The sequence below is a fragment of the Streptomyces sp. NPDC091209 genome (assembly GCF_044757755.1).
Classification (GTDB): domain Bacteria; phylum Actinomycetota; class Actinomycetes; order Streptomycetales; family Streptomycetaceae; genus Streptomyces.
Window position 1 is genome coordinate 1 of the sequence record NZ_JBIVVR010000020.1, and the last position, 112,204, is coordinate 112,204.

General features: G+C 70.5%; 110 protein-coding genes, 1 pseudogene and 1 riboswitch (1 of these 112 cut by a window edge). Of the genes and pseudogenes, 24 read left to right on the forward strand and 87 right to left on the reverse strand.

All coding sequences use genetic code 11. The features are described 5' to 3' along the window. Positions 1-176: 176 nt before the first annotated feature. Positions 177-1,988, forward strand: a complete 1,812-nt coding sequence (locus tag ACIQRL_RS37575) for a peptidoglycan DD-metalloendopeptidase family protein (protein ID WP_401340226.1) — start codon at positions 177-179, stop codon at positions 1,986-1,988. A 132-nt stretch (positions 1,989-2,120) separates the two neighbouring features. On the opposite strand, the gene pcrA is transcribed toward ACIQRL_RS37575, so the two are convergent. After that, on the reverse strand, positions 2,121-4,607 hold the full coding sequence (gene pcrA, locus ACIQRL_RS37580; RefSeq protein ID WP_401340229.1) for a DNA helicase PcrA: 2,487 nt from the start codon (positions 4,605-4,607) through the stop codon (positions 2,121-2,123). 932 nt (positions 4,608-5,539) lie between these two features. After that, positions 5,540-5,710, forward strand: a riboswitch (cyclic di-AMP (ydaO/yuaA leader). 7 nt (positions 5,711-5,717) lie between these two features. On the opposite strand from pcrA, the gene ACIQRL_RS37585 reads away from it, so the two are divergent. Further along, positions 5,718-6,884: an NlpC/P60 family protein gene (locus tag ACIQRL_RS37585; RefSeq protein ID WP_401340231.1), complete on the forward strand. Its 1,167-nt coding sequence runs from the start codon at positions 5,718-5,720 to the stop codon at positions 6,882-6,884. 170 nt (positions 6,885-7,054) lie between these two features. After that, positions 7,055-8,035, forward strand: a complete 981-nt coding sequence (locus ACIQRL_RS37590; protein ID WP_401340233.1) for a tellurite resistance/C4-dicarboxylate transporter family protein — start codon at positions 7,055-7,057, stop codon at positions 8,033-8,035. 138 nt (positions 8,036-8,173) lie between these two features. Here ACIQRL_RS37590 and ACIQRL_RS37595 read toward each other — a convergent pair whose 3' ends face one another. Beyond that, positions 8,174-8,527 carry a hypothetical protein gene (locus ACIQRL_RS37595; protein ID WP_401340235.1) on the reverse strand — a complete coding sequence of 118 codons (354 nt, stop codon included), beginning with the start codon at positions 8,525-8,527 and terminating at the stop codon, positions 8,174-8,176. Positions 8,528-8,983: 456 nt separating this feature from the next. Between ACIQRL_RS37595 and ACIQRL_RS37600 the strand changes: the two genes are divergently transcribed. Next, positions 8,984-10,084, forward strand: coding sequence for an NlpC/P60 family protein (locus tag ACIQRL_RS37600; RefSeq protein ID WP_401340236.1), 1,101 nt, complete (start codon positions 8,984-8,986; stop codon positions 10,082-10,084). A 53-nt stretch (positions 10,085-10,137) separates the two neighbouring features. On the opposite strand, the gene ACIQRL_RS37605 is transcribed toward ACIQRL_RS37600, so the two are convergent. Together ACIQRL_RS37605 and ACIQRL_RS37610 are read right to left on the reverse strand one after the other, a co-directional pair. Further along, positions 10,138-10,911, reverse strand: coding sequence for a LuxR C-terminal-related transcriptional regulator (locus ACIQRL_RS37605; protein WP_401340238.1), 774 nt, complete (start codon positions 10,909-10,911; stop codon positions 10,138-10,140). Continuing rightward, a complete protein-coding gene (locus ACIQRL_RS37610; RefSeq protein ID WP_401340240.1) occupies positions 10,908-12,200 on the reverse strand; it encodes a PspC domain-containing protein in 1,293 nt (430 codons plus the stop codon). The genes ACIQRL_RS37605 and ACIQRL_RS37610 overlap by 4 nt, the downstream gene beginning before the upstream one ends. Positions 12,201-12,376: 176 nt before the next feature. Between ACIQRL_RS37610 and ACIQRL_RS37615 the strand changes: the two genes are divergently transcribed. Together ACIQRL_RS37615 and ACIQRL_RS37620 are read left to right on the forward strand one after the other, a co-directional pair. Further along, complete coding sequence (locus tag ACIQRL_RS37615) at positions 12,377-13,795, forward strand: PspC domain-containing protein (protein WP_401340242.1); 1,419 nt, start codon at positions 12,377-12,379, stop codon at positions 13,793-13,795. Then, positions 13,782-14,006, forward strand: coding sequence for a hypothetical protein (locus ACIQRL_RS37620; RefSeq protein ID WP_401340244.1), 225 nt, complete (start codon positions 13,782-13,784; stop codon positions 14,004-14,006). The genes ACIQRL_RS37615 and ACIQRL_RS37620 overlap by 14 nt, the downstream gene beginning before the upstream one ends. Before the next feature lie 7 nt (positions 14,007-14,013). Here ACIQRL_RS37620 and ACIQRL_RS37625 read toward each other — a convergent pair whose 3' ends face one another. Next, positions 14,014-14,544, reverse strand: coding sequence for a DoxX family protein (locus ACIQRL_RS37625; protein WP_401340246.1), 531 nt, complete (start codon positions 14,542-14,544; stop codon positions 14,014-14,016). 250 nt (positions 14,545-14,794) lie between these two features. Then, a complete protein-coding gene (locus ACIQRL_RS37630; protein WP_401340248.1) occupies positions 14,795-16,033 on the reverse strand; it encodes a hypothetical protein in 1,239 nt (412 codons plus the stop codon). 591 nt (positions 16,034-16,624) lie between these two features. Between ACIQRL_RS37630 and ACIQRL_RS37635 the strand changes: the two genes are divergently transcribed. Continuing rightward, positions 16,625-17,497 (forward strand): DUF4429 domain-containing protein, encoded by an 873-nt coding sequence (locus ACIQRL_RS37635; RefSeq protein ID WP_401340250.1) that lies wholly within the window; start codon positions 16,625-16,627, stop codon positions 17,495-17,497. Between the two features lie 55 nt (positions 17,498-17,552). Here the strand turns inward: ACIQRL_RS37635 and ACIQRL_RS37640 are convergent, their stop codons facing one another. Then, positions 17,553-18,347 carry a class II aldolase/adducin family protein gene (locus tag ACIQRL_RS37640; RefSeq protein WP_401340252.1) on the reverse strand — a complete coding sequence of 265 codons (795 nt, stop codon included), beginning with the start codon at positions 18,345-18,347 and terminating at the stop codon, positions 17,553-17,555. A gap of 155 nt (positions 18,348-18,502) precedes the next feature. Here ACIQRL_RS37640 and ACIQRL_RS37645 point away from each other — a divergent pair, with 155 nt between their 5' ends. Next, the gene (locus tag ACIQRL_RS37645; RefSeq protein ID WP_401340254.1) at positions 18,503-18,973 is read left to right on the forward strand and encodes a pyridoxamine 5'-phosphate oxidase family protein; all 471 of its coding nucleotides are present in this window, start codon (positions 18,503-18,505) and stop codon (positions 18,971-18,973) included. 41 nt (positions 18,974-19,014) lie between these two features. On the opposite strand, the gene guaA is transcribed toward ACIQRL_RS37645, so the two are convergent. Further along, the gene (gene guaA, locus ACIQRL_RS37650; protein WP_389076743.1) at positions 19,015-20,595 is read right to left on the reverse strand and encodes a glutamine-hydrolyzing GMP synthase; all 1,581 of its coding nucleotides are present in this window, start codon (positions 20,593-20,595) and stop codon (positions 19,015-19,017) included. A gap of 328 nt (positions 20,596-20,923) precedes the next feature. Between guaA and ACIQRL_RS37655 the strand changes: the two genes are divergently transcribed. Next, positions 20,924-21,208, forward strand: coding sequence for a chorismate mutase (locus tag ACIQRL_RS37655; RefSeq protein ID WP_401340256.1), 285 nt, complete (start codon positions 20,924-20,926; stop codon positions 21,206-21,208). Positions 21,209-21,730: 522 nt separating this feature from the next. Here the strand turns inward: ACIQRL_RS37655 and ACIQRL_RS37660 are convergent. Both ACIQRL_RS37660 and ACIQRL_RS37665 read right to left on the reverse strand, forming a co-directional pair. Then, positions 21,731-22,948: a hypothetical protein gene (locus tag ACIQRL_RS37660; RefSeq protein ID WP_401340259.1), complete on the reverse strand. Its 1,218-nt coding sequence runs from the start codon at positions 22,946-22,948 to the stop codon at positions 21,731-21,733. A 161-nt stretch (positions 22,949-23,109) separates the two neighbouring features. Next, positions 23,110-23,520: a hypothetical protein gene (locus ACIQRL_RS37665; RefSeq protein WP_401340262.1), complete on the reverse strand. Its 411-nt coding sequence runs from the start codon at positions 23,518-23,520 to the stop codon at positions 23,110-23,112. On the opposite strand from ACIQRL_RS37665, the gene ACIQRL_RS37670 reads away from it, so the two are divergent. Continuing rightward, positions 23,513-24,154 (forward strand): LPXTG cell wall anchor domain-containing protein, encoded by a 642-nt coding sequence (locus ACIQRL_RS37670; protein ID WP_401340265.1) that lies wholly within the window; start codon positions 23,513-23,515, stop codon positions 24,152-24,154. The two genes, ACIQRL_RS37665 and ACIQRL_RS37670, sit on opposite strands and share 8 nt — an antisense overlap. Positions 24,155-24,787: 633 nt before the next feature. On the opposite strand, the gene ACIQRL_RS37675 is transcribed toward ACIQRL_RS37670, so the two are convergent. From ACIQRL_RS37675 to ACIQRL_RS37700, 6 genes are all read right to left on the reverse strand, one after another. Beyond that, positions 24,788-26,608, reverse strand: a complete 1,821-nt coding sequence (locus ACIQRL_RS37675) for a GMC family oxidoreductase N-terminal domain-containing protein (RefSeq protein ID WP_401340266.1) — start codon at positions 26,606-26,608, stop codon at positions 24,788-24,790. A gap of 72 nt (positions 26,609-26,680) precedes the next feature. Next, positions 26,681-28,267 carry a succinic semialdehyde dehydrogenase gene (locus ACIQRL_RS37680; protein WP_401340436.1) on the reverse strand — a complete coding sequence of 529 codons (1,587 nt, stop codon included), beginning with the start codon at positions 28,265-28,267 and terminating at the stop codon, positions 26,681-26,683. Positions 28,268-28,897: 630 nt separating this feature from the next. Further along, a complete protein-coding gene (locus ACIQRL_RS37685; RefSeq protein ID WP_401340269.1) occupies positions 28,898-30,565 on the reverse strand; it encodes a protein kinase in 1,668 nt (555 codons plus the stop codon). A gap of 62 nt (positions 30,566-30,627) precedes the next feature. Further along, positions 30,628-32,367 (reverse strand): serine/threonine-protein kinase, encoded by a 1,740-nt coding sequence (locus ACIQRL_RS37690; protein ID WP_401340439.1) that lies wholly within the window; start codon positions 32,365-32,367, stop codon positions 30,628-30,630. Between the two features lie 188 nt (positions 32,368-32,555). Next, the gene (locus ACIQRL_RS37695) at positions 32,556-35,633 is read right to left on the reverse strand and encodes a protein kinase (RefSeq protein WP_401340272.1); all 3,078 of its coding nucleotides are present in this window, start codon (positions 35,631-35,633) and stop codon (positions 32,556-32,558) included. A 169-nt stretch (positions 35,634-35,802) separates the two neighbouring features. Further along, positions 35,803-37,962 (reverse strand): serine/threonine-protein kinase, encoded by a 2,160-nt coding sequence (locus tag ACIQRL_RS37700; protein ID WP_401340274.1) that lies wholly within the window; start codon positions 37,960-37,962, stop codon positions 35,803-35,805. Positions 37,963-38,287: 325 nt separating this feature from the next. Between ACIQRL_RS37700 and ACIQRL_RS37705 the strand changes: the two are divergent. Then, positions 38,288-38,515: pseudogene (locus ACIQRL_RS37705) on the forward strand (serine hydrolase); the annotation flags it as partial. A 69-nt stretch (positions 38,516-38,584) separates the two neighbouring features. On the opposite strand, the gene ACIQRL_RS37710 reads toward ACIQRL_RS37705, so the two are convergent. Further along, positions 38,585-40,291 carry a glycerol-3-phosphate dehydrogenase/oxidase gene (locus tag ACIQRL_RS37710; protein WP_401340276.1) on the reverse strand — a complete coding sequence of 569 codons (1,707 nt, stop codon included), beginning with the start codon at positions 40,289-40,291 and terminating at the stop codon, positions 38,585-38,587. A 270-nt stretch (positions 40,292-40,561) separates the two neighbouring features. Between ACIQRL_RS37710 and ACIQRL_RS37715 the strand changes: the two genes are divergently transcribed. Next, positions 40,562-41,770, forward strand: a complete 1,209-nt coding sequence (locus tag ACIQRL_RS37715; protein ID WP_401340278.1) for a nucleotide sugar dehydrogenase — start codon at positions 40,562-40,564, stop codon at positions 41,768-41,770. Between the two features lie 151 nt (positions 41,771-41,921). Next, positions 41,922-42,491: a hypothetical protein gene (locus tag ACIQRL_RS37720; RefSeq protein WP_401340279.1), complete on the forward strand. Its 570-nt coding sequence runs from the start codon at positions 41,922-41,924 to the stop codon at positions 42,489-42,491. Between the two features lie 100 nt (positions 42,492-42,591). Here ACIQRL_RS37720 and ACIQRL_RS37725 read toward each other — a convergent pair whose 3' ends face one another. The 4 genes from ACIQRL_RS37725 to ACIQRL_RS37740 all read right to left on the reverse strand — a co-directional run bounded on the left by ACIQRL_RS37725 (position 42,592) and on the right by ACIQRL_RS37740 (position 47,388). Continuing rightward, complete coding sequence (locus tag ACIQRL_RS37725; protein WP_401340281.1) at positions 42,592-43,716, reverse strand: GuaB3 family IMP dehydrogenase-related protein; 1,125 nt, start codon at positions 43,714-43,716, stop codon at positions 42,592-42,594. A gap of 137 nt (positions 43,717-43,853) precedes the next feature. Next, positions 43,854-45,362: an IMP dehydrogenase gene (gene guaB, locus ACIQRL_RS37730; protein WP_355844078.1), complete on the reverse strand. Its 1,509-nt coding sequence runs from the start codon at positions 45,360-45,362 to the stop codon at positions 43,854-43,856. Between the two features lie 570 nt (positions 45,363-45,932). After that, positions 45,933-46,508 (reverse strand): sigma-70 family RNA polymerase sigma factor, encoded by a 576-nt coding sequence (locus ACIQRL_RS37735; protein ID WP_315903658.1) that lies wholly within the window; start codon positions 46,506-46,508, stop codon positions 45,933-45,935. Between the two features lie 268 nt (positions 46,509-46,776). Beyond that, on the reverse strand, positions 46,777-47,388 hold the full coding sequence (locus tag ACIQRL_RS37740) for a response regulator transcription factor (protein ID WP_003948568.1): 612 nt from the start codon (positions 47,386-47,388) through the stop codon (positions 46,777-46,779). Between the two features lie 389 nt (positions 47,389-47,777). Here ACIQRL_RS37740 and ACIQRL_RS37745 point away from each other — a divergent pair, with 389 nt between their 5' ends. Beyond that, the gene (locus ACIQRL_RS37745; protein WP_401340284.1) at positions 47,778-48,107 is read left to right on the forward strand and encodes a WhiB family transcriptional regulator; all 330 of its coding nucleotides are present in this window, start codon (positions 47,778-47,780) and stop codon (positions 48,105-48,107) included. Between the two features lie 239 nt (positions 48,108-48,346). Here the strand turns inward: ACIQRL_RS37745 and ACIQRL_RS37750 are convergent, their stop codons facing one another. Continuing rightward, complete coding sequence (locus tag ACIQRL_RS37750) at positions 48,347-49,243, reverse strand: LysR family transcriptional regulator (RefSeq protein ID WP_401340286.1); 897 nt, start codon at positions 49,241-49,243, stop codon at positions 48,347-48,349. A 79-nt stretch (positions 49,244-49,322) separates the two neighbouring features. Here ACIQRL_RS37750 and ACIQRL_RS37755 point away from each other — a divergent pair, with 79 nt between their 5' ends. The 4 genes from ACIQRL_RS37755 (at position 49,323) to ACIQRL_RS37770 (ending at position 52,107) form a co-directional block, all read left to right on the forward strand. After that, on the forward strand, positions 49,323-49,991 hold the full coding sequence (locus ACIQRL_RS37755; RefSeq protein ID WP_401340288.1) for an MOSC domain-containing protein: 669 nt from the start codon (positions 49,323-49,325) through the stop codon (positions 49,989-49,991). 142 nt (positions 49,992-50,133) lie between these two features. Continuing rightward, on the forward strand, positions 50,134-50,907 hold the full coding sequence (locus ACIQRL_RS37760; protein WP_401340290.1) for an SDR family NAD(P)-dependent oxidoreductase: 774 nt from the start codon (positions 50,134-50,136) through the stop codon (positions 50,905-50,907). Positions 50,908-51,104: 197 nt separating this feature from the next. Continuing rightward, positions 51,105-51,812: an ester cyclase gene (locus tag ACIQRL_RS37765; protein WP_401340292.1), complete on the forward strand. Its 708-nt coding sequence runs from the start codon at positions 51,105-51,107 to the stop codon at positions 51,810-51,812. A 97-nt stretch (positions 51,813-51,909) separates the two neighbouring features. Beyond that, positions 51,910-52,107, forward strand: a complete 198-nt coding sequence (locus tag ACIQRL_RS37770) for a hypothetical protein (RefSeq protein ID WP_401340294.1) — start codon at positions 51,910-51,912, stop codon at positions 52,105-52,107. A gap of 153 nt (positions 52,108-52,260) precedes the next feature. Here ACIQRL_RS37770 and groL read toward each other — a convergent pair whose 3' ends face one another. The 4 genes from groL to ACIQRL_RS37790 all read right to left on the reverse strand — a co-directional run bounded on the left by groL (position 52,261) and on the right by ACIQRL_RS37790 (position 56,387). Further along, on the reverse strand, positions 52,261-53,886 hold the full coding sequence (gene groL / locus ACIQRL_RS37775; RefSeq protein ID WP_401340296.1) for a chaperonin GroEL: 1,626 nt from the start codon (positions 53,884-53,886) through the stop codon (positions 52,261-52,263). A gap of 154 nt (positions 53,887-54,040) precedes the next feature. Beyond that, positions 54,041-54,349, reverse strand: coding sequence for a co-chaperone GroES (groES, locus tag ACIQRL_RS37780; RefSeq protein ID WP_261705370.1), 309 nt, complete (start codon positions 54,347-54,349; stop codon positions 54,041-54,043). Positions 54,350-54,624: 275 nt separating this feature from the next. Next, on the reverse strand, positions 54,625-55,377 hold the full coding sequence (locus tag ACIQRL_RS37785) for a polysaccharide deacetylase family protein (RefSeq protein WP_401340298.1): 753 nt from the start codon (positions 55,375-55,377) through the stop codon (positions 54,625-54,627). Beyond that, entirely contained in the window at positions 55,374-56,387 is a 1,014-nt protein-coding gene (locus ACIQRL_RS37790; protein ID WP_401340300.1) for a polysaccharide deacetylase family protein, read from the reverse strand. The genes ACIQRL_RS37785 and ACIQRL_RS37790 overlap by 4 nt, the downstream gene beginning before the upstream one ends. Positions 56,388-56,478: 91 nt before the next feature. Here ACIQRL_RS37790 and ACIQRL_RS37795 point away from each other — a divergent pair, with 91 nt between their 5' ends. After that, positions 56,479-57,669, forward strand: coding sequence for a methyltransferase domain-containing protein (locus ACIQRL_RS37795; RefSeq protein WP_401340302.1), 1,191 nt, complete (start codon positions 56,479-56,481; stop codon positions 57,667-57,669). 88 nt (positions 57,670-57,757) lie between these two features. Here the strand turns inward: ACIQRL_RS37795 and ACIQRL_RS37800 are convergent, their stop codons facing one another. The 16 genes from ACIQRL_RS37800 to tsaB form a co-directional block, all read right to left on the reverse strand. Then, on the reverse strand, positions 57,758-59,041 hold the full coding sequence (locus tag ACIQRL_RS37800) for an RNA polymerase sigma factor (RefSeq protein WP_401340304.1): 1,284 nt from the start codon (positions 59,039-59,041) through the stop codon (positions 57,758-57,760). A 136-nt stretch (positions 59,042-59,177) separates the two neighbouring features. Beyond that, positions 59,178-59,534 (reverse strand): YciI family protein, encoded by a 357-nt coding sequence (locus tag ACIQRL_RS37805; protein WP_401340306.1) that lies wholly within the window; start codon positions 59,532-59,534, stop codon positions 59,178-59,180. A gap of 162 nt (positions 59,535-59,696) precedes the next feature. Then, positions 59,697-60,281, reverse strand: coding sequence for a Uma2 family endonuclease (locus ACIQRL_RS37810; protein ID WP_401340307.1), 585 nt, complete (start codon positions 60,279-60,281; stop codon positions 59,697-59,699). A gap of 59 nt (positions 60,282-60,340) precedes the next feature. Beyond that, positions 60,341-61,207 (reverse strand): hypothetical protein, encoded by an 867-nt coding sequence (locus ACIQRL_RS37815; RefSeq protein WP_401340309.1) that lies wholly within the window; start codon positions 61,205-61,207, stop codon positions 60,341-60,343. Between the two features lie 305 nt (positions 61,208-61,512). After that, entirely contained in the window at positions 61,513-62,574 is a 1,062-nt protein-coding gene (locus ACIQRL_RS37820; protein ID WP_401340311.1) for an LCP family protein, read from the reverse strand. A 128-nt stretch (positions 62,575-62,702) separates the two neighbouring features. Beyond that, complete coding sequence (locus tag ACIQRL_RS37825) at positions 62,703-64,070, reverse strand: endo-1,4-beta-xylanase (protein ID WP_401340312.1); 1,368 nt, start codon at positions 64,068-64,070, stop codon at positions 62,703-62,705. Between the two features lie 255 nt (positions 64,071-64,325). Continuing rightward, positions 64,326-65,414, reverse strand: coding sequence for a LacI family DNA-binding transcriptional regulator (locus tag ACIQRL_RS37830; RefSeq protein WP_401340314.1), 1,089 nt, complete (start codon positions 65,412-65,414; stop codon positions 64,326-64,328). Positions 65,415-65,511: 97 nt separating this feature from the next. Further along, positions 65,512-67,737: a glycoside hydrolase family 3 N-terminal domain-containing protein gene (locus tag ACIQRL_RS37835; protein WP_401340317.1), complete on the reverse strand. Its 2,226-nt coding sequence runs from the start codon at positions 67,735-67,737 to the stop codon at positions 65,512-65,514. Positions 67,738-67,862: 125 nt separating this feature from the next. Beyond that, positions 67,863-68,744 carry a carbohydrate ABC transporter permease gene (locus tag ACIQRL_RS37840; RefSeq protein ID WP_401340318.1) on the reverse strand — a complete coding sequence of 294 codons (882 nt, stop codon included), beginning with the start codon at positions 68,742-68,744 and terminating at the stop codon, positions 67,863-67,865. Further along, positions 68,741-69,745 (reverse strand): carbohydrate ABC transporter permease, encoded by a 1,005-nt coding sequence (locus tag ACIQRL_RS37845; protein ID WP_401340320.1) that lies wholly within the window; start codon positions 69,743-69,745, stop codon positions 68,741-68,743. The genes ACIQRL_RS37840 and ACIQRL_RS37845 overlap by 4 nt, the downstream gene beginning before the upstream one ends. Positions 69,746-69,755: 10 nt before the next feature. After that, positions 69,756-71,051 carry an extracellular solute-binding protein gene (locus ACIQRL_RS37850; protein ID WP_401340442.1) on the reverse strand — a complete coding sequence of 432 codons (1,296 nt, stop codon included), beginning with the start codon at positions 71,049-71,051 and terminating at the stop codon, positions 69,756-69,758. Between the two features lie 574 nt (positions 71,052-71,625). Then, positions 71,626-72,648, reverse strand: a complete 1,023-nt coding sequence (locus ACIQRL_RS37855; protein WP_401340322.1) for a LacI family DNA-binding transcriptional regulator — start codon at positions 72,646-72,648, stop codon at positions 71,626-71,628. A 300-nt stretch (positions 72,649-72,948) separates the two neighbouring features. After that, positions 72,949-73,200 carry a hypothetical protein gene (locus ACIQRL_RS37860; RefSeq protein ID WP_401340324.1) on the reverse strand — a complete coding sequence of 84 codons (252 nt, stop codon included), beginning with the start codon at positions 73,198-73,200 and terminating at the stop codon, positions 72,949-72,951. Continuing rightward, a complete protein-coding gene (gene tsaD, locus ACIQRL_RS37865; protein ID WP_401340326.1) occupies positions 73,197-74,300 on the reverse strand; it encodes a tRNA (adenosine(37)-N6)-threonylcarbamoyltransferase complex transferase subunit TsaD in 1,104 nt (367 codons plus the stop codon). Before tsaD ends, ACIQRL_RS37860 begins: the two co-directional genes overlap by 4 nt. Then, entirely contained in the window at positions 74,293-74,766 is a 474-nt protein-coding gene (gene rimI, locus ACIQRL_RS37870) for a ribosomal protein S18-alanine N-acetyltransferase (RefSeq protein WP_401340444.1), read from the reverse strand. Before rimI ends, tsaD begins: the two co-directional genes overlap by 8 nt. A gap of 17 nt (positions 74,767-74,783) precedes the next feature. After that, positions 74,784-75,437: a tRNA (adenosine(37)-N6)-threonylcarbamoyltransferase complex dimerization subunit type 1 TsaB gene (gene tsaB / locus ACIQRL_RS37875; RefSeq protein WP_401340328.1), complete on the reverse strand. Its 654-nt coding sequence runs from the start codon at positions 75,435-75,437 to the stop codon at positions 74,784-74,786. Between the two features lie 111 nt (positions 75,438-75,548). On the opposite strand from tsaB, the gene ACIQRL_RS37880 reads away from it, so the two are divergent. Further along, the gene (locus ACIQRL_RS37880; RefSeq protein WP_401340330.1) at positions 75,549-76,103 is read left to right on the forward strand and encodes a hypothetical protein; all 555 of its coding nucleotides are present in this window, start codon (positions 75,549-75,551) and stop codon (positions 76,101-76,103) included. 201 nt (positions 76,104-76,304) lie between these two features. Here ACIQRL_RS37880 and ACIQRL_RS37885 read toward each other — a convergent pair whose 3' ends face one another. The 8 genes from ACIQRL_RS37885 to glmS form a co-directional block, all read right to left on the reverse strand. After that, complete coding sequence (locus ACIQRL_RS37885; RefSeq protein WP_401340332.1) at positions 76,305-76,493, reverse strand: hypothetical protein; 189 nt, start codon at positions 76,491-76,493, stop codon at positions 76,305-76,307. 341 nt (positions 76,494-76,834) lie between these two features. Beyond that, positions 76,835-77,368 (reverse strand): tRNA (adenosine(37)-N6)-threonylcarbamoyltransferase complex ATPase subunit type 1 TsaE, encoded by a 534-nt coding sequence (gene tsaE / locus ACIQRL_RS37890; RefSeq protein WP_401340334.1) that lies wholly within the window; start codon positions 77,366-77,368, stop codon positions 76,835-76,837. After that, entirely contained in the window at positions 77,334-78,569 is a 1,236-nt protein-coding gene (locus tag ACIQRL_RS37895; protein WP_401340335.1) for an alpha/beta fold hydrolase, read from the reverse strand. The genes tsaE and ACIQRL_RS37895 overlap by 35 nt, the downstream gene beginning before the upstream one ends. Before the next feature lie 150 nt (positions 78,570-78,719). After that, positions 78,720-79,892, reverse strand: a complete 1,173-nt coding sequence (alr, locus tag ACIQRL_RS37900) for an alanine racemase (protein WP_401340337.1) — start codon at positions 79,890-79,892, stop codon at positions 78,720-78,722. A 288-nt stretch (positions 79,893-80,180) separates the two neighbouring features. Then, a complete protein-coding gene (locus ACIQRL_RS37905) occupies positions 80,181-81,080 on the reverse strand; it encodes a L,D-transpeptidase family protein (protein WP_401340339.1) in 900 nt (299 codons plus the stop codon). 154 nt (positions 81,081-81,234) lie between these two features. Then, the gene (locus ACIQRL_RS37910; RefSeq protein ID WP_401340342.1) at positions 81,235-82,665 is read right to left on the reverse strand and encodes an NAD(P)H-hydrate dehydratase; all 1,431 of its coding nucleotides are present in this window, start codon (positions 82,663-82,665) and stop codon (positions 81,235-81,237) included. Positions 82,666-83,096: 431 nt separating this feature from the next. Continuing rightward, entirely contained in the window at positions 83,097-83,468 is a 372-nt protein-coding gene (locus ACIQRL_RS37915; protein WP_401340343.1) for a holo-ACP synthase, read from the reverse strand. Positions 83,469-83,520: 52 nt separating this feature from the next. Beyond that, positions 83,521-85,368 (reverse strand): glutamine--fructose-6-phosphate transaminase (isomerizing), encoded by a 1,848-nt coding sequence (glmS, locus tag ACIQRL_RS37920; protein ID WP_401340345.1) that lies wholly within the window; start codon positions 85,366-85,368, stop codon positions 83,521-83,523. A gap of 214 nt (positions 85,369-85,582) precedes the next feature. Here glmS and coaA point away from each other — a divergent pair, with 214 nt between their 5' ends. Then, positions 85,583-86,572 carry a type I pantothenate kinase gene (gene coaA / locus ACIQRL_RS37925; RefSeq protein ID WP_401340348.1) on the forward strand — a complete coding sequence of 330 codons (990 nt, stop codon included), beginning with the start codon at positions 85,583-85,585 and terminating at the stop codon, positions 86,570-86,572. Positions 86,573-86,612: 40 nt separating this feature from the next. Then, positions 86,613-87,566, forward strand: coding sequence for a DUF389 domain-containing protein (locus ACIQRL_RS37930; protein ID WP_401340350.1), 954 nt, complete (start codon positions 86,613-86,615; stop codon positions 87,564-87,566). Between the two features lie 119 nt (positions 87,567-87,685). Here the strand turns inward: ACIQRL_RS37930 and glmM are convergent, their stop codons facing one another. From glmM to ACIQRL_RS37950, 4 genes are all read right to left on the reverse strand, one after another. After that, positions 87,686-89,044, reverse strand: coding sequence for a phosphoglucosamine mutase (glmM, locus tag ACIQRL_RS37935; RefSeq protein WP_401340351.1), 1,359 nt, complete (start codon positions 89,042-89,044; stop codon positions 87,686-87,688). A 195-nt stretch (positions 89,045-89,239) separates the two neighbouring features. Further along, entirely contained in the window at positions 89,240-89,767 is a 528-nt protein-coding gene (gene rpsI, locus ACIQRL_RS37940; RefSeq protein ID WP_355843961.1) for a 30S ribosomal protein S9, read from the reverse strand. Between the two features lie 42 nt (positions 89,768-89,809). Then, on the reverse strand, positions 89,810-90,253 hold the full coding sequence (rplM, locus tag ACIQRL_RS37945; RefSeq protein ID WP_168529673.1) for a 50S ribosomal protein L13: 444 nt from the start codon (positions 90,251-90,253) through the stop codon (positions 89,810-89,812). A 555-nt stretch (positions 90,254-90,808) separates the two neighbouring features. After that, on the reverse strand, positions 90,809-91,147 hold the full coding sequence (locus ACIQRL_RS37950) for a hypothetical protein (protein WP_401340355.1): 339 nt from the start codon (positions 91,145-91,147) through the stop codon (positions 90,809-90,811). 420 nt (positions 91,148-91,567) lie between these two features. On the opposite strand from ACIQRL_RS37950, the gene ACIQRL_RS37955 reads away from it, so the two are divergent. Next, positions 91,568-92,455, forward strand: coding sequence for a hypothetical protein (locus ACIQRL_RS37955; RefSeq protein WP_401340357.1), 888 nt, complete (start codon positions 91,568-91,570; stop codon positions 92,453-92,455). A gap of 95 nt (positions 92,456-92,550) precedes the next feature. Here ACIQRL_RS37955 and truA read toward each other — a convergent pair whose 3' ends face one another. The 31 genes from truA to rpsJ all read right to left on the reverse strand — a co-directional run bounded on the left by truA (position 92,551) and on the right by rpsJ (position 110,184). Next, the gene (gene truA / locus ACIQRL_RS37960; RefSeq protein ID WP_401340359.1) at positions 92,551-93,417 is read right to left on the reverse strand and encodes a tRNA pseudouridine(38-40) synthase TruA; all 867 of its coding nucleotides are present in this window, start codon (positions 93,415-93,417) and stop codon (positions 92,551-92,553) included. Between the two features lie 93 nt (positions 93,418-93,510). Then, the gene (gene rplQ, locus ACIQRL_RS37965) at positions 93,511-94,008 is read right to left on the reverse strand and encodes a 50S ribosomal protein L17 (protein ID WP_351555371.1); all 498 of its coding nucleotides are present in this window, start codon (positions 94,006-94,008) and stop codon (positions 93,511-93,513) included. A gap of 125 nt (positions 94,009-94,133) precedes the next feature. Further along, complete coding sequence (locus ACIQRL_RS37970) at positions 94,134-95,156, reverse strand: DNA-directed RNA polymerase subunit alpha (RefSeq protein WP_003966937.1); 1,023 nt, start codon at positions 95,154-95,156, stop codon at positions 94,134-94,136. A 178-nt stretch (positions 95,157-95,334) separates the two neighbouring features. Then, positions 95,335-95,739, reverse strand: a complete 405-nt coding sequence (gene rpsK / locus ACIQRL_RS37975) for a 30S ribosomal protein S11 (RefSeq protein ID WP_003956432.1) — start codon at positions 95,737-95,739, stop codon at positions 95,335-95,337. 69 nt (positions 95,740-95,808) lie between these two features. Continuing rightward, a complete protein-coding gene (gene rpsM, locus ACIQRL_RS37980) occupies positions 95,809-96,189 on the reverse strand; it encodes a 30S ribosomal protein S13 (protein ID WP_081218901.1) in 381 nt (126 codons plus the stop codon). Positions 96,190-96,407: 218 nt separating this feature from the next. Continuing rightward, the gene (rpmJ, locus tag ACIQRL_RS37985; protein WP_003998809.1) at positions 96,408-96,521 is read right to left on the reverse strand and encodes a 50S ribosomal protein L36; all 114 of its coding nucleotides are present in this window, start codon (positions 96,519-96,521) and stop codon (positions 96,408-96,410) included. Positions 96,522-96,588: 67 nt separating this feature from the next. Next, entirely contained in the window at positions 96,589-96,810 is a 222-nt protein-coding gene (gene infA, locus ACIQRL_RS37990; protein ID WP_003948620.1) for a translation initiation factor IF-1, read from the reverse strand. 291 nt (positions 96,811-97,101) lie between these two features. Next, positions 97,102-97,941: a type I methionyl aminopeptidase gene (map, locus tag ACIQRL_RS37995; RefSeq protein WP_401340363.1), complete on the reverse strand. Its 840-nt coding sequence runs from the start codon at positions 97,939-97,941 to the stop codon at positions 97,102-97,104. 223 nt (positions 97,942-98,164) lie between these two features. Further along, entirely contained in the window at positions 98,165-98,821 is a 657-nt protein-coding gene (locus ACIQRL_RS38000) for an adenylate kinase (RefSeq protein WP_401340365.1), read from the reverse strand. Next, positions 98,821-100,134, reverse strand: coding sequence for a preprotein translocase subunit SecY (gene secY, locus ACIQRL_RS38005; protein ID WP_401340367.1), 1,314 nt, complete (start codon positions 100,132-100,134; stop codon positions 98,821-98,823). The genes ACIQRL_RS38000 and secY overlap by 1 nt, the downstream gene beginning before the upstream one ends. 244 nt (positions 100,135-100,378) lie before the next feature. Further along, complete coding sequence (gene rplO / locus ACIQRL_RS38010) at positions 100,379-100,834, reverse strand: 50S ribosomal protein L15 (RefSeq protein WP_189190330.1); 456 nt, start codon at positions 100,832-100,834, stop codon at positions 100,379-100,381. Positions 100,835-100,836: 2 nt separating this feature from the next. Further along, positions 100,837-101,019 (reverse strand): 50S ribosomal protein L30, encoded by a 183-nt coding sequence (rpmD, locus tag ACIQRL_RS38015; protein ID WP_055553514.1) that lies wholly within the window; start codon positions 101,017-101,019, stop codon positions 100,837-100,839. Continuing rightward, positions 101,019-101,624 (reverse strand): 30S ribosomal protein S5, encoded by a 606-nt coding sequence (rpsE, locus tag ACIQRL_RS38020; RefSeq protein ID WP_006376045.1) that lies wholly within the window; start codon positions 101,622-101,624, stop codon positions 101,019-101,021. The genes rpmD and rpsE overlap by 1 nt, the downstream gene beginning before the upstream one ends. 66 nt (positions 101,625-101,690) lie before the next feature. Next, positions 101,691-102,074 carry a 50S ribosomal protein L18 gene (gene rplR, locus ACIQRL_RS38025; RefSeq protein ID WP_261705334.1) on the reverse strand — a complete coding sequence of 128 codons (384 nt, stop codon included), beginning with the start codon at positions 102,072-102,074 and terminating at the stop codon, positions 101,691-101,693. Positions 102,075-102,077: 3 nt separating this feature from the next. Next, positions 102,078-102,617, reverse strand: coding sequence for a 50S ribosomal protein L6 (gene rplF / locus ACIQRL_RS38030; protein ID WP_365870865.1), 540 nt, complete (start codon positions 102,615-102,617; stop codon positions 102,078-102,080). Between the two features lie 24 nt (positions 102,618-102,641). After that, the gene (gene rpsH / locus ACIQRL_RS38035; RefSeq protein WP_190037509.1) at positions 102,642-103,040 is read right to left on the reverse strand and encodes a 30S ribosomal protein S8; all 399 of its coding nucleotides are present in this window, start codon (positions 103,038-103,040) and stop codon (positions 102,642-102,644) included. Positions 103,041-103,251: 211 nt separating this feature from the next. Continuing rightward, positions 103,252-103,437 (reverse strand): type Z 30S ribosomal protein S14, encoded by a 186-nt coding sequence (locus ACIQRL_RS38040; protein WP_003948630.1) that lies wholly within the window; start codon positions 103,435-103,437, stop codon positions 103,252-103,254. Positions 103,438-103,442: 5 nt separating this feature from the next. Beyond that, positions 103,443-104,000, reverse strand: coding sequence for a 50S ribosomal protein L5 (gene rplE, locus ACIQRL_RS38045; protein ID WP_401340369.1), 558 nt, complete (start codon positions 103,998-104,000; stop codon positions 103,443-103,445). After that, positions 104,000-104,323, reverse strand: coding sequence for a 50S ribosomal protein L24 (gene rplX, locus ACIQRL_RS38050; protein ID WP_007494760.1), 324 nt, complete (start codon positions 104,321-104,323; stop codon positions 104,000-104,002). Before rplX ends, rplE begins: the two co-directional genes overlap by 1 nt. Before the next feature lie 2 nt (positions 104,324-104,325). After that, positions 104,326-104,694, reverse strand: a complete 369-nt coding sequence (gene rplN, locus ACIQRL_RS38055) for a 50S ribosomal protein L14 (RefSeq protein ID WP_003992364.1) — start codon at positions 104,692-104,694, stop codon at positions 104,326-104,328. A gap of 101 nt (positions 104,695-104,795) precedes the next feature. Next, positions 104,796-105,080, reverse strand: a complete 285-nt coding sequence (gene rpsQ, locus ACIQRL_RS38060) for a 30S ribosomal protein S17 (RefSeq protein WP_401340372.1) — start codon at positions 105,078-105,080, stop codon at positions 104,796-104,798. Then, positions 105,080-105,304, reverse strand: a complete 225-nt coding sequence (rpmC, locus tag ACIQRL_RS38065) for a 50S ribosomal protein L29 (RefSeq protein WP_003998824.1) — start codon at positions 105,302-105,304, stop codon at positions 105,080-105,082. The genes rpsQ and rpmC overlap by 1 nt, the downstream gene beginning before the upstream one ends. Next, positions 105,304-105,723, reverse strand: a complete 420-nt coding sequence (gene rplP, locus ACIQRL_RS38070; protein ID WP_099500627.1) for a 50S ribosomal protein L16 — start codon at positions 105,721-105,723, stop codon at positions 105,304-105,306. The genes rpmC and rplP overlap by 1 nt, the downstream gene beginning before the upstream one ends. Before the next feature lie 5 nt (positions 105,724-105,728). After that, positions 105,729-106,577 carry a 30S ribosomal protein S3 gene (rpsC, locus tag ACIQRL_RS38075; RefSeq protein WP_326786061.1) on the reverse strand — a complete coding sequence of 283 codons (849 nt, stop codon included), beginning with the start codon at positions 106,575-106,577 and terminating at the stop codon, positions 105,729-105,731. Then, positions 106,577-106,924, reverse strand: coding sequence for a 50S ribosomal protein L22 (gene rplV, locus ACIQRL_RS38080; protein ID WP_006604878.1), 348 nt, complete (start codon positions 106,922-106,924; stop codon positions 106,577-106,579). Before rplV ends, rpsC begins: the two co-directional genes overlap by 1 nt. Positions 106,925-106,966: 42 nt before the next feature. After that, complete coding sequence (gene rpsS, locus ACIQRL_RS38085; protein ID WP_024755409.1) at positions 106,967-107,248, reverse strand: 30S ribosomal protein S19; 282 nt, start codon at positions 107,246-107,248, stop codon at positions 106,967-106,969. Positions 107,249-107,260: 12 nt separating this feature from the next. Then, a complete protein-coding gene (gene rplB, locus ACIQRL_RS38090) occupies positions 107,261-108,097 on the reverse strand; it encodes a 50S ribosomal protein L2 (protein WP_153289116.1) in 837 nt (278 codons plus the stop codon). 39 nt (positions 108,098-108,136) lie between these two features. Then, positions 108,137-108,553, reverse strand: a complete 417-nt coding sequence (gene rplW / locus ACIQRL_RS38095; RefSeq protein WP_189190335.1) for a 50S ribosomal protein L23 — start codon at positions 108,551-108,553, stop codon at positions 108,137-108,139. Then, a complete protein-coding gene (gene rplD, locus ACIQRL_RS38100) occupies positions 108,553-109,209 on the reverse strand; it encodes a 50S ribosomal protein L4 (protein ID WP_037627000.1) in 657 nt (218 codons plus the stop codon). Before rplD ends, rplW begins: the two co-directional genes overlap by 1 nt. Before the next feature lie 4 nt (positions 109,210-109,213). Continuing rightward, positions 109,214-109,858, reverse strand: a complete 645-nt coding sequence (gene rplC / locus ACIQRL_RS38105) for a 50S ribosomal protein L3 (protein WP_261705325.1) — start codon at positions 109,856-109,858, stop codon at positions 109,214-109,216. A gap of 17 nt (positions 109,859-109,875) precedes the next feature. Continuing rightward, entirely contained in the window at positions 109,876-110,184 is a 309-nt protein-coding gene (gene rpsJ / locus ACIQRL_RS38110; RefSeq protein ID WP_003948644.1) for a 30S ribosomal protein S10, read from the reverse strand. A 547-nt stretch (positions 110,185-110,731) separates the two neighbouring features. Between rpsJ and ACIQRL_RS38115 the strand changes: the two genes are divergently transcribed. Beyond that, positions 110,732-111,439 (forward strand): hypothetical protein, encoded by a 708-nt coding sequence (locus ACIQRL_RS38115; RefSeq protein ID WP_401340377.1) that lies wholly within the window; start codon positions 110,732-110,734, stop codon positions 111,437-111,439. 111 nt (positions 111,440-111,550) lie between these two features. Here the strand turns inward: ACIQRL_RS38115 and ACIQRL_RS38120 are convergent, their stop codons facing one another. Together ACIQRL_RS38120 and ACIQRL_RS38125 are read right to left on the reverse strand one after the other, a co-directional pair. Continuing rightward, positions 111,551-111,913 (reverse strand): hypothetical protein, encoded by a 363-nt coding sequence (locus tag ACIQRL_RS38120; protein WP_401340453.1) that lies wholly within the window; start codon positions 111,911-111,913, stop codon positions 111,551-111,553. Then, positions 111,870-112,204 carry the 3' portion of a hypothetical protein gene (locus ACIQRL_RS38125; protein WP_401340379.1) on the reverse strand. 67 nt of this gene lie beyond the right edge of the window, so the window shows 335 of its 402 coding nt (coding positions 68-402); its start codon lies off the right edge, out of view — the gene reads right to left on this strand; the stop codon is at positions 111,870-111,872. Before ACIQRL_RS38125 ends, ACIQRL_RS38120 begins: the two co-directional genes overlap by 44 nt.

Sequence of the window (112,204 nt, forward strand, 5' to 3'; positions counted from 1 at the left end):
TCAAAGCCCGCACCTCCTACGACGAAGCAATCGCTTGGTCGCACCACGCACACCCCCAAGCCGCTTGACCTCAAACGGCATGGGGTGTCTGACAGCCCTTCCACAGCCCCGGCGCTTCGAACGATTATCGAACGCCAGGCCAAGGCCTTGCCCGCCCTCCCCCGAAACACGGGCGAATGCCCGTTTCCCGCGAAGGGGAAACCTGCCGAAGATTGTCGCGCCCGCATACCGCCGGGTACAGTCACCGCACTGCTCTGCCAGCCCCTGTTGTCGAGGCGAAAGAGAAGTTGGTGAACGACCGTCACCCGTCGGGGATCGCGACTCCTCCGGCTCCGGCTTCCGACGCCGCCTCGGCGCTCTACGCGCCCTATGGTGCGCAAGAAGCCCAGTACGGCGACTTCACCGCGTACGGCGACTACTCCGCCACCACGGCTTTCGCCTCGGGCACGAACGCGACCGGCGCGGGCTCCTACGCCGGCACGGACTTCGCCGGTGACCCGCTCTTCGGCGACATGTCGGGCGGAGGCGGCGGCACCGGTTCGTACGACGCCACGCAATGGAACGCCGGAGCCCAGCAGCCGCAGAACTACGACCCGTACGCGGCGCACCACCAGGCCGCCTACGACACCGGCGCCCACGGCACGACGGCATGGACGAACGGCTACCTCGCCGACATCCCCGCGCAGCATCCGGGCCCCGACGCCTCGGGCCAGTGGGACGCGAACGCCTGGATCCAGCCCGAGCAGCCGCTCGGCGGGACCCAGCAGTGGACCGTGCCGACGCAGGACACGGGCGCGTACGACGCAACGCAGTGGAACACTGCCGGCGGCCAGGACGCGTACCAGGCGTACGAGCACCCGCGGTCCGAGTCGTACCCACAGCCGCAGGCGGAGTCCGGGTCCTACGAACAGCAGCACCCGCGCTCCGAGTCCTACGAAGAGCCGCAGGCGGAGCCCGGGTCGTACGAACACGAGCTCACGCAGCTCGACATGACGTACGAGCAGCAGTCGGGTCCGGGGGGCCAGGTTCCCTTCGACCAGCAGGCGACCACGACCTTCGACCAGGCGGCCCACGATCAACTCGCCTCGGACGAGGGCGAGTTCGACGAGGCCGAGGACTTCGCGGACACGGACGACGCCGAGGACGCGTACGACGAGGGGCCCGAGAGGCCGCTGCTCGACGACATGGAAGAGATCACCCCGGTGCGGCGTCCCGCGACGCGGACCGCCTCCCGTTCCCGGCGCCGCAGCCCCGCGAAACGTTCGGCCCTGCTGACCGTCGCGGTGCCCTCGGTCTGTGTGATGGGGGTCGCGGGGATCGCCGCCGCCTCGGTGGGCGGCGTCGGCGGCCTCGGCGGCCTCGGCGGGAACGACTCGAAGAACACCACGGCCAGCGCCCCCGACGCGACCTCCGTGAAGCCGTCGGCAGCCAACATCAAGCTGGACACCCAGCTCCAGAGTCTCTCCGCGGGGGCGGACGACTTCGCCGACCGGGCGAGCCGCACGCAGGAACGTATCGACCTCAAGGCCCAGCAGACGACGGAGAAGAAGAAGGCGGCGGAGGAGGCGGCCCGCAAGGAGCGGCTGCGTCCGAAGTTCGTCCTTCCCGTGACGCAGCGGGGCCTCAGCGCCTACTTCGGCCAGGCCGGCGTCAACTGGATGTCCGTGCACACAGGCATCGACTTCCCCGTCTCCTACGGGACGTCGGTGATGGCCGCGACCGACGGGACCGTGCGGACGCAGTGGAACAGCGCGTACGGCAACATGCTGATCCTGACCGCGATGGACGGCACCGAGACGTGGTACTGCCACCTCTCTTCGTACAAGGTCCCCTCCGGCACCACCGTCAGGGCCGGTGACCAGATCGCCTTCTCCGGGAACTCCGGCAACTCGACCGGTCCGCACCTGCACTTCGAGGTCCGGCCGGCCGGCGGCGCGGCGATCGACCCGCTGCCCTGGCTCCGCAGCCACGGCCTGGACCCCACGTAACAGCCGGACCCCACGCGGCAACCGGCGCGCGTGTACCGGCCGGGGGCGCGAGGGGCGGCTGACCGCCGGAGCCCCGGCCGTCTTCCGACAGCCGAGGGTCCCGCGATCCGGTCCCGCGCACGATCTTCCGGGCTACAGCTTCTCCACCGGCGCGTACCGCAGCAGCAGCCGCTTCGGCTTGGGCTCTCCGAAGTCGACCGTCGCCTCCGCGTTCGCGCCCGTCCCCTTCACGCCGACGACGGTGCCGAGGCCGAACTGGTCGTGCGTGACCCGGTCCCCGACGGTCAGCGAGACCACCGGCTTCTCGGAGACACCACGGCGTGTGGCGAACCCGGAGGCGCCCGAGGCCGCGGACCGCGAGCGCGAGGACGAGAGGGAGGCGGCGACACCGGAGACCGGACCGGCCGGCATGGGCGCGGTCGCCCCCGTGCGCTTCCAGTCCAGATGGGTCGCCGGGATCTCCTCCAGGAAGCGGGAGGGCGGGTTGTACGAGGGCTGCCCCCACGCGCTGCGCATCGACGACCGGGTGAGGTAGAGCCGCTCCCGCGCGCGCGTGATGCCCACGTATGCCAGGCGCCGCTCCTCCTCCAGCTCCTTGACCTGTCCCAGCGCGCGCATGTGCGGGAAGACGCCGTCCTCCATGCCGGTCAGGAAGACCACGGGGAATTCGAGGCCCTTGGCGGTGTGCAGGGTCATCAGGGTGATGACGCCGTTGCCGTCCTCCTCGTCCGGGATCTGGTCGGAGTCGGCGACCAGCGCGACCCGCTCCAGGAACGCGGCGAGTCCGCCCGCGTTCTCGCCCTCACCGGTCTCCTGCTCGAACTCCAGGGCCACGGAGGCCAGTTCCTGGAGGTTCTCGACCCGGGTCTCGTCCTGCGGGTCGGTCGAGTTCTGCAACTCGGCGAGATAGCCGGTGCGTTCGAGGACGGCTTGCAGAATGGTGGCCGGGCCCGCACCGGACTCGACGATCGTACGGAGGTCCTCCATGAGCGTGTTGAACTTCCTGACCGCGTTGGTGGAGCGCGCGGCCATGCCGTAGGCCTCGTCGACGCGGCGCAGCGCCGCCGGGAAGCTGATCTTCTCGCGCTGCGACAGGGCGTCGATCATCGCCTCGGCGCGGTCGCCGATGCCGCGCTTGGGCACGTTCAGGATGCGGCGCATCGGGACCGAGTCCTCGGGGTTGGACAGCACCCTGAGGTACGCCAGGACGTCCCGGACCTCCTTGCGCTCGTAGAAGCGGACGCCGCCGACGACCTTGTAGGGCAGGCCTACGCGGATGAAGATCTCTTCGAAGACACGGGACTGCGCGTTCGTACGGTAGAAGACCGCGACGTCGCCGGCCTTGGCCTCGCCCGCGTCGGTGAGACGGTCTATCTCGTCGGCGACGAACTGGGCCTCGTCGTGCTCGGTGTCCGCGACGTAGCCCGTGATGTTCGAGCCCGCGCCCGCGTTGGTCCACAGGTTCTTGGGACGGCGGGACTCGTTGCGCTCGATGACCGCGTTGGCGGCGGTCAGGATCGTCTGGGTGGAGCGGTAGTTCTGCTCCAGGAGGATCGTCGTCGCGCTCGGGTAGTCCTCCTCGAACTGGAGGATGTTGCGGATGGTCGCGCCGCGGAAGGCGTAGATCGACTGGTCCGCGTCACCCACGACGCACAGCTCGGCGGGAGGCAGGTCGAACTCGCTGGGCGGTACGTCCACGGGGTGCTCGGAGGTCCCCACGAGCTCCCGGACGAGCGCGTACTGCGCGTGGTTCGTGTCCTGGTACTCGTCGACCAGGACGTGCCGGAAGCGGCGGCGGTAGTGCTCGGCGACGTCCGGGAAGGCGCGCAGCAGATTGACCGTGGTCATGATCAGGTCGTCGAAGTCGAGCGCGTTGGCCTCGCGCAGCCGCGACTGGTACATCGCGTACGCCTGGGCGACGGTCTTCTCGAAGCCGTCGGAGGCCTGGGCGGCGAAGTCCTCCTCGTCGATCAGCTCGTTCTTCAGGTTCGAGATCTTGGCGCTGAACGACTTCGGCGGGAAGCGCTTGGGGTCGAGGTCGAGATCACGGCAGACGAGCGCCATCAGACGCTTGGAGTCGGCGGCGTCGTAGATCGAGAAGGACGAGGTGAAGCCGAGCGTCTTGCTCTCGCGGCGCAGGATGCGGACGCAGGCGCTGTGGAAGGTCATCACCCACATCGCGTTGGCGCGCGGGCCCACGAGCGCCTCGACGCGTTCCTTCATCTCGCCCGCGGCCTTGTTCGTGAAGGTGATCGCGAGGATCTGGCCGGGGTGGACGTTGCGCTCGCCGAGCAGATGCGCGATCCGGTGGGTCAGCACCCGGGTCTTGCCGGAGCCGGCGCCGGCCACGATGAGCAGCGGGGAGCCGGAGTGCACCACGGCCGCGCGCTGGTTCTCGTTCAGTCCGTCCAGCAGGGCCGCCGGGTCCACGGCCGGCCTGGGAGCGCCGTCGCGGTAGTACGCGTCCCGGCTCGGGGGCATGTCGAACTTCCCGCCGAACAGATCGTCCGGAACCGGCTCCGGTACGTGATCGTCCTCGGGCGGCGGGGGGTGTTCGTCCTCGTGGGCCGCGGAGGGCTTGAGGTTCGCCAGGAAGCTGTCGTCAAAGAGGCTGCTCATCGCTCTCCGAGTCTAGGCCGCCCCACTGACAGCCCGCCGCCACCCCGAGAACTCGACCGGAACTCGTGACACGAATCCCGGCCGCACAGGCTCCCGGGCCTCCCGGTTTCCCGGGCTTCCGGGCCTCCGGCTACCGGACCTCCGGGCCTCCCGGCTTCCGGTTTCCCGGGCCTCCCGGCTTCCGGGCTTCCGGGCTACCGGCTCCCGACTTCCGGGCCTCCGGCTTCCGGACCTCCGGGCCTCCCCGGCTTCCGGTTTCCCGGGCCTCCCGGCTTCCGGGCTTCCGGGCTTCCGGCTCCCGACTTCCGGGCTTCCGGCTCCCGACTTCCGGGCCTCCGGCTCCCGACTTCCGGGCCTCCGGCTTCCGGACCTCCGGGCCTCCCGGGCTTCCGGTTTCCCGGCTCCCGACTTCCGGGCCTCCGGCTTCCGGACCTCCGGGCCTCCCGGGCTTCCGGTTTCCCGGGCCTCCCGGCTTCCGGGCCTCCCGGCTTCCGGCCTCCCGGGCTCCCCGGCTTCCGGCTCCCCCTCCGAGTCGGTGGCCGACCCCACGGTCGGCTTCCCGGACCTCCGAGCCTCCGGGCCTCCGAGCCTCCCGGGCCTCCCGGGCTCCCCGGCTCCCGGCTTCCCGGGCCTCCCGGCTTCCCCGCATCGCACCTCACGGTCCATGACCGTGACCGTGCGCGACGGATCGGCGACGGTCAGTGTGCCCGAGGGTGCTACCGAGCGGCCGCGGCACGCAGGGCATGGGACACACGAGGCCAAGGGTCCGCAATGCGGATGAATCACCCCGAACGCGTCACGGGAGGCGGAGGGTGCGGGAAAGGTCACGAAAATGTATCGGGCATATCGCACATCAACCTTCACACGGGCCACAGCAGTTGGCTAGCGTGCCAGAAGGCCGCCCGACCGCAACCGGCGAACCTCGCCGGGCCGAGCGGCCTCCGCCGAGTTCGGCACGCCCACGGGCCGCCGGAGCCGGGGACCCACCGAACTTGGGGTGAATCGGTCCAACCGCCTTGTGGGGCAAGGACCGTAGGGCAACCTTCCGGAACCACCCGCCCGAACCCGACAGCTAACTCGGCAGGCGGATGACGGAAGGAGTCGCCTCTCTTGGCGTCACACCGCAAAGGGCGTCCTACGGGTACGCGCATCGCAGGCATACGAACCCCGGCCCTCGCCACGGCGGCCCTCACCTCCGTGGCCCTGCTCTCCCAGACGGCGAACGCCGCCCCCTCGGCCGAACCCAGGCCCAGCGTCGTAGAGGTCTCGAAGAAGGTCGACGCCCTCTACCACCAGGCCGAGACGGCCACCGACAAGTACAACGCGAGCCGGGAGAAGACCGCCGAGCAGCGGAAGCGCGTCGACACCCTCCTCGACGACGTCGCCCAGCGCACCGAGAAGCTCAACACCGCGCGCGAGGAGCTGGGTTCGTTCGCCGCGGCGCAGTACCGCACCGGGGCCGCCGCACCCAGCACCGCGACCCTGCTGCTCGCCGACAACCCGCAGGACTACTTCGACCAGACCCAGTTGATGAGCCGCCTGACGAACCGCCAGAAGGCGGCCGTCGACGACTACATCACGGAGCAGGCCACCACCGCCAAGAAGCGCACGGAGGCCTCCCAGAGCCTGGAGTCGCTGACCGCCTCGCAGAAGGCGCTCAAGACGTCCAAGGCCGCGGTGCAGCGGAAGCTCGGCGAGGCCCGCAGCCTGCTCTCGAAGCTGAACGCCGAGGACAAGGCGCGGCTGGCGGCGATCGAGAAGAAGAAGCAGGAGCAGGCCACGGCCAAGGCGGCGGAGCTGGCACGGCAGCAGGCCGCCGCCGCGAAGGCCGCCCAGCAGCAGTCGTCGGGCACCACGACCGGCTCGACGGCCGGTTCGACTGCCGGATCGGCGACGGGATCGACGGCCACGGGCTCCTCGTCGAAGGCGGCCGAGGCGCTCGCCTTCGCTCGCGCACAGATCGGCAAGCCGTACGTCTGGGGCGCCACCGGCCCGGACTCCTACGACTGCTCGGGCCTGACCCAGGCCGCCTGGAAGGCCGCCGGCGTCAGCCTCCCGCGCGTCACCTATGACCAGGTGAACGCCGGCACGACGGTCCCCCTCGCCGACGCCCAGCCCGGCGACCTGGTCTTCTTCTACAACGACATCAGCCACGTCGGCCTCTACATCGGCAACGGCATGATGATCCACGCGCCGAAGCCGGGAGCGTACGTCCGCGAGGAGTCGATCTACTACGACGGCACCTCGGCGATCCACAGCGTGGTGCGCCCGGCGTAGACCGGGGTACGAGCGACGCCCTTCGCGGGGCACGCGCGCGGGGAGCGACCGAGGCTCCGTGCCCGCGTGCCCCGAGTTTTCGTGCCCCCCGCGCGCGTGCCCGGTGTTTTCGCGCTCCTCACGCGCGTGCCCCACCGGTAACGGGTCCGGAGATCCCTAGCATCGGGCGCATGCCAGATACACCGGACATGCCGGACACCGCTTCGTTCCGCGCCTGGTGGGCGGGGCGGTCGCCCGCCGCCGGAACCGCCGTCATGGCCACCGGCATCATCTCGATCGGGCTGCACCTGACCGGCTACGAGACCCTCTCCCGGATCGCGCTGGTCCTCGCGTCGCTCGCCTGGCTCGGGCTCGCCGCGGACTTCCTCGTCCGGCTGATGGGCGACCGGGAGCAATGGGTGCGACAGGCCGGCACGCCGGCAGGCCTCACCGCGGTCGCGGCGACCACCGTGCTCGGCACCAGGTTCTCCGTGCTGGGGTGGCAGGGGCTCGCCGAGGCCCTGCTCGCGCTGTCGGCGGCCCTGTGGCCCATCCTGCTGCTGACCGTCGTACGGCACTGGCGGCGCCGTATGGCGGGAGAGGTGTTCCTCGTCTGCGTGGCCACGCAGGGGCTCTCGGTCCTCGGCTCGACGATCGCCACCGCCGTGGGTCCGGACTGGCTCGCGCACGCGGCGATGGTGCTGTTCTGGCTGGGGATCGTGCTCTACGGGGTGTCGTTCGCGCACTTCGACCTGTGGGAGGTGAGGAAGGGCGCCGGGGACCACTGGGTGGCGGGCGGCGCGCTCGCGATCTCGGCCCTGGCCGGGGCGGAACTCGTCAGCGCGCACCACGTGAACATGTACCTGTGGAACAACGACGACCAGGGCGTCCTGCGCGCCGCGACCGGCACGCTGCTCGTGCTCGACCTCGCCTGTTACTGCCTCCTGGTCATCGCGGAGGCGGTGTGGCCGCGTCCGCGGTACGACATGCGGCGCTGGGCGACCGTCTTCCCGCTGGGGATGACGGCGGTGGCGACCCTCTCCGTCGCGTCCGCCCTCGACGTCTTCTGGCTCAAGGGGACGGGGCAGGTGCTGCTGTGGATCGCGGTGGCGGCATGGCTGGCGGTCGCCGCGGGCGCCGTCCTCGCCGTCAGGTCCTCGGCGCGAGCCTGACGGCGCCGGTCAAGCCGGGGCCCCACGGAGCTGGGGGCCATTCAAGCCGGTCTCACGGAGCTACGGGGGGGGCCGGCCGAGCCCGCCTCACTATGGCGGGGGCCGCTCGGCCCCCGCACGCGGGGGTGAAGGCGCCTGTCAGGTCCACAGGACGGCGATGAAGATGTTCGCGACGGTCAGCAGCCCGACGAGACCGAAGAGGCCCTTGTCGACCTTCTCGTCGTCCCGCTTCACATAGACGAGCCCGAGGATCACTATCAGCAGGGCCAGTTTCACACCGATCTTGACGGTGTTGATCGTGTTGCCGTCGGCCTGGTTGAGCCCGACCAGGGCGACACCGGTGACCAGCATGGTCAGCGCGCCGTGCAGCATCCCGGGGACGAAGCGGGCGGTGCCCTTGCCCATCGCCTTCATCTGGGTGAGGAAGCCGCCGAGAAGCGCGGCGATGCCGATGATGTGCAGGCCGACGAAGAGGTGGATGAGTACGCCCATGGGGCCGGAGCCTAATCGCACACCTTGACGCCCCTTCTCACCGGGCCGCCCCCTAGCCCCACCCCCTTGCTCCGCCCCCTCTTGTCACCCTTTTGTCACCAGACCATCGCGTGTCATCCATAGCACCGGCACCGCTCCGGTTGTCCTGGATTCGGCGCATCGGTCATCACCCTGTGTGAAGTCGACGAGGCCAGGCGGGAATCTCGGTCACATTCGGTCACCCGGCGATCCAATGGCGACAGTTCCGTACATAGCGTTACCAACGCCGCACTCCCAGGTTTAGCGTCCTCCCCCAGGTGACCGGCTCCCCATCGCCGTCCGGGCCGGGGGCGGCAGTCGGACACCACCGCCGAGAAGGTCCGGCGGCGGCCCGCTCCCCCTGTGTGAGCCGTCGCCGGACGTGTCACCGCTTGACCGCACCCGCAAGGGCGGTCGCACGGAAGGATGTGGGCCCTCGTGGCAGCGCACCGCAAGACCAAACAGCGCTCGATCGGCGGAAACACGGCCCGCACAGCAGTCACCATCGCCCTCGCGGGCGCGGCGACGGCGACCGGCTTCGACGGGATCGGGCACGCCGACCCCCAGCTCTCGCCGGCGCAGGTGAAGGCCCAGGTCGACAAGCTGTACCAGGAGGCGGAGGTCGCCACCCAGAAGTACGACGGCGCCAAGGAGAAGGCCGACCAGGCGGAGGCGCACCTGAGCACCCTCCGGGACGAGGCGGCCCGCCGCGAGGACCGGCTCAACTCGGCGCGGGAGGCGCTGGGTTCGATGGCGGCGGCGCAGTACCGCAGCGGTGGACTCGACCCGGTGGTGCAGCTCGCCCTCTCCGACCACCCCGACCAGTACCTGGAAGGGGCCGCGTTCGCCGAGCGGGTCGGCACCCGGCAGTCGGCGGAGGTCGCCGGGGTACGCAAACAACTGCGCGAGATCGAGCAGTTGCGCGGAGCGGCGCACATCGAGCTGGCCGCGCTCACGTCGCGGCAGACCGAGCTGAAGCGGCAGAAGAAGACGATCAACGAGAAGCTCGACGCGGCCCGCCGGCTGCTCACGCGACTCACCCCGGAGCAGCGCACGCAGTACGTGGAGCGGGGCGGCGCGGGCGGGCAGCAGCACGTCTCACGCTCCTCGGCCCGTGAGCCGGCCCCGCTCGCGTCGTCCGGCACATCCGGTGCCACCGGTGCGGGCGGCACCGCCGTCGCGGCGCCCAGCTCCCGGGCGGCGGCGGCCGTCGCCTACGCCTACTCGAAGCTCGGCAGCCCCTACGTCTGGGGCGCCACCGGCCCCGACGCCTTCGACTGCTCCGGGCTCGCGCAGGCCGCGTACCGTTCCGCGGGCCTCTCCCTGCCCCGCACGACCTATTCCCAGATCAACGCGGGCCAGCGGGTCACCCTCTCCGAACTCCAGCCCGGCGACCTGGTGTTCTTCTACGCGGGCATCACCCACGTGGGCATCTACGTTGGCAACGGCCAGATGATCCACGCCCCCAATCCGTCGGCGCCCGTACGGTTGGCCCCGATCAGCGAGATGCCCTTCGCGGGAGCCACCCGGGTCGCGTGATCACCACCGGCGCCGCGCCTGCGGTGCTCCCGCTCCTCGCGGTCCCGGCCGGATCAGACCAGCCGTCGTGCCGTCGCCCAGCGGGTCAGTTCATGGCGGTTCGAGAGCTGGAGTTTGCGCAGGACCGCCGAGACGTGCGACTCGACGGTCTTGACGGAGATGAAGAGTTGCTTGGCGATCTCCTTGTACGCGTACCCCCGGGCGATGAGGCGCAGGACCTCGCGCTCGCGCTGGGTGAGGCGGTCCATGTCCTCGTCGACGGGCGGGGCGTCGGTGGAGGCGAAGGCGTCGAGGACGAACCCGGCGAGGCGCGGGGAGAACACCGCGTCGCCGTCCTGGACGCGGAAGACGGAGTCCACGAGATCCGTGCCGGTGATCGTCTTGGTGACGTACCCCCGGGCGCCGCCGCGGATCACGCCGATCACGTCCTCCGCGGCGTCCGACACGGACAACGCGAGAAAGCGGACCGGCTGTTCGGCGGCGGCCATCAACGGGGCGCAGCGGCGCAGTACTTCGACACCGCCGCCGCCGGGAAGGTGGACGTCGAGGAGGACGACCTCGGGGCGGGTGGCCGTGATGACCGTGACCGCCTGGTCGACGTCCGCGGCCTCACCGACCACCTCGACGCCGGTCCGGTCGGTCTCGCCGATCTCGGCCTGGACCCCCGTACGGAACATGCGGTGGTCGTCGACGAGCACCACGCGCACCCGGCGCCCGCCCTCGGCGCCGGCCGCTCCGGCCGCGGGGGCGGCGGCTCCGGAAGCGGCGGCCACGGGGGACTCCCCGGCCGGACCGCCGGACTCCACAGGCTCGTTCGTGTCGCTCATGACGTCTTCTCCGCCCTTTCCATCTCCAGCTCGACCTCGGTGCCGCCGTCCGGCACCGCGCGCAGTCGCGCCGTGCCGCCGTTGCGCTCCATGCGGCCGATGATCGATTCTCTGACGCCCATGCGGTCGGCGGGTATCGCGTCGAGGTCGAAGCCGGGGCCGCGGTCACGGACGGACACGAAGACCGTCCTGCCCTCGACTTCGGCGTAGACCTGTACCGCGCCGCCCTCGCCACCGTACTTGGCCGCGTTCACCATCGCTTCGCGCGCCGCCTGCATCTGCGCGGTCAGGCGGTCGTCGAGCGGGCAGTCGCCCACGACGACCACCTCGATGGGCACGCCGTGCTTGTCCTCGACCTCGGCGGCATGGCGGCGGACCGCCTCGGCGAGGGTGTCGGGCTCCTCGTCCTCGTCCTTGCCGCTGCCCTCCGGCTTGTAGAGCCAGGCCCGCAGATCGCGCTCCTGGGCGCGGGCCAGCCGCCGCACCTCGTTCGCGTTCTCCGCGTTGCGCTGGATCAGGGTCAGGGTGTGCAGCACCGAGTCGTGGACGTGGGCGGCGACTTCGGCCCGCTCCTGCGCGCGGATGCGCATCAGGCGCTCCTCGGAGAGGTCCTGCGTCATCCGGATCAGATAGGGGCCGGCGAGCAGCGCGACGCCGACGAGGACCGCGAGCGCGGCCTGGAGCACCGAGCCGAGGTGGGCCGCCGAGCCCTGGAGGACGAATATCCCGGAGACGCCGGCGGTGACGAGCAGGACGCCCGCCGCGGACCGCAGCAGTGTGAGCGTGCGGCGACGGCGGCCGACCTCCGCCCAGCGGGCCCGCCGCGCGTTGTCCGCCTGGCGCCAGACCAGGGCGACACCCGCGCCGACGAGGACCGTCGGCCACAGATACGCCTTCGTGCCGCCGCCGAGATTCACGTTGCCGACGAAGACCATGGCCACGACGACCATGAGGAGCAGGGCGACGATCTGGCCCTTGTCCGGTTTGCGGGCCACGATCCTGCGCCGGCCGTCGGGCGAGGTCTCGGTGGTGAAGGCCGGTGTCCGGGCGCCGGAGCCGACGCCGCCGACGCCGAGCGGCACGAAGAACCAGAACGCCGCGTACAGCAGCGCGCCGAGTCCGTCCGCCATGAACAGTCCGACGAACATCAGCCGCACCCAGACCACGGGCAGCCCGAGGTGCCCGGCGAGCCCTCGCGCCACGCCCCCGAGCCAGCGTCCGTCGCTGCTGCGGTAGAGCTTGCGCGGGGGCCGCGGTTCGTCGACGGGCATGGCTGCGGCTTCCGGCATGCCATCGATGTTCACACGCCCGGCGGACCGGAGCATCAGGGTCGGCCCCCGATACTCCCCTGATCTTCAGAAATCGGCACGCGAACGGTCCCCGCCCTCCCCTCCGGGCGGATATCAGGGTTCGGCCAGGGTCATCCCGACTGCCGCCGGGCCGTCCCGCCCGTCACCATGGACGCATGACAGATCAGCAGCACGCGGCGGCGGAGCCGGACCACGGCGCCGCTCCGGGTGATGAGCCGCGCGCTCGTGGGGAAGGGGCCACGGCGCGGCCCGCGGACGCCGGTGCCGCCCCCGAGGTGCCGCGCAGGTTCCGGCGCGACCGTCGGCAGAAGATGCTGGGCGGGGTGTGCGCCGGGCTCGGACGGCAGTGCGACATGGACCCGGTGATCTTCCGGATCGTGCTCGCGGTGCTCGCCGCGACCGGCGGCATCGGCCTCATCTTCTACGGCTTCGCCTGGCTCTTCGTGCCGTACGACGAGGAGGAAGAGGAGAACGAGGTCCGCAAGCTGCTCACCGGCCGTGTCGACGGCCAGGCGCTGACCGCCGTGCTCTTCGCGCTGGTCGGCTGCGGAGTGTTCCTGTCCATGCTCAAGAACGGCGGCGTGCTGACGTTCGCCGTCGTCCTGTCCCTGCTGCTGGCCGGTGCGGGCTACTGGTCGCAGCATCGCGCCGCCACCGACCCGGACCCCTCCCCCAGCTCCGGGCCGCGCTCGAACAGGGGCGGCCCCATCGCCGCGCAGGCCGTCGCCGACGCCCCGCCGGAGGCGCAGGCCCCGCCCGTTCCCGCCTCCTATCCCTCCTGGTGGCGCGACCCGATCGTCAAGGACGGTTCGCACGTCGGCGGCACCGGCTACATGTGGGGCCCGCCGGAGACCGGGGACCGGGATGTCGCGGCCGCGCTCAACATCGCGCGCGGCACCTCCCGCTCCGAGGCGCGCACGGAACGGGAGCGCAGGCCGCGCGGCCCCCGTCCCATAGGCGGCCGGATCTTTCTGCTCGCCCTGCTGGCGGGTGGCCTCGGCACCGGCCTGACCTGGCACGACCAGGCGCTCGGCACCAGCCTTCAGGCCGGACTGGCCGCCGCCCTCATCGTGTTCGGCCTGGGCATCACCGTCAGCGCCTTCCGGGGCCGCACGGGCGCGGGAACGATCTTCCTGGCGGTGATCACGGCCGGGCTCCTCGCGGCCTCCGCGGCCCTGCCCAAGGACATCGGCACCCACTGGGTGCGGACGAACTGGACCCCGGCGACGGCGGCCGACGTACGGCCGGGTTACGACCTCGGCACGGGCGTGGGCACCCTCGACCTCAGCCGCGTCGACCTCGCCAAGGGACAGACGGTGAAGACCGACGCCCAGGTCGGCGCGGGCCGGCTGAAGGTGATCGTTCCCAAGGACGCGACCGTACGGCTCACCATCGAGGTGGGCGTCGGAGACATCCAGTTGCCGGGTGACAACCAGAAGGACGTGGACGTGGAACCGGGAAAGCACAAGCAGGTGACCCTGGCCCCGACGGCGGGCTCCAAGAACGGCGGCACCTTCGACCTCGACCTCCAGGTCGGCGTCGGCCAGGCGGAGGTGGCCCGTGCCTCGTCATGAGTTCCAGCCCGGAAAGCTGGTGGCGGGCCTCGTTCTCACCGCCGGGGGCGTCGCCTATGCCGGGGACGCGGGCGGCTGGTGGGACACCGAGTGGTTCGCCATCATCCCGGTCGTCGTCGCCGGCCTGTGCCTCGCGGGCGCCGTGGCGTCCGTGAACCACGCCCTACGCAGACGCCGCGCGGACCGGGGTCCGCGCGGCGTGAACTCCTAGGACGGTTCTAGCGGTAGGCCCCGGCGCGTTGCCTGCGCCGGGCTCGTAGAGCCGAATCCACGGAGAAGATCGAGGCGCCCGCCAGCACGAGGGGGGTCCAGGCCATCAGATAGGCCAGGTCGTTGCCGTAGTAGTACGGGTCGGAGGCCCAACTCACCGTCAGCCACAGGCTGAGCGAGATGAGTGCGCCGCCGAGTGCGGCGAGGCGGGCCAACAGGCCGATCAAGGTGCCGATGCCGACGGCCAGTTCACCGAACGCGATGGCGTAGCCGAAGCCGACGGGGTTCTTCAGGGACAGGTCGACGAGGGCCGGTATGGCGGAGGAGTCACGCACCGTGCGCATCATGTCGCCGATCGAGCCCGATCCGGAGGCCTTCATGAAAGCGCTGTTGGTGAGTTTGTCCAGGCCGGCGTAGATGAAGGTGACACCCAGGAAGAGGCGGAGTGGCAACAGGGCGTAACGGGTAGCGGTCTCTCGCCAGTCCCGCCTCTCCTCCAGATACTGGGTGTGAGTATCCGTCCGCATACCGTGAGTCATCGTTCTCCGCCGCCTTTCGCCCGCGTGCCGTTGACCACTCAACAGACCATACGTACGAATCGGTTCCCCCACTCAGGGGCTGGAACCTTTTTTCGGGCTCCACCTCACGGAATGCGCCGGCCCACCCCGTCTGCACGGGGCGCCCCACAGCCCTCGTTCCCCCTGTGCCCTGCCCTGCCCTTCCCGTAGCCGGGGCCCCGTCCCAGAAACTCGCTCCCCGAACCCCGGAGGGACTGGATCCCGCGACTCCTCAGTCCATCACGTCGATCTCATAGCGATTCGTCTCGACGCCCGCCGCCGTGACCACCTGCACCTCGACCCGGCCCGGCTCCACATCCACCGGCACGGGCACCGTCAGCACCGCGTCCGTGGGATTGCTGAACCCCCCGGAGACCGGCACCAGCGGCACATGCACGTGCACCGGTCCGATCCGCACGACCATCCGCGACAGCCGGTTCGCGGTCTGCGCCCCGGGCGGCACGAACCCGGCCCCCCGGATCTCGATGTCGTCCCCGGTGCGGATGGGAGCGTCCAGATCGCCCGCCTCACGGGAGCGGACCACGGAGAGGATCACCGGCCGCCCGCCCTCGGCGTACTTCCCCGCGAGGTAGGTCGCGGCGGACACCAGCACCAACAGCGCCAGCCCCCACGGGAGATCGGGCAACTGCGAGGGCCGCCGGGCCAGCCGCACCGCCGCGAAGACCAGCGCGACCGCGCTGATCACGACGTACTGGATGTCGGCGAAGCTCCCTCGCCCCGAGTCGTCGGTCAGCAGGTCCGCCGCGCGCGGCCGGTCCGCGCGGACCTTCTGGAGCCGCTGCCCCAGCACCCGCAGCCCGACCACCCGCCGGACCAGCACCGCGACCCCGCACGACACGGCGACGACGGTCACGACACCGGCGCCCCGGGCGAGTTCGAGCCCGGCGATGAGCGCGTCCCGGCTGCGCGGCGCGGAGGCCGCCGCCAGTTGCCCCACCAGCACGAGGACCGCGTACGCCACGAGCAGCACCCAACCGGCGGCGACCGCGCGGGAGGTGGAGAGCCGGTTGTCCTCGCCGATGACCGGCGCCAGAGCCCCGCCCCGCGCGCGGTGCAGCCAGGCCGCGCCGGTCAGGAGTCCGGCCAGGACGGCCGCGGCGAGCAGCCCTGCCGTCCGTGCGGCCGTCCAGCCGGCCCCGATCGCGGTGAGCGCCTGCACGAGCAGGAGGACGACGACCGCGGCCCAGACGGTGTACGCGGTGTGGCGCCACAGCCGGCCCAGCCAGGCCTCGCCGTCGAGACGGCCGCGTTCGGCGACGAGGTCGGCGGACTGGGTGAGTTCGTCGGACACCCACTGCCGGGACGCGGAGGCCGAGTGCGCGACGCCGGCGGGCAGTCCCTGCCCGGACGCCAGCGCGTCGCGCTTGGCGAGGAACGCGGCGACAGCCCGCCGGTGTCCCGTACGCGCCCCGTGCGGGCAGTCCCCGCACGTGCAGCCGCCCTCGTGCACGCCCGAACCCCCGTCCAGGCCTCCGCCCGGCCCGCCGCCCGGACCACCGCTCCGCCCGCCACCCGGTCCGGTGCCCGACCCGGCACCCGACCCGGCACCGTGCCCCGCACCGTGTCTCGCCTCCTGCACCGCCACGCCCACTGCCGCCTTCCCGCGCCAGAAAATCCGTACAGCCGAAGCGCCACGCACGCCCGACCACCACACCGCCGAAGCGCCACGCACGCCCGACCGTCGCCCCGCCCGAAGCCCGCACACGAGACCGACCGGCCGCCCAGCCGCCTGTCCGCCACGATGCGCAGCACCCGTCAGGCCGCCGCGCGACCCGAATCCGGGCACGCACGCCCCTCCGGCCGGCCGTACGGCCCGATCCGGTACGCCCCGGACGTGCCCGGCCGCCGTACGGCCGGACCCGATGTGCCCCGACCATCGCACACCGGAGCGTCCGTACGCCTGGCTGCCGCACACCTGCCTGAGAACTGTTCAGTGATGACAGCGAATTGTGCCGTACGGAGCACGGCGCGCACGCGTCAGGTCGGTTCGGCGCGAAGGAAGCGAGAGACCGCCTGTTGACCCGGCTGCGAGAATTTGTCCATGGCCGAGATCATCCAGCGCGACGGGACCTGGGCCTTCGACGGCAGCACGGTCAGGATCACGCCGGGACTGCACCGCACCGTGCCGCTGTTCCGGCAGACGTACGGGGAGATCGCCGTTCCTCTGGAGGCGGTGTCGGGCATCGTCCACGAACCCGAACGCAAGCGTGGCCGGCTGCGACTGCGGCTGCGCGAGGGCGCCGACCCGCTGCTTCAGGCGACCGGGGGCCGGCTGCCCGACGCGGCGGACCCCTACCGGCTGTCGGTCGACGTCGACCGTTCCGGAGTGGCCGAGTACGTCGCCGAGGAGATCCGCCGCGCGCTGCTCCTGGAGCAGATCCCCAAGGAACCGGCGAAGACGTATCTGCTCGCGGGACCGCCCGTCCCGGTGTCCGTCCGCTCCAGCGACGGCACGGTCTCCTTCGACGGGACGCAGGTGCGCATCGACTGGGCGGACACCTCGGACCGGGTCAAGCGGGCGACGGGCCCCCGGATCATCGCCCTGGGCGACCTCGTGCAGGTCGAGTGGCTGCCCAACTCCGGTTACGAGGACGGTTTCCTGCGGTTCGTGACGAGCGAGGCGGTGTTCTCCAAACTGCCGCCCGAGAAGGACCCGTACGCCCTCGATCTGTGGGGCAGCTCCCGCCGCGACCTGCTCACCGCGCTGGTCGCCACCGCGGTCACGGCACGGCTGCCGCATCCCTCGGCGCGCACCGGAGCGTACGCGGACCGGCCCGCCACGGCCCCTGCGCCGTCCGAACACCACGACGTACTGCTGCGCCGTCTGCGGGAGTTGGGCGAGCTGCACCGCGACGGCGTCCTGACGGACGAGGAGTTCGCCCTGACGAAGGCGGCCGTCCTACGGGGTTTCTAGCGGCCTACGCCGTGACCGCTCCGTCCGCCCGTACCGACCCATATCCGGACAAGTGCTAGCTGAGGAGATCCGGTTCGCTGCGGCTGATGTCCTGCCACAGGGGCTGGTAGTTGATCCATGCCACCAGGTCGCCGCCGAGCTGTTCGCGGGTGGCGACCGCCTGTTTGTGGTCGATGAGGAGGGGCCGGCCCGCGGCCTTCGCGGTGAGCTGGACCTGGCTCGACCGCTCCATGGACAGGAACCACCAGGCCGCCGCGTCCACCGAGTCCCCGACGGTCAGCAGCCCGTGGTTGCGCAGCACCAGCGCCTTGCGGGTGCCCAGCGCGGACGCGATCCTGCGGCCCTCCTCCGCGTCGACGGCGACCCCGGTGTAGGCGTCGTACAGAGCGTGATCCTCGTAGAAGGCACAGCTCTCCTGGGTGATCGGGTCGAGCAGATCGCCGAGGGCAGCGAGGGCGCGGCCGTGCACGGAGTGGCAGTGGGCGACGGCGACGACGTCGGGGCGGGCGGCGTGGACCTGGGAGTGCACGGTGAACGCCGCCTGGTTCACGTGGTAGCGGCCCTGGATCACCTGGCCGTCCTGGTTGGCCATGACCAGGTCGCTGACGGTGACGTGCTTGAACGGCATGCCGAACGGGTTGACCCAGAAGCAGTCGCTGTACTCCGGGTCGCGTGCCGTGATGTGTCCGGAGACGCCGTCCTCGAAGCCGAGCCGTCCGAACAGCCGCAGCGCGCCGGCCAGGCGCTCCTTGCGGTGCTGCCGTTCGTCGTCCGTCGATTCGTGCATCGGCGGCATGGCGAAGCGCAGTTGGTCGGTGGGGCGGGGCAGGGGCGGAGTGGGCCCTTGCATAGGTCCTCCAGCACTGGCGTGTTCGGTACGGAGCGGAAGTTACCCGGGGTCAGCGCAGGAGAACAGGGGTGTTCCGTGAGAGAAAAAAGAGGAACAAAGAGGGACACCCGCAATACCCGACAGAAGATGTCGGGTATGCGCGCCAGACTCGGGTCATGAACTGGGCAGCTCTCTCCACGGCCGAACCGGATCTCGCCGGCACCGTCGAACAGCGCTTCGGCGCCTTCACCCACCACGTCCTCGCCACGCTCCGCAGGGACGGCTCGCCCCGCACCTCCGGCATCGAGGTGCGTTTCCTGCATGGCGAGCTGTGGCTCGGCATGATGCCGGACTCCCTCAAGGCGCTCGACCTGCGCCGCGACCCGCGCTTCGCGCTCCAGGCGAATCCGGGGGCCGGCACCGGGATGGGCGGCGGCGACGTGCGGATCAGCGGGCGGGCGGTCGAGGTGGGCGACGACGTCCCCGCGAAGGCCACGTACGTGAAAGAGGTGGAACCGCCGGAGCCGTTCCACCTCTTCCGCACCGAGCTGACGGAGGTCGCGCGGACCTACGTGGAGGACGAGACCTATCTGGTCGTCCAGGTCTGGAAGCCCGGCGCGCCGGTGCGCACGCTCAAGCGGACCTGAAGGGGAGGGTCACTCCCCCTGGGGAATCCCCCGGAAGGGGACTACTCCCACTCGATGGTGCCCGGGGGCTTGCTCGTCACGTCGAGCACGACGCGGTTGACGTCGGCGACCTCGTTCGTGATGCGCGTCGAGATCTTCGCCAGGACCTCGTAGGGCAGCCGCGACCAGTCGGCCGTCATGGCGTCCTCGCTGGACACCGGACGCAGGACGATCGGGTGGCCGTACGTGCGGCCGTCACCCTGGACGCCAACGCTGCGCACGTCGGCGAGCAGGACCACCGGGCACTGCCAGATGTCCCGGTCGAGACCGGCGGCGGTCAGCTCCTCGCGGGCGATGGCGTCGGCCTGGCGGAGCAGGTCGAGACGCTCCTTGGTGACCTCGCCGACGATCCGGATGCCGAGGCCGGGGCCGGGGAACGGCTGGCGCTGGACGATCTCCTCCGGGAGGCCGAGCTCCTGGCCGACCATCCGGACCTCGTCCTTGAACAGCTTGCGCAGCGGCTCGACGAGCTGGAACTCCAGGTCCTCGGGGAGGCCGCCCACGTTGTGGTGGGACTTGATGTTGGCGGTGCCGGTGCCGCCGCCGGACTCGACGACGTCCGGGTAGAGCGTGCCCTGGACCAGGAACGCGACGTCCTCGCCCTCGGCGGCCTCGGCGATGATCTCCGCCTGGGCCTGCTCGAAGACGCGGATGAACTCGCGCCCGATGATCTTCCGCTTCTCCTCGGGGTCCGAGACGCCCTTGAGCGCGGTGAGGAAGCGCTCCTCCGCGTCCACGACCTTGAGCTGCACGCCGGTCGCGGCGACGAAGTCCTTCTCGACCTGCTCGGTCTCGCCCTGGCGCATCAGACCGTGGTCGACGTACACACAGGTGAGCTGGGAGCCGATGGCCTTCTGCACGAGGGCCGCGGCGACCGCCGAGTCCACTCCGCCGGACAGACCGCAGATCGCGCGCTTGGTGCCGACCTGCTCGCGGATCAGGGCGACCTGCTCGTCGATGACGTTGCCGGTCGTCCAGGACGGGGTGAGACCCGCGCCGCGGTACAGGAAGTGCTCCAGGACCTGCTGGCCGTGCGTGGAGTGCATGACCTCGGGGTGGTACTGGACGCCGTAGAGCTTCTTCTCGTCGTTCTCGAAGGCGGCGACCGGGACGACGTCCGTGGAGGCCGTGACGGTGAAGCCCTCGGGAGCGGCGGAGCAGGCGTCGCCGTGCGACATCCACACCGGCTGCTCGTCCGGGGTGCCCTCGAACAGGGTGGAACCCGACTTCGAGACGTGCAGGGGCGTACGGCCGTACTCGCGGGCTCCGGTGTTGTCGACCGTGCCGCCGAGGGTGGTCGCCATCAGCTGGAAGCCGTAGCACATGCCGAAGACGGGGACGCCCGCCTCGAAGAGCTCGCGGTCCAGGCGCGGGGCGCCCTCCGCGTAGACCGACGAGGGACCGCCGGAGAGGATGATCGCGGCCGGGTTCTTGGCGAGCATCTCCTGGACCGGCATGGTGCTCGGCACGATCTCGCTGTAGACCCGGGCCTCACGGACGCGACGGGCGATGAGCTGGGCGTACTGCGCACCGAAGTCGACGACCAGGACGGTGTCGGGGGCGGCGGGGGACGCTTCTGGCACGGTCTGCCTTCCGGCGGTGAGCAAAAGGGTGTGTACGGCCGATTCTACCGGGGGCCGCGGTGGGTCCGGCGCCCGCGGGGTTCCGGGCCTCGGTCTCACCATCCGAACCTGCTTGGCCGGCGCCCTCGTGGGCGTGCATACTGCCGTCATGCTCACGCACACGACCTACCTGTTTACCTATGGCAACCGGCCCACCGGCTGCCATGGTCGTGCCGCTTGAGCAACTGACAAGCGACTTCCCAGGCGCCCCGGGCCGACAAGGCCCGGGGCGTCTGCCGTTTCCGGGCCCTGCCGCTCCGGGGCACCCCTTCCACCGAGGAGCCCCACCATGGCCGACGTACTCGACAAGACCGGCGCCCGCACCGACGAGGCCGCCGACGTGATCACCGGTGCCCGTGAGCGCATCGACGCCCTGGACGACCGGATCATCGGTCTCGTGCAGGAACGGATGGCCGTCTCGGCCGTGATCCAGGAGGCCCGGATCACCTCCGGCGGCCGCCGGGTGAACCTCTCCCGCGAGATGGAGATCCTCGCCCACTACCGGGACGCGCTCGGCAAGCCGGGCACCTCGCTGGCCATGACCCTGCTCGAACTGTGCCGCGGCCGGGTCTGAGTTCCCCACAGGGGTACGGCGTCCGACACCCGGCGTACGCACGTACGCATGCCCTCTCACCCGTACGGCGCATGACCGGGAGGTCGCGGACTTCGTTTCTTCTGGTGTCCGTGTCAGCCAGGGGCGGGCCCGAAGGAACCACGCGTGGCTTCGCTGGAGCGATGAGACGTACGGATCGTGCCGTGCGTCGTGGGACCTCGCTCCAGGTGGTGTGACCGGACGGCAGGGGACAGCAGCCCGGTCACTCAAGAGAACGGTCGGCCCCGGGGACGCCCGGGGCCGTCCGACGGAACCGTTCAGGGCCGGCGCCATGTGCGCCGCCCTCGTGTGCCGCCGCGCTCGACCGGCGGCCACTCCCGCGACCAGCGGCGCATCCCCCGACGCCGCCTCAAGGCACCGGCGCCTCCCTGACGTCGGTGCTGTCGGAAGAAGGGCCCCGCGGACAGCCGTCCCGCGGGGCCCTTCGACGTGGGGCGGGCGCGGCCGCCGGGGCACGGTCCCCGGAACCCGCGGCGGACGCGGTCAGACGCGGGACACCGTGCCGCAGTCGGCCGAGCGGGAGAGATCGAGGTCACGCCTGCGGTCGTACGGGTCGGTGGTCGGACCGGACGGCGAGGCGTCGGTGGGGGTGGCCGACACCGAGTCCGACACGAACTGCGGGTGCAGGAAGCCGTCGTAGATGTCGCAGGCGGAGTTGCCGATGCTCTCGTCGTACCGACGGATCGTCAATTTGCCGGGGGTGACCAGGAACTTCCTCGGGTCGGAGAACGAGACGTCGAGGACGCGGCGCACGATGGTGCGGGTCACCTCGGCCGAGTTCCCGCGTGCCGGGGACACCGGGTAGACGAAGGTGTAGTCGGCGTGGATGGCGACGGACGCGTCCTCGCCCGCCTTGAAGGTGATCCGGCCGTGCACCTTGACCACCCGCCCGACCAGGCGTGCCTCGTGGGGATCGAAGCGGCTGAACATGCCCAGCGGATCGTGCTTCCTGTCCGGCGCGCGCAGTCGGCGGTTGACCTCGTCCACCACCCGGTTCTGCTTGGGGTCGAGGACGGCGAGCGCCGCCTCGGGACGCTCACCGCGCAGGGTCGCCGGGTCGAGGTTCGCCCCGACGAGCAGGTTCTTGGTCTGCTTCAGCGCGGTGGCCACCTGCCCCTTCGTGAGGGAGCCGACCGGGGTGGCCTCGGGGACGACGATGGCGGCCGAGCCGTCGGCCCAGCGCTCGGCGGGCGATCCGGCGAACGGGTGTTCCCTGGTAGGTGTCTGCGCGTCCGGGGCGGAGGGCGGCGCGGTCGGGGCCGCCGTCTCGGCGGGCAACGTGGGGGCGGCCGACGCGGACTTGGCCGAGGCGGACCTGGCCGCCGCGCCGAAGGGATCACCGGGCAGCAGCGACGGCTTCATCGCGACGACCACCACGGCGACGGCGAGCGGGATCCCGAGGATCGCCCACAGCCTCCGGCGCCGGGCGGCGCGCCCGTCCATCTCACGCCAGGCGGGACCCGTCCGCCAGCCCTCGGGCTGGGCGGCCGGCCGCGCTTCCTTGCGGGTGGCCCGGCGGGCTGCCCGTTCGGCCTCCCGGGCGTCCTGCAGCCGCAGCCGCTCCGTCACCATGCGCGCCCGGGCGGACGGCTCCTTGGGGGCCGAGCCGCGGATGTCGCGTTCACTGTCGCGCGCGAAGCGTTCCCACACATCGTCAGGAACCGTCGGCTCCCCGGCTTCCCCCGGCTGCTTTTCGGACACGAAGCCAATTTGTAAGCGGCTCGAACGGGCGTACGCAAGCCCGACCGGTGTGTGACTCAGGCCACATAAGAATTCAGTGAGAGGCCGGACAACCATTCTCAGGTTTCGCCGGTCACACCTGCAGAACCAACGGCCACACCCGCGCCCCACACGCGGAGGCCTCACCCATAAACGCCATATACGCGCCACGAGTTCACGGCGCACCGGACATCTGAGGTCTTCATGAAGCTTCGCCGTGCCATGGCCACTGCGGCCGCGACGGCTGTCATAGCCCCGCTCGCGTTGCTGTCGGTCGCGCCGGCCGCGTTCGCGGACGAAAGCCCGTCCCCGAGCGCGAGCACATCCGAGTCCCCGTCCCAGTCGGCGTCGCCGAGCGCCGGCACGTCGGAGTCCGCCTCGGCGTCCGCCTCGGCGTCCGCGTCCGCGTCGGCGTCGGCGTCCGCGAGCGCGTCCGCTCCGGCCCCGAGCGGCTCCGCCTCCGCCTCGGCGTCGGCCTCCGCTTCCGCCTCCGCGTCGGAGTCCCCGGACCCCGAGCCCTCCGAGTGCTCGGACTCCAAGGTCCAGGTGTCCATCGCCGGACTGCCCGGCAAGATCGCGGCGGGCAGCGGCTGGCACAAGTTCTCCCTTGCCGTTCTGAACAACTCCGACTCCACCCTGAGCGACCTCGGCTTCTTCGCCGGCGCGTCCTCCGACAAGGCCGGCGACGACCTCTTCCAGAGCAAGAAGGTCCAGCTCCAGGCGTACAACCCGGACGACAAGACCTGGGAGGACGTCGACTCCGAGGGTTACGCGGTCGGCTTCGTCGGCTACACCGACGAGCTCAAGCCCGACTACGAGGTCGACATCCCGCTCCGGATCAACGTGAAGTCCAGCGCCCCGGTCGGCGCCGGCTTCTCCCTCGGCGCCAGCATCTACGGCGACGCCGACGCGGCGTGCACCGGCTTCGGCGAGGTCGCGTACAAGTTCCAGATCGTCTCGTCCGGCACGGACACCGACGGCACCAAGCCGCAGGAAGGCGGCAAGGTTCCGGTCTCGGACAAGCCTGCCGACAAGGGCAACACGCCGCAGGTGGACGGCAGTCTCGCCGCGACGGGCTCCAGCTCCGCCCTGCCGATGATCGGCCTCGCCGGCGGTATCGCCGTCGTCGCCGGTGCCGGCGCGCTGGTCGTCGTCCGTCGCCGCAAGTCCGGTGGCGCGACCGCGTAACACGGCCCGGCCAGACCGAGGCGGCCACCAAGCCTCGCCGGACGTCGCGAGAAGTCACACAAGGCCGCGAGAAGAGAAGGACCTGTGCTCGGAGGGGGGCGCAGGTCCTTCTTTTCGCTGTCCGGGGGCTGGAGTTCGGGTTCGAGCAGGGGGGCCGCTCGTCCGGGTCGGGGCCGGGGTCGAGGTCCGGCTTCGAGCCGGGCCCGGATTCGGGTCCGGCTTCGAGCCGGGTCCGGCCCAGGTCCGGCCCAGGTCCGGGTCGGCCCGGCTTCGAGCCCGGCCGGGTCGGGTCCGGGTCCGGGTCGGGACCGGGTCCGGATTCAGGACCGGGTCCGGGTCCGGGTCGGGAACGGGTCCGGCCCAGGTTCGGTGGTCGGCCCGGCTTCGAGCCCGGCCGGGTTCGGGTCGGGTCCGGGTCGGGTCCAGGTTCGGGGGTCGGCCCGGCTTCGAACCCGGCCCGGGTCCGGGTCGGGACCGGGTCGGGACCGGGTCCGGATTCAGGACCGGCCTGGGTTCGGGGTCGGCCCGGGTCCGGGTCCGGTCCGGGTTCGGGTCCGGGCCGGGTTCGGGTCCGGGCCGGGTCCGGGCTCGGGGTCCGGCCCCGGGCCGGTGTTGTAGCGGCCGGGGCTTGCGCTACGGCTTCGGTGGCATCGTCGGCATGCCCAGGAACGGCAGCCGCAGCGCGCCGAAGGCGTCCGCGGGGACGGCGGGCCGGCTTGGCTCCACCGCATTGAGGCGCTCGTACGCGGCTCCCGGCGCCGGACGCGGATCGGCCTCGCCCTTGTTGGGCCAGAACGACATGGCCCGCTCGGCCTGCGCGGTGATGGTGAGCGACGGGTTGACGCCGAGGTTCGCGGAGACGGCGGCACCGTCCACGACCGAGATGCCCGGGTGGCCGTAGAGCCGGTGGTAGGGGTCGATGACACCCTCCTCCGCTCCGGCGCCGATCGGGCAGCCGCCGAGGAAGTGCGCGGTGAGCGGGGTACCCATCAGCTCGCCGACATTGCTGCCCGCGAAGCCGTTGATCTCCTCGGCGATGACCGAGGCGGCCTGCGAAGCGGCCCTGATCTGCTTGGGGTTGGGAGCACCGTGCCCCTGACGGGCCGTCAACAGCCCCTTGCCCGCGCCCTTCGGCTTCAGATACGTCGTCAGGGAGTTGTCGAGCGACTGCATGACAAGACCGATGATGGTGCGTTCGGACCAGCGGCGGTTGGACAGCGACCGGAGCACCAGCACCGGATGCCTGACCGCGTTGACGAGCCATCCGGCCACCCTCGACGAGCCCTCCGCGTAGGGGACTTGGAGGATGGACAGGCCGCCCATCGCGTTGGAGCCCTTGCCGTAGCGGACGGGTTCGATGTGGGTGTTCTCGTCCGGGTGGATCGAGGACGTGATGGCCACACCCTGGGTGAAGTCGGCCCTGGGCGTCCCGTGCGCCTTCCGGTAGCGGCGGTTGTCCGTCTGCGCGCCCACCAGCGCCTCGGAGTTGGTGCGGGTCAGCTCGCCCAGCCGCTTCGACAGGTACGGCAGCTGGCCGCCCGCCTTCATGCGGTGCAGCAGGGTCTGGGTGCCGTAGGTGCCGGCCGCGAGAACGACCCGGTGCGCCGTGAAGGTCCGCCCCTCCCCCTTGCGCCGCTCGTCCGTCGGCAGGGTCTGGACGGCGTACCCGCCCCGCGAGTCGTCGGTGACGGACACGACGGTCGTCATGGGATGGACGACCGCGCCCGCCTTCTCGGCGAGGTGGAGATAGTTCTCGTTGAGGGTGTTCTTGGCGCCGTGGCGGCAGCCGGTCATGCACTCGCCGCATTCCGTGCAGGCCTTGCGGGAGGGCCCGACGCCCCCGAAGTACGGGTCGGCCACCTCCTCGCCGGGCTTCGCCCCGGCCGACCCGTCCGCGTCCTGTCCGTCGCCGAAGAAGACGCCGACGGGCGCCATGTGGAAGGTGTCCCCGACCCCCATCCGCTCCGCGGCGGCCTTGAGGTGCACGTCCGACGGGGTCATGGTCGGGTTGAGCCGCACGCCCAGCATGCGCCGGGCCTGGTCGTAGTACGGCTTCAACTCTCCCTCCCAGTCGGTGATGTCCTTCCACTGCGGGTCCTCGAAGAACGGCTTCGGCGGTACGTAGAGGGTGTTGGCGTAGTTGAGCGAACCGCCGCCGACACCCGCCCCCGCGAGCACCATCACGTTGCCCAGCAGATGGATGCGCTGGATGCCGTACATGCCGAGCCGTGGGGCCCAGAGGTAGTTCTTGATGTCCCAGGAGTTCTTGGGGAGCGTGTCGCGGGTGAAGCGCCGGCCCTCTTCGAGGACTCCTACCCGGTACCCCTTCTCCGTCAGCCGCAGAGCGGTGACGGAGCCGCCGAAGCCGGAGCCGACGACGATGACGTCGTAGTCGTACGTTCCCCCGTCCGTTGCCTCGTCCGGCTGTTCCTGGACAGAGCTCTCCTGTGACACGTGCCGCTCTCCTCATCGAGAACCGGTCGGGGACCGTGGATCGTTGTCGAGGACCCGCGAAGGGCCAGGGGACTAGCGCAGCCGGAACACCTTCATGAGCTTCAGGCTCCGGCTCATGAACGCCGCGTACTTCTCGTCGTCCATGCCGAGGGACGGCGCCATCGGCAGCAGCCTCTGATGGGCGACCGTCTGCGCCTCGGTGTACTTGAGGATGCCCTCCGAGCCGTGCCGGCGGCCGAGGCCGGAGTCCTTCATGCCGCCCATGGGCGACTGGACACTGCCGTACGCGGGCGCGTACCCCTCGTTGACGTTCACCGTGCCGGTCCGCAGCCGGGCCGCGACCGCGCGACCGCGCCGCCCGTCCTTGGTCCAGACGGACGAATTGAGGCCGTACGAGGTGGAGTTGGCGAGCTCGACCACCTCGTCCTCGGTCGTGAACCGGTAGAGGGAGACGACGGGTCCGAAGGTCTCCTCGGCGCAGACGGCCATCGGGGCCTCCACTCCGTCGAGGATGGTGGGCTCGTAGAAGTACGGGCCGATGTCGGGCCGGGCGACACCGCCGGTGACGACCCTGGCCCCCTTGGCGACGGCCTCCTCGACGTGCCGCGTCACGGTCTCCAGCTGCCGCTCCCCGACCAGCGACCCCATGTCGGCCCCGTACGCCAGGGAGGTGCCCAGCCGCATGGCCCGGGTCCGGGCGGCGAACCGCTCGGCGAAGGCGTCGGCGATCGACTCGTGGACGTACAACCGCTCGATGGAGATGCAGAGTTGACCGGCGGAGGAGAAGCAGGCGCGGACGGCACCGGCGGCGGCCTTGTCGAGATCGGCGTCCTCCAGGACCACCATGGCGTTCTTGCCGCCGAGTTCGAGGGAGACCCCGACGAGACGGGCCGCGGCGCCCTGGGCGACCTCGCGGCCGGTCCGGGTCGACCCGGTGAAGGAGACGTAGTCGGCGTGCTTGACGACCTCGGGTCCGACGACCGGCCCCTCGCCGATGACGACCTGGAAGATCTCCGCGGGCAGCCCGGCCTCGATCAGCAGGTCACGCGCCCACAGGGCGGTGAGGCAGGTCTCGGTGTCAGGCTTCATGACGACCGCGTTGCCCGCGACGAACGCCGGCAGCGCGTCGCCGACCGACAGCTCCAGCGGGTAGTTCCAGGGCGCGATCTGCCCGACGACACCACGCGGGTGGCGCAGTTCGGTGACCTTGGTGAGGGTGGGGACCGCGCCCGCGTGCCGCTTGGGACGCAGGTACGAGGGCGCCTTGCGTCCGTAGTGGCGCGCGGCGACCACGACGGCCTGGACCTCTTCGTGGGCGTGCAGCCGGGCCTTGCCGGTCTCCAGCTGGATGAGGTCCAGCACCTCGGCCTGCCGGGCGAGCACGAGGTCGTGGAAGCGGAGCAGGACGGCGGCGCGCTGCCGTACCGGGGTGGCCGCCCAGGCGACCTGGGCGGCGCGGGCCCGCTCGAAGGCCTTCTCGACGTCCTCCGGGGTGGACTCGGGCACGTCGGCCAGCTTCTCGCCGGTGAACGGCGTGTGGTTGGCGGTCCGCCCGGAGCCGGCCACTCCCTTGGTGAGCTGCGCGACGAGTTCGGGGGTGACCACGTCGGCGGCGGTACGGGCGCCGGCCGGGGCGGGAGCGAGGGGGTTGGTGCCGATGGCCCCTGAGGTACCGGCCCCGTCCGCAGCCGCGGTGTCGTCCGCGCCGCTGTCGGCGACCACGGCCTCCGCGGCCACTGTCTCCGCGACCACAGCCTCCGCGGCCTCGTCCGGACCGGCCGTTTGCACGGCGGCGGGCGTCTCCGCAGCCGCGGCCGTCTCCACGGTGGCAGGCGTCCCCACGGCGACGGGCGTCCCCACGGCGACGGGCGTCCCCACGGTGGCAGGCGTCCCCACGGCGACGGGCGTCTCCACGGTGGCAGGCGTTTCGTCCGTGCCCGCGTTCGTCCCGGCCTTGTCGTCCGCGTCGGCCGACACGTCGGCGGCGGACGTCAGGTCCGTGGCGGTCGGCGTGGTCGCGTCGACCGCCGCGCCGGTACCGGCCGTCTCGTCGGTGCCGGTGTTTTCCGTGGCCTGCTCCGCGGCCTGCGAGTCCGTCATGAGCCGCAGGGTATGCCCGCTCGCTCCCTTTGGGTACCCGTCGGTAATGGCCTTTCACGGAGTACTCACACACCGCCAGTGATCACTGGCAGCGAATACGCTGATCAGGGCGTTGTCGATCCGACGATCACCGGGGGATCGTTTCTCCGGTTTCAGTCCGGTCACCGGGGAGGAGCGAGGCTGCGAGCTTCACGGGGCCACGAACGTATCGACCGCCACGTCGAAGTACTCCTTCGCCTCCGTCACCCGGCCCACCGGCGCGGAGACCCAGACGTCGTACATGCGGCCGCCCTCCTCCCAGCACAGGTCGTAGGTGTGCCGTGCGCCCTCCGCCGCGGTGAAGCCGTTCCAGGTGAACTCCCAGAGGGCGGCGAGGTGTCCGTCGTGGACCGTCCGGGCGACCGTGCCGTCGCGATAGCCGGGGTTGTTGGCCGGCCCGTCGGCGTCCGCCCGGCGCATCACGCCGAGCGGACCGCCCGTCTCGGGATCGGCCACCTTGATGCCGATGCGGAAGGTGCCACCCGGCGACATGTAGAAGATCCGCTCCCCCTGGGGATCCCGCGTGAAGCCGTTGGGCACGGCGAGCGAGAAACCGTTCGGATCCGACGCGGTGCGGTATCCCGAAGGTGCCGTGCGGGGGGTGGCGGCCGGCGACTGGCGCCGGGTCACCGTGACCGTGGGGTCGGCTCCCGCGGGCGGGGCCGAGTGCGTGCCGGACGCCGCGGACGACGTACTCGGTGTGCGTGAAGCCGAAGACGTACCCGCCGTCCGTGACGTGCCCGGCGAACTCGACGAGGCCGGTTTGCCGTCCCCGCCGCCGTCGCCCATCAGCAGCGCGGCCGCCGACACCCCCGCACCGGCCATCGCGGCGACCAGCGCGGCGGCGACGAGGAGACTGCGCGTGGACTGCCTGGGCGGCTGGTCCGCCGGGGTGGCGGAAGAACCGGGCGACGGCACGGGCGAGGGTCTGTGCAGGGGTACGTCCCGCCGCGTCGGGGTGTAGGGGACCGACAGCCTCGGCGTACGGCCGGTGTCCCGGAAGGTGCGCAGCATCCGCTCCGCCTCCGCCGCGTCGAGCCGCCGCTCCGGATCGCGCTCCAGCAGCCCTCGTACGACGGGCAGCAGCGGCGCGGCCTGGGCCGGTGGACGGATCTCGTCGACGACGACCGCGTGCAGGATGCCGCCGAGCGAGTCGCGGCGGAACGGCGACGCTCCGCTCAGCACCGTGCACAGCAGCGCGCCGAGCGACCACAGGTCGGACTCCGGGCCGGTCCGTGCCCCGGCCATCCGTTCGGGCGCGGTGTACTCGGGCGAGCCGACGAACGCGCCGGTCTCCGTGAGCGTCGTCGCGCCCGCGACCTGGGCGATCCCGAAGTCGGTGAGCACGATGCGGTCGGTGCCCGCTTCGACGAGGACGTTGGCGGGCTTGAGGTCGCGGTGCAGGACCCCCGCTTCGTGCGCGCGGCGCAGCGCTCCGAGCAGGTCGATGCCGATGCGGGCGGCCTCACGGGCGTCGACCGGTCCGTCCGCGGAGATCCGTTCGGCGAGCGAGCCGCCGTCGATCAACTCCATGACGATGTAGGGGCGTTCGTCGTCCTCGACGACGTCGTGGACGACGATGATGTTCGGGTGGTGCAGTTGCGCCACGGCCCGCGCCTCGCGCAGGGTGCGGTCGCGCTGGAGCCGGGCCTCCTCCGCCGAGAGCGAGTCGTCGAGGACCAGCTCCTTCACCGCGACCCGGCGGCCGAGCAGCTGGTCGGTGGCACGCCAGACGATGCCCATGCCGCCCCGGCCGATTCTGGCCTCCAGCCGGTAACGACCCGCGATCACACGGACGTTCTCCCCCTCGGTCCCCATGGGCCCCATCATGCCGCACCGGACGGCGACGCTCCGGAGCGATGACGTCGCCGTAGGTGTTATCAGGCCTTGGGGTTCCAGCTGCGCAGGATCACCTTGAACTGCTGAAGCGCGGTGTCCCAGTCCGCGGCGGGCGAGGACATGTAGATCGCGTACTCGACGCCGTTCCGGCCGAGGTAGGTCTGCTCGATGGCACGACGCTGCCCCGGGAACGGCGTCTGCTTCGGCAGCGCGGTCCAGGTGAAGTCCCACACGGAGCCGTGGCAGTCCCGGAACGTGTTCGCTTCGAGGCTCACCCGCTTGTAGTCCTGGAGCTTCGTCAACTGCTGTTCCAGGTCGAGCTGGTGGCTGTGCGGGTCCGGGAAGTCCGGTGAGTCGTCCACGGCGAAGCGGACGAAGTGCTTGCCTCCGTCCGGGCTGTAGTCGATCTGGGAGCTGTTGGGAATCCGCTTCCAGTTCTTGCCGGGAAGGGCGAGGGCGAAGCCGGCGGGGTCGTCCACGTTCACCCAGCCGGCGGGGAGGGTGCCGGTGGCGTTCCCCGTCCCACTCCCCGCCGACTCGCTGGGCTTGTCGGTGGCGCCGCCCTTGCTGCCGCCGGTCCCGGCGGAGTTCTCGCTGTTCTGCCGCCAGTTGTCCGCGTACCGCATGGCTACGGCACCGCCGCCGCCGACGAGCGCGGCCATGACCAGGACGAGGGCGACGGTGCGGCCACGCCGCCGCTTACGGGGCTGGGCGCCGGACTGAAGCTGGTACATCGTCCCGGCTGGGCCGCCGCCCTGGGACGCGGTCCCCTGCGTGGTGGCGCCGGTTCCGGGGCCGTGGTCGCCCGTGACCGGTGCGCCGTAGGACGGACCGGTGTGGGCGGTACCCCCGTGGGTCTGGCCACCATGGGTTCCACCCCCATGTGTCCCGCCCCCGTGGGCAGAGTCCTGCCCCCCGTTCCTGTCCACATGTTGTGTCGGCACGTACGCCTGTGCCGTCCTCGGCCGGCGGCCCTCCGCGGCCTCGGCGAGCATCTCCTCGGCCTCCGCCGACGAGGGGCGTCCGGCGGGGTCCTTGCTGAGCAGCGCGACGATGACGGGCTCCAGCGCACCGGCGTACTGCGGGGGCGTGAGCTCCTCGTCCACGACGGCCTGCATGGTCGACAGCGCCGACGTGCGCCGGAACGGCGACCGCCCCTCCACCGCCGTGTACAGCGTGGCCCCGAGGGCCCACAGGTCGGCGGCCGGACCGGGGTCGTGGCCCCGCACCCGCTCCGGCGCGAGATAGTCGACGGAACCGACGATCTCGCCGGTGCGCGTGATGGTCGTGTCACCCTCGACCTGCGCGATCCCGAAGTCGGTGAGCAGCACCCGCCGGTCGGTGGACAGCAGGACATTGCCCGGCTTCACGTCCCGGTGCAGCACCCCGGCCGTGTGCGCGGCGCGCAGCGCGCGCAGCACCCACAGCCCGATCCGCGCCGCCTCCTCCGGTTCGAGACGACCCTGCTCCTTGACCTCGTCGGCCAGCGAGTTGCCCTCGACCAGCTCCATGACGATCCACGGCCGGTTGTCGTGCTCCAGCACGTCATGGACGGTGACGACGGCCGAGTGGTTGATCCGGGCCGCGGCCCGCGCCTCGGCATGGGTCCGGGCGAGCAGCCGGGCCAGGTCGCTCTCGGCGACGTACAGCGCGGCGGTCAGCTCCTTGACCGCGACCGCGCGGTGCAGCACCTCGTCATGGGCGCGCCAAACCCGGCCCATGCCACCGCTGCCGATCGAGTCGACAAGCCGGTAGCGGCCCGCGAGGAGCAGGCCCTGCATCTGATTCACGTTTCCCCGCAATGGTCTTGACAGGGTCAGACTAAAGAGCGGTGCCCACCCAGGGAACAAGCGGGGTCGTACGGAGACCGCACTGTGACGGTTGTCCCTTCCTTGTACGGAAGGGAACCGTTCGGCGTTCAGGTGCCCTCGCCTGCCCAAACGTGGCATCCGGGGCGCAAAAGGCTTGTTCAGCCGGTGACTTGATAGGTCGACGACGCCTGCTCGTACAGCCGTGTCACCTCGTCGCGCTCGGCGTCCGGGCCGCGTACCTGCACCACGTGGTAGTGCCCGCCGACGAGGATCGCGAGGTTGCGCACATAGAGCGAACGCCCCGCGGAGTCCTGCCAGGTGAACTGGCCCTCGGCCATCACCTTGCCGCCCACGTCGATCCGCCGCATGCCGCTGGAGGTGGCCCAGGTCGAGTCGCGGAAGGGCTGCAACTCCTTCTCGCTCTCCCGCTGGTAGGTCATCGGGTCGCTGCCGTACGTGGTGGTGCCGTCCCGTCCGGGTACGACGATGAGCTCGAAGTCCCCCTGGGAGTAGACGACCTGGCCGCTGCCGTTCTTCGGCGAGCGGGTCCAGCCGCTCGCCACGGCGACCTGGAATCCCTCGGGGTCCTTGCGCAGTGTGAACCCCTGGGCGACGTTCGGGTCCCCGGCGGTGTGCGAGGACGTCGAACTGGACTTGCTCGAAGGGCTCTTGCCAGGGTCCGGCGAGGTCTGGTCGGGGCGCGGTTGGCTGCTCGCCGTCGCGTCGCCGCCGGTGTCGGGGGCCGGGTCGGCCTGTCCGGCGGCGCCGGTCCGCCCGTCACCGGTGCCGCTCCGGTCCGACTTGGGCATGAAGACGACGGCGTACGCGACCGCCGCGGCCAGCAGGAGCAGGACCAGCAGGAGCAGGTTGCGGCCCAGTCGGCGGGGTCCCGCGGAGCTCTCCTCTCTGGCCCGCTTGTGGCGGGCGTGCGGGCTGGTCGCGGGCAGCCCGGCGCGGCGCCTGCGGACCAGCTCGCCCCGGCGCCGCACGATCGGCAGCCGGCTCGGGTCGACGGGCGGCACGGGCACGACATGCGCCCCGGCCTCGGGTTCCGGCGCGGACCGCACCAGGGACCGCAGCCAGCCGCGCAGTTCCTCGAAGTCGAGCCGCTCGGTGGGGTCCTGGCGCAGCAGCGACTCGACGACGGGGCGCAGCGGGCCGCACTCCTCGGCGAAGGCGGGCGGCTCCGCGCACACCAGTTGCACCAGTTCGGCGGTGTTCTCCTCCGGGTAGGGCGCGTGTCCCTGCACGGCGCGGAAGAGCAGCGCGCCCAGCGCCCACAGGTCGGTCGCGGGTCCGATCGGGGCGGCCAACTGCCAGTTCTCGTGCACCGGTCCGGCCTGCTCGGGCGCCCAGCGCTCGGTGACAGGACCGACCACCGCCATCCGTGCCTGCCGGGCCCGCTCCGCCGCGAGCGCGGTGGCCGGCCCTCGGCGCGGTGGCGTCCCGACGACGAGCTCACCCCAACCGCCGCCCCGGCGACCGGGGTTGTGCGGGACGGGGGCGGGGCCCTGCGGCGCGCCGGGGACCCTGGTGTGGCCGGAGGCAGGGGAGGTTCCGGGAACCCGGGCGTGCCCGGAATCCGTGAACCCGCCGGAACGTCCCGGTACTTGGGTGGGACCGGAGGCCTGGAAGCCGCCGGAGAAACGGCCGTTGTCCGGAAGCCGTTCGTTGTCGAGGGGCTGTCCGGGGGCCGGGACGCCGGGACGGCCGCCGTGTCCTGCGGGGTAGGACCCCTGGCCGGGCGCGAGCGCGGGGTTGCCGTACCCCGTGGCACCCGGGACCGGCCTGCCGCCCGCTCCCGATCCGGCTCCCGGCTCCGATCCTGATCCTGATCCCGATCCTGAGGGGAGCGTGGGGCGCCGGCCGTTGTCCCCGCCGACGGCTCCGACGGGGCGCGGGGGAGCCCCGTACCCGCCGCTGCCACCGACTCCGTACGGGTCGGCTATCTGCCCCGGAGGCACGGTGTACGGACGCTGCGGCCCGCCTTGGCCGGGCAACTGCGGCGGGGCGTGGACCTGGGCCTGGGCCTGGGCCTGGGGGGAGTGCGGGGAGACGCCGTAGCGGCTGTCCTGGCCGGTCGGCTCGCCCTGCTCGCCGGGTGCCGAGGGCCGGGGTGCCGGAAGGGCGAGCGGGTCGCCCCGCTGCTCCCCCTGTACGCGAGCGGCGGCGCGTGCTCCGGCCCGGTACGCGGCGATGGCTCCGGCGCGCGCGGCACGGATCTCGTCCCCGGCGTCCTCCGCTCCCCCGCTCGCGTCGGGCGAGCGGCCGGGCCCGGCCGCTCCCTCGGGACGGCCCGGATCCGCCGGACCGCCCGCTTCGAGCGCACGCGGGCCCCGGCCCGCCGTGGGCGTCCCCGGAACCGGTGTTCCCTGCTCCGCGCGGGCCTCGATCGCCGCCCGCCGGGCCGCTTCGGCATCGGCGCCGCTCGTGGCCGCCACGGCGACACCGCGCGCCGCACCGCCGAATCCGATGCCACCGGCGGGACCCCGCCCGCCCGCGGCACCCGGCCCGCCTCCGGTGGCACCCCGGGAAGCGCCCGCCCCGGCAGGACCGGCGTTCCCCGGCTGCCCGGCGCGGGAGCCCGACCCGGATCCGGGCTCGGCCGTGAAGTCGCCCTCCGGCGCCGGCACCGGGTCGTACCCGCACAGCGCCTCCTCGGCCGCCCCGGCCGCCAGTCCGGTGAGCAGGACGCGGCCGTCGTCGCAGACGAGCACCGTGCGCACGGTGATGTTCCGGTGCACCCATCCGTGCGCGTGCAGGACCCGCAGCGCGGTCAGCACGTCGGCGGCGACCTCGGCGGCCCGGTAGGGGCTGAGCGGCTTCTCGGCGAGCAGTGCGGCGAGCGGCCTCGCGGGCACCAGCTCGCTGACGATCCACAGCGACCCGCCCTCGGCGAACACGTCGAAGACCTGGTCGAGCCGGGGGTGGTCGGGGATCTGCGCGGCGGCCTGCGCGGCCTCGATCGCCCGCCGGACCGCCGGTTCGGTGGGCCGGCGCGTGGTCCGGGCGGACGCCCGCCGCACCCCGCCGTCCCGGGCCACGAACCCGTCGGGCAGTCCGTCCGCGTCGAGCACCTCGGCCTCGACGACTTCCGGCAACGGCACCTGCCGTACCAGGACTTCCTGCCCGCTGTAGGTGTCGAAGGCCCGGCTCTCGGCGAGTTCGTACTCGTCGGACGGCGGCAGAGGCAGGCGGTAGCGGTCGGCGAGTACCCGTCCCGCGTAGTCGTCCACGATGCTTCCCCCAGCCGACCGGTTGGTCAATTCCGTTCGCCGTGCGTCCCGTTGTGGCTTCGTTCGGTCCGCAACCACTCACGATACGTGCCCGAGGCAACCCGCAGAGCGGTGATGCGAGATCTCGGGCTCCCCTTCGTGGCGGAACGTCACCTCGGCGAGCGGTACATCACGACTTCGGCTGGAACGTCTCGGTCAGCGTCTTCCACGTGCTCTTGCGCAGATCGCTGTCCCACGCGGACGCCTTCGCCGTGTACATCAACGCGTACCCCTGATGCGGGTTCACGACGAAACCGCGGTCGATCGAGCGGTACTTGGTGCCTCCGTCCACATAAGTGAACTCCCAGTCGGCCGTGTTCCAGCCTCGGTAGTCCACCTTCTCTATGCCGATCTTCGAGTACTGGGAGCGCGTCATGTAGCGCTCCTGGTTCTCCCAGTCCGCGACCGGGTCGTCCTTGGGCGTGTTCGTCCAGCCGACGAGGAGCTTCTGCCCGTCGGGACCCGCGAACCGGGCTCCCGCGGCGTCCTGGGACTGGAACTCCCACCCCTTCGGCAGCCCGATCGAGAAGCCCTGGCCGCTCTTGTACGTCGTGACGGCGGTGGAACCCGAACCCGAGCCCGACTCCTTGCCGTCACCGCTCGAACCGGCCGACGTGCTCGCGCTCGCGTCCGTGCCCGAAGAGGAGTTCGTGTTCCCGTCCCCGGAACCGGAGCCCGACTTGTCGCCGCTGTCGGTGTGCGCGGTGTCGTCGCCGCCCTTGCTGCCGGTGCCGTTCTTCCCGCTTCCGGACGTCGCCGTGCTGGAAGCGGTCGTCTTGGCGCCGTTGCTCTTGGCGCCCTTGGAGCCGTTGTCGTCCCCGCCGCCGAGCGTGAGAGCCAGCACGGTGCCGATCACGACCAGGGCCAGGGCCACCGCGATGATCACCAGTGTCCGCAGCGGCACGACATCCGTCAGCGAGGCCTTCGGCACCGGCCGCGCCGGGCGCTCGGGGGCGACCGGCCACCCGGACCCCGAGCCGCCGCGCGTACCGGCGGCGCCCGCCCGTCCGGCGAGCCCGGCCGAACTGGAGTTCACCGACGTACCGTCACGACTGCCCGCCTGCTCCGGCACGGACGACGCACCGGACCCGGCCGAACCCGCCGAACCGGAGGTGCCGTCGGCAGCCCCGCCTGATCCCGCACCCGTGCGCGGGGAGGTCGCTCCCGCCGCTCCCGCCGCCGTGGAGGTGTCCGGGCCGCCGACCGTCTTGGCGCGGGCCGTCGCCGCCGAGGTGGCCGCCGCCGTGGCGGCCCCGGCCGCGGTCGCGACCTTGCGTACCGAACGCATGGCCCCACGCAGCCGCTCCGCGGGTTCCTCGCCCTTCTTGGCGCCGGAACCGAAACCGCCCGCACCCCGGCGCACCGGTTCCTCCGGCAGGGGCGGCATGGCCACGACCTTCGTCGCGTCCGGCGGCTCCGGCACGCTCTGCTCGGGTTCGGGCGCGCGCAGCACCTCGTTGAGCATCGCCCGTGCGCCCGCGTCGTCGAGCCGCTGCTCGGGATCCTTGGCGAGCAGGCCGTAGATCACGTTCTCCAGCGGGCCCGCGTTCTTCGGCTGTTCGACCGGCTCGGTCATCACCGCGGTGAGCGTCGCGATCGCGGAGCCCCTGTCGTACGGCGGCACGCCCTCCACCGACGCGTACAGCAGACCGCCCAGCGACCACAGGTCGGCCGCGGGTCCGGGCTTGTGGCCACGCGCCCGCTCCGGCGAGATGTAGGAGGGCGCGCCGACGAGCATGCCGGTCGAGGTGATGGACGGGTCGCCCTCCACCTGCGCGATGCCGAAGTCGGTGAGCACGACCCGGCCGTCGTCGGAGATCAGCACGTTCGACGGCTTCACGTCCCGGTGCAGGATGCCCTCACGGTGCGCCGAGCGCAGCACGTCGAGGATGGCCAGGCCCACCTCGGCAGCACGCTTCGGCGTGAGCAGTCCGTCCTCGCGGATGGCCTCGGCGAGGGACTTGCCCTCGATGAGCTCCATCACGATCCAGGGCCGGTTGTCCTCGTCGACCACGTCGAAGACCGTCACCGCGCCGTTGTTGCGGATCCGCGCGATGGCCTTGGCCTCCCGCAGCGTGCGCGTGATCAGCCGGCGCTTCTCGTCCTCGTCGATGGCCGAAGGGAACCGCAGCTCCTTCACGGCGACCGTGCGGCCCAGGGTCTCGTCCTCGGCGCGCCACACCGTGCCCATGCCGCCGCGGCCGAGAACATCCCCCAGCCGGTACCGCCCGGCGAGGAGACGTTCGCTCTTGTCCTGACGGGATGCTCCCGCCCGCTCCGCCTCCGACATGCGTCCCCTCATGCAACCCGCCCTGACAGAGCCTCCATTGTCCCCTACCCGACAAGTGCCCAACGCCCAGGGGGCCCCTCGAACCGCAACAGCTCAGCCAATGAGACGCCCGAGCCCGGCCTTCGGCCACAGACGGCTCACCGCCGGTCGCACCCCGCACACGCCGGGCGCCGCACAACCGGCGTTCCGGACCCACCGACTACCCCGTATCCGGACTTCCGCACATCCGCCGCACCTATCCGCCGGCTCGGCCTTATCCCGGCCCTGGCCCGGCCCCGGGCGCACCAACGTGCCTCATGACGGACTGTTACAAGGACGGGCCCGCCGCGCCGCGCGTGGCTCGTGCGGCAGGGGGCGGCTGTTCCCGGTGAAACTGCCGTGCGGAACCAGGGCGCGGGGGCGCAACGGCCGGATCTCCGGCAGCCACGTGCGCGGCGCGGCCACCGTCGACGGTCGTCGTGTCCTCACCTCCCGGGTGAACACGGACGGGGTCACGGACCCGACGCTCGAACCGGCCCCGCTCGCCGCCGAGTTCTGTCCCCGCACCCCGTAGAACGGCCGGGCCGCGAGCGAAGATCCCGGCTCACCGCACCCGTTCGAGTGACATGGCGGGAACCGGCGGTCAGAACGGCACGATGTCCGGCGCCCCCAGCCGGGCCGCGTCCGCCGTCAGGTCGTCCGGCTGGCGCTGGGACTCGCGCTCGGCCTCGACCCGCTTCTCGTAGTGCTGCACCTCGCGCTCGATCTGGTCCTTGTCCCAGCCGAGGACCGGCGCCATCAGCTCGGCGGCCTCGCGGGCGCTGCGGGTGCCCCGGTCGAAGGTCTCGATGGAGATGCGGGTGCGCCGGGTCAGGACGTCGTCCAGGTGACGGGCGCCCTCGTGCGAGGCGGCGTAGACGATCTCGGCCCGGAGGTAGTCCTCGGCGGCCGGCAGGGGCTGGCCGAGGGACGGGTCCTCCTCGATGAGGTCGAGAAGCTCCTCGGCCATCGCCCCGTACCGGTTCAACAGGTGCTCCACACGCACCACATGGATCCCGGTGCGTGCCGCGATCCGCGCTCGCGCGTTCCACAGCGCCCGGTAGCCCTCGGCCCCGAGCAGCGGGGTGTCCTCGGTGACGCACTCGGCGACGCGCTGGTCGAGGCCGTGCACCGCCTCGTCCACGGCGTCCTTGGCCATCACCCGGTAGGTCGTGTACTTGCCGCCGGCCACCACCACGAGTCCGGGCACCGGGTGGGCCACGGTGTGCTCGCGCGACAGCTTGCTGGTGGCGTCCGACTCCCCGGCCAGCAGCGGCCGGAGCCCGGCGTACACCCCCTCGACGTCGTCGCGGGAGAGCGGCACGGAGAGCACCGAGTTCACGTGCTCCAGCAGATAGTCGATGTCGGCGCTGGACGCCGCCGGGTGGGACTTGTCCAGGTCCCAGTCGGTGTCGGTGGTGCCGATGATCCAGTGGCGGCCCCAGGGGATCACGAACAGCACGGATTTCTCGGTGCGCAGGATCAGGCCCGTCGAGGAGTTGATCCGGTCCTTCGGCACGACCAGGTGGATGCCCTTGGACGCCCGGACGTGGAACTGGCCCCGCTCGCCGACCATGGCCTGGGTGTCGTCGGTCCACACGCCCGTGGCGTTGACGATCTGCTTGGCGCGGACCTCGTACTCGCCGCCGCCCTCGACATCGCGCACCCTGGCCCCGACCACCCGCTCGCCCTCGCGCAGGAAGCCGGTGACCCGCGCGCGGTTGGCGACCTTCGCGCCGTACGAAGCCGCCGTGCGCACCAGCGTCGCCGTATAGCGGGCGTCGTCCATCTGTGCGTCGTAGTACTGCAGGGCGCCGATCAGGGCGTCCTTCTTCAAGGCCGGTGCGACGCGCAGGGCGTGGCGACGGCTCAGATGGCGGTGGGCGGGCAGGCCGCGGCCGTGGCCCCGGGCCATCGACATGGCGTCGTACAGTGCCACGCCGGAACCCGCGTACAGCCGCTCCCAGCCCTTGTGCTGGAGGGGGTAGAGGAACGGGACGGGCTTCACCAGGTGCGGTGCGAGCCGTTCGAGCAGCAGGCCCCGCTCCTTCAGCGCCTCGCGGACGAGCGCGAAGTCGAGCATCTCCAGATAGCGCAGGCCGCCGTGGATCAGCTTGCTGGATCTGCTCGATGTGCCCGACGCCCAGTCCCGCGCCTCGACCAGGCCGGTGGACAGGCCGCGTGTCACGGCGTCCAGCGCGGTGCCCGCGCCGACCACGCCCGCGCCCACGACCAGCACGTCCAGCTCACGCTCGGCCATTCCCGCAAGTGACTCGGCGCGCTCCGCCGGCCCCAGTGTCGCTGTCCTCACCGCTGCCTCCCGCTGTTGGTCGCGCTGGCCGCACCTGTCCGGCGACGCCCGGCTCACATCCTCCTGCCCAAAGTCTGACCGCCTTGCCCCTCATCGGCCACCGTCCATCCGCAGCCTGTGGACAACACTGGGCGACGCGTACGGAATCTTGATCGATCAATCCCACAAATCGGTCATATTTACTCCTAGTCTGACATTGCTCTCGCCCATCCTGTCCACAGGGCTTGCGCACCTGTCCCGCATCGGTTACTGGGAAGGACGGCCCACTCCATGCCCGCAGACCTCGCCGTCATCGGACTCGGTCATCTCGGCCTGCCCCTGGCCCAGGCCGCCGTCGCCGCCGGCATCTCCACGCTCGGCTACAAAACAGGACCGGAGGGCGGCTCCCTCACCCCCGCGGAACTGCGCCGGATGCTCTCGGGGGGCTTCCGGCCCGCCACCAACCCGGCCGAGCTGGGCCGCGTACGCACCGCCGTCATCTGCGCCCCGACCCCACGGGGCGCGGACGGCACCCTGGACCTCGGCCAGCTGGAGGCGGCGGCCCGCACCCTCGCCGCACGGCTGCGCCCGCACACCACGGTGATCCTGGAATCGCCCGTGCACCCCGGCACCACCGAGGGCTTCCTCCGCCCGCTCCTCGAAACCGGCTCCGGACTGCGCGCGGGGCGAGATTTCCACCTCGCCTACTCGCCCAGCAGGGTCGATCCCGGCAACCGCGACTTCACGCCCGCCGGAACACCGAAGGTCATCGGAGGCCTCACCCCCGCCTGCACCGAATCGGCCGCCGCCTTCTACGGGCGGCTCACCGACAAGGTCGTCCGCGCGCGCGGACCCCGCGAGGCGGAGACCGTGCAGGTCCTGGAGACCAACTTCCGGCACGTCAACATCGCGCTCGTCAACGAGATGGCCGTGCTCTGCCACGACCTGGGCGTCGACCTGTGGGACGTCATCCGCTGCGCGGAGACGAAGCCGTTCGGCTTCCAGGCGTTCCGGCCAGGACCGGGAGTCGGCGGGCACGGGACCGCCCAGGACCTCGGCGGCCCCTCGGGACGCCCTCTTCGTATGGTCGAACTGGCCCAGCAGGTCAACAACCACATGCCCCAGTACGTCATCCAGCGCGCCGCCGCGCTGCTCAACGAGCACGGGAAGTCCGCCCGTGCCGCGCGCGTGCTCCTGCTCGGCGTCACCTACAAGGCGGACATCGCCGATCAACAGGGCGCCCCCGCCCACGAGATCGCCGTACGCCTGATGGAACTCGGCGCGTCCGTCAGCTATCACGACCCGCACGTCCCGGCCTGGAGCGTCTTCGGGCGCCCCGTACCGCGCGCGGACTCCCTCTACGAGGCCGCGGCCGACGCCGACCTGACGATCCTGCTCCAGCAGCACCGCACGTACGACCTGCAAGGACTGTCCGTGAAGGCCCAACTCCTCCTGGACACAAGGGGAGCGACCCCGACGGGGGCGGCACACCGGCTCTGACCCGGAGGAAATCCCTGACAGATTGTCATTCCCCCCTGCTAATCTGCGGCAGCTCTCGCACACACGTGCGCCCGCGCCCCGGGCGCCTGCAGCTGTGCGGTGCCATCCCACGCGCACACCACGGTGCGCCCGCATCCCTGGGGGGAACCACATGAGTCAGCCGACGCCGCCGTCCGGTCCACCGGTCGACAGCCCGTACGCGGGCGAGCCCGTCGACCAGCCGCCCGTCCCGCAGCAGGGCGTGCCGCAGGAGGCCGTACCGCAGGGCGCGCCCCAGCCGGGCTTCCCGGCCGCGCCCGTCGCCCCGGCCGCCCCTGCGCGCAACAACTTCGCGCTCGGGGCCGTCGCCGCCGTAGGCGCCGGCGTGGTCTCCGCGGTTCTGTACGGCCTGGTCGTGGGCCTCACCAAGCACGAGATCGGCTACGCGGCCGTCGGTGTCGGCTTCCTCGTCGGCATCGCCGCGGGCCGCGTCGGCGGCCGCAACCAGACCCTGCCGGTCGTCAGCGTGATCGTGTCCGTCGCCGCGGTCTATCTCGGCCAGCTGATCGGCGAGGCGATGATCGGCGCCAAGGAGTCCGGCCTCGGGTTCAGCACGGTCTTCTTCGACCACTTCGACGTGGTCCAGCAGGCGTGGAAGGACAACGCCGACCCGCTGACCTTCGCCTTCTTCGCGATCGCGGCGTACGTGGCGTTCCAGGGCACCCGCAAGGCCGGCCTCTGAGAACGCCCGTGCCGGGCGCCTGACGGAACGGCCTCACACGCGAGGGGCCCCTCCACCACTGGGTGGACGGGCCCCTCGGATGTTCAGGCGCGCGTGCCGGCTAGCGCTTGTGCTGCGAGTCCGCGACCGTCACCTCGACGCGCTGGAACTCCTTGAGCTCGCTGTAGCCGGTGGTGGCCATGGCGCGGCGGAGGGCGCCGAAGATGTTCATCGAGCCGTCCGGGATGTGCGACGGACCGGTGAGGATCTCCTCGATGGTGCCGACGGTGCCGAGGTCGACCTTCTTGCCGCGCGGCAGCTCCTCGTTCACCGCCTCCATGCCCCAGTGGTGTCCACGGCCGGGCGCGTCGGTGGCGCGCGCGAGCGGGGAGCCCATCATCACGGAGTCGGCGCCGCAGGCGATGGCCTTCGGGAGGTCGCCGGACCAGCCCACCCCGCCGTCGGCGATGACGTGCACGTACCGGCCGCCGGACTCGTCCATGTAGTCGCGGCGGGCCGCGGCGACGTCCGCGACGGCGGTGGCCATCGGAACCTGGATGCCCAGCACGTTGCGCGTGGTGTGCGCGGCGCCGCCGCCGAAACCGACGAGGACACCGGCCGCGCCGGTGCGCATCAGGTGCAGGGCCGCGGTGTACGTGGCGCAGCCGCCGACGATCACCGGGACGTCGAGCTCGTAGATGAACTGCTTCAGGTTCAGCGGTTCGGCGGCACCGGAGACGTGCTCGGCCGACACCGTCGTACCGCGGATGACGAAGATGTCCACGCCCGCGTCGACGACGGCCTTGGAGAACTGCGCGGTGCGCTGCGGGGACAGGGCGGCGGCGGTGACGACTCCGGAGTCGCGCACCTCCTTGATGCGCTGCCCGATCAGCTCCTCCTTGATGGGAGCCGTGTAGATCTCCTGGAGGCGGCGTGTCGCGGTCTCCGAGTCCAGCCCGGCGATCTCGTCCAGCAGCGGCTGCGGGTCGTCGTACCGCGTCCAGAGGCCTTCCAGGTTCAGGACACCCAGGCCGCCCAGCTCGCCGATACGGATCGCGGTGGCCGGGGAGACGACCGAGTCCATCGGGGCGGCCAGGAAGGGCAGCTCGAAGCGGTACGCGTCGATCTGCCAGGCGATCGAGACCTCCTTCGGGTCCCGCGTACGGCGGCTCGGGACGACGGCGATGTCGTCGAAGGCGTACGCCCGGCGGCCGCGCTTGCCGCGCCCGATCTCGATCTCAGTCACGTTGTGGCCTTTCCGTCTTCGCTTCTGCGCTCCCCAGTATCCCCGACGCCCACGACAAGGGCGGCCCCGGAACCTCCGGGGCCGCCCTTGTCGTGGCTGCACGCGCGCGCGTGCAGCCCGCTCACGCGTACGGGTGACTACTTGTTGCGGCTGTAGTTCGGCGCCTCGACCGTCATCTGGATGTCGTGCGGGTGGCTCTCCTTGAGACCCGCCGAGGTGATGCGGACGAACCGGCCGCGGTCCTGGAGCTCGGGCACGGTGCGGCCGCCGACGTAGAACATCGACTGGCGCAGACCGCCGACCAGCTGGTGGACGACCGCGGAGAGCGGGCCCCGGTAGGGCACCTGGCCCTCGATGCCCTCGGGGACGAGCTTCTCGTCGGAGGCGACGCCCTCCTGGAAGTAGCGGTCCTTGGAGAAGGAGCGCTGCTCGCCGCGGGACTGCATGGCCCCCAGGGAGCCCATGCCGCGGTACGACTTGAACTGCTTGCCGTTGATGAAGAGCAGCTCGCCCGGGGACTCCTCGCAGCCCGCGAGCAGCGAGCCGAGCATCACCGTGTCGGCGCCCGCGACCAGGGCCTTCGCGATGTCACCGGAGTACTGGAGGCCACCGTCGCCGATGACCGGGACGCCGGCCGCCTTGGCGGCGAGCGACGCTTCGTAGATGGCCGTGACCTGCGGGACGCCGATGCCGGCGACGACGCGGGTGGTGCAGATGGAACCGGGGCCGACACCGACCTTGATGCCGTCGACGCCGGCGTCGATGAGCGCCTGCGCGCCGTCACGGGTGGCGATGTTGCCGCCGATGACGTCGACGCCCGAGGAGTTCGACTTGATCTTGGCGACCATGTCACCGACCAGGCGGGAGTGGCCGTGCGCGGTGTCGACGACGATGAAGTCGACGCCCGCCTCGATCAGGGCCTGGGCGCGCTCGAAGGCGTCGCCCGCGACACCGACGGCCGCGCCGACCAGCAGTCGCCCCTCGGCGTCCTTCGCGGCCATCGGGTACTTCTCGGCCTTGACGAAGTCCTTGACCGTGATGAGGCCCTTGAGGACGCCCGCGTCGTCGACCAGCGGAAGCTTCTCGATCTTGTGGCGGCGCAGCAGCTGCATCGCGTCGTTGCCCGAGATGCCGACCTTGCCGGTGACCAGCGGCATCGGCGTCATGACCTCGCGCACCTGGCGCGAGCGGTCGGTCTCGAAGGCCATGTCGCGGTTGGTGACGATGCCGAGCAGCTTGCCGCCGCCGTCGGTGACCGGCACACCGGAGATGCGGAACTTGGCGCAGATCGCGTCGGCCTCGCCGAGCGTGGCGTCCGGGTGCACGGTGATCGGGTCGGTGACCATGCCGGACTCGGAGCGCTTCACCAGGTCGACCTGGTTGGCCTGGTCCTCGATGGACAGGTTGCGGTGCAGAACACCGACGCCACCCTGGCGGGCCATCGCGATCGCCATGCGCGACTCGGTGACCTTGTCCATGGCGGCGGACAGCAGCGGGATGTTGACCCGGACGTTCTTCGAGATGTGCGAGGCGGTGTCGATCTGGTCGGGCGCCATGTCCGACGAGCCCGGCAGCAGCAGCACGTCGTCGTAGGTCAGCCCGAGTGTCGCGAACTTGGCGGGCACTCCGTCGACGTTGGCAGTCATGACACCTTCCCCAAATGGCCTTGATCGGTGCGGATGTCCATGCTAACGGGAAGCATGGCTCTCTCATTCCACGGTTGAGGGTGGGCTTCGGCTTCGTATGTTCGTACGGGTCGCAGGTCATCGCCGTTCAGACCCGTGTCCGGAGAGGCGCCGAGGCCCCGGTCGGGACCGCCCCGCCTGCGTGAGTCCTCACCGGCCGGCACCCCGCGTGCGTGGTCGAGGGCGGTACGCGTCCATCCCGGGCGAGCCGGTCCGGCGCCGTCGGGGTCCGTCACCTTTTGCCTGCAATTTGCGGAGGGAAAGGGATCCGGCGCGGCGGCTCGCAGGACCGCCGCCCGATCGGACATCGATCGCCACCGGAACGTGTTGCTGCTCCGAAGACAATCCGATCGGCTCGTTCGGAACGAGATCCGATCGGCTCGTTCGGAACGGAATCCCTTCAGCTTGTTCGGAACGGGATCCGATCAGCTCGTTGGTATCGGGACCCGCTCAGCTCATTCGGAACGGGACCCGATCGGTGCGGGCCGGAACATGCCGCCCCGGTCGCGTCGCCGCGACCGGACCGCGTTCCTACTGCTCCGCCAGCGCCCGCAGCCGACTCAGCGCCCGGTGCTGGGCCACCCGGACGGCGCCCGGTGACATTCCCAGCATCTGGCCCGTCTCCTCGGCCGTGAGGCCCACCGCGATGCGCAGCAGGAGCAGCTCCCGCTGGTTCTCGGGAAGGTTGGCCATGAGTTTCTTGGCCCATTCGGCGTCACTGCTGAGCAGCGCGCGCTCCTCGGGGCCGAGGGAGTCGTCGGGCCGCTCCGGCATCTCGTCGGAGGGAACGGCCGTGGACCCCGGATGGCGCATCGCGGCGCGCTGGAGGTCGGCGACCTTGTGCGCGGCGATCGCGAAGACAAACGCCTCGAAGGGGCGCCCGGTGTCCTTGTAGCGCGGCAGCGCCAGGAGTACCGCGACACAGACCTCCTGCGCCAGGTCCTCCACGAAGTGCCGCGCGTCCCCCGGAAGCCGGGACAGACGGGCGCGGCAGTAACGCAGCGCGAGCGGATGTACATGGGCGAGCAGGTCGTGTGTGGCCTGTTCGTCACCGTCGACCGCGCGATGGACGAGCGCACCGATCCCCGTCGTCTCGTCTTCACGCATCGGTCCATGGTGCCTTGACGTCGTCCTGTCCGTGGCACCGCGTCCATAGTTGTGCACCGAAGCGTTATGAGCAGGTGCGCCGGAACTCATCTCCTGCGCCCTCCCCTTCCGCTCGACCGACTTGTCCCCAAGGAACTCCACACCTCAAGGATGCGGCATCCGCCGGGAAACGGGGCTCGGACACCGAAGAGGCTCTCCCTGAGGGCCCGGCCCCACCCGCCGTCCGGCGGGCAGGGACTACTACCGTCATACCCTCGAGACGGCTCACCTAGCGGACCAGGCCCCACCGGAATCCGAGCGCGACCGCGTGCGCCCGGTCCGAGGCGCCGAGCTTCTTGAAGAGCCGCCGGGCGTGCGTCTTGACCGTGTCCTCGGAGAGAAAAAGCTCACGACCGATCTCCGCGTTCGAGCGACCGTGGCTCATTCCTTCCAGGACCTGGATCTCACGCGCGGTGAGGGTGGGCGCGGCGCCCATCTCCGCCGAACGCAGTCTGCGCGGCGCGAGCCGCCAGGTCGGGTCGGCGAGCGCCTGGGTCACGGTGGCGCGCAGCTCCGCCCGTGAGGCGTCCTTGTGCAGATAGCCGCGGGCGCCGGCGGCGACGGCGAGCGCCACACCGTCCAGGTCCTCGGCCACGGTGAGCATGATGATGCGCGCACCGGGGTCGGCGGACAGCAGCCGCCTGACCGTCTCGACGCCGCCCAGTCCGGGCATACGTACGTCCATCAGAATCAAATCCGAACGGTCGGCTCCCCAGCGGCGGAGGACTTCCTCGCCGTTGGCCGCCGTCGTCACGCGCTCGACACCGGGCACGGTCGCGACCGCACGGCGGAGCGCCTCTCGGGCAAGCGGGGAGTCGTCGCAGACGAGGACGGATGTCATGACCGTCCTCCGCAGCTGATGCGCGTCACCTTGAGCCTCCAGGCTGTTACGAATCGTCACCTGTGCGGTCGACACTCGCAGGCGGATATGACCGCCTACCCGAGCGCTTGTTCCTTCAACCGCCTCAGCCATCTCAACGATGGTCACTCGAAAGAGTTACGGGGCAGTCGGCCGTCATCGGCACTGTACGTGAGGGCGCGGACACGGTGCAGACATGCGCGCCGACCCTCAACGTTTCATCACAACCCGTGCCCCATTTAGCCTGTTTTCTTCCCATTTGCTGGTGTCTGAGGCTAGATTCGCAATGAGTCATATTTTCATCTCCTTAGATCGTAGATGTACGGTCGGTGGGCACAGAGCAGCCCAGAACGGCAACAAGGGGACACGCAATGGCAGATTTCTCCCGCCTTCCCGGTCCGAACGCGGACCTCTGGGACTGGCAGCTCCTCGCGGCCTGCCGCGGGGTCGACAGCTCGCTCTTCTTCCATCCGGAGGGCGAGCGTGGTGCGGCACGGAGCGCTCGTGAGAACTCGGCCAAAGAGGTCTGCATGAGATGCCCGGTGCGCGCGGAGTGCGCGGCACACGCGCTGGCGGTGCGCGAACCGTACGGCGTGTGGGGCGGACTGACCGAGGACGAGCGCGAAGAGCTCATGGGGCGGGCACGCAACCGACTGGTCTCGGCATCGGCCACCGGAAACGCCACCGCTTCGAACAACTGAAGGAACGTTTCTGCCCTGAAGGTGCTCGACAGCGGCGCTTACGGGCAGGCACGTGCGGGCAGGAGCAGGCACGTGCAGGCAGGAGCAGGCGCGTGCGGGCTGACGCACCCACGGCAGTATTCGTGCATGCGGTACGCCTGTCGGCAGCACCCGCCGCTATACGTGCGGGCAGTACACGTCCGGGCAAGGCAGTACCCGAGCAGGCAGTACCCGTGCAGGACGGGTGAACAGGGAGGCCGCTAGCGGGCCGCCGCCCGTGCCAGCCGGTCCAGCGTCGCGGCCACCGCCGGCACCTCCGCGAGGTCCGGGAGGGTGAGGGCGACGATCTCGCGGCGCACCGCGGGCTCCACCGTCACGGTCCGCGCCCCCTTCGGGCGTACGGACTCGATCGCGAGCTCCGGCAGGACGGCCACGCCGAGTCCCGCGCCCACGAGCCCGACCACCGCCGGGTAGTCGTCGGTGGCGAAGTCGATACGGGGCTCGAAGCCGGCGCCCCGGCAGACCTCGACAAGCTGACCGCGACAGCGCGGGCAGCCCGCGATCCACGACTCACCGGCGAACTCGCCGATCGAGACGGACTCCGCCCGCGCGAGCGGATGACCCTCGGGCACCAGACCGACGAGACGGTCCATCAGCAGGGGCCGTACGACGAGGTCGTCCCACTCCTCGACGCCCGGAGCGCCCTCGTAGCGGAAGGCGAGCGCGATGTCGCAGTCGCCGGCCCGCAGCTTCTCGACGGACTCGGGCGGTTCGGCCTCCTCCAGGGAGACGCGGGTGCCGGGGTGGGCGGCGCGCAGCGCGGCGAGGGCCGTGGGAACGAGGGTGGAGCTGCCGCTGGGGAAGGAGACCAGGCGGACGCGGCCGGCGCGCAGACCGGCGATCGCGGCGACCTCCTCCTCCGCGGCCGTGAGACCCGCCAGGATGCTCGTCGCGTGCTTGACCAGGGCCTCACCCGCCTGGGTGAGGCGCATCTCGCGCCCCGTCCGGACGAGCAGCGGGGTGCCGACCGACGACTCCAGGGCCTTCATCTGCTGACTGACGGCGGGCTGGGTGCAGCCCAGCTCGCGGCCCGCCGCCGAAAAGGATCCGGTGGTGGCGACGGCGCGCAGGACACGGAGATGACGAGCCTCGATCACTGTTCGAGCATAAGCGCATCTTGGATGGGGCGGCGAATATCGCGTCGACGCTTTGGGCTGTATCACCTAACTTGGTGCCATGAAGCTCTTGTCGCTGAACCTGGGCCGGGCGCGGTCCGTCGAGTACACGGACCAGCCGGAGGGCGTGACCGGCATCGACAAGCGACCGGTCGACGGGCCGGTGCGCGTGACGGCCCCGGGGCCCAAGGGCGTCGGCGGGAGCGGGCTCGCCGGGGACGCGGTGTGCCACCTGCGGCATCACGGCGGTGACGACCAGGCCGTGTACGGGGTCGCGCGCGAGGACCTCGACGACTGGGAGCGCGAGCTCGGCCGGACGCTGCCGAACGGCGTGTTCGGCGAGAACCTCACGACGCTGGGGCTCGACGTGTCAGGCGCGCTCATAGGCGAACGCTGGCGGATAGGCCCCGATGTCGTCCTGGAGGTCACCTCCGGGCGTGTCCCCTGCCGCACCTTCCAGGAGCATCTCGGTGAGAAGAGCTGGGTGAAGCGGTTCACGCGGCGGGGTGCGCCCGGCGCGTATCTGCGGGTGATCGAGTCCGGCGAGATCCGCTCCGGGGACCCGGTCGAGATCGTGCACCGGCCCGGCCACGATGTCACCGTCGCCGTCCAGTTCCGCGCCTCGACGACCGAACGGGAGCTGCTGCCAAGGCTGTTGGCGGCGGGCAGCGCATTGCACGCGGAGTCGCGGGAGACGGCTCTGGAGTACGTGGCGAAGTACGGCGGTTAGGGGCGGCCCGAGCGGCACCCCCAGGGATGTCGATGGGGTGTCCGTTCCCTTGCCGGCCGGGGTACGGAGATCGTGTGGAGCGCGGTCGGGCGTTGGGCGGCACCGGGCGGCGGGGCCCCCGGCCGGTCACTAACCTTGCGCCATGACGACGGCTCTGATTACGGGATCGACCGCGGGAATCGGTGCCGCCTTCGCGCGGCGGCTGGCGGCGGACGGGCACAACCTCGTGCTGGTGGCGCGGGACACGAAGCGGCTGCGGGAGCAGGCGACCGAGCTGCACGACCGGCACGGCATCGAGGCGGAGGTGCTCACCGCCGACCTGGCGACGGACGAGGGCATCGAAACGGTGGCCGCCCGTCTCTCCGACCGCAAGAACCCGGTCGACCTGCTGGTCAACAACGCCGGCTTCGGCAACAAGGGCCGCTATCTGGACGTATCGATGGCGGACGAGCTGAAGATGCTCAAGGTGCACTGCGAGGCGGTGCTCCGGCTGACGTCGGCGGCGACCGAGGCCATGCGGGAGCGCGGCCGGGGCGGCGTCGTCAACGTCGCGTCGGTGGCCGCGTTCGTGCCGCGGGGTACGTACGGGGCGTCGAAGGCTTGGGTCGTTCAGTTCACGCAGGGCGCGGCGAAGGATCTCGCGGGCAGCGGCGTACGGCTGATGGCGCTGGCTCCCGGTTTCGTGCGCACCGAGTTCCACGAGCGGGCCGGCATGGGTACGGACAACATTCCGAACTGGATGTGGCTCGACGCCGACAAGCTGGTCTCGGCCGCGCTCGCCGATCTCGCGCGCGGAAGAACCCTGTCCGTCCCGGATCCGCGCTACAAGGTGCTGATGGGCGTGGTGAAGGTGACCCCGCGGGCGCTGCTGGGCGGCATCACGTCGAAGACCGGGCGGAAGTACGGGCCCCAGTGACGTCCCCCAGGAAGTACGGCCCCCGGTAAGGGCGATCACCCGGGCCGCACGGTCGCGTGCCCGGTGCCGGCGCCGGCCGTACGGGCCGTACGAAGTGTGCTCGCGCCGGTCGTGCGGTGGGTGGTGTCGCCCCTCCGGTGGGAAGATTGGGGTGATTCGACCGATTCAACCGGACCAGGGGAGCCGGAGGTTGCGCCATGACTTTCGTACAGCTGATTGACTGCAAAACCAGTCGGTTCGACGAGATGAACCAGCTGATGGACACATGGGTCGAGAAGACCAACGGGAAACGGACCGCGACGCACAGCGTCATCGGCAAGGACCGCTCCGACGCGAACCACTTCGTGGAGATCGTGGAGTTCCCGTCGTACGAAGAGGCGATGCGGAACTCGAAGCTCCCGGAGACCGAGACGATCTTCCAGGAGATGGTGGCGCTCTGCGACGGGATGCCGACGTTCACGGACCTGGACGTGGTGCGGGACGAGCAGCTCTACGCGGCGAACATCCGCGCGTTCTTCGAGATGGCGGAGGCCCCGGGTGAGCTGCCGCCGCTCAACGGACTGATGGCGGAGAGCTATCACGACCACGATCCCTCCCGGGATCAGGACGCCATCGGGCTCGACGCCGTGCGGCGCGTGATCGAGATGTGGCGCGGCGCCTTCGACATGGCGTTCACGATCGAGGACCAGATCACGGAGGGCGACCGCGTCTGCACGCGGTGGGCCTGGAACGGCACGCACACGGGCGACTTCATGGGGATCCCGGCGTCCGGGAAGAAGGTCTCCATGACCGGCGCGACCATCTTCCGGTGCGGGGAGGACGGAAAGATCGTCGAGGGCTGGTGGCAGTACGACCGGCTGGGCCTGATGGCCGGGCTCGGCGCGCTGGACGCAATGGAGAGCTGATCCACCGGCCTCCACGGCCCCTCTGCGCTTCGGGGACGACCGGAAGCTCGAACCCCGCGCCCTCGACGCGGGCCCCGGCTGGGAGGACAGGTCGGCTGTGCCTGACGACGGGCTCGCGCAGGAGAGCGGCCGCGTCCGTATAAACCTGGCCGGAGCCGCCGCCTCCGAGGAGCAGCGCGCGAGGGTGGACCGGGCTGCCCGACGCGAGTACCAGGTGCTGCGGGGCATCAACCACCGCGGCAGGACTTCGCCGCAGTCGCCCCACACGGGCTTGTGCGCGGTGGTCCCTCTGTAGTGGTACCGAGCCTTGATGATCACGATTACTCTGACAGCACTTTGCCCCGCCGCGGAGCGGCGGGGCAAAGTTGCCGGGCCCGGTTCAGCCGACGGCACCCCGGCCGGGGGACGTCAGCGTCGGCTCATGGCCTGGCGGCGTACTCCGTGTGCGTCAGTGGGAGTGCCCGTGGCCGCCGTGACCGGCGTCGCCCTCGTCCTCGGCCGGCTTCTCGACGACCAGGGTCTCGGTCGTGAGGAGCAGGGAGGCGATGGAGGCGGCGTTCTCCAGGGCGGAGCGGGTGACCTTGACCGGGTCGATGACGCCGGCCTTGACCAGGTCGCCGTACTCGCCGGTGGCGGCGTTGAAGCCCTGGCCCTTGTCGAGCTCGGCGACCTTGGCGGTGATGACGTAACCCTCGAGGCCGGAGTTCTCGGCGATCCAGCGCAGCGGCTCGACGGCGGCCTTGCGGACGACCGCGACACCCGTCGCCTCGTCGCCGGTCTTGCCGAGGTTGCCCTCGAGGACCTTCACGGCGTGGACGAGCGCGGAGCCACCACCGGAGACGATGCCCTCCTCGACCGCGGCGCGGGTCGCGGAGATGGCGTCCTCCAGACGGTGCTTCTTCTCCTTGAGCTCCACCTCGGTGGCGGCGCCGACCTTGATCACGCACACGCCGCCGGCCAGCTTCGCGAGGCGCTCCTGGAGCTTCTCGCGGTCCCAGTCGGAGTCGGTGTTCTCGATCTCGGCCTTGATCTGGTTGACGCGGCCGAGGACCTCGTCGCTGCTGCCGGCACCGTCGACGATGGTGGTGTCGTCCTTGGTGACGGTCACGCGGCGGGCGCTGCCCAGCACGTCCAGGCCGACCTGGTCGAGCTTGAGGCCGACCTCCTCGGCGATGACCTGACCACCGGTGAGGGTGGCGATGTCGCCGAGCATGGCCTTGCGGCGGTCACCGAAGCCGGGGGCCTTCACGGCGACGGCGTTGAACGTGCCGCGGATCTTGTTCACGACCAGGGTCGACAGGGCCTCGCCCTCGACGTCCTCGGCGATGATCAGCAGCGGCTTCGACGCGTTCGACTGGATGACCTTCTCCAGCAGCGGCAGCAGGTCCTGGATGGAGCTGATCTTGCCCTGGTGGATGAGGATGTACGGGTCGTCGAGGACGGCCTCCATACGCTCCTGGTCGGACACCATGTACGGGGACAGGTAGCCCTTGTCGAAGGCCATGCCCTCGGTGAAGTCCAGCTCCAGACCGAAGGTGTTGGACTCCTCGACGGTGATGACACCGTCCTTGCCGACCTTGTCCATCGCCTCGGCGATGAGCTCGCCGACCTGGCTGTCCTGGGCGGAGAGCCCGGCCACGGCGGCGATGTCGGACTTGTCGTCGATCGGGCGGGCCGTCGCGAGGAGCTCCTCGGAGACGGCCTTGACCGCGGCGTCGATGCCCTTCTTCAGGAGGGCGGGCGACGCGCCGGCGGCGACGTTGCGCAGGCCCTCGCGGACGAGCGCCTGGGCGAGCACGGTGGCGGTGGTCGTACCGTCACCCGCGATGTCGTTGGTCTTGGTCGCCACCTCCTTCACGAGCTGCGCGCCGAGGTTCTCGAACGGGTCGTCGAGCTCGACCTCGCGGGCGATGGTCACGCCGTCGTTGGTGATGGTGGGGGCGCCGAACTTCTTGTCGATGACGACGTTGCGGCCCTTGGGGCCGATCGTCACCTTCACCGTGTCGGCAAGCTTGTTGACGCCGCGCTCGAGGGCGCGACGGGCGTCCTCGTCGAACTTCAGGATCTTCGCCATGGGAGCGGTTCAGCCCTCTCGGAAAACTTGGGAGAAACGAACGGCGCCCCCAGCGCCCGGTTCATAGAGGTAGCGGGGGCCAGGGGCGCAGTTCACTGCAATGCTTGGTGCGGGGTTGTCCGGGGAATGACCCCGAACGCCCTTACCGGGTGAATTACTTCTCGATGATCGCGAGCACGTCGCGAGCCGAGAGGACGAGGTACTCCTCGCCGTTGTACTTCACCTCGGTGCCGCCGTACTTGCTGTAAAGCACGACGTCGCCGACGGTGACGTCGAGCGGAAGACGGTTACCGTCCTCGAAGCGACCCGGACCCACGGCAAGGACGACGCCCTCCTGGGGCTTCTCCTTGGCGGTGTCCGGGATGACCAGGCCAGAGGCCGTGGTCTGCTCGGCGTCGAGCGGCTGGACCACAATGCGGTCCTCGAGCGGCTTGATGGCAACCTTGGAGCTGGTGGTCGTCACGATCCGACCTCCCCCTTCGGAGATCTCACGGGGTTAACTGTCTGAGGTGGCGACCAGGTCGATCCGTCGTCGCGGGTGCCGGACCTGCCTGTCGCTATTGGCACTCTCCAGGGGGGAGTGCCAGACCTGAGACTATGACTGCGATTAGCACTCGGTCAAGCGGAGTGCCAAAGGCGTGGGCGTGGCGTGCTCCGAACGGGCCCGGACCGCACCGAACGGCGGTGTGCTGGAGGTCGTTCTCCAGCCGCCCCCGTAGGCCGTTCTCCGGCCGCCGCCTACAGGTAGTTCTCCAGCCGCGCCGGGGTGAAGCCCTCCCGCTGGATACGGCGGAGCAGCCGGAGCGTGGCGCGCGTGAGATCGGGTTCGCCGAAGTCGGCGAGGATGTCGCCCGGCCGGAGCCGGTGCGCGTCGGCCGCCCGGCCGAGGACGATCGCGGCGACCCCGCAGTCGGCGGCGGCGCGCAGGGTGATCTCGTCGTACCGGCCGTACGGGGGCCGCAGCAGCCGGGGCCTGACACCGAAGCGCCTTCTGAGCTTGTCCTGTTGTCCGCAGATCTCGGCGCGCTGGCCTGCGTAGGGCAGACCGCGCAGGGAGGCGTGGTCGAGGGTGTGGTTCTGGACGCTCGCGCCGACCGCGCGCAGCCGGGCGACGTGCCCGTACCCCGGCCCGACGACGCTGTCCGTGAGGAACATGCTGACCGGCAGCCGCAGTTCGCGGACCATGTCGACGAACCGTGGATCCCGCTCCGCCCCGTCGTCGTACGTCAGGAAGACCACCTTGTCGCGGGTGCGCACCCGGTCCACGACGGGCGGAAGTCCCGGACCCGCGGTGCGCGCGATGGTCCGGGCGGGCACCTTCGGCGCCGCGGCGAGCGGGGTGGCCAGACCCCAGCGGCGGTACGCCGACTCCTGCGGGTGCACCCGCTGGGCGGCCTTCTTGCCGAGCCGCTCGATGGGGTCGACGGACTGCGCGCAGCCGCCCAGAAGCGCCGCCACGACCAGCCCGGCGAGCGGCACCCGCACCCTCACAGGTAGTCCTCCAGGCGCGCGACCGCGTACCCCTTGGCCGTGACCGTCCTCAGGAAGCGGCGGACCATGTCGGGCATGGTGCCCTTCCAGTCCTCGCGGCCCCGGAAGTGGGTGAGGACGATGTCTCCCGGGTGCAGGTCCTGGTCCTCCTCGCGGTACTCCCAGTGGTCGACGAACACTTCCTCGTCCCAGATGGGCGCGTACGCGATCCCGCAGGACTTGGCCGCGCGCAGGGTGTCCTGGTCGTAGTTGCCGTACGGCGGGCGGAAGACGGTCGGGCGCCTGCCGAACTCCCTCTTCATCACGTCCTGCATGCCGCAGATCTCGTGCTTCTGCGCCTCGTAGGACAGCGCGGGCAGATAGGGGTGGTGCAGCGTGTGGTTGTCGAGGGTGATGCCGTGGTCGCGCATCTTCCGGAAGTACCCGTAGTCGTCCTTGACGAGGTAGTCGCTGAGGAAGGCGGTGTACGGGATCCTCAGGTCGCTCATCATCCGCAGGAACGCGGGGTCCTTCTCCTCGCCGTCGTCGACGGTGAGGAAGACGACCTTGTCCTTGGTGGGGACGGTCGTGAAGACGGGCGGCAGCCCCAGCTCCTCCTGGTCGTCGACCTCGAACCCCTTGCGGGCCTGGATGACCGGCTTCCTGGCGGGCGGCGCCGGGGGCGTCAGCGGCACCTCGGCCAGTCCCCAGCGCCTGGCGACGGCGGCGCGCCGGGCCTCGGCCAGACGGAGCCGGGAGGCGTACCCGGCGAGGGCGCGGGCGGCGGGCGCCTGGATTCCGGCCCGCGGACCGTGGGCCGGATCGGCGGCGTGCAGCCCGCCGTGAACCGGCCTGGCTGCGCCGACGCCCAGCGGGCCGTGGGCCGGCTTGGCGCCGTCGGCGCCGGGGCCGGAGGACGAGCCGGTATCGGCGCAGCCGGAGACGAGGAGGGCGAGGGCGAGGACACCGACTCCCCAGCGCGCGCCGGCCCCGTTTGCGCCGTTTTTATCATTTTGTCGTACGGGTCGCATGGAGCCGGATCCTCCCAGGTCACCGGCCCCGCGAAGGCTCCGACACCGCCGCCGGAAGCACACCGTCCACCGACTGGCCCACAATGGCCGGGTGAACGACGTCTCCTTCGCCCCCCTCCTCACCGCCGAGGGCCGCGCCCTGCTCGACGAGGTCCGCGCCACCGAACCGGCACAGGAACTGGCCGTCGCCACCCGGCTGCGCCGCGAGCACCCCGCCGAACTGGTCTCGGCGGCCCTCGGACAGGCACGGCTGCGGCAGCGGGCGGCGGCGAAGTTCGGGGCCGAGGACGCAGGACGCATGTTCTTCACCCCCAACGGGGTCGAGCAGTCCACCCGGACGACCGTGGCGGCACACCGCGCCGAGCGGCTGCGCGCGCTGGGGGTCCGCTCCGTCGCCGACCTCTGCTGCGGCATCGGCGGCGACGCCATCGCCCTGGCCCGCGCCGGAATCCGCGTCCTCGCCGTCGACCGCGATCCGCTGACGGCCGCCGCCGCCCGCGCGAACGCCGACGCCCTGGGGCTCACGGACCTGATCGAGGTGCGCGAGACGGATGTGACCCAGGTGGACACCTCGTCGTACGACGCGGTCTTCGTGGACCCGGCACGCCGGGGCGGCCGCGGCCGGATCTTCGACCCGGAGGCCTACTCGCCGCCGCTGTCCTGGGCCGTCGGCGCGGCCCTGAAGGCTCCGATCGCAGCCCTGAAGATCGCCCCCGGCATCCCGCACGAGGCGATCCCCGCCGGAGCGGAGGCCGAGTGGATCTCGGACGGCGGGGACGTGAAGGAGGCGGTGCTGTGGTTCGGCACCGAGCCGGGCCTGGTGCGCGCCACCCTGCTGCCGGGCCCGCGCGAGCTGCGCGGACGCGGGCTGCCGGATCCGGCGGTGCGAGCGGTCGGCCGCTATCTGTACGAGCCGGACGGCGCCGTCATCCGCGCCCACCTGGTCGCCGAGGTGGCCGAGGACCTGGACGGCGGGCTCGTCGACGAGACGATCGCCTATGTCACCGCCGATGAACTGCGCCCGACGCCGTACGCCTCCGCCTACGAGATCACCGATCAACTCCCCTTCAACGTAAAGAAGTTGAAGGCGTTGTTGCGGGAGCGGGAGGTCGGCGTCCTGACCGTGAAGAAGCGCGGGTCGGCCGTCGAGCCGGAGGAGCTGCGGCGGAAGGTGAAGCCGCGGGGCCCCCGGTCCGCGACCGTGTTCATGACCCGGGTGGCGGGCGCCCCGACCATGCTCGTCGGAGCACCGGCGGTGTCGGCCGACGCCGGGCACCGGTGACGCGGCCGGTACCGGTGCCGATACAGCCGATACGACCGTTCCGTTGACGTCCGGCGGCCAGGACACCTGACCGGTGCCGGCGGGACGCTCACGAACCCCGCAGCTCACGGGCGCGTGCCGTCAGCAGCTCCCTCTCCCGCTCGTTCCGCGCCAGCGTGGCGGCCCGTTCGAACTCCGCCCGCGCCTGCGCCGTACGGCCCAGCCGGGCGAGCAGGTCTCCGCGCACGCTCGGCAGCAAGTGGTAGTCGCGCAGGGCGGGTTCCTCGGCGAGGGCGTCCACGATCTCCAGGGCGGGGCCGGGTCCGTCGGCCATGGAGACCGCAACAGCACGGTTCAGCTCGACGACGGGAGAAGGGGTGCGGGCCGCCAGCAGGCCGTACAGGGTGGCGATCCGCCGCCAGTCCGTGTCCTCGTAGGCGTAGGCCTGCGCGTGGCAGGCGGCGATGGCCGCCTGGAGGGCGTACGGCCCCGGACTGCCGGTGGCGGCGGTGTTGGCGCGGCTCAGCGCGGTGAAGCCCCGGCGGATCAGCATGCGGTTCCAGCGGCGGCGGTTCTGGTCCTTGAGGAGGACGGGTTCGCCGCCGGACCCGGTACGGGCGGCCGCCCGGGACTCCTGGAGTTCCAGCAGGGCGGCGAGACCGTGCACCTCGGGCTCCTTGGGCATCAGCTCGGCGAGCACCCGGGCCAGCCGGAGCGCGTCCTCGCACAGTGCCGGGCGGAGCAGGTCGTCGCCGGCCGTGGCCGCGTACCCCTCGTTGAAGACGAGGTAGATGACTTCCAGGACGGACCCGAGCCGGGCTTCGCGGTCGGGTCCGTAGGGAACCTCGAAGGCGACCCCCTTCGCCGCCAGTGTCCGCTTGGCCCGCACGATGCGCTGGGCGATCGTCGCCTCCGGGACGAGGAAGGCGCGGGCGATCTCGGGCGTCGTCAGGCCGCCGAGGAGCCGCAGGGTGAGCGCGATGCGGGCCTCGGCGGACAGGACGGGGTGGCAGGCGGTGAAGACCAGCCGGAGCAGGTCATCGTCGATGTCGTCCGGATCGGAGGGTTCGTCGACGTGGTGCGGCGCGGACAGCGAGAGGTCCCGCCCGACCTCCTCCAGCTTGCGCGCGTAGCGATCCCGGCGGCGGACGAGGTCGATCGCCCGGTGCTTGGCCGTGGCCGTCAGCCAGGCGCCCGGGTTGTCCGGCACGCCGTCCCGCGGCCACTGCTCCAGCGCCGCGACCAGGGCGTCCTGGGCGAGTTCCTCGGCGATGCCCACGTCTCGGACGATCCGGGCGACGCGCGCGATGATGCGGGGGGACTCGATACGGAAGATGGTCTCGACGGCCGTGTCGACGCCGCCGGCGGGGGCTCGGCTGGGCTGCTGTTCCACAGTTCACCATCAGACACCCGCGGCGGCGTCAGGCCAAGGAGACCACTCGGGCCGAGGGGACCACTCAGGCGGTGGGGACCACTCACGCAGTGGGGACCGGTCAGGCAGTGGGGACCTCTCAGGCCAAGGAGAGCGCTCAGCCTCCGGCGATCTCCCGCACCTCGCAGGTGACCGTCCAGAACTCCTCGTGCGTCTTCAGGAAGCGCTTGGTCCACTCCACGGCCTCGTCCATGTCCTTGCACTGCATGATCGCGTAGCCGCCGACGACCTCCTTGGACTCGGTGAAGGGCCCGTCGGTGACGGAGAGCTGCCCGCCCGACCAATGGACGCGCTTGCCCTGCGCGGTGGGCGCCAGGCCGTCGGTCTCCAGCATGACGCCCGCCTTGGTGATCTCCTCGATGAGCTCGCCCATCCGCTGCATCAGCTCGGGGCTGGGGCCCTCGGCGGGCGCGGTGCTCTCGTCGATCTGGACGAGCGAAAGGTAGCGGGGCATGGTGACTCCTCGTGTCGGTGGTGCCTCGGAGGCGGGGCTGCTCCCTGCCTCTCACCCGTGCGTCGACCGGGAGACACCTGTTTCGACACCGTCCCCGGATTTCTTCGATTTCTTTCTTCGGGCGGGGTCGGACGGGCTGATCGGGTCAATCGAGCCATCGGATCAGTCGGCGAAGTCCTTGAGCTTCTGCGTGTCCAGCGTGAACCCGACCGGATCCGGCAACTCGACCGCCGCTCCGAAGGCCCGGGTGGTGCGAGAGCGGTAGACACCGCCCTCCGGGTCGCAGTACACGGTCACGCTGTCCGCGTCCCGGTCGACGAGGAGGTAGACGGGGATGCCGGCAGCGGCGTATCCGTCGGGCTTCTCGATCCGGTCGCGACGGTCGGCGTCCCGGTCGTGCGAGGTGACCTCGACGACCATCAGGACACCCGTGGGCTCGGACCACTCGCCCCTTCCGGCGAAGTACTCCTCGGGCGCCAAGACCCCGTCCGGCTTGGCCCGCCCCTTGCGGTAGGCCTCGCCCTTCAGCCCCTGCTCCGGATACAGGAACAGTTCGGGACGGTGCTGCATGCACCGCTCGAGGAGCCAGGCGACGATCTCGCCGTGATTGCCGTCCCGCGTGGGCTTGACCCCGATCCTTCCGTTCAGGAATTCCAGCCGCGCCGACTCGGGCGCGTGACGAGCGAGCTCCTCGAACTCCTCGACGAGCATCTGGGGCCGGTCGGCTGTGCTGGGACTGCGGGTCATGGCGTCGCCTCCTCCCCTCCATCCTGCCCCGGTCACGGACGGACCGTGCTGCAAGGTCGTCATGTGCCCGCTCCTTTCTCGGTCTTCTCCGTGCGGGTCCCGGTACGCAGCGCGGCGCGCAACCGTCCGACATGGGCGCGGACCTCATGCGCCGCGAGGGCGGGCCGCCCGCCCCGGCACCCCCCGCACAACCCGCCCCGCAGCTCGACACCGTCCCCGCCCGGCTCCCCGCAGGCCGTGCAGACCACCTCGTAGGGGGGCGCCGGTGGCCGCGGCTCGGACCGCGGGGGCAGCTTGGCGAGGAGCCGGGCGCGTACGAAGGCGTAAGCGTGCGCCACCCGCTCCGGGAGCCCCGCCGTCAGCGCCTGGACGAGCTGCGGCTCACCCGCGCCCCGCGCGAACCACTCGGCGGCCTCCTCCTCCAGTGCCGCGCACTCCCCCGCCGACAGCGTCAGCCGGGCGTCGATCCGGCCGAGCCGGGCCAGCACGCCGTAGGCGGTCGAGCGCGCCGCCGCGGCGACGGGCCGCTCGGTCACCGGCGTCTCTCCGGCGAGGAAGGCGTTCCACCAGGCGTCGTCGTGCGCGGTGCGCGAGAAGAAGGTGTGCCAGACCCAGCGGGGGCAGCCGTCGACGGTGACGGGGCGGCGCACCCGGCGCAAATGCCCTGCCGCGGAGAGGTTGTTGAGGGCCGTGGAGAGGGCGCACTGGCCGTACGGGAGGTGCTTGGCGAGGGTCTTGATCGAGAGGTCGGACTCGTCGGCGAGCCGGTCGACGTACGTCGCGATCGACGCCTCACGGGTGGGCAGATGCGCGAAGTCGCGACCCGTACGTGGCGTTTGGTCGGGCGCCGACTTCTTTCCGTAGCCCGGGTTGGCCAGGGGATGGGCGGACGGGCGCGGGGCAGCACTAGGCTGAGTGACAGCCATGGATCGACTCGCTTTCGATCAGTTGGTCAGACCCCCGCTCGGTGCGCCAACACCGACGGGGGTCGATCAGTTCGTGGCGCACGCTACACGTCCGCCACGCTCCGCCGCGACCCGATCACGAAAAGTCATACCCCCTGGCCCGGACGGCACTTCGGCCGTCGGCAAGGGAGGGTGGGCGGGTTGGACCTCCCACCCATTCCATACAAAAGAGGCTCGAATCCCGGGCCCCGAAGCTCAAGTCCCGTGGACCGGCTCCGGCTGAGTCACCGGAGTCGTGGCGTCACCTGAGCGGAGCCCGGGGATCGCTACTTGAGCGAGGCCCACAGGTCGCTCGCCTCCGGCTCGTTCGCGATCACGCGGTTGTGGTCCGAGGGGGCCGTCACCACCGGCATCATCACGGTCGTGACCGCGTCGGAGGAGAGGGACTTGAGACTCCGGCCGAGGCTCGTCAGTTCGCCGAGCGAGTTCAGCCCGGTGTCCGTGGTCAGGCTGCCGGTCACCGCGTTCGCGACGTCGTAGAGCTTGGCCGGGTCGGTGAGCAGTCCGGCCGACGAGATCTGCGCCAGCAGTGCTTTCACGAGCTTCTGCTGGAGGCCTATGCGGCCCAGGTCGCTGCCGTCGCCTATGCCGTGCCGGGTGCGGGCGAGCGCCAGCGCCTGCGTGCCGTCGAGGTGGTGTTCGCCCGCGGCGAGGTGCAGATGGCTCTTGCTGTCGTCGATGCTCACGTCCGTGGTGACCGTGACACCGCCGAGCGCGTCCACGAGGGCGGCGAAGCCGGAGAAGTCGATCTCGATGTAGTGGTCCATACGGACATCGGTCAGGGACTCGACCGTCTTCACCGCGCAGACCGGACCGCCGATCGAATAGGCGCTGTTGAACATCGCGTTGTACGCCACCGCCGTCGTCCCTCCGGAGGACGTCGGGCAGGACGGCCGGGTCACCAGGGTGTCCCGGGGGATGCTCACCACGGTCGCGCGGGTGCGCCCCGCGTCGATGTGCACGACCATCGCCGTGTCGGAACGCGCGCCGGAGCTGTTGCCGCCGCCGAGCTTCGCGTTCGCCTTGCCGCTGCGCGAGTCGGAGCCGAGGACCAGGATGTTGAGGGCGCCGCTGGGCGGCGGGGAGGCGGAGGCCGAGGCGGACGCCGGGGACGAGGGCGTCGGCACGGCCTTCGCCGGGCGGTCGTCGCCGAGCGCGCTGTTGATGTCGACGCTCTTGATGTTCCGGTTCAGATGCCAGTAGGCCCAGCCCGCAGTGCCGATGCCGAGCACCAGCAGCCCCGCCAGGGTGAGGCCGACGGCCTTCCATGCCCATGACCGCCGGCCCACCGGCCCGACCCCGTCCCCGATGTCCTCGTGTCCCGTCACAAGGAGGAACGTAAGTCCGAATTATTAGGGGACTGTTAGCGAAAGAGGCACGAAACGATTTTCTTCGCAAACTCTCACGCTTCTCAGAACGACTTCAGTCCAACCTCCGTACAACCCCACGCCCGACCTCAGCCCAGCGTCACCGTCGGGACCGGATTGCCGCCGCTCCAGGAGGCGTTGAACCCGAAGGTCACCGAACCGCCGTCCGGGACAGTCCCGTTGTAGGAGGCGTTGGCGCAACTCACCGCCGCGCCGGTCTGGTTGCAGGTCGCGTTCCAGGCCTGGGTGATCCGCTGACCCGCACCGTACGTCCAGTTCACCTTCCACGAAGCCAGCGCGGCCCCGGAGCACGCGATGCGCACCTGCCCGGTGAAACCGGTGTTCCACTGACTCTGGACGCTGTACGTCGCCGTGCAGGCACCCGTGGGCGGCGGTGTCGAGGTTCCACCGCCGAGCGAGGTAGCTATGGCGTAGTAGGCCGGTTTCGGCGCGTAGTTCTCGTCGTATGGTGTCGCCGCGCCGTAGCCCGAGAAGACGTCCGGGATCCAGGAGTCGGAGTCCGTGAAGCCCCAGACGGTCACTCCGTAGCAACGGGTCACCGCGACGCAGGCGTCGAACACCGCCTTGTAGTCGGTGGCCTGTTGCGCCAGCTTCGTACTGTCGGACGGGAGTTGCATCCGGATGTCCAGCTCCGTGATCGCGACGTCGACCCCGAGGTCGGCGAAGCGCTGGATGTTCTGCTGGAGGGTGCCGGGGACCTGGCCGAGGATGAGATGGGCCTGGAGGCCGACGCCGTCGATCGGGACGCCGCGCTCCTTGAGGGACTTGACCAGGTTGTAGAGGGCGGTGCTCTTCGCGTTGACGCCCTCGACGTTGTAGTCGTTGATGTAGAGCTTGGCGCTCGGGTCGGCGGCGTGCGCCCAGGTCAGCGCCTGGGCGATGTAGTCGGCGCCGAGGCCGTTGTACCAGAGCGTCGAGCGGTAGGTGCCGTCCTCGTTGAAGGGCTCGTTGACCACGTCCCAGGCGGCCAGCTTCCCTTTGTAACGGGTGACTTCGGTGGTGATGTGGTCCTGGAGCAGACCGCTCAGCTCCGCGGTCGTCCAGGTGCCGTTCGTGAGCCAGCTCGGGTTCTGGCTGTGCCAGACCAGGGTGTGACCGCGCACCTGCTCGTTGTGGGCCTGCGCGAAGGCGACGATCTGGTCGGCCTCGGCCCAGTTGAAGCTGCCCCGGGTGGGCTCGACGGTGCCCCACTTCATGGCGTTGCCCGGCGTCAGCGAGTTGAACTGGGACCCGGCGAGGTCGCCGTAGGTCCCGGTCAGTTTGGAGCCGGTGACAGCGGTACCGATGACCTTTCCCTTGGCGGCCGCGAGGTCGCGCAGCGGGGTGTCGGCGGCGTGCGCCGTCGTACCGGCCGCGAGCAGGGCGCCCACGGTCACGGCGCCCGCGAACAGGGCGGCGAAGCGCCGGCGTAAGGGGCGTGTTCTGGAGGTTCTCATGGCGGGTGCCTCCGAAAGTTTCGGTCGTACAACCGATTGACTTCGAAGGAGTGTGGAGGCGGATGCCCCACCCGTCAACATGGTCCCCGCGCCAACTTCGAGCCGATCCGGCCGCCTTGGCCCCATGGCGAACTCCGGACCACGCGGACACCCGGGACCCACGGCTCACAACACAGTCACACGGTCATCAAGACCACACCGCTCACCGCTCTGGAGCACACCGGTTCACCACTCACCGCTCAAGAGCGCACGCGATCACGCCGGAGGTGCCCCCGTGCTGCTGCGGACGACCAGGCTCGTCGCCAGTTCCATCCTCGTTCCGGCCGACGGCCTTTCCTGGCGGCCCAGTTCGAGCACGAGCTTGGCCGCCGCCTCGGCCATCTCCGTCAGCGGCTGCCGTACGGTCGTCAGGGGCGGGCCCACCCAGCGCGCCACCGGCAGATCGTCGAAGCCGACGACGCTCAGGTCCTCGGGAACGCGCAGCCCCAGCTCACGGGCCGCCTCGTAGAGGCCGAGCGCCTGGAGGTCGTTGCCGGCGAAGACGGCCGTGGGCCGGTCGGGCCCGCGCAGGAGTTCGAGCCCGGCCCGGTAGCCGCTGTCGTGATGGAAGTTGCCGGGGCGGATCAGGGCGGGGTCGACGGGCAGCCCCGCCGTCTCCAGCGCGGCGCGGTAGCCGTCGGCCCGGGCGCGGCTGCACATCATCCGCGAGGGCCCGGTGATCGCGCCGATGCGGGTGTGGCCGAGTTCGATCAGATGGCGCGTGGCCGCGAGCCCGCCGTGCCAGTTGGTGGCGCCGATGGACGGCACGTCGTCGCCGGGGTCACCGGCCGGGTCCATCACGACGAACGGGACGGATCTGCTGGTCAGCAGCGCCCGCCCGGACTCGTCGAGCCCGGACAGTACGAGGATCACCCCGTACGGGCGGCGCGCCGCGACCTGGTCGGCCCAGGTGCGGCCGGGGCTCAGTCGGCCGGCGCTCTCGGACAGCACCACGCTCAGCCCCTCGTCCCGGGCGACGTTCTCGACCCCCCGGATGACCTCCATCGCCCAGGCGCTCTCCAGCTCGTGGAAGACCAGGTCGATGAGGGGTGACCGGGTCGCCTCTGCCCTGCGTCGCCGGTATCCGTAGTCGCGCAGCAGTTCCTCGACGCGGGTGCGGGTCGCCGGGGCGACATCGGCGCGGCCGTTGAGCACCTTCGAAACAGTCGGAGCCGACACTCCGGCCTCGCGGGCGATCTCGGCGAGCGTCGCGGTCCGTGTCGACCGCGCGCTCGGCCGGTTCGACCCGTTCGACCCGTTCTCACTGGTGGCCGATGGCGGATTCGACGCGTTCGAGGGAGTCATGGGCCGGATCGTAGCCGCGCCCACCGGAACGTCGAACCCCCCTTTGGCGCCAATCACCTCCTCACGGCCGTGCGGTGTGGCCCGAAAGATTCGCTCCTCACTTCACCCGGACCTCGCACCGCATCCGCCGTCCGGCGCCCACCACCCGCTCGGGTCCGGTCAGCGTCACCGGCACCGTGTACCGCACGCCGCCGTCCGCGCTGGACACCCCCAACCGCAGTTCCAGTTCCCCGGGTTCGACGATCCGCTGCCCGTCGGGTCCGGTGTACGCGGCCAGGTCGGCCGGGACCGTGAAGTGGACCTCGGCCGAGGCGCCGGCTTCCAGCGGGACGCGCGCGTAGCCGATGAGCCGGGCCACGGGCCGGGCCACCTTGCCGACCGGGTCGTGGAGGTAGAGCTGCACGACCTCCGTGCCGGCCCGCTCCCCCGTGTTGCGCACGGTGAGCCGCAGTGTCGTCTCGCCGTCCGTCGCGACCTCCCGGTCGTCGGCCACCGGCGGCAGCCAGGTGTACGAGGTGTACGAGGTGCCGTGCCCGAAGGGGTACAGCGGGGTCGGGTCGAGGGTGCTCGCCTCGCCGCGCAGGCCGAGTGGCGGGGCGAGGTACGTCCAGGGCTGGCCCGCCGGGTCGCGCGGCACGCTCACCGGGAGCCGTCCGGAGGGGTTGACGCGTCCGGAGAGGACCCCGGCGATCGCGGGAGCGCCTTCCTGTCCCGCGAAGAACGTCTGCACGACCGCCGCGCAGCGGTCCGCCCAGCGGCCCAGCGCGTAGGGGCGTCCGGAGAGCAGCACGAGCACGACCGGTGTCCCGGAGGCGAGCGCCTTGTCCACCAACTCACCCTGCTGCTGGGGTAGTTCGAGGTCCGCCGCGTCGCAGCCCTCGCCGGAGGTGCCCCGGCCGAACAGCCCGGACCGGTCGCCGACCGCGATCACGCAGACGTCGGCTCCCACCGCGTCGTCCGTGACCTCCGCGTCGGGCAGTTCCGCGCGCAGCGCTTCGAGCAGGGTCGGCACGGCGACGCCCATCGGCACGTCGGGGTGGTCCAGCAGGACATGGCGGGGGAAGGTGTAGCAGCCGAGCAGGCCCGCCGGATCGTCGGCGAGCGGTCCGAGCACGGCGATCCGGCGCACGCCGGGCCCGAAGGGCAGCGCTCCGTCGTTGGCCAGCAGGACGACCGACTCCTCGGCCAACCGGCGGGCCAGCGCGCGCATGGGGGGCGGGTCGAGATCCACCGGGGTATCGGTGGCGGGCGGGGCCCAGTCGGGGTCGAGGAGGCCCAGTTCGCACTTCTGCGTCAGTACGCGCAGCGCGGCCCGGTCCACGTCGCTCTCGTCGAGCGGGCCTGCCCCGTAGCAGCGCACCGCGGGGAGTTCGACGTCGACGCCCGCCGCGAGCGCGAGCGCGGCCGCGCCGGCCGGGGAGTCGGTGAGCCCGTGCGCGGACTCCAGGAAGGACACCCCGAAGTAGTCGGCGACCACCGTCCCGGCGAACTCCCATTCTTCCCTGAGGAGTTGGGTGAGGAGCTGGTGGTGGGCGTGGGCGGGCAGCCCGTCGAGGTCGTTGTAGGCGGCCATCACCGAGCGGGCACCGCCCTCCCGTACGGCCATCTCGAACGGCGGCAGGATCACATCGGCGAGTTCGCGCGGGCCGAGGGAGGCGGGCGCGTGGTTACGGGCGCCGCGCGAGGCCGAGTAGCCGGCGAAGTGCTTGAGGGTGGCGACCACACCCGCGGACTGGAGGCCCTGGACGTACGCGGTGCCGACGGTCGCGACGAGGTAGGGGTCCTCGCCGATCGACTCCTCCGTACGGCCCCAGCGAGGATCGCGTACGACGTCGAGGACGGGGGCGAGGCCCTGGTGGATGCCGACCGAGCGCATCGAGGCGCCGATCGCCGCGGCCATCTCCTTGACCAGGACCGGGTCGAAGGTGGCGCCCCAGGCCAGCGGGGTGGGGAAGACGGTGGCCCGCCAGGCCGTGAAGCCGGTCAGGCACTCCTCGTGGGCGAGGGCGGGCAGCCGGAAGCGGTTGGCGGAGCGGATGCGTTCCTGGAGGGAGGCGAGCCGGGCGACGCCCTCGGCGGGTTCGACCGGCACGGTGCCGAAGGGGCGGGTGAGCTGGCCGAGTCCGTCGGGCAGCAGTCCGGCCAGGTCGATGTCCTCGGACAGGGCGTGCTGGAGGGGTGCCATGTCGCCGCCGGGCGTCTCGTTCGAGCCGGGCCAGACGCTGTAGAGCTGGGCGGTCTTCTCGCGCGGGGTCATCCGGGCGAGCAGGTCGGCGGCGCGGACGCCTGCGGGCAGAGCGGGGTCCTGCCAGGGGTGGATCATGTAACTCCTCGCATCCGTAAGGGAATCCGGGGCATCTCGGGCGTCGTCGTCGGCGTCGTGGGGTGTCCGGGGAGTCCGCGGAATCCGGGGACTCCGCGAAGGCCCCGGGCAGGCCCCGCCGCGGCTCAGCCCTTGGTCGCGCCGAGAGTGATGCCGCCGATGAGCTGTCGTTCGGCGACCGCGTAGAAGGCCAGGGCGGGTGCCATGGCGAGCACCAGATAGGCGAAGATGCGGGCCACGTCGGAGGCGTACTGGCCCTGGAACTGCTGGATGCCCACGGGGACCGTCCACCAGGTGGGTTCGCTGAAGACGAGCAGGGGCAGCAGGAAGTTGTTCCAGCTCCCGACGATGGCCAGCACGGAGACCGTGCCGAGCGCCGGGCGGGCCAGCGGCAGCAGGATGCGCCAGAAGAAGCCGAAGGCGGAGCAGCCGTCGAGGGTCGCCGCCTCCTCCAGCTCCCCGGGGATCTCCCGGAAGAAGCCGCGCAGGATGACGATCGTCAGCGGCAGTCCGAAGGCCGCCTGGGGCAGGATCACGCCCCAGGGGTTGTCGAGCAGCCCGACGGTGCGGAGCAGGATGAACAGCGGCAGGATCGCCACCGCGAACGGGAACATCAGCCCCATGGTGAAGACGGTGAACAGCACCTCCCGTCCGCGGAAGGCGAACCGGGCGAGCGCGTAGGCGGCGAGCGCCGACACCCCCACGGTCAGGACGGCGGTCGCCACCGCGATCAGCGTGCTGCTGCCGACCGAGCGCCAGAACGGGCCCGAGCCGAGCAGCGAGGTGTAGTTGGAGGTCACCCACGGGTGCGGCAGGCCGAAGGTGTTGCTGGAGAGCTGGTCGGTCGTCTTGAAGCCGGAGACGAGCGCGAACAGCAGGGGCGTCACCATGACGGCGGCGACCAGCCACAGGACGACGTACACGGGGAGGGAGCGCAGCCGTCGGCGGCGCGGGACACTCTTCGGCGCGCTCGCGCGGTGGTCGTCGGCCGCTCGCAGGGTGGTCATCGGCCCGCTCGCATGGTGGTGATGGCTCCTTCGGTGTCGCGGCGCAGCACGAAGCGCTGGTAGGCCAGGGCGAAGACGAGGCTGATCAGGAACATGGCCACGCTGATGGCGCTGGCGTAGCCCATCTGGTAGCGCTTGAAGCCGTACTGGAACATGCTGATGACCATGGTTTCGGAGTGATGGTCGGGTCCGCCCGCGGAGATCACCCACACCAGGTCGAAGAGCTGGATGGCGCCGATCACGGACAGGAACACGCTGATCCGCAGGGTCGGCGCGAGCAGCGGCAGGGTGATGTGCCGGAAGCGCTGCCAGGCGCCGGCGCCGTCGATGCGGGCCGCCTCGTGCAGTTCGGCGGGAATGCCCTGGAGTCCGGCCAGGTAGAGCATCATGTGGAAGCCGAAGTACTTCCAGGTCATGACCAGGAAGAGGGTGGGGAGCACCGTGTTCTGGCCCGCGAACCAGAGTCCGCCCACGCCGCCGAGACCGATCGGGCCGAGCAGTTTGTCGGCGAGTCCGTCGTCCGGCGCGAAGATCATGCCGAACAGCACGCCGGTGATGACCTCGGAGAGGACGTACGGCGCGAAGAACAGCATCCGGTAGACGGCCCGGCCGCGCAGCCGCTGGTTGAGGAGCACGGCCATGGCGAGCGCGAACGGCAGTTGCAGCACGATCGAGAAGACGATGAGCAGGAAGCCGCGCCACAGGTCGCCGAGGAACACCGGGTCGTCGAGCAGCCGGGTGTAGTTGGCGAATCCCACGGAGTCCGAGGGCGAGCCGAAGCCGCCCCAGTTGAAGAAGCTGACGTAGAAGGCGTAGCCCATCGGGACGAGGACGAGCATCCCGAAGAGCGCGAGCGCGGGAACGGTGAAGACGAAGGCTCCCAGCCAGGCGCGCACCCGGCGCCGGACGGGCGCCCGCGCCGAGGGACCCGGGGAACCGGTCACCGGGCCCGAGGGCGTGCCGATGACCGGTGGGTACGTCGAGGTCGTCGAGTGCGTCATCGCCGGGCCGCTAGCTCTTCTCGCTCTTGGCGGCCTGGGTCACCGAACGCGTGACCTGCTCGGGGGACTTGGAGCCGGCGATGAGCGCGGCGACGCTGTCGTTGATCTCCTGGCCGACGGCGGGGGCGTACGCCTGGTCGAGGTAGAGCTGGAAGCCGGTGGACGAACTCAGCGCGTCCGTGACGGCGCTGAGGTTGGGGTCGGTCAGCGCTGAGCGCACGTCCTTGGACACGGGCACCAGGCCGGTCTCCTTGACGAGCTTCGCGGCGAACTCCTGCTCGGCGAAGAACTTCAGGAACTCCACCGCAGCGTCCGGCGCCCCCTTGCGCACCGCGTGTCCGCCGCCTCCGCCGAACACCTCGGTGAGCGCGCCCTTTCCCCCCTCGACGGCCGGGAAGGAGAAGAAGCCGAGGTCGTCGCCTATGCCCTTGCCGGACGACTTCTCGACGCTGGGCGCCCACTGGCCCATCAGTTCCATGGCCGCCTTGCCGTTGCCCATGGTGGCGGCCTCGCCGTTGGGCAGGGAGTACGCGGCGCCGAGGAAGCCCTTCTGGAAGGGGTCGAGGGCGACGAGGTCCTTGAGGTGCTGACCGGCCTTGACGAAGCCGTCGCCGGTGAAGTCGGCGTCGGTGGCGGCCTTCTGCATCGCGTCGAGCCCGGCGACGCGCATCGAGAGGTACGCCCAGAAGTACATGCCGGGCCACTTCTCCTTGCCGGCCAGGGCGATGGGCGTGACTCCGGCGCTCTTCAGTGCCTTGACCGCGTCGAGGTAACCGGCCCATGTGGTGGGCGGGGCATCGATCTTGGCCTTCTTGAAGAGCGCCTTGTTGTACCAGAAGCCCACCATGCCGATGTCGAACGGGACGGCGTAGGTCTTGCTGTCGAACTGGTAGGCCGCCAGCGCCGCCGGAAGGTAGTCCTTCGTCCAGGAGGAGACCTTTCCGGTAAGGTCCTCGACCAGGCCGGCGTCGATCTGCTGCTTGAGGACTCCGCCGCCCCAGGTGTGGAAGACGTCCGGCAGCTTCCCCGAGGTGGTCAGGGCCGTCATCTTCGACTTGTACGCCTCGTTCTCCAGCGTGACGATCTTGATCTTCACGTCGGGGTGCGCGGCCTCGAAGTCCTTGGCGCGCTGGGCCCAGATCTTCTTCGCCGGGTCGGTGGTGGTGATGTTCCACCACTCGATGGTGGTCTTGCCCGAGCTGTTCCCGCTGTCGGACGAGCCGCACGCGCTCAGGGCGGCCGCCCCCAGTCCGGTCGCGGCGGAGGCCGCCAGAAACCCACGGCGGGAAAGAGAGGTGTTGCCCAACGCTCGCATCGCACACCTTCCGGAAGAGAGCCGAAAATTATCGGTCGAGTGCGCACGGAAGTTACGGGCGCAGGACAGGTATGTCAACGCTCCTGACAAATATCGGAGTTGACCGGCACAGGCCCGCGCCGAGCACGCCGGGCACACACGTTTCGCCCGCCCGGCGTCAGGGGGTGCGGGGCCGTGGCCCGGCGCCAGCCGACGCACGGGACCGCGGCACGACGTCGCGGTGCGGGGGCCGTGGCCTGGCGTCAGGCGGTGCGGGGGACGTGGCCTGGCGTCAGCCGGTGCGGGGGCCGTGGCGCGGCGTCAGCCGGTGCGGGGGCCGTGGCGCGGCGTCAGGCAGTGCGGGGGGCCGTGGCGCGGCGTCAGCCGATGCAGGGACTGTGGCACGGCGTCAGGCGGTGCGGGGGCCGTGGCGCGGCGTCAGGCGGTGCGGGGGCCACACCCCCGGCGTCAGGCGGTGCGGGGGCCACACCCCCGGCGTCAGCCGATGCGGGGGCCACACCCCCGGCGTCAGCCGATGCAGGGACTGTGACGCGGCGTCAGGCGGTGCGCGGACCGTGGCGCGGCGTCAGGCGGTGCGCGGGGCGGTGCTGGACCTGAGGACCAGTTCGGTGGCCAGTTCGACCCTGGGGGACGCCGGCTCCTCCCCCAGGGCCAGCCGCAGCACCGTACGGGTCGCCAGTTTGCCCATGTCGGCGAGCGGCTGGCGGACGGTGGTCAGGGGCGGCGCCGACCACCGCACCTCGGGCAGGTCGTCGAACCCCACCACGCTCATGTCCTCCGGCACCCGCAGCCCGCGCCGCCGCAGCGCCTCGATGGCGCCCAGCGCCATCTGGTCGCTCGCCGCGAACAGTGCGGTGGGCGGTTCGGCCAGGTCGAGCAGCGTGTTGCAGCCCTCGAACCCCGCCGCGTGGTAGAAGTCCCCCGGCACGATCAGGCCGTCGTCGACACCGACTCCGGCGCCCTCCAGCGCGGCCCGGTACCCGTCCAGCCGCGCCCGCGAGCACAGCAGCCGAGGCGGTCCGGCGATGAAGCCGATCCGGCGATGGCCGAGGCCGAGCAGATGTTCCGTCGCGGCCATCCCGCCCGCCCAGTTGGTGGCGCCGACGGTCGGCACGTCCAGCGCGGGCGAACCGGCCGGGTCGACGACCACGAGCGGCACCCCGAGCCGCCGCAGCTCCTCGTGCAGCCGGGGTTCGAGGACCGAGGTCACCAGGATCACGCCGTCCGAGGCGCGGGCCCGCAGGTTGGTCATCCACTGACGGGCCGATCCGGAGGCGCCGTGGATCGCGGAGACGACGGTGCCCACTCCGGCCGCGTGCGCGACCTCCTCGACCCCGCGGATGATCTCCACGGCCCAGGGGCTGTCGAGGTCGTTGAAGACCAGGTCGATGAGGGCGGCCCGGTCGCCGGGCGCGGACGGCTTGCGCCGGTAGCCGTGATGGCGCAGCAGGTCCTCGACCCGGGCCCGCGTCTCCGGTGACACGTCGGAGCGGCCGTTGACGACGCGCGACACCGTGGGCACCGAGACCCCGGCCTCCCGGGCGATCTCCGTGATCGTGACCTTGTTCTTGATGCTCTCCCGGGCCACTGCGCCCACCTCCGTCGACGTGTCCAAGACGCCCCTACGGTTCCACACACCCGTACGAAACTTTGCAGGAGTCTTCCGGAAAACCCAGGTCGACGGGAAGCCCGGCCCGAAAACAGGGCGGCCGCAGGCCGGAGAATCGGCGGCCGAAGACCGGGGACACCGCGCCGGAAGACGGGCACGCAGCGCCATACCGCCGGGCACCGGCCGCCGTCAGCCGTCAGCCGTCCGTCAGGCCACCGATCGGGCTCCTGACCGGACTGCTGACCGGACCGCCGACCGAACCGTCGACCGGACCACCGGTCAGCCCACCGACTCGAAGCGCCACCTGTGCACCGCCCGGGTCACCAACTCCCTGTCCGGCTCGGGCAGTTCGGGCAGCTCCGCGTCGTAGTCCGCGTCCCACCAGGTGATGACGAGGACCCGGTCCTGGGGCGCCCGCAGGATCTCCCGCCGCACCGGGACGCCGGGGATCTCCTGCTCCCGCACCCAGGCGAGCAGTTCCTCGCCCCGGCCGGCGACGGCCCGGGCCTCCCACATCAGCGCGACGGTCACGGGTAGAGGTTCTCCTTCGCGACCTCGTGCACGTGATCGTGCGTGTGCGTATGCCCGCGCCCCGGCACATGCGGATCCGTCACCGGCAGCGAGGAGTCCGCCGACAGGTCCCAGTCGGAGGCGGCCCGGTTCCGGGCGACCATCTCGGCGCCCAGCGCGGCGACCATCGCGCCGTTGTCCGTGCACAGCTTGGGGCGCGGCACCCTGAGCCGGATCCCGGCGGCCTCGCAGCGCTCCTGGGCGAGCACGCGCAGCCGCGAGTTCGCGGCCACACCGCCGCCGATCATGAGGTGGTCGACGCCCTCGTCCTTGCACGCGCGGACGGCCTTGCGGGTGAGCACGTCCACCACGGCCTCCTGGAAGGACGCGGCCACGTCACGCACCGGCACGTCCTCCCCCGCCGCCCGCTTGGCCTCGATCCAGCGGGCCACGGCGGTCTTCAGACCGGAGAAGGAGAAGTCGTACGCCGGGTCGCGCGGACCCGTCAGACCGCGCGGGAACGTGATCGCCTTCGGGTCGCCCTCCTTCGCGTACCGGTCGATGACCGGGCCGCCCGGGAAGCCGAGGTTCAGCACGCGCGCGATCTTGTCGAAGGCCTCGCCGGCCGCGTCGTCGATGGTCGCGCCCAACGGCCGTACGTCGGAGGTGATGTCGGTGGACAGCAGCAGCGACGAGTGGCCGCCGGACACCAGGAGGGCCATCGTCGGCTCCGGCAGGGCGCCGTGCTCCAGCTGGTCCACACAGATGTGGGAGGCGAGGTGGTTGACGCCGTACAGCGGCTTGCCCAGCGCGTACGCGTACGCCTTCGCGGCCGAGACCCCGACGAGCAGCGCGCCGGCGAGCCCGGGTCCCGCGGTGACGGCGATGCCGTCCAGGTCCCCGGCCGACACCCCCGCGTCCTTCAGCGCCCGCTGGATGGTCGGGACCATCGCCTCCAGGTGCGCCCGGGACGCGACCTCGGGCACGACCCCGCCGAAGCGCGCGTGCTCGTCCACGCTCGACGCGATCGCGTCCGCGAGCAGGGTGGTACCGCGAACGATGCCGACACCGGTCTCGTCGCAGGAGGTCTCGATGCCGAGGACGAGAGGTTCGTCAGCCATGGGTCTCTGTTCCTTGTACGGAGGTCGATGGGTCGTGCAGCCGCATCACCAGGGCGTCGATGTTCCCCGGCTGGTAGTAGCCGCGCCGGAAACCGATGGCCTCGAAGCCGAAGCGCTCGTACAGCTTCTGCGCGCGGACGTTGTCCACGCGGCATTCGAGCATCACCTCGGCGCAGTCGAATTCGCTCGCGGCCCGCAGCAGTTCGGTGAGCAGCCGGCCGCCGAGGCCGGTGCCCCACTGGTCCTGCCGCACCGCGATGGTCTGCACGTCGCCCAGGTCTCCCGAGGCGGCGAGCCCGGCGTATCCGACGAGCCGGTCGCCGTCGCAGGCGACCAGATAGCGCCGGGTCGCCTGCGACCCGCGGGAGTGGGCCAGCTCGGACCAGAACATGCCCCGGGACCAGGCGTCCACGGGGAAGAGTTCCTTCTCCAGCTCCAGTACGGGATCGATGTCCCACCAGCGCATCTCGCGCAGCACGACGGTCACTTGGGGGTGACCACCTTGTAGTTCTTGGGCACCTGGGCGTCCGGGCGGCGCAGATACAGCGGCCGGGGCGGCTCCGGTTCCTCGCCGGCGGCCAGCCGCTCCGCGGCCAGGGACGCGAGCGCTGCGGCCGAGACGTACTCGGGCGCGCGGGCGTCCTCGAAGGTGTCGGGGTAGAGGAGGGCGCCCGCGCCGACGGCGGGCAGCACGGTGATCGTCCCGTCGATCTCGGCGGGGCGGTCCACGGCGGGCTCCGACAGCCGCGTGCGGCGGTCGGCGTAGCGCGCCCAGTAGACCTCCTTGCGCCGGGCGTCCGTGGCGACGACGAAGGGACCCTCCACGTCGGCCGCGTACGCGAGCCCGTCGAGGGTGCACACACCGTGCACGGGCACGCCGAGCGCGAGTCCGAAGGTGTCGGCGGTCATGAGGCCGACGCGCAGCCCCGTGTACGGGCCGGGGCCGATGCCCACGACGATGCCGGTGACGGCGTCCAGCTTGAGGCCTGCCTCGGTGAGCACCCGGTCGACGGCCGGCAGCAGCAGCTCCCCGTGCCGGCGCGCGTCCACCTGGCTCGACGAGGCGATGACGGACGTGCCGTCGTGCAGGGCGACGGTCACGGCGGGGGTGGCGGTATCCAGAGCGAGCAAGAGCACGCAAACAGCGTACGGCGCCGGAGCCTGACGCAAGGCCGTCCGGGACTCCCGTCCCTCGGCTGCTACCGTCAACAGCAAGGACGTACGAAGGTCGAGAGGTGGGCACACAAGGTGGCTAGGAGCAGCTCGGGAATCGTGGCCGGGCTCACCGTGGCAGCGGTCGCGGCCGTCGGCTTCCTCGCCTTCCAGGCATCCGCGAACGTTCCGGACACCCTGGGCAAACCGAGCAAAACCGTTTCGACCACGTCCACCACCCCCAAGGCACCTCACGCCAAGACGGACCCGGCCGCACTGCCGTCCCCGTCCGGCACCGGTGTGCGGGTCGTCTACTCGACCGGCGGCGACCGTGTCTGGCTGGTCGGCGCGGGCAACAAGGTGCGGCGCACCTTCAAGGTCACCCCCGGCACGGTCGACCCGGACGCCGGCACCTACGTCGTCACCTCGCGGACGGGCGCGGCCTCCGGGTCCGACGGGACGCAGATCGAGCACATCGTCCGGTTCACGCTGGTCAACGGCATCGCGGTCGGCTTCAGCGCCGCGGTGAGCGGCTCCACCGAGCCCCCGGACCCCGAGAAGAAGCTCGGCGGCATCCGTGCCTCGCGCGCCGACGGCGACGCGATGTGGGCGTTCGCGACCGTGGGCGCGAAGGTCGTCGTCGTCAAGTAGCGACGCCCGTCCGCGCTACGCCCGAGCGGCACCGCGTCGGCGTCAGACGGCCCCGCCGGGGAGCGCGTCGGCCTCTCAAGCAGCCTCGCGAAGGCGCGCGTCGGCGTCAGACGGCCCCGCCAGGGAGCGCGTCGGCCTCCCAGACAGCCTGACAGAGGCGCCCGTCGGCGTCAGGCGGCCCCGCCGGGGAGCGCGTCGGTCTCAGGCGGCCTTGCGGGGGCGCTCCGCGGCGCCCGGTTCGCCCTGGGGCGCGCGGGGCGGCCTGGACACCGCCTCGGCGGCGGCGCACGCCGCCAGCAGCTCCCGCATCGACACCCCGGCCATCGCGCGCGGCGCGGCCGGCACGTCACGTTCTGAAGCCGGCACTGCAGTCGACTCTGATGCCGACATGGACGCCTCCTCGGGCTTCGGGGGCCAGCGTGGTTAGGTAGACCTAACTACGTAGTGATGTCCATGTGACCACGGCCGGGACGCCGAACGCAATATTTTGCCGACGTCCTGTCGGAAACGTTGGCCGAATGTACGAGCGAGGACGCCCGCGCCGTGTACGAGCGAAGGCGCGCCGCGGTGCACGAGCGAGGACGCCCGCGCCGTGTACGAGCGAAGGCGCGCCGCGGTGCACGAGCGAGGACGCCCGCGCCGTGCGCGAGGGAAGGCGCCGCGCCAGGCACGAGGGAGGGCGCCCGCGCGGCGAAGACCCCGGTGGCCGCCGTCGGGCCGCGTGTACGGTCTCAGGCCGCGAGCACGGTCAGGTCGGCCGCGGCCCAGCGTTGCCCGAGTCCGGTGACCGTCACGTGCCGCACCTCGTCGGTGGTGTCCCCGACGGCCCGGTGGATGACGACGTGCAGCCGGTCGTCGGTCAGCTCCTCGACCTTGCCCTCGCCCCACTCGACGACGATCACCGAGTCGGAGAGCGAGACGTCGAGGTCGAGGTCCTCCATCTCGTCGAGCCCGCCGCCGAGGCGGTACGCGTCCACGTGCACGAGCGGCGGCCCGTCGCCGAGGGAGGGGTGCACACGGGCGATGACGAAGGTCGGCGAGGTGACCGCGCCGCGGACGCCGAGCCCCTCACCGAGTCCGCGGCTCAGCGTGGTCTTGCCCGCGCCCAGCTCGCCGTTCAGCATCACGAGGTCGCCCGCGCGCAGCAGTTTGGCCAGTCTGCGGCCCAACTCCTGCATCTGTTCGGGAGAGTTGACGGTGATCTGCGCGCCGACGCCGTCCTGGGCGGGCTCAGCCGGGTTGTGCGCTGCTGCTGGTGCTTCCATAGCCGCCAACGGTAGCCCCTGCGGGCACGGCTCCCGCGCGCATGAGGAGGTCGGCGAGGCGGTCTATGACGACCTCGGGATGCTCCAGCATGACCAGGTGTCCCGCGTCGGGGACGAGCACCAGCTCCGCGTCCGGCAGCAGGTCGGCGATGGCCTCGCTGTGCTCGCTCGGCGTCACCAGGTCCTTGACCCCGGCGAGCACGAGAACGGGCATCTCGGCGAAACGGGCCAGCGCGGCGGTCTTGTCGTGCTCGGTGAACGCCGGGTAGAACTCGGCGACCACGTCGATCGGCGTGCCCTCGATCATCCGCTCGGCGAACCGCTCGACGGCCGGATCGATGTCCCGGCTCGCGAACGAGTACCGCTTGATGACCCCGGCGAACAGGTCGGCCGTGGCCCGTCGTCCCCGCTCCACCAGGGCGGCCTGCTGCCCGAGCGCCTTCAGCACTCCGGGCAGGACGCGCCGCACGGCGGCGACGCCCGCGACGGGCAGCCCGAAGTTGACCTCGCCGAGCCGCCCCGACGACGTACCCACCAGGGCGACGGCGACGACCCGGTCGCGGATCAGCTCGGGGAACTGCTCGGCGAGCGCCATCACGGTCATACCGCCCATGGAGTGCCCGACGAGCACGATCGGGCCCTCGGGCACCGCCGCCTCGATGACGGCCAAAAGGTCGCGGCCGAGCTGGTCGATGGTGAGCGGCGTCCGGTCCTCCAGCTGGGCGACGCCCCGCCCGGACCGTCCGTGGCTGCGCTGGTCCCAGTGCACCGTGCGCACGACACCGCGCAGCGCGGCGCGCTGGAAGTGCCAGGAGTCCTGGTTGAGGCAGTAGCCATGACTGAAGACGACCGTGACGGGGGCCGGGGCCTTGCGGCCGAAGAGCCTGCGCCGGCGCGGGGCGAGCGAGGCTTCCGGCTCGGCCTCGTCGACCTCGTAGTAGAGCTCGGTGCCGTCGTCGGCGTACGCCTTGCCGGGCGTGCCGCGCAGCGAGCCGTACGGGCCGGTCGAGTCGAGGGCGAGGCGCGCCTTCTTGCGCATGCCGCGGCCCACCGTGAGCCGCTCGATCGCGACTCCGGCCGCGGCGCCCGCCGCGACCACGCCTATCGCGGCGCCGGCGACTCCGGCCCTGCGCCAGTTCCCGGCGGAGGCGGCGGCCGCCGAGGCCGCGCTCACGACGGCCTCCGCACTGCTCTCGCTCACGTCCCGCTCCTCTTCGCTCCGGCTGTCGGCCGTCCGTTGTCCGCTGTCGTGTCCGCTGTCGGTTCTGGCTGTGCGCGCCGGTGCGGCTCCCGCGCGCCGTGTGCCGCCCGCCGCTCGCCGGGCCCCGCGCGCCTGTTCGGCTAAAGGGTGTTACCCGTCTTGTTCCTCTTTCACATTCACGTAGACGCGGGGAACGCGGGTTCCGATGCGTGTGACGATTTCGTACGCGATCGTGCCCGCCGCGCGCGCCCAGTCCTCGGCGGTGGGCTCGCCGCCGTCGCCGGGCCCGAACAGGACCGCCCGGGCGCCGGGCTCCGGCTCGTCACCGCCGAGGTCGACGACGAACTGGTCCATGGCGACCCGGCCCGCGACCGTACGCCACTTGCCGCCGACCAGGACAGGGCCGGTGCCGGAGGCGTGCCGCGGGATGCCGTCCGCGTAGCCGACGGGGACGAGGCCGAGGGTGGTCTCGCCGGGGGTGACGTAGTGATGGCCGTAGCTCACGCCGTGGCCCGCCGGGGCGTGCTTCACGAGCGCGATCGACGCGCTCAGCGTCATCACCGGGCGCAGTCCGAAGTCGGCCGGGGTGCCGAGCTCCGGGCTCGGCGAGATCCCGTAGACGGCGATCCCGGTCCGTACGAGGTCGAAGTGGCTCTCGGGGAGGGTCAGCGTCGCGGGTGAGTTGGCGATGTGCCGCACCTCGGGGCGCACCCCCTGTGCCTCGGCGTACGCCACCATCTCGCGGAAGAGCGCGAGCTGGGCCTGGATCGAGGGGTGCCCCGGCTCGTCGGCGCAGGCGAAGTGCGACCAGAGCCCGGTGACCGTGATCAGCCCGCGCGCCTCGGCGCCCAGGGCCTCGGCGACGAGCTCCGGCCAGGCGGCTGGCTGGCAGCCGCCGCGGCCGAGGCCGGTGTCGGCCTTGAGCTGCACCCGGGCGGGCGTGCCGACGGTCTCGGCGGCCGCCACGGCCTCGCGCAGCGCCCACATCCCGCTGACCGACACGTCGACATCGGCCTCGATGGCCTCGGCCCAGGGGCCGCCCGGGGTCCAGAGCCAGCACATGACGCGCCCCGGCAGGCCGGCCGCCCGCAGGGCGAGCGCCTCCTCCGGGGTGGCCGTGCCGAGCCAGGTGGCGCCCGCCTCGCGCGCCGCGCGGGCGCACGGCACCGCGCCGTGGCCGTACGCGTCGGACTTGACCACGGCCATCACGGCCGCGGTCGGCGCATGGGCACGCAGGGTCCGCACGTTGGCTCGCAGGGCGGCCAGATCGATCTCGGCGCGGGCGCGCAGGGGTGCCGTCCGCGGGTGTGCTGTCTCTGTCATCGCGCCCCAGTCTCTCAGAGGCGCAGGCCAGCCCTCCGGCACCGGTCCCGGGAGGGGCCCGGTGCCGGTCCCGGCCCGTGCGAGGCCGGTCCCGGGACAGGCCCGGTGCCGGTCTCGGCCGGGGCGAGGCCGGTGCAGGTCCCGGCCGGTGCCAGGCCGGTCCCGGGACAGGCCCGGTGCCGGTCCCGGCCGGGGCGAGGCCCGTGCAGGTCCCGGCCGGTGCGACGGCTCAGGGTCCGTCCTGCCGACGGCACAGGGGCCTGTCCGGGCGAACGGACCGGACAGGTCCTAGCTGCCGGGCCTTCGGCCCCACACGTAGACGCGGTCGCGCGTCCTCAGCACCTTCCAGAGGGCGCGGGCGTCGGCGAGCCGCAGGTTGACGCAGCCCATCGAACCCGCGGCCGTGCGGATGCTGCCGTAGATGGCGTGGAAGGCCTGCCCGCCGCTGAAGAACTGGGCGTACGGCATGGGGGTGTTGTACAGGGTCGACCAGTGGAACCGGTGCCTCCAGTAGATCCTGAACCAGCCGGTCCGGGTGCGGTGCCCGACCCCGCCGCTGCGCATCGGCACCGGCCCGTACAGGATCCTGCCGCGCTGCTGCACCCAGGTGAGACTGTGGGTGAGATCCACGCAGGCGACCCGGTAGGAGCGCTCGGGGCAGCCGCGGGTGGCGTGCGGGGCGCTCCGCGCGGCCAGCGCCCGCATGCGGGCCCAGGTCACCGGACCGGCGATTCCGGTGACCGGCTCGATGCCGTGCTTCTTCTGGAAGGCGCGGATGGCCCGGCAGTCGGCCGCCGACTGCTTCCCGTCCACCCGCCGTCTCAGCCACCGCTCGACCTGCCGCTGGTACGGGCCCTTGCGCCCGTCGCAGGCCGCCGCCGGACGGGCACCGGCCTCTCCGAACGGCGCGTACGTCATCGGCACGCCGGCGCCCTCGGGGGCGTCGCGCGCGTTCTCTCCCGCGGTGTCCGCGGCGGTTTCCACGGCCGGTGGCGATACCGGGCGGCCCAGGATCGCTTCCTGCCAGGACGGATACGGTCCTTCCGCCGCACCGGGCCACCGCTCGCCGACGGGCCCGGAGGCGGGCACCGGCGGCGCGGACGCAACCGCCACCGTCCCCACGGGCACGGCCGCCACCACCGCCAGCAGCACCGCGATCCCCCGGCACACCCTTCGTCTGCTCATCATGCGAACAGCCATACGCAACAACGCGCCGCCCCCGGGTGAGCCGCGCGGAAAGGTCCCCCGATCTGGGCAACGCGTCCGGGGCACCCCGGCCGACACACCCCGACGGTGAGGGACAGCCCGGTGGACGCGTCGGGGGAGCCTGGGCGGGGTGTCGTCAGTCGAGGGTGTCGCGCCAGGCTTGTGGGATGGCGGCTGCCACGTCGTGGGCGCCGGCGGGGGCGCCGTCCGCGGCGAAGCGGCCGGCGAGCCCGTGCAGGTACGCGGCGACACTCCCCGCGTCGAGCGCGGACAGCCCCGCCGCCAGCAGCGACCCCGCCAGCCCCGACAGAACGTCCCCGCTCCCCGCGGTGGCCAGCCACGCCGTCCCCGTGGCGTTGACGCGCACCGCGCCGCCGGTGGGATCGGCGACCAGCGTCGTAGCCCCCTTGAGCAGCACGGTCGCCCCGTACAGCCCCGCGAGCTCCCGTACGGAGGCGAGCCGGGCCTCCTCCACCGCCTCCCGAGCGACCCCGAGCAGCGCGGCGGCCTCCCCGGCGTGCGGAGTCATCAGCGTCGGCGCGCTGCGGGCCCGTACGGCCCCCCGCTCGGCGAGCCGCAGCCCGTCCGCGTCCACCAGCACCGGCACGTCCGCGTCCAGCACCTCCCCGACCGCCGACGCGTCGTCCCCGGCCCCGGGGCCCACCACCCAGGCCTGAACCCGGCCCGCCTTCGACGGCCCCGTGTCGGACACCAGCGTCTCGGGAAAGCGCGCGATGACGGCGTGCGCGGCGGGCCCGACGTAGCGAACGGCCCCCGCCCCGCCCCGCAGCGCCCCGGACACGGCGAGCACCGCCGCTCCGGGGTAGCGGGCGGACCCGGCGGCGATCCCGACGACTCCGCGCCGGTACTTGTCGCTCTCCGCCCCCGGCATCGGCAGCCGGGCCGCGACGTCCGCGTGCTGGAGGGCCTCCAGATCGGCCGGATCGGGCAGGTCGAGCCCGATGTCGACGAGGCGTACGGAACCGGCGTACCCGCGCGCCGGATCGACGAGCAGCCCCGGCTTGTGGGTGCCGAAGGTGACGGTGAGGTCGGCGCGGACGGCGGCGCCGAGCACCTCTCCGGTGTCCGCCTCGACCCCGCTCGGGAGGTCGACGGCGACGACGGCGGCGCGGGACGCGTGCGCGAGTTCGGCGAGCCGCGCCGCATCCGGCCGCAGGCCGCCCTTGCCGCCGATCCCGACGATCCCGTCGACGACGAGATCGGCCCGCCGCACGAGCGGTTCGGCGGCACCGGGCGCGGCCGAGGTGCCGCCGGCCCGCAGCAGCGCCGCGAGTCCCCCCGCGTGGGTCCGTTCGGGGGCGAGCAGCACCGCGGTGACGCCGGCGCCGCGCCGGGCGAGGCGCGCCCCCGCGTACAGGGCGTCGCCGCCGTTGTCCCCGCTGCCGACCAGCAGCACCACCCGGCGGCCGTACACCCGCCCGAGCAGGTCCGCGCAGGCGGCGGCGAGCCCGGCGGCCGCCCGTTGCATCAGCGCCCCCTCGGGGAGCCGTGCCATCAGCTCCCGTTCGGCGGCCCTCACGGTCTCCACGCTGTACGCAGTACGCATGCAGCCGAGTCTCCCGCACCGGGACGCCCCGTGCGCCCCGTCCAGAACACCTACCAGCCCCCGGCCGCGCCCCGGCCGGGGGCGGGTGCAGCGGGACCGCCGAACCGGCCCCCTCGCCGGCGACCCCGGTCCCGGCGCGCGGCCGGACGGCCGCCTCGGGCCCCGGACCATGGGCCGGGGCCCTCGTGATGCCCGGACTCCAGTACGCCTGCAGCACCCTCCCGGACCGCCGGACCACCCTCGCTACCGGACCGAACAACCGTGGACCGGGTGATGCCCGTGTTCCAGGTACCGGGCAAGCTCTCGCGGCTGCCGTACCGCCTCGCCCACAACCGGTCCGGCCGAGCCGCCCCAGCCGCAGCGGGGGCCTCCCGGTTGCCGGATCGCCCCGCCCGGCCGGAGCGGTGCCTCCCGGTTGCCGCGCCGCCCGGCTACCCCTCCGCCACCACCACCGCCGAGGCCACCCCGGCATCGTGACTGAGCGACACATGCCAGGAGCGCACGCCCAGTTCGGCCGCGCAGGCCGCCACCGTGCCCTTCACGCGCAGCCTCGGCCGGCCGCTGCCCTCCACGTAGACCTCGGCGTCCGTCCAGTGCAGTCCCGCCGGGGCGCCCAGCGCCTTGGCGAGCGCCTCCTTCGCCGCGAAGCGGGCCGCCAGCGAGGCGATGCCCCGCCGTTCGCCGCTGGGCAGCAGCAACTCGCTCTCCACGAAGAGACGTTCGGCCAGCCCGGGCGTCCGTTCCAGCGACGCCCGGAACCGGTCGATCTCGGCCACGTCGATACCGACCCCGATGATGCTCATGCTCGCACCCTAGAGGTCGGGGCCCCGGCACGGCCTCACACCGCGGCGCCGCTCACTCCACCGTCACCGACTTCGCCAGGTTGCGCGGCTGGTCCACCTCGTTGCCCCGGGCGGTGGCCAGTTCGCAGGCGAACACCTGGAGGGGGACGGTCGACACCAGCGGCTGCAACAGCGTCGGCGTGGCCGGGATGCGGATGAGGTGGTCGGCGTACGGGACGACCGCCTCGTCGCCCTCCTCCGCGATGACGATCGTGCGGGCGCCCCGGGCCCGGATCTCCTGGATGTTGGAGACGATCTTGTCGTGCAGGACCGAGCGCCCGCGCGGTGACGGGGCCACGATCACGACCGGCAGGTCCTCCTCGATCAGCGCGATCGGCCCGTGCTTCAGCTCGCCCGCCGCGAAGCCCTCGGCGTGCATGTACGCCAACTCCTTGAGCTTCAGGGCACCTTCGAGCGCCACCGGATAGCCAACGTGCCGCCCGAGGAAGAGCACGGTGTCCTTGTCGGCGAGGGATCGCGCGAGTTCCCGTACGGGCTCCATGGTCTCCAGGACCCGCTCGACCTCGCGGGAGATGCGGGACAGCTCCCGGATCACGGCCTGGATCTCGTCGCCCCACTTGGTGCCGCGCACCTGGCCCAGATACAGCGCCACCAGGTAGCAGGCCACGAGCTGGGTCAGGAACGCCTTGGTCGAGGCGACGGCGACCTCGGGACCGGCGTGCGTGTAGAGCACCGCGTCGGACTCGCGCGGGATCGTCGAGCCGTTGGTGTTGCAGATCGCCAGTACCCGGGCGCCCTGCTCACGGGCGTGCCGCAGCGCCATCAGCGTGTCCATGGTCTCGCCGGACTGCGAGATCGCGATGACGAGCGTTCGGCGGTCCAGGATCGGGTCCCGGTAGCGGAACTCGCTGGCCAGCTCCACCTCGCACGGGATGCGCGTCCAGTGCTCGATGGCGTACTTGGCGATCAGCCCGGCGTGGAAGGCGGTCCCGCAGGCGACGATGACGACCTTGTCGGCCTCGCGCAGCACCTGGACCGGGATGCGCACCTCGTCGAGCGTCAGCGAACCGGCCGCGTCGATCCGGCCCAGCAGGGTGTCGGCGACCGCCTTGGGCTGCTCGGCGATCTCCTTGAGCATGAAGTAGTCGTAGCCGCCCTTCTCCGCCGCCGAGGCGTCCCAGTCGACGTGGTACGAGCGGACCTCGGCGGGACTGCCGTCGAACCCGGTGACGGTCACACCGTCGCGGCGGAGCTCGACCACCTGGTCCTGCCCCAGTTCGATCGCGGAGCGGGTGTGGGCGATGAACGCGGCGACGTCCGAGGCGAGAAAGGCCTCGCCCTCTCCGACGCCCACCACGAGCGGCGAGTTCCGGCGGGCGCCGACGACCACGTCCGGATCGTCGGCGTCCACCGCGACCAGCGTGAACGCGCCCTCCAGGCGCCGGCAGACCAGCCGCATCGCCTCCGCCAGGTCCGCGCACGAGGAGAACTCCTCGGCGAGCAGATGAGCGACCACCTCGGTGTCCGTCTCACTGGCCAGGTCGTGGCCCCGCTCGGCCAGCTCGGCGCGGAGCAGCGCGAAGTTCTCGATGATGCCGTTGTGGACGACGGCGACCCGGCCCGCGTTGTCGAGGTGCGGATGGGCGTTGGTGTCCGTGGGTCCCCCGTGGGTGGCCCAGCGGGTGTGCCCGATCCCCGTCGTTCCGTCCGGCAGCGGCCGACTGCCCAGCTCCTTCTCCAGGTTGACCAGTTTCCCGGCCCGCTTCGCGACGGCTAGCCCCCCGTCCGCCAGGACGGCGACACCCGCCGAGTCGTATCCCCGGTATTCCAGCCGCTTCAGTCCGGCCATCACCACATCGAGCGCCGACTGCGACCCCACGTATCCCACGATTCCACACATGTTCGGCAGCCTAGAGGCCGAAGACGCCCCCCAAAGAGACGCCGCCTGCCCGAAATCGGAAATTCCCGGCAGCCACGAGACCCTCCCGGCGCTCGCCTCCGCGGCACGTCGGGGGCCCGGCACCCACGTGACGCACCCCGAAAGCCGGGGGTGGCCGGCGCCCACGTGACGCACCCCACCTCCCACCCCGTTCAAACTCCGTTAACAATGGACTGTGATCTCTCCGGTCTCCTCGTTGCCGCGGAGCGCCCACCGGTCAAAGCCGGAGGCGACTCCCTACGTCGACCTCACCCGTGCCGAGTGGAGCGCGCTGCGCGAAAAGACGCCGCTCCCGCTGAACGCCGAGGAGGTCGAGAAGCTGCGCGGTCTGGGCGATGTCATCGACCTCGACGAGGTGCGGGACATCTATCTGCCGCTGTCCAGACTGCTGAATCTGTACGTCGGCGCCACGGACCGGCTCAGGGGCGCCCTGAACACCTTCCTCGGCGAGAAGGGCTCCCAGTCCGGCACCCCGTTCGTCATAGGCGTCGCCGGTTCCGTGGCGGTCGGCAAGTCCACCGTCGCCCGGCTGCTCCAGGCCCTGCTCTCCCGCTGGCCCGAGCACCCGCGCGTCGAGCTGGTCACCACGGACGGTTTCCTGCTCCCCACCAAGGAGCTCGAAGCGCGCGGGATGATGTCCCGCAAGGGCTTCCCCGAGTCGTACGACCGCCGGGCCCTGACCCGGTTCGTCGCCGACATCAAGGCGGGCAAGGACGAGGTGACCGCGCCCGTCTACTCGCACCTGATCTACGACATCGTGCCCGGCGAGCGGCTCACGGTCCGCCGCCCCGACATCCTCATCGTCGAGGGCCTGAACGTGCTCCAGCCGGCGCTGCCCGGCAAGGACGGCCGCACCCGCGTCGGCCTCGCGGACTACTTCGACTTCAGTGTGTACGTCGACGCCCGCCCCGAGGACATCGAGCGCTGGTACCTGAACCGCTTCGGCAAGCTCCGCGCGACGGCCTTCCAGAAGCCCGACTCGTACTTCCGCAGGTACACCCAGGTCTCGGAGGAAGAAGCCCTCGACTACGCCCGTACGACCTGGCGCACCATCAACAAGCCGAACCTGCTGGAGAACGTGGCCCCCACCCGCGGCCGGGCGACCCTCGTCGTGCGCAAGGGCCCGGACCACAAGGTGCAGCGCCTGAGCCTGCGCAAACTGTAGGCCCGTACGGCGCTCGCGCATGTACGACTAATCTGCCGCCATGCTGCACCTGCGCCTGATCACTCCCGCCGACCGGACCGACGACGTCGTACGCCTGATCGAGAAGACAGTCGGCACCACGCACCTCGTCGTGCTCCCCGGTGCCGCCCGCAATCCCGCGGGCGATGTCGTGATGTGCGACGTCGCACGCGAGGCGGGCGACGAACTCATCGGCGCGCTGCGGGAGACGGGGCTCGACCGGACCGGGTCGATCGCCGTCGAGACCATCGAACTGTCGCTGTCGAAGCGGGCCGACAAGGCGGAGGACGAGGCCCCGGGCGAGGGAGCGGACGCCGTGCTGTGGGAACAGCTCAGGGACGTGACGCACGAGGAGTCGACGCTCAACGTCACCTATCTCGCGTTCCTCACCGTGGCCACGATGCTGGCGGCCTGCGGTGTGATGCTCGACAACGCGATCCTGATCGTCGGCGCGATGGCCGTGGGTCCGGAGTTCGGACCGCTGGCGGGCATCTCCACGGCGCTGGTGGAACGCGCCCCGCACCTGGTGTGGCGGTCGCTGTGGGCGCTGCTCGCCGGTTTCGCGGCGGCGATGGTCATGACCGCGGGCTTCAGCTGGCTGATGGACGTCTTCGGGCTGTTCGACAAGTCCATGGTGGAGGCGGCCCGGCCGAACACGGCGTTCATCTGGAAGCCGGACTGGATGTCGTTCGTGGTGGCGTTCCTCGCCGGAATCGCCGGAACGCTGTCCCTCACGTCCGCCAAGTCGGGCGCCCTGATCGGCGTCGCGATCTCGGTGACCACGGTCCCGGCCGCCGCGAACGCCGCCGTGGCCCTCAGCTACACGGAGTACTCCCAGACCTGGGGATCCACCAAGCAACTGCTGTTCAACCTGCTCGGCATCGTCGTCGCCGGCACCCTCACGCTGCTCGCCCAGAAGTGGTTCTGGGCGATGCAGCGCAGGCGCCGGGCCGTCCTGCCGGACCCCGCCCGCTGACAGGCCGCCCGGCGGCGACACCCGACACCCGCACAGCCGCCACCCGCACAGCCGTGAGGCCCGGCACCCCTGGGGTGCCGGGCCTCACGGCTGTGCGGGTGGGGGGACCAGCGCCTGTTCTAACCGAGCGCCGACTTCACCGCGTCGGCGAGGCGGCCGGCCACCGACCGTGCGTGGTCGATGTCGGCGGCCTCGACCATGACGCGGACGAGCGGCTCGGTGCCGGAGGGGCGCAGCAGCACCCGTCCGGTGGAGCCGAGTTCGCGCTCGGCGTCGGCGACCGCGGCGGCCAGCTCGGAGGAGGTGTTCACCCGCGACCGGTCGACGTCGGGCACGTTGATGAGGACCTGCGGCAGCCGCTCCATGACCGAGGCGAGGTCGCGGAGCGTACGGCCGGTCTGCGCGACCCGGGCGGCGAGCAGCAGGCCGGTCAGCGTGCCGTCACCGGTGGTGGCGTGGTCGAGGATGATGACGTGCCCGGACTGCTCGCCGCCGAGGGCGTAGCCGTGGCGCTTCATCTCTTCCAGGACGTAGCGGTCGCCGACTCCCGTCTGGACGAAGGCCAGGCCCTCGCGCTCCATGGCGAGTTTGAACCCCAGGTTGGACATGACCGTCGCGACAACGGTGTCGGAGCGCAGTGCGGAACGCTCCCGCATCGCCAGCGCGAGGACGGCCAGGATCTGGTCGCCGTCGATCTCGTCGCCCGTGTGGTCCACGGCGAGGCAGCGGTCGGCGTCGCCGTCGTGCGCGATGCCGAGGTCGGCGCCGTGCTCGACGACGGCGGCCTTGAGGAGCTCCAGGTGGGTGGAGCCGCAACCGTCGTTGATGTTGAGCCCGTCGGGCTCCGCTCCGATCGTGATGATCTCGGCACCGGCCAGCGCGAAGGCCTCGGGCGAGACCCGGGCCGCCGCGCCGTGCGCCTCGTCGAGAACGACCTTCAGACCGTCGAGCCGGTTCGGGAGGACACCGATGAGGTGGGCGACGTACTGGTCGAAGCCCTGGTCGTACGAGTTCACCCGGCCGACGCCGGACCCGGTGGGGCGGTCCCAGGGAGCGCCGGTGCGGTGCTCCTCGTAGACGCCCTCGATCCGGTCCTCCAGCTCGTCGGCGAGCTTGTGCCCGCCGCGGGCGAAGAACTTGATGCCGTTGTCGGGCATGGCGTTGTGGCTGGCCGAGAGCATCACACCGAGGTCGGCACCCAGTACCCCGGTGAGGTGGGCCACCGCCGGGGTGGGCAGCACACCGACGCGCAGGACGTCCACACCGGCGCTGGCGAGGCCGGCGACCACGGCGGCCTCCAGGAACTCCCCGGACGCGCGCGGGTCCCGCCCGACCACCGCTACTGGCCGGTGGCCTTCGAACGTGCCCGCCTCGGCGAGTACGTGTGCCGCTGCCACGGAAAGCCCGAGCGCGAGCTCGGCCGTCAGATCCGCGTTGGCGACACCGCGCACGCCGTCCGTGCCGAAGAGTCGTCCCACTTGTCCTCCTGAGAAAGCTGCAGAGTACGGAAGTCCTCCGAAGGATACGGAGCCATCCGATCACATGAGCCTTTGAGCACCTTGTGCCGTTATACGCCCAACCACTGTGATAAACGAACGCCCCGGCGGCACTGTGGCGTGCAGCCGGGGCGTTCGGAGCTACGCGTACTGACGCGCAGAAGCAAGCAGCGAAGATTAACGCTTGCTGTACTGCGGCGCCTTGCGGGCCTTCTTGAGACCGGCCTTCTTGCGCTCGACCGCACGGTCGTCGCGCTTGAGGAAGCCGGCCTTCTTGAGGGCGCCGCGGTTGTTGTCCACGTCGGCCTCGTTCAGCGCGCGGGCCACGCCGAGGCGCAGGGCACCGGCCTGACCCGAGACGCCGCCACCCGAGATGCGGGCGACAACGTCGTAGCGGTTGTCGAGCTCGAGCACCTTGAAGGGCTCGTTGACTTCCTGCTGGTGCACCTTGTTGGGGAAGTAGTCCTCAAGGGTGCGACCGTTGATCTTCCACTTGCCGGTGCCCGGGACGATCCGGACGCGGGCGATGGCGTTCTTGCGACGGCCCAGGCCTGCGGCCGGCTGCGGGTCGCCGAAGCGGCCCGCGAGCGACTCCGAGGTGTACTCGCCCTCTACGGGGACCTCGGACTCGCTGGTGTAGCTCTCGATGTCGACAAGCTCGGTCTCAGTCTCTTCGACCGGCTGCTCAACGGTGGTCTCGGCCACGATTCTCCTCAGATTCTTTTTCGTCTTAGGGGGTGGCCGGAACTACTGCGCGACCTGGGTGATCTCGAACGGGACCGGCTGCTGCGCAGCGTGCGGGTGGTTCTCGCCCGCGTAGACCTTCAGCTTCGAGAGCACCTGACGGCCCAGGGTGTTCTTGGGAACCATGCCCTTGATGGCCTTCTCGACGGCCTTCTCGGGGTTCTTCGCCAGCAGCTCGTCGTAACGGACGGAGCGCAGACCACCCGGGTAACCGGAGTGGCGGTACGCCAGCTTCTGGGTCTTCTTGTTGCCGGAGAGGTGCACCTTGTCGGCGTTGATGATGATGACGAAGTCACCAGCGTCGACGTGGGGCGCGTAGATCGGCTTGTGCTTGCCGCGCAGAATGTTCGCAGCAGTGGTCGCCAGACGGCCCAGGACGACATCCTGGGCGTCGATGACGTACCACTGGCGAGTGATGTCGCCGGGCTTGGGGCTGTACGTACGCACGGTCGTAGCCTTCGCTTCTTCAGTGAGTGGGTCCTGACATGGCCACCACGGACGATCACGACAGCCCTGACCGCACTGCGGTGACGCATACCGCGTGCAGATCGCTGGTCATCAGCCCCGGTGGACCGGTGTAAGGGCCCCTCACGTGAGAATGAGCAAGCCAATACACATAACGAACTGCAAGCTTACCCGCGGTGGCCCGGAAGGGTCAAAACGCGAGTGCTCACCCCGTCGTGGCCCGTCGTCCCTGTCGCTGAGCGACGAAGTGGTCGGGGCCGCCGAGCGGCGGATGCCGGGGACGCCAAAGCGCCACCGATGCAGTCAATACACACAGGGTAAAGCAGTCCCGGAGGGAACGTCGGGTCACCGCTTCCAGCCAGGGCCGGTCGGCACCGGGCCCCTGCGGCACCGGCGTCGGCCAGAACCACCGGCCCACGGGCCGCCGAAGCGGGATACGGCAGCCCCGCGAGCAGCAGCGGCACCACGACGAGCAGACAGTGGTCGCACGACGGCCGGGACACCAGGAACGCCGACAGCGTCAGCAGCACCGCGGTCTCAACAAGCCGCAGCGGCCCGGGAACCCGCCGGGACCAGCGCCGGTACGCGGCGGGGACTCCCGCGCCCGCCGCCGCGCGGGCGAGCGGGCACCGCCACCCAGGACGGCACCCCGAGCCGCGGCAGCACGGCCACCGGAGAAGCCTCGTAAAGGCGTACGAATCGATCATGGCTCCGGAGCGGAAACGGCAGCGTCCGTGTGACGAATCCCGCAGGATCCGGCATCAGCGGTGCCGCGGCGGCGGTCACCGTCCAGTCGCCGAGCGAGACCAGGTGCCCGAGGGGCGCGAAGCCCAGCGCGAGCCCGGCGGGGCCGAGCACCCCGGGGCGGCTGCGCAAGGGGACCCCCGTGCACCCGCAGCGCCCAGGCCCAGCCCGCCACCAGCAGGGCGGTCGCCGTCAGCGGGACCAGGGACCGCAGCGCGTCCGCCGCGAGCAGCGCCTGCGGCATCGCGGCGAGCACCGCGCCCGGGAGATGGGGGAAGCGCCGGTCGGCGTAGGGCGAGCCGCCGGCCGGTCAGGTGCGCGCCGCCCGTACGACGATCGCGTTGTCCATCCCGCCCGCCACGGTGTCGCGCGCGACCCCCACGGCATGCGCGCACAGCACCGCACCCGACACCGCCCGCGCATGCCGGGAGGCCCTACGTACCAACCACCCTGAGATGTCACTTTTGCGCGTACGCATTCAGATCACGCTAGGGGCTCAAGTGCCCGGTGGAGCGGACCGGCACCCCCCAACGCCCGTCTAAGATGCGGCGCATGAGTTATGGGCAGGGTGGGCAGGGGCAGCCCCCGTGGGACCCCTGGAAGCCGGGATCTCAGCAACCGCCTCAGTGGGGCAATCAGCGGTCCGGCGGGAATCCCGACTGGGCCGCAATGGCAGAGGCTTCCGAAACGCGCAACAGGCGCCGCAAAGTGCTGTTCATCGTGGGCGGGGCCCTGGCCACCGTCGCGGTCGGCGCTGCCGTGGCCATGGCCGTCGCCAACGCGAACGGGAGCAACCAGGCGGGCCATCAGCCGTCCCAACTGCCCGCCAGCGCGGACATCCCGGGTGCCACGACGCCGGCTCCGTCCTTCGCGCCGACCTCGGCTCCGCCGCCGCTGGATCCGAAGCAGTTCATAGCCAGCGCGCAGAAGGACACCGCGCCGCTGAGCCCGGACATCCTCTTCCCCGGTACGCAGCTCACCATGGGCGACCGCGTGTACCGCAAGGGTCCGACGGCCGACACCAAGAACTGCGCCTCGGCGGCGAAGGGCACGCTGCCGCCGGTCCTCACCAAGGACGGCTGCACCCGCTTCCTGCGCGTCACCTACGTCAAGGACGGGGTGGCGGTGACGGTCGGCGTCGCGGTCTTCGACACCGAGGCCCAGGCGACCAAGGCCAAGGCGGACGCGGACACCAAGAGCATCATCGCCTCGCTCCCCGGCAACGGCATCAAGTCGTTCTGCGACTCGGCCGTCTGCCGTTCGACCACCAACTCCTACGGCCGTTACGCCTACTTCACCCTCGCCGGTTTCACCAACGGCAAGGACGTGACGACGAAGGACACCGCGGTGTTCACGACCGGCGACGATCTCGCGCAGTTCGCCTTCCTCCAGATCAGCCGACGGGGCCAGGCCCAGGCATCGGCCGCCGCCGAGCAGTAGCGGTTCCGGGCGGCGGCCCCGGCCGCCGCCCCCGTACCGCCCAAGGCAGTTGAGGCACCCGCCGCCGAGGCGCCCGCCCGGCAGGCCCGCCGGTGTCAGCAGGTCGCGCAGCCGCCCGCACCCGGCAACGTCCGCTTGTTCCTGGCCTCCTTGCTCCGCGCGGCCAGCAACTCGTCCGCGGGGTAACCGACTTCTTCGAGCGTCAGCCCGTGCGGCCGTACGACGTGCACGGCCGAGTCCCGTACGGCTGCGGCGAGCACCTTCCCCGGCCACTCGGGCCCGCGATGCCCGTCCCCCACGAACAGCAGGGCCCCGATCAGCGACCGCACCATGTTGTGGCAGAAGGCGTCGGCCCGCACGGTCGCGGTGATGACCCCGTCCTCACCGCGCACCAGGCTCAGTTCCTGGAGCGTACGGATGGTCGTCGCGCCCTCGCGCTTCTTGCAGTAGGCGGCGAAGTCGTGCTCCCCCAGCAGCCGTTCGGCCGCCTGGTTCATGGCATCGACGTCCAACGGCCAGTCGTGCCACAGGACATGACTGCGCAAGAGGGGGTCGACACCGCCGGGTTCGTCGGTGACGCGGTAGGCGTAGCGCCGCCAGATCGCCGAGAACCGCGCGTTGAAGCCGGGCGGCGCCTCGGTGAGCGACCACACCCGCACGTCCTTCGACAGCCTCCCGGCCAGCCGCTTCAGCAGCTTCTCGCGGTGCTCGGCCCACAGCTCCGCGGGGAGGTCGACATGGGCCACCTGGCCACGCGCGTGCACTCCGGCGTCGGTCCGCCCGGCCACGGTCAGCTCGTACGTGGTGTCCTTCGTCCGCGTCACCGTGCGCAGCGCGTCCTCGATCTCGCCCTGCACGGTCCTGCGTCCCCCGGCCTGCTTGGCCCACCCCGAGAACTCGCTCCCGTCGTACGACAGATCCAACCGCACCCGCACGAACCCGGGCTCCGCTTCGTCACTCACACCTAGATCCTCTCAAGCCCGGGCGTCTGCCCGGCAACGCGAAAGCGGGCCCGCCCCCGAAGGGACGGACCCGCTCACAGCAAGGCAAGTGCCTCAGGCGTCCTTCGACTCCTCGGCGGGAGCCTCGACGGCGTCCTCGACCTTGGTGTCCTCGACCTTGGCCGGGGCCTCGGTCTCCTTGACGGCACGCTTGGTGGCCGCCTCGGCCTCACCGGTGGCCTGCTGGGCCACGGTCAGGGCCTCCACCAGCTCGATGACAGCCATGGGCGCGTTGTCGCCACGACGGTTACCGATCTTGGTGATACGGGTGTAGCCACCCGGGCGGTTCTCGTAGCGCGGGCCGATCTCGGTGAAGAGCGTGTGCACGATGCTCTTGTCCGTGATCACCGAGAGCACCTGACGGCGGTTGTGAAGGTCACCCTTCTTCGCCTTGGTGACCAGACGCTCCGCGTAGGGACGCAGACGACGGGCCTTGGCCTCGGTGGTGGTGATGCGGCCGTGCTCGAAGAGCGACTTCGCGAGGTTCGCGAGGAGCAGCTTCTCGTGCGCGGCGCTGCCGCCCAGACGGGCACCCTTGGCGGGCTTCGGCATGGTTTCTCCTAGGTGTCTGCCCCGGCCGTATCAGGTACCGGGGACAGTGTCCGAGCGGGCGATTGCCCGTCGAAGATCCGGGGTCCCGAGGGCCCCCGGAGGACGGAAGCCGTCCCAGTACCGGCTCAGTACTGCTCGGTCTCCACGAAACCCGCGTCCGCGTCGTCGTCGGCGCCGAAGGCGTCGGCGGCGGCGGTCGGGTCGAATCCGGGCGGGCTGTCCTTGAGGGCCAGGCCCATGCCGGCCAGCTTCGCCTTGACCTCGTCGATGGACTTCGCACCGAAGTTGCGGATGTCCAGGAGGTCGGCCTCGGAGCGGGCGACGAGCTCACCCACGGAGTGGATGCCCTCACGCTTGAGGCAGTTGTACGACCGAACGGTGAGCTCGAGCTCCTCGATCGGCAGGGCGAGATCAGCGGCGAGGGCGGCGTCCGTGGGGGACGGGCCCATGTCGATGCCCTCGGCGTCGATGTTGAGCTCGCGGGCCAGACCGAACAGCTCGACCAGGGTCTTACCGGCCGACGCCATGGCGTCACGCGGACGCATGGCCTGCTTGGTCTCGACGTCGACGATCAGCTTGTCGAAGTCGGTGCGCTGCTCGACACGGGTCGCCTCGACCTTGTACGTGACCTTGAGCACCGGCGAGTAGATCGAGTCGACCGGGATGCGCCCGATCTCCTGACCGACCTGCTTGTTCTGAACGGCGGAGACGTAGCCGCGACCGCGCTCGACGGTCAGCTCCATCTCCAGCTTGCCCTTGCCGTTGAGCGTGGCGAGGACGAGGTCGGGGTTGTGGACCTCGACACCGGCCGGGGGCGCGATGTCGGCGGCGGTGACCAGACCCGGGCCCTGCTTGCGCAGGTACATCACGACCGGCTCGTCGTGCTCCGAGGAGACGACGAGCTGCTTGATGTTGAGGATCAGGTCGGTGACGTCCTCCTTGACGCCCGGCACGGTGGTGAACTCGTGCAGGACACCGTCGATGCGGATGCTGGTGACAGCAGCGCCGGGGATCGACGAGAGGAGGGTGCGGCGCAGGGAGTTGCCGAGGGTGTAGCCGAAGCCCGGCTCCAGCGGCTCGATCACGAACCGGGAGCGGAATTCGTCGACGACCTCTTCGGTCAACGAGGGACGCTGAGCGATCAGCATGTGGTGATCAGATCCTTCTTTCGTGGACGCCCGCTATTTGACGCCCGACGGAACCGCGCCTCACAAGAGGCCGGGTACAGCAAGGGTACGGGCGATACGGCCCTTTTACGGAGCCGTACCGCCCGGAAACCTCGAACCAGCACAGGGCCGTCGAGATCGACGACCGAGCAGCCGTGCGTCAGACGCGGCGGCGCTTCGGCGGACGGCAGCCGTTGTGCGGGGTGGGGGTGACGTCCTGGATCGAGCCGACCTCGAGGCCAGTGGCCTGGAGGGAGCGGATCGCGGTCTCGCGACCGGAGCCCGGGCCCTTCACGAAGACGTCAACCTTGCGCATGCCGTGCTCCTGCGCGCGACGGGCGGCCGACTCGGCGGCCATCTGCGCGGCGAAGGGGGTGGACTTGCGCGAGCCCTTGAAGCCGACGTGGCCGGCGGAGGCCCAGGAGATCACGTTGCCCGAGGGGTCCGTGATCGAGACGATCGTGTTGTTGAACGTGCTCTTGATGTGGGCGTGCCCATGAGCGACGTTCTTCTTTTCCTTGCGGCGCACCTTCTTGGCAGCGCCCTGACGACCCTTGGGGGGCATCTATTTCTCCTACGGGGAGGTGGTCGGTCCTACAGCGAAGACCGCTGATGAAGCGTTGTCCGCTGAGGACTACTTCTTGCCCGGCTTCTTCTTGCCGGCGATCGCGCGACGCGGGCCCTTGCGGGTACGAGCGTTCGTGCTGGTGCGCTGACCGTGCACGGGCAGGCCACGACGGTGGCGGATGCCCTGGTAGCAGCCGATCTCGATCTTGCGGCGAATGTCGCCCTGGATCTCGCGACGGAGGTCACCCTCGGTCTTGATGTTGGCGTCCACGTACTCGCGGATCTTGACCAGCTCCTCCTCGGAGAGGTCACGAACGCGCGTGTTGGGGTTCACGCCAGTCTCGGCCAGCGTCAGCTGGGAAAGGGTCCGGCCGATGCCGAACACGTAGGTGAGGGCGACCTCCACACGCTTTTCGCGCGGGATGTCAACACCGGAAACGCGTGCCATTCAATGGCTCCAGTTGTCGTTCGGAGGTCTTCCGCAGAATCGGATCCCGCCCGCCGTCCTGCCCCGATCCAAGGGATCGAGCATTCGGTACGAACCGGGTCCCCGGCCTCCGACCGGGGGTGTCAGGCCTGATGAGACTCAGCCCTGGATCCTGCGTATGAACATGTACTGCTGCGTCGCGCGAAGTATCTGCGGAGTGCAGAAGGTGCGGTCGTGCGTCAGCCCTGGCGCTGCTTGTGGCGCGGGTTTTCGCAAATGACCATGACCCGACCGTGACGGCGGATCACCCTGCACTTGTCGCAGATCTTCTTGACGCTCGGCTTGACCTTCATTAGGTGAGGTTCTCCGGGTCAGTGCCACCCCCCGCGTCCCGGAACGGAACACGGAGCAAGGCAAGATCTACTTGTAGCGGTAGACGATCCGGCCGCGCGTCAGGTCGTACGGAGACAACTCCACCACGACCCGGTCGTCAGGGAGGATGCGGATGTAGTGCATGCGCATCTTGCCGCTGATGTGCGCCAGGACCTGGTGGCCGTTCTGGAGCTCCACCTTGAACATCGCGTTCGGAAGAGACTCAACGACAGTGCCCTCGATCTCGATGGCACCTTGCTTCTTGGCCACGCTTTGCCCTTCGAATCGACTACCTTGATCGACTCCGCGCTAGCGCATGCAGACATGCGGGTGCACGAGAGCCGACGAGTCAGTCTACGTCAGGGCCCCCGGAAAGACGAATTCATCTCCGTCCTCCTCCGCCACTCATGAAGATGCCCCGCCCCTCGGCGCCGTATGCGCGAGGGGCGGGGCTGACCGATTGCAGGGTCGACAGAGAAGGGAGCGGACGAAAAGCGATGAGCAATATCGAACGTAAGATCGATATTATGTGATCTTGCGAACGCCCGAACGGGCGGTGCCTCAGCTCGCGAGGGGGTCGGGCGCCGCCGTGACCCCGTACTCGGCGAGCTTCGCCCTGCCGCAGTCGGGTGCCGTCAGGACCAGCGGCCCTTCCTCCGTCAGCGCCACGGAGTGCTCCCAGTGCGAGGACCAGGTCCCGTCCGTGGTGATCACGGTCCAGTCGTCCTCCAGCACGTCGGTCCGCGGTGTGCCGAGGGACACCATCGGCTCGATCGCGAGGCAGAACCCGGGGACCAGCTTCGGTCCTTTCCCCCGCTTCCGCTCGACGTAGTTCAGCAGGTGCGGGTCCATGTGCATCTCGGTGCCGATGCCGTGGCCGCCGTAGTCCTCGATGATCCCGTACTTGCCGCCGCCCGGCTTCGGCTGCCGGCGGATGTAGGTCTCGATGGCCCGCGAGACGTCGACCAGACGGTTGCCCGCCTTCATGGCCGCGATGCCCGCCCACATCGACTCCTCGGTCACCCGGGAGAGCTCGATCAGCTCCGGAGCGTGGCCGGTGCCCACGAACGCCGTGTACGCGGCGTCGCCGTGCCAGCCGTCCACGATCGCGCCGGCGTCGATGGAGATGATGTCGCCGTCCTTCAGGACGGTCTTGTCGTCCGGGATGCCGTGGACGACGACCTCGTTGGCCGAGGTGCAGATCGTCGCGGGGAAACCGCCGTACCCGAGGAAGTTCGACTTGGCGCCGTGCTCCTCGAGCACCTTGCGGGCGACCTCGTCCAGGTCCCGGGTGGTGGCACCGGGCACGGCCGCTTCCCGCGTGGCCGCATGGATCGCCGCGACGACCAGCCCCGCCTCACGCATCTTGGCGATCTGCTCGGGGGTCTTGATCTGCACCATGGTGGCTGCGGCCTTTCTGGACCGGGACTACGGACTGTTCCAACGATACGGGGGACCGGACCCACCCCGCCCGGGGTCGGGGACCCCTGGCACGCGCAGGACCCTTCGCCCCGCCCGCCTCACACGTCGGCCGCGGCACCCGGTGAGGGCGCCGCGGCCGATGCGACGTACTGCTTCACGCTCCCCGCGTCACGCGGGTACCGCCGAGCGCGTCCCGCACGGACTAGGCGTCCTCGCGGGACAGCGCCTCCATCGAGCGCGCCGTGACCTCTTCCACCTTGCCGAGCGCCGGGATCGTGACGACCAGGCCCTGGGCCTTGTAGTAGTCGATGATCGGCTCGGTCTGGGTGTGGTAGACCTCCAGCCGCGTACGGACGGTGTCCTCGGAGTCGTCGTCGCGCTGGTACAGCTCGCCGCCGCAGACGTCACAGACGCCTTCCTGCTTCGGCGCCTTGTACGACACGTGGAAGACGTGCGCCGAGTCGTTGCGGCAGATGCGACGGCCCGCGATACGGCGGACCACCTCGTCCTCGGGGACCTCCAGGTCCAGCACCGCGTCCAGCTTCATGCCCTCGGTGCCCAGCATCTCGTCCAGCGCCTCGGCCTGCGAGACGTTGCGCGGGAAGCCGTCGAGCAGGAAGCCGTTCTCCGCGTCGGGCTGCTCCATGCGGTCCTTGGCCATGGCGATGGTGACCTCGTCCGGCACCAGTTCGCCCTTGTCCATGTAGGACTTCGCCAGCTTGCCGAGTTCCGTCTGCTGAGAGATGTTGGCGCGGAACAGGTCGCCCGTTGAGATGTGCGGGATCGCCAGATTCTTGGCGAGGAACGCGGCCTGCGTTCCCTTCCCGGCACCGGGCGGCCCGACGAGGACGATTCGCATCAGCGGAGGAACCCTTCGTAATTGCGCTGCTGAAGCTGACTCTCGATCTGCTTCACCGTCTCGAGACCGACACCCACGATGATCAGGATGCTGGTACCACCGAACGGGAAGTTCTGGTTTGCCCCGAAACCAACCAACGCGACCGTCGGCACGAGAGCGATCAGCCCCAGATACAGCGAACCCGGCCAGGTGATCCGGTTGAGTACGTAACTCAGGTACTCAGCGGTCGGCCGGCCAGCCCGGATGCCCGGGATGAAGCCACCATACTTCTTCATGTTGTCGGCTACTTCCTCGGGGTTGAACGAGATCGCCACGTAGAAGAACGCGAAGAAAACGATCAGGAGGAAGTACAGCGCGATGTAAATCGGGTGGTCACCCTTGGTCAGGTTGTTCGTGACCCAGGTTTTCCACCCGGAGTTGCTCTTCGAGAACTGGGCGATCAGGCTCGGAATGTAGAGCAGCGACGAGGCGAAGATGACAGGGATCACACCTGCCTGGTTGACCTTCAGCGGAATGTAGGTCGACGTTCCACCGTAGGAACGGCGGCCGATCATGCGCTTCGCGTACTGGACCGGAATCCGGCGCTGCGCCTGCTCGACGAACACCACCAGGCCGACCATGCACAGACCCACCGCGATGACCGTGCCGAACTCGATCCAGCCACCGGCCAGCTTGCCCTGGATCTTGACGGTCCACAGCGCGCTCGGGAAGGTCGCGGCGATCGAGATGAACATGAGGATCGACATGCCGTTGCCGATGCCGCGGTCGGTGATGAGCTCACCGAGCCACATGACGACACAGGTACCGGCGGTCATCGTGATGACCATCGTGATCGTGGTGAAGATCGACTGGTCCGGCACGATCTGGTTGGCCACGGGGCAGCCCGTGAACAGCGCGCCGCTGCGGGCGGTGGCCACCAGGCCGGTGCCCTGCAGGATGGCGAGAGCGACCGTCAGATAACGCGTGTACTGCGTGATCTTCGCCGTACCGGCCGAGCCCTCCTTCTTGAGGGCTTCCAGTCGCGGGATCACCACGGTGAGCAGCTGGAGAATGATGCTCGCCGTGATGTACGGCATGATGCCGAGCGCGAAGATCGTGATCTGCAGCAGCGCGCCGCCACTGAACATGTTGATGAGGCTGAACAGCCCTCGGTTCGAGTCGGCCACGTCCATACACGTCTGGACGTTCTTGTAGTCCACGCCGGGGATCGGAATGTGGGTACCGACCCGGTAGACCACGATGATGCCGAGCGTGAAGAGCAGCTTCTTGCGCAGGTCGGGCGTCCTGAACGCCCGGGCGAACGCGGTGAGCACGGTGCCTCCTGCGACCCCCGCGCTACAGCGTCAGAGGTGACGGTCTTGAGGTTCGACGGATGACTGACAGCTAACCAACAGTCAAAGCCCGTCCGGAGTTCCCTTGAGGCACGCCGGACGAAAATTAACAGTGCAGGCCACCTTACCGGCGACACTGCCCCCCTAGGAACGACCAACCGGGGATGCCCCTTTTGTGGGGCACCCCCGGTCGGGATCGTTCAGGTCATCGAGACGCCTGATGAAATCAGACGAGTTCGGTGACGGTACCGCCGGCGGCGGTGATCTTCTCCTTGGCGGAGCCGGAGACGGCGTCGACCGTCACCTGCAGCGCCACGGAGATCTCGCCCTGGCCGAGGACCTTGACGAGGCTGTTCTTGCGAACGGCACCCTTGGCGACGAGACCCTCGACGGTGACCTCGCCACCCTCCGGGTACAGCGCGCCCAGCTTGTCGAGGTTCACGACCTGGAACTCGGTCTTGAACGGGTTGCGGAAGCCCTTCAGCTTCGGAAGACGCATGTGGAGGGGCATCTGGCCACCCTCGAAGCGCTCCGGAACCTGGTAGCGGGCCTTCGTGCCCTTGGTACCACGACCAGCCGTCTTACCCTTCGACGCCTCACCACGACCAACACGGGTCTTGGCGGTCTTGGCGCCCGGGGCGGGACGGAGGTTGTGGATCTTGAGCGGGTTGTTTTCCGCCATGATCAGTCGACCTCCTCGACCGTCACGAGGTGGCGGACGGTGTGAACCATTCCGCGGAACTCGGGGCGGTCCTCCTTGACGACCTGCGTGTTGATGCCCTTGAGACCAAGGGAACGCAGGGTGTCACGGTGGTTCTGCTTGCTGCCGATGTACGACTTCGTCTGCGTGACCTTGAGGCGAGCCATTACGCACCCGCCCCGGCACGTGCACGAAGGAGAGCCGCGGGGGCGACGTCCTCGAGGGGCAGACCACGGCGAGCCGCGATCTCCTCGGGACGCTGCAGGCCCTTGAGGGCCGCCACGGTCGCGTGCACGATGTTGATCGCGTTGGAAGAACCGAGCGACTTCGACAGGATGTCGTGAACGCCGGCGCACTCCAGGACAGCTCGCACCGGGCCACCGGCGATAACGCCGGTACCGGGGGAAGCAGGCTTGAGCAGGACGACGCCCGCGGCCTTCTCGCCCGTGATCGGGTGCGGGATGGTGCCCTGGATACGGGGGACCTTGAAGAAGTGCTTCTTGGCCTCTTCAACACCCTTGGCGATCGCGGCCGGCACCTCCTTGGCCTTGCCGTAACCGACACCGACGGTGCCGTCACCATCGCCCACCACGACCAGCGCGGTGAAGCTGAAGCGACGACCACCCTTCACAACCTTGGCGACGCGGTTGATCGCGACAACGCGCTCAACGTACGCGGTCTTCTCGGCGGCAGCAGCGCCGCCGTCACGGCCCTTCCGGTCCCGCCGCTCGCCGCCACCGGCACCGCTTCCACGGCGCTGGGGTCCAGCCATTGGATTACCTCTCTCTTTTTCCGCTAGCTACGCAGCGACAATCAAGTCGCTAGCGCGACGGGCGACTCAGAACTTGAGTCCGGCTTCGCGGGCGGCGTCCGCCAGGGCGGCGATGCGCCCGGCGTACTGGTTGCCACCACGGTCGAATACGACAGCCTCGACACCGGCGGCCTTGGCGCGCTCGGCGACCAGGGCGCCGACCGACTTCGCCTGAGCCGACTTGTCGGCCTCGCCACCGCGGATCGCGGTGTCCAGGGTCGACGCCGACGCGAGGGTGTGACCCTTAACGTCGTCGATGACCTGGGCCACGATGTGACGGTTGGAGCGCGTCACGACCAGGCGCGGACGCTCAGCCGTACCCGAGATGTGCTTACGGATCCGGATGTGACGACGCTTGATGGCAGCACGCTTGTAAGCGTCGCCCTTAGCAATCTTGACACCGTATGCCATGGCTTACTTACCCGCCTTTCCGACCTTGCGACGAATGACTTCGCCCTCGTACTTGACGCCCTTGGCCTTGTACGGGTCGGGCTTGCGCAGCTTGCGGATGTTGGCCGCAACCTCGCCGACCTTCTGCTTGTCGATGCCCTCGACCGAGAACCGCGTCGGGTTCTCGACCTTGAAGGTGATGCCTTCGGGGGCCTCGACAGTGATCGAGTGGCTGTAGCCGAGCGAGAACTCCAGGTTGGAGCCCTTCGCCAGGACGCGGTAACCGACACCGCTGATCTCGAGCTTCTTCACGTAACCCGTGGTCACGCCGGTGATCATGTTCGCCACCAGCGTGCGGGACAGGCCGTGGAGGGCCTTGTTCTGACGCTCGTCGTTCGGGCGGGTGACGTTCAGAACGCCGTCCTCACCCTTAGCGATCTCGATCGGCGCCGCAATGGTGTGAGAGAGGGTGCCCTTGGGCCCCTTCACCGCAACCGTACGGCCGTCGATGGTGACGTCCACGCCGGCGGGAACCGTGATGGGGAGCTTGCCAATACGCGACATAGCTGTTTCCTCCGTTCCCTTCCGCTACCAGACGTAGGCGAGAACTTCTCCGCCTACGCCCTTCTTGCCGGCCTGCTTGTCGGTGAGGAGACCGTGCGACGTGGAGATGATCGCCACGCCGAGGCCGCCAAGCACCTTGGGCAGGGAGGTGGACTTCGCGTAAACCCGGAGACCGGGCTTGGAGATCCGCTTGATGCCCGCGATGGAGCGCTCACGGTTCGGGCCGAACTTCAGCTCGAGAACGAGGTTCTTGCCGACCTCGGCGTCCTCGACCTTCCAGCCCGTGATGAAGCCCTCCTGCTGGAGGATCTCCGCGATGTGCGACTTGATCTTGCTGTGCGGCATTCCCACGGTGTCGTGGTACGCCGAGTTCGCGTTACGCAGACGCGTAAGCATGTCTGCGATCGGATCAGTCATGGTCATGAATTGGCCTTCGGCCTCTCTCGCCGGGGTTTCCTGTATGCGCCATCCCTCTCCCCACTCATGGGCGGGACGGGTGCGGTGCGGGGACCTACGGCGTAGTAAGTCGTTTGGGCGTCAGGCGCCCAACCCTCCTAGCCTAAGCCATGGAGAGGTGGGCACCTGACCGAGCCCTTTACTTACCGAGAGTCCTGAAATCCCTGAATTACAGGGACTACCAGGAGCTCTTGGTCACGCCCGGCAGCTCGCCACGGTGAGCCATCTCACGAAGGCAGACGCGGCACAGGCCGAACTTGCGGTACACGGAGTGCGGACGACCGCAGCGCTGGCAGCGCGTGTAGCCACGCACACCGAACTTGGGCTTACGAGCAGCCTTGGCAATCAGAGCCTTCTTCGCCATCTCGCTTACGCCTCCTTGAAGGGGAAGCCGAGGTGACGAAGGAGCGCGCGGCCCTCAGCGTCGTTGGTCGCCGTGGTCACCACGGTGATGTCCATACCCCGGGTGCGGTCGATCTTGTCCTGGTCGATCTCGTGGAACATGACCTGCTCCGTGAGACCGAAGGTGTAGTTGCCACGGCCGTCGAACTGCTTGGGGGACAGACCACGGAAGTCGCGGATGCGCGGAAGCGCGAGCGACAGGGTGCGGTCCAGGAACTCCCACATGCGGTCGCCACGGAGCGTGACGTGGGCACCGATCGGCTGACCCTCACGCAGCTTGAACTGCGCGATGGACTTACGGGCCTTGGTGACGGCCGGCTTCTGCCCGGTGATCGTGGTGAGGTCGCGAACCGCGCCGTCCATCAGCTTGGAGTCGCGGGCGGCGTCGCCCACACCCATGTTGACCACAATCTTGACGAGGCCCGGGGTCTGCATGACGTTCTCGTAGGAGAACTCTTCCTGCAGCTTGCCCGCGATCTCCTCGCGGTACTTCGTCTTGAGACGCGGAGTCGTGGTGGTAGCCATCAGATGTCCTCACCCGTCCGCTTGGCAACGCGGATCTTGTTGCCCTCGTCGTCGAAGCGGTAACCGACGCGCGTGACGACCTTGTTGCCGTCCTTCTCAACGACCAGCTGGACGTTGGAGACGTGGACGGGCGCCTCGGTCGTGACGATGCCACCGGCCTGCGAACCCTTGGCGGTGGGTCCGGCCTTCGTGTGCTTCTTGACCCGGTTGACACCCTCGACCAGGACGCGCTCGTCGCGCGGGTAAGCGGCAATGACCTTGCCCTGCTTGCCCTTGTCCTTACCGGTGATGACCTGAACCAGGTCGCCCTTCTTGATCTTCATGCTTACAGCACCTCCGGCGCGAGCGAGATGATCTTCATGAACTTCTTCTCGCGCAGCTCACGGCCGACCGGGCCGAAGATACGGGTGCCGCGAGGGTCGCCGTCGTTCTTCAGAATGACAGCGGCGTTCTCGTCGAAGCGGATGTACGAGCCGTCCGGACGGCGACGCTCCTTGACGGTGCGAACGATGACCGCCTTGATGACGTCACCCTTCTTCACATTGCCGCCGGGGATCGCGTCCTTGACGGTGGCGACGATCACGTCACCGATGCCCGCGTAGCGGCGACCGGAGCCACCGAGCACACGGATGCAAAGGATTTCCTTCGCACCAGTGTTGTCGGCGACACGCAGTCGCGACTCCTGCTGGATCACGTCTATCTCCTGATTGTCTGCCGGTTCCCGGGGCGGGTCCGTCCGAGGACGGTCCCGCCCCGAGCCTGGCGGAACGAACCTGAGGAATACCCCTCAGGAAATTACTTGGCCTTCTCGAGGATCTCGACGATGCGCCAGCGCTTCGTCGAGGACAGCGGCCGGGTCTCCATCAGGAGGACGCGGTCGCCGACGCCGGCGGCGTTCTGCTCGTCGTGGGCCTTGAGCTTGTTCGTACGGCGGATGACCTTGCCGTACAGCGCGTGCTTCACGCGGTCCTCGACAGCGACGACGACGGTCTTGTCCATCTTGTCGCTGACGACCAGACCCTCACGGGTCTTGCGGAAACCGCGCTCGGTCTTCTGCTCAGTCACGTTGCTCTCGCTCATCAGGCGCTCTCCACCGTCTCGATGCCCAGCTCGCGCTCACGCATCAGGGTGTAGATCCGCGCGATGTCCTTCCGGACGGCCTTGAGCCGACCGTGGTTCTCGAGCTGACCGGTCGCCGCCTGGAAGCGGAGGTTGAACAGCTCTTCCTTGGCTTCGCGGAGCTTCGCAAGAAGCTCCTCGTCACCCAGTTCGCGCAGCTCGGACGCCTTGGTACCGGCCGACATCACGCTTCACCTGCCTCGCGCTTGACGATCCGGCACTTCATCGGCAGCTTGTGGGCTGCGCGAGTGAGGGCCTCACGGGCGATCTTCTCGTTGGGGTAGGACAGTTCGAACATGACCCGGCCCGGGTGCACGTTCGCGACCCACCACTCGGGGGAACCCTTACCGGAACCCATGCGGGTCTCGGCGGGCTTCTTCGTGAGCGGGCGGTCCGGGTAGATGTTGATCCAGACCTTGCCGCCACGCTTGATGTGGCGGGTCATCGCGATACGCGCGGCCTCGATCTGGCGGTTCGTCACGTACGCCGGCGTGAGGGCCTGAATGCCGTACTCGCCGAACGAAACCTGCGTACCGCCCTTGGCCTGACCACGGCGCTTCGGGTGGTGCTGCTTGCGGTGCTTGACCCTGCGGGGGATCAGCATGTCGGTCAGGCCTCCGTTCCGGTGCTCTCAGCCGGAGCGGCAGCGGCGGCGGGAGCCTCGGCCTTGGGGGCCTCGGCAGCCGGCGCGGACTGCTGCTGCGGCTTGCGGCCGCGGCCGCCACGCTCGCCACCACGGCCGCCACCACGGGCGGGGCGGTCGCTCGCGCCGCCACCACGGGCCGGGCGGTTACCCGCACGGGCAGCGGCGTTCTCGGCGCGGACCTCGGCGATGTTCTTGACGTCGCCCTTGTAGATCCAGACCTTCACACCGATACGGCCGAAGGTCGTCTTGGCCTCGAAGAAGCCGTAGTCGACGTTCGCGCGGAGCGTGTGCAGGGGCACACGGCCCTCGCGGTAGAACTCCGAGCGGGACATCTCGGCGCCGCCGAGACGGCCACCACACTGGATCTTGATGCCCTTGGCGCCGGCCTTCATCGTGCCCTGCATGCTCTTACGCATGGCGCGACGGAAGGAGACGCGGGAGGACAGCTGCTCGGCAACGGCCTGGGCAACCAGCTGAGCATCGGTCTCGGGGCTCTTGACCTCGAGGATGTTCAGCTGGACCTGCTTGCCCGTGAGCTTCTCGAGGTCACCGCGGATGCGGTCGGCCTCGGCGCCACGGCGGCCGATGACGATGCCGGGACGCGCGGTGTGGATGTCCACCCGCACGCGGTCACGGGTGCGCTCGATCTCAACCTTCGAGATGCCGGCGCGCTCCATGCCGGACGTCATCATCCGACGGATGGCGACGTCTTCCTTGACGTAGTCCTTGTACAGCTTGTCGGCGTACCAGCGGGACTTGAAGTCCGTGGTGATGCCGAGCCGGAACCCATGCGGGTTAACCTTCTGGCCCATTACCGGGTTCCTTCCTTGCTGCTGACGACCACGGTGATGTGGCTGGTCCGCTTGCGGATCCGGTAGGCACGGCCCTGGGCACGCGGCCGGAACCGCTTCAGGGTCGGACCCTCGTCGACGTAGGCCTCGGAGATGACGAGGCTGCCGGCGTCGGTGTGGTCGTAGTTGTGTGCGGCGTTGGCAATGGCGCTGTCAAGCACCTTGCCGACCGGCACGCTCGCGGCCTGCGGGGCGAAACGCAGGACCGCCTGAGCCTCCGTGGCATCCATGCCACGGATAAGGTCCACCACTCGGCGGGCCTTCATGGGCGTAACGCGGATGTACCGCGCCTGGGCCCTGGCTTCCATGGTTGTCCTTCCAGTGTCTGTCATGGTCGATTCCACCCCGCGTTAGCGGCGCTTCGACTTCCGGTCGTCCTTGACGTGACCCCGGAAGGTGCGCGTCGGCGAGAACTCGCCGAGCTTGTGGCCGACCATCGACTCGGTGACAAACACCGGGATGTGGGTCTTGCCGTTGTGCACCGCGATCGTGTGGCCGAGCATGGCCGGGATGATCATCGAGCGACGGGACCAGGTCTTGATGACGTTCTTGGTACCGGCTTCGTTCTGTACGTCCACCTTCTTTACAAGGTGTCCGTCGACGAAGGGTCCCTTCTTGAGACTGCGCGGCATCTAAACCCGCTCCTAGCGCTTCTTGTTCGTCTTGCGGCGGCGGACGATGTACTTGTTCGAAGCCTTCTTCGGCGAACGAGTACGACCCTCCTTCTGACCCCACGGGGAGACCGGGTGGCGACCACCGGAGGTCTTGCCCTCACCACCACCGTGCGGGTGGTCAACCGGGTTCATCGCCACACCGCGGACGGACGGGCGAACGCCCAGCCAGCGCTTACGGCCGGCCTTACCCCAGTTGATGTTGCTCTGCTCGGCGTTGCCGACCTCCCCGACCGTGGCGCGGCAGCGCTGGTCGACCAGGCGGATCTCGCCGGAGGGCATGCGGAGGTGGGCCATGGTGCCCTCCTTCGCGAGCAGCTGCACCGAGGCACCGGCGGAGCGGGCGAACTTGGCGCCGCCACCGGGACGGATCTCGATCGCGTGGATCGTGGTACCGACCGGGATGTTGCGGAGCGCCAGGTTGTTGCCCGGCTTGATGTCGGCCCCGGGACCGTTCTCGACGCGGTCACCCTGCGACAGGTTGCGGGGGGCGAGGATGTAGCGCTTCTCGCCGTCCGCGTAGTGAAGCAGCGCGATGCGCGCGGTGCGGTTGGGGTCGTACTCGATGTGCGCGACCTTCGCCGGCACGCCGTCCTTGTCGTGACGACGGAAGTCGATCACTCGGTAGGCGCGCTTGTGTCCGCCACCCTGGTGGCGAACGGTCACACGACCGGAATTGTTACGGCCGCCCTTGCTGTGCAGGGGGCGAACCAGCGACTTCTCCGGCGTGGACCGCGTGACCTCGACGAAGTCGGCGACGCTGGAGCCACGACGGCCCGGCGTAGTCGGCTTGTACTTGCGGATTCCCATTTCTCAGTCCTCGTCCGATATTCGGACCAGGGCACTCCGTTAGGAGGCCTGGCCGAAGATGTCGATACGGTCGCCCTCAGCGAGGGTCACGATCGCGCGCTTGCTGTCGGCACGCTTGCCGAAGCCCGTCTTGGTGCGCTTGCGCTTGCCCTGACGGTTGATCGTGTTGACCCCGGTGACCTTGACCGAGAAGACCGCCTGGACGGCCTGCTTGATCTGGGTCTTGTTGGCCCGCGGGTCCACGACGAAGGTGTACTTGCCCTCGTCGAGCAGCGCGTAGCTCTTCTCCGAGACGACCGGCTTGAGGAGGACGTCACGGGGATCCGTGAAGCTCTTGCTCAGCGGGGTCTCGACGGTGTTCTTGCCTTCGGCCTCGTGGCGCTTCGCCTTGGCGACGCGCGCGACCTTCTTGGCCTTGGCGGCCTTCGAGGCAATGCTCGGGTGACGCGTAGCCATCAGGCTTCGCTCCCTTCGGTGTCAGCGGCCTGGGGGCCAGACACGAAGGACTCGAAAGCGGCCTGGGTGAAGACCACGTCGTCCGAGACGAGAACGTCGTACGTGTTCAGCTGGCCCGGCTCCAGGATGTGGACCTGGGGCAGGTTGCGCGCGGAGAGCAGCGCGGCCTCGTCGGAGCGCTCGATGACCAGGAGCACGTTCTTGCGCTCGCTGACCTTGCCGAGGAAGCTCTTCGCGGCCTTGGTGGAGGGGGTCTCGCCCTCGATCACGCCGGTGATGACGTGGATGCGAGCGTTGCGGGCCCGGTCGGTGAGGGCGTGGCGCAGGGCCGCGGCCTTCATCTTCTTCGGGGTCCGCTGCGAGTAGTCACGCGGGGTGGGGCCGTGAACGACGCCACCGCCGGCGAACTGCGGCGCGCGGGTCGAGCCCTGACGGGCGCGGCCGGTGCCCTTCTGGCGGTAAGGCTTGCGGCCACCACCACGGACCTCGCCACGACGCTTGACCTTGTGCGTGCCCTGACGGGCCGCGGCCAGCTGCGCGACGACAACCTGGTGGAGCAGCGGGATGCTGATCTTCTCGACGTCGAAGATCTCGGCCGGGAGCTCAACGGTCCCGGCGGTGTCGCCGGAGGGCGACAGAATGTCAATGGTGCTCATGTCCTCAAGCCCCCTTGGCCGCGGTACGGACCAGGACGAGGCCGCCGTTCGGACCCGGGATGGCTCCCTTGATGAGGAGCAGGCCCTTCTCCGCGTCAACGGCGTGAACGGTCAGGTTCTGGGTGGTGACCCGCTCGTTGCCCATGCGGCCCGCCATGCGGACGCCCTTGAACACACGGCCCGGGGTGGCACAGCCACCGATGGAGCCGGGGGAGCGGTGCTTGCGCTGGACACCGTGTCCGGCGCCGAGGCCCTTGAAGTTGTGACGCTTCATGACACCGGCGAAGCCCTTGCCCTTGCTCTTGCCGGTCACGTCCACCTTGATGCCGGCCTCGAACACCTCAGCGGTGATCTCCTGGCCGAGGGTGTACTCGCTGGCGTCAGCGGTACGGATCTCGACGAGGTGGCGGCGGGGGGTGACGTCGGCCTTGGCGAAGTGACCCTTGAGGGGCTTGTTCACCTTGCGCGGGTCGATCTCGCCGAAGGCGATCTGGACCGACTCGTAGCCGTCGGAGTCATTCGTACGGACCTGGGTCACGACGTTCGGGCCGGCCTTGACGACGGTGACGGGAACAACGCGGTTGTTCTCGTCCCACACCTGCGTCATGCCGAGCTTCTCGCCCAGGATTCCCTTGATCTGCTTAGCCATTCTCAGATCACCGATCCCTAGAGCTTGATCTCGATGTCGACACCGGCCGGGAGGTCGAGTCGCATCAAAGAGTCAACGGTCTTGGGCGTGGGGTCGAGGATGTCGATGAGGCGCTTGTGCGTGCGCATCTCGAAGTGCTCGCGAGAGTCCTTGTACTTGTGCGGCGACTTGATGACGCAGTACACGTTCTTCTCAGTGGGCAGCGGCACCGGGCCTGCGACCGACGCACCAGTGCGGGTCACCGTTTCGACGATCTTCTTCGCCGAGGAATCGATGACCTCGTGGTCGTAGGCCTTGAGCCGGATGCGGATCTTCTGTCCCGCCATGGCTACTCAGTAGTCCTTTGTCTAGTGAAACGCTCCGGAACCCGGGGGTTCGCGTCCTATCCTCCGACCCACGCGGTCGGGTGTGTCGCGCTCCTGCCGCACAGATATCCGTAAGCGGATTTCCCTACGAGGGACGCGGCTCGCCCGAAAGCAACCGCTGGACCGGGGGCTGAACACCCACCGGGCGCCTGGCCTGCACCCCGCTGACACTTCCCGGAAGATTCCCGTACGTCCGCCCGAGCGCTGCCTTACGGCAGATCAAGCGACGAGTACTGTGGGACTCGCTTCCAGTCCTCCCGACGGGAGGCGCGCAGCATCGGCACTCGACCGAGCAACCCCGCTAGTCTGCCATACCGGACGGGGGGCTGGCCAATCGAGCCGGAGATCGTACCCCTAAGGTGACGAAGGTCAAACCCCGGCACGATCTAGATCCCGGGTCGAGTCCCACCGAAGCCCCCGATCCCGAGCCGGCACCCTCCCTTGATGGCGCGAACATGCCGTGGGCAGGCGCTGCACGGAGAGATCGCGTTGCGCAAGGATCACCGACGTGACGCGAGAAGGCATACCCCTGGACGGGATGGCGGAGCTGCTGGAGCAGCGCGGCGGGTTCTGGTCGGCAGAAGGCCTCCAGGTGTCCCCCGTGCTGTGGACGGACGACCGCGAGCACCTGGCCCTTCAGATCGCATCGGCCGACTGGCACGTCCATCTGACCGTGGAGTTGCACCGGAGCGGCTGGGCCCACCTCTTCTTCATCTCCCCCACTCATACCAGCCAGGAGCCCCGCCGCGTCCGCTCCCTCGATGCCTGGAGCGCCCTTCTGGACGAGGCTGTCACCCGGGCCTCCCGTCTGCGCCTGCTCCCCGCCCGCCTCCTGGCCCGTACCTGTACGACGGGGTGGTTGGACTGGATACACGGCGAACTGTTGCTGCTCCCGGACGCTCTGATCCGCGTGCGCAGCGGCCTGATGGATTCCGTGGCGAACTCGATGAGCGGTTCCGGAGTGACGGCGAAGGACCCCTACCAGGTGATCGCCTACGACGCGGAAGGCATCCGGTCGGCCCACCGCACGAACAAGGTGATCACCCTGGCGGAGCTGTCCGAGGCCCGCCTCCACAGGGGTCTCACGACGTCCGGGATGACAGCGACGATGCGGGACGGCACTCGCCACAAGCTCCTGTGGCTGTCGTCGGAGCCCGCGGGACGGTTGCTGAGGGATCAGTTGTTGCCGGTCCTGGGGCAACGGCTGACGCACTAGAGGCCGGCGTCCGGGTCGAGCCTGAATCCCATGCCGGCCGCGCGACTTCGACAGCGAACAGTTGAAAGCCGACACGATGGCCCCGTTGGACCGACAGTGAGCGCGCCGGGTTCACGACTCCCAGAACGGGGGCCCGACCCGAATCCGAATCTGCCGGTCTCGCTCGACGTGGTCCGCTACGGCTCCCTCCACCCGATCGCCGACGCCGGGCAATTCGGCCGGCGGGACTTCGGGATCGTTGAGGGTGCCGTCGGGGTTGTACGACACCAGATCGAGGAAGCCGGTGACGCCGGGAGCGGTATCGAGCTCCAGGAAGACTCCGTAAGGAAACCGGTCCTTCACCGTGCCCCGGGCGACGCTTCCCAACGGGTACAGCCGCTTCGCGGCTTCCCAGGATTGCTCTGGCGTCACACACTCCCCCGATCGGTGGTCAGTGCCTTCGACGCGGCCATCCCCAGGCGTCGCCGACGACATCCTTGGACCGCATCCGCCAGTACTCCAGCTTGTCCAGCACGGTTGTCCGCACCATCTGCCACCTGAACCACGGCGGCAGCCGCCGGATCGGCACAAAGGTGAGGGTGTCCCTGATGGCATTGTCGGCAATGCCGCCGGGACCCTCGGCTCGCAGTGCGGCGTACAGCTCCGGCGTCAACTCACCGTGGATTCGGGCCGCGGCGCCCGCCGCCGTGAACGCGAACCCCCGCTGAGCACGGTCCAAAAGCTCCATCGCCCTGACGATCCGCGGCGACGCCTCCTCCAGCGAGC

Coding starts and splice junctions, on each gene's coding strand:
- ACIQRL_RS37715 (WP_401340278.1), top strand. CDS start 40,562: ATGCCCGCAGACCTCGCCGTCATCGGACTCGGTCATCTCGGCCTGCCC.
- map (WP_401340363.1), bottom strand. CDS start 97,941: ATGGTGCAGATCAAGACCCCCGAGCAGATCGCCAAGATGCGTGAGGCG.
- rpsH (WP_190037509.1), bottom strand. CDS start 103,040: ATGACCATGACTGATCCGATCGCAGACATGCTTACGCGTCTGCGTAAC.
- ACIQRL_RS37575 (WP_401340226.1), top strand. CDS start 177: ATGCCCGTTTCCCGCGAAGGGGAAACCTGCCGAAGATTGTCGCGCCCG.
- glmS (WP_401340345.1), bottom strand. CDS start 85,368: ATGTGTGGAATCGTGGGATACGTGGGGTCGCAGTCGGCGCTCGATGTG.
- rplC (WP_261705325.1), bottom strand. CDS start 109,858: ATGGCTAAGCAGATCAAGGGAATCCTGGGCGAGAAGCTCGGCATGACG.
- ACIQRL_RS37700 (WP_401340274.1), bottom strand. CDS start 37,962: ATGTCGGAGGCGGAGCGGGCGGGAGCATCCCGTCAGGACAAGAGCGAA.
- rpsJ (WP_003948644.1), bottom strand. CDS start 110,184: ATGGCGGGACAGAAGATCCGCATCCGGCTCAAGGCCTACGACCACGAG.
- ACIQRL_RS37840 (WP_401340318.1), bottom strand. CDS start 68,744: ATGACCACCCTGCGAGCGGCCGACGACCACCGCGCGAGCGCGCCGAAG.
- ACIQRL_RS37955 (WP_401340357.1), top strand. CDS start 91,568: ATGAGTTATGGGCAGGGTGGGCAGGGGCAGCCCCCGTGGGACCCCTGG.
- ACIQRL_RS37640 (WP_401340252.1), bottom strand. CDS start 18,347: ATGCAAGGGCCCACTCCGCCCCTGCCCCGCCCCACCGACCAACTGCGC.
- ACIQRL_RS37615 (WP_401340242.1), top strand. CDS start 12,377: ATGACAGATCAGCAGCACGCGGCGGCGGAGCCGGACCACGGCGCCGCT.
- ACIQRL_RS37665 (WP_401340262.1), bottom strand. CDS start 23,520: ATGGACACCTGGACCTTGGAGTCCGAGCACTCGGAGGGCTCGGGGTCC.
- rpmJ (WP_003998809.1), bottom strand. CDS start 96,521: ATGAAGGTCAAGCCGAGCGTCAAGAAGATCTGCGACAAGTGCAGGGTG.
- rpsE (WP_006376045.1), bottom strand. CDS start 101,624: ATGGCTGGACCCCAGCGCCGTGGAAGCGGTGCCGGTGGCGGCGAGCGG.
- ACIQRL_RS37590 (WP_401340233.1), top strand. CDS start 7,055: ATGCCAGATACACCGGACATGCCGGACACCGCTTCGTTCCGCGCCTGG.
- rpmD (WP_055553514.1), bottom strand. CDS start 101,019: ATGGCTCGCCTCAAGGTCACGCAGACGAAGTCGTACATCGGCAGCAAG.
- ACIQRL_RS37765 (WP_401340292.1), top strand. CDS start 51,105: ATGACTTTCGTACAGCTGATTGACTGCAAAACCAGTCGGTTCGACGAG.
- rpmC (WP_003998824.1), bottom strand. CDS start 105,304: ATGTCGGCCGGTACCAAGGCGTCCGAGCTGCGCGAACTGGGTGACGAG.
- ACIQRL_RS37825 (WP_401340312.1), bottom strand. CDS start 64,070: ATGAGAACCTCCAGAACACGCCCCTTACGCCGGCGCTTCGCCGCCCTG.
- ACIQRL_RS38040 (WP_003948630.1), bottom strand. CDS start 103,437: ATGGCGAAGAAGGCTCTGATTGCCAAGGCTGCTCGTAAGCCCAAGTTC.
- ACIQRL_RS37970 (WP_003966937.1), bottom strand. CDS start 95,156: ATGCTGATCGCTCAGCGTCCCTCGTTGACCGAAGAGGTCGTCGACGAA.
- rpsM (WP_081218901.1), bottom strand. CDS start 96,189: ATGGCACGCGTTTCCGGTGTTGACATCCCGCGCGAAAAGCGTGTGGAG.
- ACIQRL_RS37635 (WP_401340250.1), top strand. CDS start 16,625: ATGGCCGAGATCATCCAGCGCGACGGGACCTGGGCCTTCGACGGCAGC.
- ACIQRL_RS37915 (WP_401340343.1), bottom strand. CDS start 83,468: ATGAGCATCATCGGGGTCGGTATCGACGTGGCCGAGATCGACCGGTTC.
- ACIQRL_RS37740 (WP_003948568.1), bottom strand. CDS start 47,388: ATGACATCCGTCCTCGTCTGCGACGACTCCCCGCTTGCCCGAGAGGCG.
- ACIQRL_RS37805 (WP_401340306.1), bottom strand. CDS start 59,534: ATGCCCCGCTACCTTTCGCTCGTCCAGATCGACGAGAGCACCGCGCCC.
- ACIQRL_RS37605 (WP_401340238.1), bottom strand. CDS start 10,911: ATGAGCGACACGAACGAGCCTGTGGAGTCCGGCGGTCCGGCCGGGGAG.
- tsaD (WP_401340326.1), bottom strand. CDS start 74,300: ATGGCTGACGAACCTCTCGTCCTCGGCATCGAGACCTCCTGCGACGAG.
- ACIQRL_RS37735 (WP_315903658.1), bottom strand. CDS start 46,508: ATGCGTGAAGACGAGACGACGGGGATCGGTGCGCTCGTCCATCGCGCG.
- rpsQ (WP_401340372.1), bottom strand. CDS start 105,080: ATGAGCGAGAGCAACGTGACTGAGCAGAAGACCGAGCGCGGTTTCCGC.
- ACIQRL_RS37645 (WP_401340254.1), top strand. CDS start 18,503: ATGAACTGGGCAGCTCTCTCCACGGCCGAACCGGATCTCGCCGGCACC.
- rpsC (WP_326786061.1), bottom strand. CDS start 106,577: ATGGGCCAGAAGGTTAACCCGCATGGGTTCCGGCTCGGCATCACCACG.
- ACIQRL_RS37885 (WP_401340332.1), bottom strand. CDS start 76,493: ATGTCGGCATCAGAGTCGACTGCAGTGCCGGCTTCAGAACGTGACGTG.
- ACIQRL_RS37790 (WP_401340300.1), bottom strand. CDS start 56,387: ATGCGACCCGTACGACAAAATGATAAAAACGGCGCAAACGGGGCCGGC.
- rpsK (WP_003956432.1), bottom strand. CDS start 95,739: ATGCCCCCCAAGGGTCGTCAGGGCGCTGCCAAGAAGGTGCGCCGCAAG.
- rplE (WP_401340369.1), bottom strand. CDS start 104,000: ATGGCTACCACCACGACTCCGCGTCTCAAGACGAAGTACCGCGAGGAG.
- ACIQRL_RS38000 (WP_401340365.1), bottom strand. CDS start 98,821: ATGCGAATCGTCCTCGTCGGGCCGCCCGGTGCCGGGAAGGGAACGCAG.
- ACIQRL_RS37595 (WP_401340235.1), bottom strand. CDS start 8,527: ATGGGCGTACTCATCCACCTCTTCGTCGGCCTGCACATCATCGGCATC.
- rpsS (WP_024755409.1), bottom strand. CDS start 107,248: ATGCCGCGCAGTCTCAAGAAGGGACCCTTCGTCGACGGACACCTTGTA.
- ACIQRL_RS37625 (WP_401340246.1), bottom strand. CDS start 14,544: ATGACTCACGGTATGCGGACGGATACTCACACCCAGTATCTGGAGGAG.
- ACIQRL_RS37745 (WP_401340284.1), top strand. CDS start 47,778: ATGGCAGATTTCTCCCGCCTTCCCGGTCCGAACGCGGACCTCTGGGAC.
- ACIQRL_RS37930 (WP_401340350.1), top strand. CDS start 86,613: ATGCTGCACCTGCGCCTGATCACTCCCGCCGACCGGACCGACGACGTC.
- rplQ (WP_351555371.1), bottom strand. CDS start 94,008: ATGCCGAAGCCCGCCAAGGGTGCCCGTCTGGGCGGCAGCGCCGCGCAC.
- ACIQRL_RS37910 (WP_401340342.1), bottom strand. CDS start 82,665: ATGCGTACTGCGTACAGCGTGGAGACCGTGAGGGCCGCCGAACGGGAG.
- rimI (WP_401340444.1), bottom strand. CDS start 74,766: ATGCGCTGGTGGGACATCGATCCCGTACTGGAGCTGGAGAAGGAACTC.
- ACIQRL_RS37610 (WP_401340240.1), bottom strand. CDS start 12,200: ATGCCGGAAGCCGCAGCCATGCCCGTCGACGAACCGCGGCCCCCGCGC.
- rplP (WP_099500627.1), bottom strand. CDS start 105,723: ATGCTGATCCCCCGCAGGGTCAAGCACCGCAAGCAGCACCACCCGAAG.
- groL (WP_401340296.1), bottom strand. CDS start 53,886: ATGGCGAAGATCCTGAAGTTCGACGAGGACGCCCGTCGCGCCCTCGAG.
- ACIQRL_RS37755 (WP_401340288.1), top strand. CDS start 49,323: ATGAAGCTCTTGTCGCTGAACCTGGGCCGGGCGCGGTCCGTCGAGTAC.
- rplF (WP_365870865.1), bottom strand. CDS start 102,617: ATGTCGCGTATTGGCAAGCTCCCCATCACGGTTCCCGCCGGCGTGGAC.
- pcrA (WP_401340229.1), bottom strand. CDS start 4,607: ATGAGCAGCCTCTTTGACGACAGCTTCCTGGCGAACCTCAAGCCCTCC.
- ACIQRL_RS37815 (WP_401340309.1), bottom strand. CDS start 61,207: ATGGCTGTCACTCAGCCTAGTGCTGCCCCGCGCCCGTCCGCCCATCCC.
- guaB (WP_355844078.1), bottom strand. CDS start 45,362: ATGACTGCCAACGTCGACGGAGTGCCCGCCAAGTTCGCGACACTCGGG.
- rplR (WP_261705334.1), bottom strand. CDS start 102,074: ATGGCATACGGTGTCAAGATTGCTAAGGGCGACGCTTACAAGCGTGCT.
- ACIQRL_RS37810 (WP_401340307.1), bottom strand. CDS start 60,281: ATGACCCGCAGTCCCAGCACAGCCGACCGGCCCCAGATGCTCGTCGAG.
- ACIQRL_RS37845 (WP_401340320.1), bottom strand. CDS start 69,745: ATGACGCACTCGACGACCTCGACGTACCCACCGGTCATCGGCACGCCC.
- alr (WP_401340337.1), bottom strand. CDS start 79,892: ATGACAGAGACAGCACACCCGCGGACGGCACCCCTGCGCGCCCGCGCC.
- rplX (WP_007494760.1), bottom strand. CDS start 104,323: ATGAAGATCAAGAAGGGCGACCTGGTTCAGGTCATCACCGGTAAGGAC.
- ACIQRL_RS37720 (WP_401340279.1), top strand. CDS start 41,922: ATGAGTCAGCCGACGCCGCCGTCCGGTCCACCGGTCGACAGCCCGTAC.
- ACIQRL_RS37830 (WP_401340314.1), bottom strand. CDS start 65,414: ATGACTCCCTCGAACGCGTCGAATCCGCCATCGGCCACCAGTGAGAAC.
- rplW (WP_189190335.1), bottom strand. CDS start 108,553: ATGGCTACGCGTCACCCGAGCATTGCCTCGAAGGCCGCCAAGGCCAAG.
- ACIQRL_RS37685 (WP_401340269.1), bottom strand. CDS start 30,565: ATGGGGACCGAGGGGGAGAACGTCCGTGTGATCGCGGGTCGTTACCGG.
- ACIQRL_RS37655 (WP_401340256.1), top strand. CDS start 20,924: ATGGCCGACGTACTCGACAAGACCGGCGCCCGCACCGACGAGGCCGCC.
- ACIQRL_RS37905 (WP_401340339.1), bottom strand. CDS start 81,080: ATGATGAGCAGACGAAGGGTGTGCCGGGGGATCGCGGTGCTGCTGGCG.
- tsaE (WP_401340334.1), bottom strand. CDS start 77,368: ATGGAAGCACCAGCAGCAGCGCACAACCCGGCTGAGCCCGCCCAGGAC.
- ACIQRL_RS38120 (WP_401340453.1), bottom strand. CDS start 111,913: ATGTCGTCGGCGACGCCTGGGGATGGCCGCGTCGAAGGCACTGACCAC.
- ACIQRL_RS37690 (WP_401340439.1), bottom strand. CDS start 32,367: ATGCAGGGCCTGCTCCTCGCGGGCCGCTACCGGCTTGTCGACTCGATC.
- rplV (WP_006604878.1), bottom strand. CDS start 106,924: ATGGAAGCCAGGGCCCAGGCGCGGTACATCCGCGTTACGCCCATGAAG.
- rplO (WP_189190330.1), bottom strand. CDS start 100,834: ATGGCGGAAAACAACCCGCTCAAGATCCACAACCTCCGTCCCGCCCCG.
- rplD (WP_037627000.1), bottom strand. CDS start 109,209: ATGAGCACCATTGACATTCTGTCGCCCTCCGGCGACACCGCCGGGACC.
- ACIQRL_RS37835 (WP_401340317.1), bottom strand. CDS start 67,737: ATGATCCACCCCTGGCAGGACCCCGCTCTGCCCGCAGGCGTCCGCGCC.
- ACIQRL_RS37760 (WP_401340290.1), top strand. CDS start 50,134: ATGACGACGGCTCTGATTACGGGATCGACCGCGGGAATCGGTGCCGCC.
- rplB (WP_153289116.1), bottom strand. CDS start 108,097: ATGGGAATCCGCAAGTACAAGCCGACTACGCCGGGCCGTCGTGGCTCC.